Source organism: Variovorax guangxiensis, assembly GCF_003952165.1.
GTDB classification, from domain to species: domain Bacteria; phylum Pseudomonadota; class Gammaproteobacteria; order Burkholderiales; family Burkholderiaceae_C; genus Variovorax; species Variovorax guangxiensis.
The window spans coordinates 54,333-164,071 of sequence record NZ_RXFT01000002.1 but is presented as its reverse complement, the minus strand read 5'-3'; the positions used below and the strand labels follow the sequence as shown (position 1 = coordinate 164,071).

Genomic DNA, 109,739 nt, shown 5'->3' with positions numbered 1-109,739 from the left:
CTCGGCCGTCACCACGCGCAGCGGGTAGCCCGCATAGAACTGCAGCGAGGAGAGCAGCGGCAGCGCGAGCACCGCGAGGCCGGCCACCGGCAGTGCCGCCACCTTGCGCGGCAGGAAGGCCAGCAGCCCGCAGGCCAGCGCCAGCACCGCGACCAGCCCGGCCGCGAGCGGTGGCAGCGCGGGCACGAAGCCGAGCCCCGTGCGCAGCAGCGTCGCGAGCACGGTGCCCGCGCCGGCCAGCGCGAGCCAGCCCAGCCGGGGCGACGCGCGCAACTCGCGCCGGCGGCTCCAGGCCAGCGCCGCGAGCGCGACCAGCGCCAGCAGGCCCAGCGGATCGTCGGAGCCGTCGCGCATGCGCTGGGCCATCCAGACCCAGGTGGGCATCAGCGCGATGAACTGCAGGCCGATCCAGCCGGCAGCCGGCGTGCGGTCGATGTGGATGCCCCAGTCCACGATGCGCGGATGGTGGTGGGCAAGCATTGCCAGAGACATTCTTTTCTTTCTTACGGACGGGTCAGGCGGTGAAGCGGCGCGCGTCGTTGCGGCGCGCGCGGCGGCGCAGCATGGCGAGCATCGACAGCACCACGACGATGGCACCCAGCGATTCGGGCTCGGGCGTGCTCGGCACCTCGGCGCCGAGCGCCAGCTCGCTCACGCCTTGCGGCAGGGGCAGCGGCTGGTTCACGTCCGCGCTGTTCTGCGGCGCCACGTTGCGCACCACCTTGTCGACGGCGATGAAGCTCGTGTATTGGGTGAGCAGGCTGTACTTCAGGCCCAGCTCGGTGATGCGGTCCTTCAGGGCCGTGCCGCCTTCCAGCGTCTCCTGGTCGCTCAGGCTCTGGATGCGATGGCGAGCCCACAGCGTGCGCAGCGCGGCGGTGTCCTGGCGGGTGTTGCCGTCGATGCGCACTTCCTGGCGGTAGGGGCCGCTCGCGCCCTGGCCTTCGATGATCACGCGGCCTTTTGCCTCGCCGCGCCACTTGCCGAACACGATCACCGGGCGCTCGCCGAGCACGTCGGGCAACGCCTGCGGCTCCACGTCGTACACGTCGAGCCCGCCGAAGGTGGCCTTCACGTTCGTGAGTACCGGCGACTCCACCATGCGGCGGAAGCGCGCGGCCTGCTCGGGGGCCTGGACCGGGTCGGTGATGATGAAGGGCTCGCCCATGCCGGCGCGCGCAATGCCTTCCATCAGGCTGCGGTTGACCGAGGAGCCGATGCCGAAGGCGAACACGTTGGCCTTCGACAGGTTGTTGCGCACCAGCTCGAAGGCTTCGCGCTCGACCGTCACGTAGCCGTCGGTCACCACCACCACGGTGCGCGACACGTTCTCTTCCTTGGGTTCTGCATACACGCGCTTGAGCGCCGGAATGAGCTCGGTGCTTCCGCTGCCGCTGTAGTTCTTGATGGTGGCCAGCGCCTGCTCGATGTTGGCGCGCGTGGCCGGCACCGACTTGGGCGAGAGCATCTTGTTGCTGCCCGAGAAAAGCAGCACGTTGAAGGTGTCGCTGGGACGCAGGCCGCCGATCAGGCGTTCGAGCACCGTCTTCGCGGTGTCGAGCGGAAAGCCGTGCATCGAGCCCGAGATGTCGACCACGAAGATGTAGTCGCGCGGCGAGATCGCGCTGGCGGCCACGGCCTTGGGCGGCTCGACCATGGCGAGGAAGAAGTTCTCGGCGTTCTCCCCCTGGCCCTTGTAGAGCATCAGGCCCGATTCGATCTTCTCCCCCGCGAGGCGGTAGTCGAGCACGAAGTCGCGGTTGTCGGCGGGACGGCCGTCGGCGGCGAGCGCGATGTCGGCGTGCTGGTCCTCGTCGCTCTTCTTCACGTCGATGGTGTGCGTGGCCGAGCGGATCTCCTTGATGCCCATCGGCGTGTCGATGGTGGCCTTGAGCCTGAAGCTGGTGCCGGCGGCGGTGCCCGCGGATAGCGTGGGCTGAGCGACCCACTTGGCCTGCGCGTTCTCCGACTGCGGCGAGTTGTAGCGCGGGCCGACCACGGTCGGGAACACGAACTGGTAGTTGCCCGACTGCGGCACCAGCAGCTCGGTGTAGCGCAGCTCCACCTTCACGTCGTCGCCCGGCAGGATGTTGGCGACGTTCATCTGGAACACGTTGGGCAGGTGCTGCTCGAGCAGCGCGGCGGTCTTGCCTTCCTTCTTGGCCGTGTCGTACTCGATCTGCGCCTGCTGCTTCTCGCGGATCTGCGCGGTGATGAGCCGGTCGGCCAGCCGTACGTTAAGGCCGCTCACCGCGGCCTTGGTCGAGCCGGGGAACACGTACTTCGCCTCGATGGCGCGCTGGCCTTCGTTGCGGTAGGTCTGCGTGACCGTCACATCGGCGATCACGCCCGATATCTTCACCGAGACCTCGGTGCCCTTGAGCGGCAGGCGGTCGACCGAAGGGTCGTCGCTCTTCACGAAGAAATAGGGGCTCTCGGTCTTCAGGCGCGGACCGGCGGGCGCTTCCTGAGCGTGCGCCGGGCGCACGCCCATGGCGATGAAGCCCGCGGTCGCCAGGCTCACGGTGGCGAGCCAGAGCCAGCGGCCGGGACGTGGGGTGGTTTGGGCATCCATGGCGGGGGTCCTTGTCCGTGCGAACTTGCACGGCCGCAACTTTCTCCAGCGCGCGAGAAGCCAGTTGGAAGGCGTCTTGAAGTCGTGGACCGCCCGCATCCGCTGTGTGAAGTCTGTGTGAAGCGAGGCGGCCCGGGCCCTTCACACGGCCTTCGGGTCGCGCGGCGAGCATCGCGGCCACCGCTACAGACGAGGAGAAAAAAATGCTTCAGTTGCTCAGGGTCGTGATGAGTTCCATGCTGGCCAAGGTCGCCGGCCTGCTGTTCCTGCTGCTGCTGCTGTGCATTCCGCTGGGAGAGATCGATTCGATCAACCGCGCACGCGGCGAGAGCCAGCGAGAGGCGGCCAGCGAACTCGCCGCCACCTACGCCGGGCGCCAGACCATGGTCGGCCCGCTGCTGCTGGTGCCCTACGTGGAGCGCTGGATGGAGCCGCTGCGCAACGCGCAGGGCAAGGTGATCGGCCAGGAACCGCGCAGCAAGGAAATGGCCCACGTGGTGTTCCCCGACAAGCTGCACGTCGAGGGCACGATGGCGCCGCAGGAACGCTATCGCGGCATCTTCAGGATTCCCTTCTACACGCTCGACGCCACGCTCAGCGGCGGCTTTGCCGCCTTCGACCCGAAGGCCGTGTCGCACAGCGAGACCGACTCGAAGATCGAATTCAAGGCCCCGCTCATCGCCTTCAACGTGAGCGACCTGCGCGGCCTCGATGGCTCGCCGACCATGACCATGGGCAGCGAAGCCCTGCGCTTCAGGCAGCGCGTGCCCGGCCTGGATGACGATGCCTGGTTCGCCAACGGCATCCATGCCCCCGTCACCGGGGCCGCGCTCGCCGCGTGGCAGGCCGGCACGCCGATTCCCTTCGAGATGAAGCTGGGCCTGGTCGGACAGGACACGCTCGCCATCGCACCCATCGCCGAAGAAACGACCGCGCACCTGAGCTCGCCCTGGGCACACCCCAGCTTCGGCGGCCGCTTTCTCGCGGCCCAGCGCAGCGTGACGCCGCAGGGCTTCGATGCCCACTGGCGCGTTTCCTCGCTCGTGACCTCGGCGCGCGAACAGGTTCGCGCAGGCCTCTCGGGCCGGGGCGGCGCAGTGGATGTGGCCAGCAGCGCCGACGTGGCAGCGATGGCTGCCCCCGCTGTCCCGGCACGTCGCAACCTGGGCCCTTTGCAGACCTTCGACGTATCGCTCGCTCAGCCCATCAACGTCTATTCGATGAGCACGCGTGCGGGCAAGTACGGCGTGCTCTTCATCGGCCTGGTGCTGATGGCCGCCTTCATGTTCGAGTTGTTCCGCAAGCTGCGCCTGCATCCGATCCAGTACGGCCTGGTGGGCCTGTCGATCGCGCTCTTCTTCCTGCTGCTGCTGGCGCTGTCCGAGAAGTTCGCCTTCTGGATGGCGTACGCGGGCGCCGCCTCGGCAAGCGTCGCGCTGCTGGCCGTGTACTTCAGCGCGGTGCTCGGCGGGTGGCAGCGCGGCCTCTCGTTCGGCGCTTTCGTGGCGCTGCTGTATGGCGCGCTCTACGGCCTGCTGGCTTCGGAAAGCAATGCGCTGCTGCTGGGCGCGCTGCTGATCTTCGGCATGCTGGCCACCTTGATGCTCGTGACGCGCAAGGTCGACTGGTACGCGCTCTCGCGTCGCAGCGAAGCTGCGCCCGTGGCTGTGCCCGAAGCGCAGACGGCCGCATGAGGCTGCTGCGGGTCATCGCTGGTGCGTCGGGCTGGCTGGCGCTGGCCGTGCTGTGGTTCTGGGCCTGGCACCTGAAGGACCCGCACCTGCGCTTCATGCGTGCCTGGGAACTGCCGCTGCTGCCGGCTTTTCTTCTTGCGGGCATCGCGCTCGCATGGCGCTACGCACGGGGCAGGCTGCGGCCCGTGGCACTGGGACTGGCATTCGCAGCCCTGCTCACGGCGCTGTGCAACGAAGCGATGTCGCGCCAGCATCGCGCCGAGGTGAATGCGATGGAGGGCCCGCTCGCGCAGGCGGTGGGCGCGCATTTCATCGTCGGCTATGACGACGCGAGGGAGCTGCGCGAACTGGCACGCAAGGGACTGATCGGCGGCATCTTCGTCACCGGCCGCAATGTCAGGGGCCGCACGGCCGAAGAGCTGCGCGACGAGATCGCGGGCCTGCAGGCGCTGCGCCGTTCGGCCGGCCTGCCGCCGCTGATCGTCGCGACCGACCAGGAAGGCGGCGCTGTCTCCCGCCTGTCCCCATTGATCGAACGCCAGCCCGCGCTCGCCTCGCTTCTCGATGCCGATCTGCCAGAAGACGAACTCGCCCAGCGCGCCCATGCCTACGGCGCGCAGCAGGGCAGGGCGCTCGCCGATCTGGGCGTCACGCTCAACTTCAGCCCGGTGGTGGACCTGCGCACCGGCCGTGCGCCGGGCCGCTGGGACTTCCACACCCGCATCGACGAACGCGCCATCTCGGCCGACCCGGCGGTCACCGCGCAGGTGGCGCTCGCTTACGAACTGGGCCTCGAGTCGGCAGGCGTGCGAGGCACGCTCAAGCACTTTCCCGGCCTGGCCGGCGTGACCGAGGACACCCACCATTTCGCCGCCGAACTGCGCACGCCGGTCGCCCGGCTCGCGGCGCACGACTGGAAGCCGTTTCAAGACGTATCGAAACATTCGGATGCGGCCATCATGCTGGGCCATGTCATCCTTGAGGAACTCGACGCCGCTTATCCGGTCTCTTTCTCGCGCAAAATCGTGCAGCGGGTGATCCGAGGCGAATGGGGCTACCAGGGCCTGCTCGTCACCGACGATCTCACGATGGCCGCGGCCTACAACCGCGGTCTTTGCGACGCCACCGTCCGTGCCCTCGACGCCGGGGTGGATCTTCTTCTTATCGCCTTCGACCACGACAAGTACTTCGACGCGATGCATTGCGCGCAGCGTGCTGCGCGGCAAGGCACGTTCGCGCTCCGGAAGCCGGAACGCGCAGGCGCGCCGCGGCTCCAACCCTTTCGCTAGCCAAACAGGCATTTCCCATGTTCAAACGCTCAAACTCCAAGGCCCCCGGCGACGACGGCGCGGCGCCGCGCGATTCCCGCCTCGACTGGAAGCGCATCGCCGGCTGGGGCGCCATCGGTGTCGGCTCCGGCGCGCTGGTGGTGCTGGTCGCGGCCATCGTCGCGGTCGTCACCATCTACCCGAAGCTGCCCGACGTCTCGGAGCTTTCCGACTACCGCCCCAAGCTGCCGCTTCGCGTGTACTCGACCGAAGGCCAGCTGATCGGCGAGTTCGGTGAGGAGCGCCGCAACCTCACGCCTTTCGCCAACATTCCCAAGGTGATGAAGGACGCCGTGCTGGCCGTGGAGGACGCGCGCTTCTACGACCACGGCGGCGTGGACTACAAGGGCTTCCTGCGTGCAGCGGTCGCCAGCCTGAAGGGCGGCCGCAAGCAGGGGGCCTCGACCATCACCATGCAGGTGGCGCGCAACGTGTACCTGACATCCGAGCGGACCATGAGCCGCAAGACCTACGAGATCCTGCTGGCCATGCGGCTGGAGCAGCAGCTCACGAAGGACCAGATCCTCGAGATCTACCTGAACCAGATCTACCTCGGCAACCGCGCCTACGGTTTCGCCGCCGCGGCCGAAACCTACTTCGGCAAGCCGCTGCAGAACATCACCATCGCCGAGGCCGCGATGCTGGCCGGCCTGCCGAAGGCGCCCGGTGCGAACAACCCGGTGGCCAACCCGCGCCGCGCGCGTGCGCGCCAGCTGTATGTGATCGACCGCATGCAGGAGACCGGCTTCATCACCGCCGAGCAGGCGGCCGCCGCGAAGAAGGAAGAGCTGCACCTGCGCGATGCGGCCGACCCCAACCGGCTGCATGCCGAGTACGTTGCCGAGACGGTGCGCCAGATGATGTACGCGCAGTACGGCGACAGCATCTACACCAGCGGCATGAAGGTCTACACCTCGATCGTGGCGGCCGACCAGGCTGCGGCGTACAGGTCGCTGCGCAAGGGCATCATGGACTACGAACGCCGCCAGCCGTACCGCGGGCCCGAGAAGTTCGTCGACCTGCCGAGCGAGCAGAAGGAAATCGACGAAGCGGTGGACGACGCGCTGGCCGAGCATCCCGATAACGGCGACGTGATCGCGGCCGTGGTGCTCGATGCGAGCGCGAAGGAAATCAGCGCGGTGCGCGCGAACGGCGAAACCATCCAGATCACGGGCGATGGTTTGAAACCGGCGCAATCGGGCCTTGCTGCGAAGGCGCCGCCCAACATCAAGATCCGCCGCGGCGCGGTCATCCGCGTGGCGAAGACGCCGAAGAACACCTGGGAAATCACGCAGCTGCCCGAGGTGGAGGGTGCCTTCATCGGCATGGATCCGCGCAGCGGCGCCATCAAGGCGCTGGTGGGCGGCTTCGACTACGGCAAGAACAAGTTCAACCACGTGACGCAGGCCTGGCGCCAGCCGGGTTCGAGCTTCAAGCCCTTCATCTACTCGGCCGCGCTCGAGAAAGGCTTCACGCCCGCTACCGTGGTGAACGACGCGCCGCTTTACTTCGACGCCAGCGCCAACGGCGGCCAGCCCTGGGAGCCGAAGAACTTCGAGGGCACCTACGAAGGCCCGATGCCGCTGCGCACCGCCCTGATGAAGTCGAAGAACCTCGTCACGCTGCGCGTGCTGCAGTCCATCGGCACTCCCTATGCGCAGGACTGGGTCACCAGGTTCGGCTTCGACAAGGACAAGCAGCCCGCCAACCTGCCGATGGGCCTGGGCGCGGGCTCGGTCACGCCGATGCAGATGGCAGTGGGCTACTCGGTGTTCGCCAACGGCGGCTACCGCGTCAATCCCTACCTCGTCACGCGCGTCACCGACCTGCGCGACAAGGTCATCATGGAGACCGAGCCGCCGGTGCTCGACGAATCGCGCCGCGCCATCCCGCAGCGCAACGCCTTCATCATGGACTCGCTGCTGCAGAGCGTGGTGCGAAACGGCACCGGCTTCAAGGCCTACCAGGCACTCAAGCGCGACGACCTCTACGGCAAGACCGGCACCACCAACGACTCCTTCGACACCTGGTTCGCGGGCTTCCAGCCGACCATGGTGGGCATCGCATGGGTCGGCTACGACACGCCGCGCCAGCTCGGCGTGCGCGGCGAGACCGGCGGCAGCCTGAGCCTGCCGATCTGGACCGGCTACATGCAGACCGCGCTGCAGGGCGTGCCCGTGACTCACCCGGCCCAGCCCGAGGGCGTGGTGAGCATCGACGGCGAGTGGTACTTCGACGATTTCACGCCGGGCCACAACGTGGCGAGCCTGGGCCTGGAGAGCAGCGACACGCTGCCGCCGCCGGTCGAGCAGCTCACCGGCGCGCCCGTCGGTGCGCCGCCCCCGCCGGAGGAACGCAACCGGATCCTCGATTTCTTCCGGTAGCCGGACTTCTTCGAGAAACCGGAAGCGAAGGCGGGTTCGCGGTGCCTACACTCGGTACCGCTTCCCGCCTTTTCCTTTTTCTCCTTCTCCCGCATCCATGGAAATCCTCACCCTGGTGGCGCTCGTCGCCGCCGGCTTCTACATCCTCAAGTCCAGGGAACAACGCCTGCGCATCGCCCTGCTGGCGAGCCACCTCGGCCGCTATCAGATCGAAAAGCTGATGGAGAGCCTCACATCCGGCTACATGCGCTGCCTCGGCGAGGACGACGCCGAGCGCCGCCGCCAGATCTGGCAGATCCTGGACAGCACAGAGGAAAAACTCTCCGGCCAGATCGATGGCTTCGCAGCCGAGTTCTCGCGCATGCCCGAACCCGTCACCCGCGTGAGCAAGCTGCCCGTGGCCATTCCGCTCTTCACCCAGTTCTTTCCGTCGGCGGCCTTCGACATGCGCCAGGCGTTGCTCATCCACGCACGCGGCATCGCCGGCGTGATGCGCAACGAAGCAGGCCGCACACCCAAGTCCAAGGCCTACATGATGTCGGCCGAGCTGTTCCTGTTGCAGCACACCTGCCACTGGTATTGCCGATCGAAGACGGTGGCGTCGGCGCGCATGATCGGGCAGCACCAGACGCAGTACCTGCAGGCACTGCGTGCGGTGAGCCCGCAGACGCGCGAAGCCTATTGCGCGCTGATCGGGCGCTGAGCTTCCTGCAATGCAGTCCACCGGTCTCGATCACCATCGGGTTCACGCGGGACAGGGCGATTTCGTCTGCCAAGGCGAAGTTCTGTACGCACCGGTCAAGTCGCTCTGGTTCTCGGGCATGGCCGCTGCCGCACTGGTTGGCGGTTTTTTCTTTTTCCGGTGGGATGCATTCGCGCTTTTCGTCGCCAGCACCGCGTTCGTGCTGTTGTTCGGCCACTCGCTGGGCAGCCATCGCCAGCTGATTCATCACAGCTTCCAATGCCCCCGATGGCTGCGCTGCACGTTGATCTATTGCGGCGTGCTGGTCGGCCTTGCGGGCCCTCTGGGAATTCTTCGCCAGCACGAGTTGCGCGACTACGCGCAACGTCTGTCGGTCTGTCACGACTACCTGAGGCACGGCCGCGGTTTCTGGACGGATGCCTGGTGGCAGCTTCACTGCGAGCTGCATCTCTCGCATCCGCCCGACATCCGGATCGAGCCTCTCGTCGCGAACGACCGCTTGCTGCACTGGCTCGAAAGAACCTGGATGCTGCAGCAACTGCCTGTCGCCTTGCTCTTTTATCTCTGGGGCGGATGGGCTTTCGTCTTCTGGGGCGTATGCGCACGCGTCACTGCCGGCGTGCTGGGCCATTGGCTGATCGGCTGGTTCGCGCACAACCAGGGCGAGATGAATTACGAGGTGCGCGGTGCCGCCGTACAGGGACGCAACATCCCATGGACTTCGCTGTTGACCATGGGCGAGAGCTGGCACAACAACCACCATGCCTATCCGGGCTCGGCTCGGCTGGGACTCGCGCCCGGCGAATGGGATCCGGGCTGGTGGATGCTCAGGTTGTTCGAGCGCTGCGGCATGGCATGGGATCTGCGCCAGCCGGATTCGCTGCCGCCGCGCCCCGAGCTTGTCGAAATCCGCTCAGTGATGCGATGACGACAACGGCAACGTCAGCGTAGCCACCGCCCCGCCGCGCGATGCGTTGCCCAGGTCGATGCGGCCGTGGTGCAAGGCCGCGATCTCCTTGACGAAGGCAAGGCCCAGCCCGGTGCTCTTCTTCTGGCTGTGCGGCCTGGCGAGCGAATAGAACTTCTCGAAGACTTTTTCCTGCGCGTAATCCGGAATGCCGGGGCCATGGTCGCGCACGCTCACGCGGGCCAGCTTGGAAGTGGTTTCGAGGGTGAGCAGCACCTCGCTGTCCAGCGGCGAGAAGTCGATGGCGTTGTCGAGCAGGTTGCTGATGGCGCGGCGCAGCAGGAAGGGGTCGCCCTCGGTGCGGGCTTCGTTGCGGATGTTCACGAGCAGCCTGATGTTGCGCTTCGCGGCCGCAGGCTGCGCGCTCGCGGCGATGTCTTCGATCAGCGCGGCGAGCGACACCGGCTCCGTGCGGTCGAGCGCGCGCCGCGTCTCCAGCGCGGTAAGTTCCATCATGCGGTCGACGATTTCCTGGATGCGTTGGGTCTCGCGCTCGATGTTCTTCAGGAACCGTTCGCGCTCGGCGTGCGGCATCGACGGTTCCTGCAGCAGCTCGGCCGCGCCGCGGATGGCGGAGAGCGGGCTCTTCACTTCGTGCGTGAAGGTCTGGACGTAGTCGGCCACGTAGTTGCGGCCGGTGAGTGCGTCGCGCATTTCGCTGAAACCTGTGCGCACGCCGTCGATAGCGCGCCTCACCATGCGTGAAAGGCTCAGGCTGCGCTGGGCGCGCACCCAGGTCCAGTAGTCGCGGATCAGGCCGAAGGGCCGCACCAGCCAGACCGAGACGATCAAGGTGAGCAGCAGCAGCGCGAGCGCCGAACCCACGCCGACCCAGATGGTGCGCCCGCGCGCGTCTTCCACGAACTGGCCGAAGCTTTGCACCGGCTTGCCGACGCTGACCATGCCGACGATCTCGTTGTTCCAGCGGATCGGCGCGCCCACGTACATGACCGAGGTGCGCGGATCGCCGTCGACGTCGCGCGACGTGCGCGCGCCGTAAAGGCCGGCGAGCGTGCGGCTCACGTCGCTCCACTTCGAATAGTCGGCGCCGAGATGCCTGCCGAGCGAGTCGAACATGACGCGGCCGTTGCGGTCGGTGACATACACGCGCAATTCGACGCGGCTCTTGTGCAGGTTGTAGATCTGCGCCGAGAACTCGCGCGCGTAGACGGTGCGGAACAAAGGCTCCAGCCGCGCGGTGTTGATGGCGCCGGCGATCACGTCCTGCTCGACCAGGCTGGCCACGAGCTGCGAGGTTTCTACCAGCGATTCCTCGGCGGATTCGCGATAGCGGGGATCGATGTCGGAGACGACGCGATAGAGAAGGAAGGCGATGCCCGCCGTGTAGATCAGCAGGATCCCGATGAAGATGCGCGTGCGCCGTGTCACGACGCCTTGGCGGGCAGTTCTTCGTTCAGCGCGTAGCCGGTGCCGCGCAGCGTGCGGATCGGCTCCACTTCCGGCGCGATCGCCTTGAGCTTGGCGCGCAGGGTCTTGATGTGGGCGTCGACGGTTCGGTCGAAGCTGTCGCTGGAGTCGTCCCAGACGAGTTCGAGCATTTCATCGCGCGTGAAGACGCGGCCGGGGCGCTGCACCAGGAGTCTCAGCAGGCCGTATTCATAGCGCGAGAGTTCGAGCAGCCGGCCGTAGTAGCGGATCTGCATGCGCTCGGTATCCAGTGCGAAGGGCGATACGGGGGCCTGGGAGCCCGCAGGAGCGCCGTTCGCGGAAGTTTGATGCCCCCCCACGTGATTCGTGCCCGCGGCGCCTTGGGGGGCTCCTGAGCCGCTCCTGGCACTGCGTCGCAGGATGGTCCGCACGCGCGCGACCAGCTCCCTTGGAGAAAAGGGCTTGGCGATGTAGTCGTCGGCGCCCAGTTCGAGGCCCACCACGCGGTCTATTTCGTCGCTGCGGGCCGTGAGGAACACCATGGGCACCTCCGGTCCTCCCATGGACTGGTTGAGCGCCTGCAGGCGCTTGAAGAGCTCGAAACCGTTGAGGTCGGGCAGTCCGATGTCCAGGATGGCCAGCGCCGGTGGTTCCTGCGCGAACTGGGCAATCGCTTCCTCGGCCGTGGCGCACCAGACAGGGATGAATCCGTCGCTTTTCAGGACGTATTGCAGCGTGTCGGCGATGCCCGACTCGTCTTCGGCGATCAGGATCCGGGGTTTGAAGCTCATCCACGGATGTTACCGAGGGGAGGACCGGCCGGGAGGGCCGGTTCGCCCCCGGCTTCCGGGACCGGCGCGGCCATTCGCGGCGTTTTTTTCGGGCGCGGCTTTTCCTCTTCTTGTCTTCTTGTTTTTCTTATTCAAATTAGTAGTAGTAGATAAGGGTCGCCTCCCTCTGTGGACATGCCGCTTTTTTCGTTATGCGACAAGCACTTGTCATGCCGCTGTCACTGTGCGCAGCCGCGCTTCCGGTTTGTACCCGCGACATGGACAACATTGGGTAACCCTTCGGGCCTGTGGATAAACCATGCCTTGTTCAAGAAATGTCCCCAGACTTGTCCTTTGACGGCACTTCAGAAATCTGCGAAAGACGGTTTTCGCCCGGAGAAATTCATTGCTGAAAATTTGTGCAAACCGTAGATTTCCATTTGAAATCAATAACTTGCAAGACCCCTACACAGAAGTGCCGACGTTATCCACAGAGTTGCCCAAGGTTTGTGGGGAGAACGTCCGACGGAACCTCCGGACCGCAGCCACGACCCCACCGGATCATTGAAATTGCGGAAATATCGAACATGACACCTTCTGAAACAAAGTCGATCGTTACCCTGAGCCTGCTGGCCGCCTTCGTGGACGGCGAGAAGCACGAGCGCGAGCGCGCCGAGATCAAGCGCATCGCGGAAGGCCTGTCGCAGGCCGACGGGCTCAACCTGCCGACGCTCTACCAGGACGTGCTGATGAAGCGGGTGTCGCTGGCGTCTGTGGCGGGCGAGCTCAAGAGTCCGGAAGCGAGGCAGCTCGCCTACGAAATGGCGGTGTGCGTCTGCGACGCGGACGGCACGCAGTCGGAGGCGGAGCGGATGTTCCTGGCGGACGTGCGCACCTCGCTGGGCCTGGACGCCTCGGCGGCCGCGTTCTCGCAGCAGGCGGAAGAAATCGCCGCGGTGCCGGTGGCCGCCACCGCGGCGGCCGCATCGGTGCCTGCAGCGCCGAAGAGTCCCGACACGGCGGAGCTGGACAAGTCGATCCTCAACGCCTCCATCCTCAACGGCGCGCTCGAGCTGCTGCCCGAGACGCTATCGACCATGGCGATCATTCCGCTGCAGATGAAGCTGGTCTACCGCATCGGCCAGGCCTACGGCTACCAGCTGGACAGCGGACACATCAAGGATTTCCTCGCGACCGTCGGCGTTGGCCTTACCTCGCAGTACCTGGAGCAGGCCGGGCGCAAGCTGCTCGGCGGCTTGCTTGGCAAGGTCGGCGGCGGCCTGCTGCGCGGCCTCGGCAACCAGGCGGTGAGCTCGGGGATGAGCTTCGCGTCGACCTACGCGCTGGGGCACGTGGCAAAACGCTATTACGCTGGCGGCCGCACGCTCTCGGCGCAGATGCTGAAGGACGCGTTCTCGGGCGTGGTGAAGGAAGGGCAGAGCCTGCAGACGCAGTACCTGCCGGCGATCCAGGAAAAGGCCCGCACGCTGGATGCGGGCAAGGTGCTCTCGCTGGTCCGCGGCGCTTGAACGAGCAATTCCAGGAACACCGTGGAACCGGCTTTGCCGGGCCACCGGTGTTGCCCCCGGCGAGGGGGTAGGCGAAGCGACACGAAGTGCGCGAAGCCTGGGGGAGTACCTAGTTCGCCAGGTCGTCGAGGATCGGGCATTCGGGGCGCGCGTCCCCGTGGCAGCAGTGCACCAGGTGCGCCAGCGTGCTGCGCATGGACTGCATGTCGGCGATGCGCTGCTCCAGTTCGCCAAGGTGCTTCTCGGCGATGCGCTTCACGCTCGAGCTGGCGCGGCGCCGGTTGTTCCACAGCCCGACCAATTCGGCGATTTCCTCCATCGAGAAGCCGAGGTCGCGCGAGCGCTTGATGAAGCGCAGCGTGTGGATGTCGGCCTCGCCGTACTGGCGATAGCCGCTTTCGGTGCGCGCCACCGCCGGCAGCAGGCCCAGGCTCTCGTAGTGGCGGACCATGCGGGCCGACACGCCCGAGCGCTGCGCGGCTTCGCCGATGGAAACCTGCATCGTCATTGAACCGCGTACCCCGCGTTCTCGATCGCGGCCACGATGTCCTTGCGCGGCTGCTCGCTCAGCACGTCGACATGGCCCGTTTCCAGATCGACCGTGACCTGCGCTTCGGGATCCACCGTTTGCACCGCGTTCTGCACTGCGTTCGCGCAGTGGCCGCAGCTCATGCCCGTGACCTGGAATTTCTGGCTCATCGTGTTGCTCCTTGAAAGTAGCTGGTAAAGAGAAGTGGCCGGCCTGACGACCGGGAAACCCGCAGTTTGAACCCTCTCACGATGTCAATGTCCAGCGCAGGGGCTCTGAATTTTTCCGCTTGACCTTGACATGGTGTGAGGCTTTAGCCTCGGCACATGGAAAAACTTCAGCTCCAGCAAACCCCCGGTACCGCCACGCTCGACCTGTCAGTCGGCGGGATGACCTGCGCCTCCTGCGTCATGCGCGTCGAGCGTGCCTTGAAGAGCGTGCCCGGCGTGCAGGACGTGAGCGTGAATCTCGCGACCGAATCGGCCCGCGTGGTGACGTCCGGCGACGATGACATGGATGTCCGGCTGCGCCGCGCCGTGCGCGCCGCCGGTTACGAGCCTCGGGCGGCGAGCGAGGCCGCGGACGAAGCAACGCTGTCGCCCTGGGCCGGCTTCGCCCCGGTCGCCATCGGCCTTGCGCTGTCGATTCCGCTGATGGCGCCGATGCTGGGCGACCTCATCGGGCTCGACTGGATGCTGCCGCCGTGGGTGCAACTGCTGCTCGCGACGCCGGTGCAGTTCTGGCTGGGCGCGCGCTTCTATCGCGCGGGCTGGCATGCGGTGAAGGCGCGCACCGGCAACATGGATCTGCTGGTCGCACTTGGCACCAGCGCGGCCTTCGGGCTTTCGCTATGGCTCTGGTGGCGTGCGACCACCGGCGAGCATGCGGGCCACGGCATGGTGCCGCACCTGTACTTCGAGGCTTCGGCGGTGGTGATCACGCTGGTTCTGCTCGGCAAGTGGCTGGAGGCGCGCGCCAAGCGCCAGGCCACGTCCGCGATCCGTGCGCTGCAGCAGCTGCGGCCCGAGGTGGCGCACCTGCTCGATGTGCGCGGCAAGGAAAGCGACGTGCCGCTGGCCGAGGTGATGGTGGGCGACCGTCTCGCGGTGCGTCCCGGCGAGCGCGTACCGGCCGACGCGAAGGTGGTTGAAGGACATTCCGAGGTCGACGAATCGATGCTCACCGGTGAGCCGCTGCCAGTGGCCAAGGGCCCGGGCGATGCGCTGACCGGTGGCGCGGTGAACGGCGACGGCCGCATGGTCGTCGAGGTGAGCGCGGTCGGCGCCGAGAGCGTGCTGGCGCGCATCATCCGCCTGGTCGAGGACGCGCAGGCTGCGAAGGCACCCATCCAGCGGCTGGTGGACAAGGTCGCCGCCGTGTTCGTGCCGGTGGTGCTGCTGATCGCGCTGGCCACCTTCGCGGGCTGGATGCTGGCGGGTGCCGGCATCGAGACCGCGCTGATCCATGCGGTGGCGGTGCTCGTCATCGCCTGTCCATGTGCGCTGGGCCTTGCAACGCCCGTGGCTGTGATGGCGGGCACCGGCGTGGCGGCTCGGCATGGCGTTCTGATCAAGGATGCGCGTGCCCTGGAGATCGCCCACCGCGTCGATACAGTCGCCTTCGACAAGACCGGCACGCTGACCATCGGCCGTCCGGTGCTCACCGCGCTGATGCCCGTGGCCGGCGCCTCGGCCTCGCAAGACCAGTTGCTGGCCACCGCCGCCAGCCTGCAAGGCGGCAGCGAGCATCCGCTGGCCAAGGCCGTGCTGTCGGCCGCCGCGCAGCGCAACCTGCAGGTGCCAGCGCTGGGTGCGATGCAGGCTTCGCCGGGCCGTGGCGTGCGCGGCGAAGTCGAGGGCGTCCAATGGGCCATCGCCAGCCTGCGCTGGTGCCTTGAGCTCGATGCGATGCCAAATGCCGAAGAAGTGGAGCGCCTGCAATCGCAAGGCGCGACGGTTTCCGCGCTGCTGCGCTTCGACGAAGCCGGTGCCGCGCAGGTGCAGGCCCTGCTCGCCTTCGCCGACGAGCCCAAGCCACAGGCCGCCGAAGCCATCCGCACGTTGCGGGCGCGCGGCCTGCGGGTGGTGATGATCTCGGGCGACAACCTGCGCGCGGCGCAGGCCATGGCTGCACGGCTGGGCATCGCGGCCGAGGATGTGCGCGCCGATGTGCTGCCTGCAGACAAGGCCGCGCAGGTCGCCGCGCTCAGGAGCAACGGACATGTCGTCGCGATGGTCGGCGATGGCGCCAACGATGCACCCGCACTGGCAGCGGCCGATGTCGGCATCGCGATGGCGCCTTCGGGCGGCGGCACCGACGTGGCGATGGAAGCAGCCGGCATCACGCTCATGCGTGGCGATCTCGCGCTGGTCGCGCAGGCCTTCGAGCTTTCGGGCCGCACGGTGGCGAAGATCAGGCAGAACCTGTTCTGGGCCTTCGCCTACAACGTCGCCGGCATTCCGCTCGCCGCCTTCGGCCTGCTGAGCCCGGTGGTGGCCGGCGCGGCGATGGCGCTGTCGAGCGTGAGCGTGATGGCGAATGCGCTGCTGCTGCGGCGCTGGAAGCCCTGAGCCTGTTGCGCCTGCCGCTCAGTCGAGCAGCAGCGCCATGATGTGGTCGTCGATGGCCTGTGCATCCGTGGCGCGCTTGTAGAACTTGCGCAGCGTGCCTTCGCGTTCGAAGCCGAGCTTTTCGTAGAAGCGCAGCGCCGGTGCGTTGTCGCTTTCCACGATGAGCTCGATGCGCCTGACGCCGTCCGCTTTCAGCCGCTCGATTGCATCCGTGACCATCGCCAGCGCGATGCCCTGGCCATGCAGTGCGGGGTTTACAGCCAGCGTGCCGAGGCTGGCCACATGCCGCACACGGCCCGGGTAGCGCGAGGCCCGGTAGAAGCCGGCGATGCGGCCGTCGCGTTCGTAGACGAAGAAGTCGCCACCATCGAGCAGCTGCCGGTAGATCGGCCTGAAGTCTTCCAGCGGCATCGGGTCGTAGCCCAGGTAGGGCACGACCTTCTCGTGCATGTAGAGGGCGAAGACGGTGTCGATGTCTTCGGAAGTGGCCAGCCTGCGCATGATGGGTGCCCCGCAACGGTGAAGGCGCCGAGCATAGCGGGCGGCGCATGCGTGGCGGTCAGCCGAAGAGCAGTACCGCCGAGATGGCCAGAAGCGCCGCCTGCGCGCACCACGCCCATCGCAGCCGCAGCCGCGAATCGAGCACTGCGCCGATGGACCAGAAGCCGCCGACCGAGAGTGCAAGAAGCGTCAGCCCGGTGTGGAAGGCGAGATCGTCCGCGCGCCAGAGAAAGGCCAGCGTCACGCCGACCCAGCATGCGAAGTGGAGGGCGGCCGACGCGACCTGTGGACGCGTGAGCACGGGGGCGTGGATGTGCATGGCTTCTTCCAGCGAGAACGCGGGTTCCGGAAAGCGCGCCGCCACGTCGGCCGGCCGCCAGCCCGGCGGCTTGAACCACACGGCGACCTTGTCTCGCCAGCGCTTCGCGTGCCAGGCATCGCGCAGCAGCGGCATGTAGGGCCCGAGAATGGCGCGCATCGGGTCGAAGCTCGCGAGCGCCTTGCGCGTGCCGTAGACGCAGCGTTCGGTCTCTTCGGCGAACGTGCCGAACATGCGGTCCCACACCACGAGCATGCCGCCGTAGTTGCGGTCGATGTACTGGTCGTTCACCGCGTGATGCACGCGGTGGTTCGAAGGTGAGGAGAACACGCGGTCGAACCAGCCCAGCTTGCCGATGTGCTCGGTGTGGATCCAGAACTGGTAGACCAGCACGATCAGCCCCGCGAGCCCGAACTGCTCCGGCGGCACGCCGATCACCGCCATCGGCAGGTAGAAGGCCCAGCCGAGGAATGCCACCGTGCTTTCCTGCCGCAGCGCGGTGGAGAAGTTGAAGTGCTGGCTCTGGTGGTGCACGGAGTGCGCGGCCCAGAAGACGGCCGACTCGTGCCCCGCGCGATGCAGCCAGTAGTCGAAGAAGTCGAACAGCAGCACCGCAGCGATCCAGCCCATGGCGCTGTACCAGAAGGCGGCGCGTGTCCAGATGGCGACCAGCGGATAGACCAGTGCGTAGAGGCCGATCTGGAAGAGCTGCGTGCACACCGAGAGCGCCTGGCTCAGCAGCCCCTGGCTCAGGCTGCCGATGGTGTCGCCGAAGCGGTAGGTGTTGCGCCGCTTCAGCCAGCCCCATGCGAACTCGCACGCCATGAGCAGCGCGAACACCGGCACGACGAAAACAACCAGCCGGTGCACCGCGCGATTTTTCAGGAAGCGTTCAGTGAATCTTCAGCGATCGGACGCGCGGCCAGCCACGATGACGGCGTTGGTGCCGCCAAAAGCGAAGGAATTGGACAGTGCGTAACGCATGCCCTTGGCCTCGCGAGTCTCGCCTTGCACGAAGTCGAGATCGAAGGCGGCGTCGGGCGTCTGCAGATTGGCGATGGGCGGCAGTGCTTCGCGTGCCAGCGCGCGCAGCGTCGCGACGAGCTCGATCGCACCGCCGCCGCCGAGTACGTGGCCGTGGATGGCCTTGGTCGCGCTCACCGGCACGGTGTTGCCGAACACTTCGCGGATCGATGCGGCCTCGGCTGCATCGCCGGCCGAGGTGGCCGTACCGTGCGCGTTGATGTGGCCGATCTCGGAAGGCTCGATGCCCGCGTCGCGCAGCGCGGCGCGCATCACGCGCACCTGGCCCGCGGTGTCGGGGTTGGTGATGTGCGTGCCATCGCAGTTGGTGGCGTAGCCCGCGAGCACGAAGGGCGCGGCTTCGGCGCCGCGCGCAGCGGCATGCGCCTCGGATTCGAGCACCAGCGCGGCCGCGCCTTCGCCGATGGCGAAGCCCGCGCGGTCGCCCGAGAAGGGGCGGCAGGCGGTCGAAGGCGCATCCGCCGGCGGCGGCGCCATCACGCGCATGGCGTGCCAGCTGGCCATCACGCCGGGCGTGAGCATGGCGTCGTGGCCGCCGACGATGGCGACGTCGATCCAGCCGCCGCGAATGGCGCGCATCGCCTCGCCGATGGCCACGGCCGAGGAGGCGCAGGCACAGGCGTAGGCGATGGCAGAGCCGCGCGCGCCGAAGTGCAGGGCGAGCTCGGCCACGGCGGCGTTGGGCATCACGGTGAGCACGGTGGTCGGGCGCATGCGGCGCTGTTCGCCGTAGAGCGTGCTGGTGGTGTTGTCGAAGGTGCCGGCGCCCGCGAGCCCGCTGCCCCAGAAGATGCCGAGACGGTCGCGGTCGATGCTGTCGAGGTCGATCTTCGCTTCGCCGGCGGCGTCCTGCGCGGCGGCCAGTGCCATGGCGGTGCCGCGGTCCAGTGGCAGGCGGGAGGTGCTGCGTACGCCGTTCGAGTCGAAGTCGCAGGCCGCGACAGCCAGCGTCATCGGGTCCATGCCCTTGATCTCCAGCGTCTGCGCGCGCACGGCAGAGCGCCCCGTGAACAGGGCCTCGTCGAAGGCCTCCACGGTGCGGCCGATGGGCGTGACGAAGCCGATGCCGCTCACACGCACGGGTGCGGATGCGGCGCGCGCGGCGGAGGCCGCGAGCACGGAGTGAGCGGCGCCGCTGCTCATGCGGTTGCTTCGGCGGGCTGAGCCGCAACAGCGCCCGCGCTCTCCGCGTCGATCACTTCGCACAGGCGCTGCAGCGTGATGCCGGCTTCGCGCGGGTCGAGACGCTCTTCGGGAATGCGCAGGTGGAAAGCGTCCTCGACGGCGAAGACGAACTCCATCAGCGCGAGCGAGTCGAGGCCGAGGTCGGTCAGCGCGGTGGCGGGCGAGATGGCTGCGGGGTCGACGCGGAAGTCGGTCTGCAGGATCGCCGCGATGCTGTTGAAGGTGGGCGAGGAGAGATCGGAAGAAGACATGGAAATGCTTTCCTTTCGGACGTGGTCGAAGTTGTCAGGCGTACAGCGTATGCTCGGGCATCGTGCCATGCGCCACCGCGTCGACGAATGACACTGTTTCGCTCACGACCTGTTGACGATCGTTGTCGATGGTGATCATGTGGTAGCTGTTGGCGACCACGACGGCACGGAACGCGCGGCAGCGCAGGCCGCGCGCGAGGATGCCCAGGTTGGCCACGCTGGCCACCTCGTCCTGCTGGGCGTGCAGCGCCAGCACGTTGCCGCACTGCACGCCGTGCAGGTTGCGGCGCACATGGCGGATGAGCCTGTCGTGCTCGCGCAGGTGGCCCACGCCGATGACCGAGCTGCCTGCACGCGAGATCTTGCGGTGGCGCAGTTCGCGCTCGATCCAGGCACGCACGCGCTCGTTCTTCACGCCATAGGGCGGGCGCTCGCGGTATTGCCAGAGCCTGCCCAGCGGCGTGTAGAAGGCCAGCGGCAGCAGGAACTGCGTGCGCGGAATGGCCCAGCCGTCGAAGCGCAGCGTGGTCGACATGAGCACCAGCGCATCGACGTCGCTGCCGCAGCGGATGGCCGCGCCCAGTGCCAGCGAGGAGCCCGCCGAGATGCCGACCAGCATCACGCGGTCGTGCCGCTCGCGCAGCGACTTCACCTGTGCCTGGATCGCGTCGAGCCAGCGTTCGTACGGCGCCGCGCGCTGCATCGGCGCGCTGGCGTCGAACGAGTAACCCTCGATCGACAGCGGATGGACCGGATAGCCCCGGCTGCGCAGTGCGGACTGCACGGTCAGCAACTCGTCAGGCGTGCTGCATAAACCATGCAGCAGGACCACGGCGGTGCGCTGCACCTCCGGGGGAACCAGGCTCAGCAGATCGGAGGGTTCGCGCGCACTCATCGTGTGGCGCAGGCCATGAAAGTGGCCCGTGATTCATCGTGCTGTCGTATGCTCATGTTGCGTTTATCGCTTGGAGCGACTGACCGGCCGCTGACCCGTCGTTCGCAAGGCAGATTACCCCCAACCATTCAAAGACCATGCGAATTCTGCTTGTCGAAGACGACACCGTTCTGCGCGATGTGATGGTGCGCAGCCTTGCCGATGCAGGCCACCGTGTCGACGTTTCCACCAACGTGGAAGACGCCGATCACCTGTGGCGCGTGCAGCCCTTCGATGCGGTGCTGCTCGACCTCAACCTGCCCGCCACCGCGAGCCCGACCAGCGGCCTCGCGAGCGGGCTCACCGCGCTTCGGCAGGCACGCGCGCGCGGCGACCGCACGCCCGTGCTCGTGCTCACGGCGCGAGGGCGCACCGAGGAACGCATCGCCGGCCTCGACGCGGGTGCCGACGACTACCTCGGCAAGCCCTTCGACCTGGCGGAGGTCGAAGCGCGCCTTCGTGCACTGGTGCGCCGTGCCAAGGGCACGGAAGACATCGTGCTGCTGGGCCAGCTCAAGCTCGACCGCAAGGCGCGGCGCTTCTCCACCGCGAGCGGGCCGCTCGACCTGCCCGCGCGCGAGTTCGAGGTGCTCTGGGAGCTCATGAGCCCGCCGGGCCGTACGGTGAGCAAGCGTGCGCTGTCCGACAAGCTGTCCAGCTTCGATGAGTCGCTCGGCGACAACGCGCTCGAGGCCTTCATCTCGCGCCTGCGCAAGAAGCTGCAGGGCACGGGCGCGAGCATCCGCACGCTGCGCGGCATCGGCTACCTGCTCGAAGCCGAGGTGTGATCGACGCCGGTCCGCGCGTGAACGGGCAGCAGCAACAGACCATCGCCGAATCGCAGACGGCTGCGGTGCGCGCGCCGTCGCTCACGCAGCGCGTGCTGCGCAACGTGCTGGTGCCGCTGGCGCTCACGTGGATGGTCGGTGCGGTCATCGCGCTGGTCATCGCCAACTACTTCTCCGAACAGGCCTTCGACCGCGGCATGCTCGACGACGCCTATGCGCTGTCGGCCAACGTGCAGGCCGGCGAGCGCGGCATCGAGCTGATGCTCACGCCGCGCGAAGTGGCCACCGTGCTCTTCGACCAGGTCGACAAGGTGTACTTCGCGGTGCAGCGGCTCGATGGCTCGCTGATCTCCGGCCAGGCGGGCCTGCAGGCGCCGCTGCCGGTGGACGGCTCGCGCTACCGCTTCTCCGACGTGAACTACGAGGGCAGCACGCTGCGCGCGGTGGTGCTCGAGCATGACGCCGAGCCCGACATCAGCATGCCCTATCGCGTGATCATTGCGCAGACCACGCTGAGCCGCGCCGCGCTCGTGCGGCAGCTGCTGGGCTATGCGCTCGCGCCGCAGATCGTGCTGCTGATACTGCTCGCGATATGGCTCTGGTACGGCATCCGCAGCGACCTGCGGCCGCTGGGCGACCTGCAGCGCGCGCTCGACCGGCGCGACGTGCGCGACCTCTCTCCGGTGGCCGTGGCGCAGACTTCGCGCGAGATCCAGCGCCTGGGCAATGCGGTCAACTCGCTGTTCGAGCGACTGGGCAACAGCGTGCAGGCGCAGCGCGAGTTCGTCGGCAACGTGGCGCACGAGCTGCGCACGCCGCTGGCGGGCATCCGCGCACTGGCCGAATACGGACTGGCGCAGCAGGACACCCATGTGTGGCGCGAGCAGCTTGAGCGCGTGTCGGAGCGGCAGGCGCGCGCCAGCCACCTCATCGACCAGTTGCTGGCGCTCGCATTGGCCGAGGAGGCCCGCACCGAGCTCAAGCGCGTGCCTGTGCGGCTCGACGTGCTGGCCGAGCAGACGGTGCTTCGGCACCTGGGGCGTGCCGATGCGCGCGGCGTCGACCTGGGCGCGCGCGGCCTCGACGACGTCGTGGTGGTGCAGGCCAACGAGGCGCTGGTCGAGGGCATCCTCGACAACCTGATCGACAACGCGCTGCGCTATGGAGGCCGCACCATCACCGTCGAACTCGCGGGCCACACGCTGAGCGTGATCGACGACGGGCCCGGCATTCCGCTCGAAGCCCAGCGCGCCTTGATGCAGCGGTGGGCGCAAGGCCCTGCAGGAGAGAAGCTGGGGCAAGGTTCCGGGCTGGGCCTGTCGATCGTCTCGCGCTATGCGGAGCTGCTGGGGGCCGAGCTGCGGCTCGAAGCGGCGGAGCCCACGGGCCTGCGGGTGAGCGTGGCGTTCGGTGAAGTCGCCTGAGCGCTCAGGCGAGCGGCGTGCCCTGGTGGAAGGCCATGCGCCAGCGGCCCGCGCGCCGCTTCCATAGCGAGCTGCGCAGGGAGTCGGCCGCCGGGCGCTGTGGAATGGCTTCCCGGTGCGCGCGGTAGGTGACCAGAGCCACATCGAGGGCCATGCGCAGCACGCGGAAGTCCGAGATCGTGCGTTCGGAGAAGGCTTCGTCGCGCAGCGCCTCGATGATGGCGGCGCGCGTCCATACAGTGCCCGAGACGCCGAGCTCGTGGAAGTCGTCGTCGAGCAGTTCTTCCAGCCGTGCAGCGCTCGCGCGCACCTCGCGCAGATGCAGCGCGCCTTCGAGCTCCAGCAGCAGCGCTTCGAGTTCCTTGCCCGGCGCGGCCTCGTAGAGTTCGAGCGGCAGCCCATCGGGATCGGCGAAGAAGGTGAAGCGCCGGCCGGTGTATTCGTCGATGCGCAAGGGCTCCACCGCAATGCCCTGCGCCGCGAGTTCGTCGGCGGCGGCTTGCACATCGTGCACTTCGAAGGACAGGTGCCGCAGTCCCTGTGCCTCGGGCCGGGTAGGCCGCGCGGGCGCGCCGGGGAAGGAGAAGAGCTCGATCTGCGAGCCGTCGGGCAGGGCGAGATCGAGCTTGTACGAATCGCGCGCGGCGCGGTAGTTCTCGGCCACCACGCGCAGGCCCAGCACCTCGGTGTAGAAGCGCTTCGACACCGCGTAGTCGGCGCAGATGATGGCGACGTGATGAATGCGTTCCAGCTGCATCGCAGAAGACCTCACTTCAACGGCTTGCGCATGAACACGCGGGTGCGCTGCGCGAGCGCGAGGCGCTTGTATTCGACGTAGCCGATGCGCTCGTAGAGCGCGCGGTTCTCGGTCATCTTCTCGTTGGTGAAGAGATGGATGGAGTCATGGCCCTGCCGCAGCGCCTCCTGTTCCGCCAGTTCGAGCAACGCGCGGCCCACGCCCGTGCCCTGCTGCGCGGGGCGCACCGCGATCACGTCGATCAGGAAGCCCTCTTCGGTGATGTCGAGCACCAGCGCTGCGACGATGCGCTTCTCCTGTTGCGCCACCCAGACCTGCGCGTTCGCGATCGCCGCGCCATAGTCCTTCGTCATCGGAATGGGAGTGAGGCCGAGGCGCGGAATGTAGTGGCGAAAGGCTTCCACGGCGCATTCGGTGATGGCTGCGGCATCAGCGGCATCGGCACGCCGCAGTGCCCAGGGCGTGGTGCTCATGCGTCGAACTCCACCTCGCCTTCGATCTCCACCGGAATGTTGAAAGGCAGCTCCGCCATGCCCACCGCGCTGCGCGAATGCGCTCCGATGTCGGGGCCGAAGACTTCGAGGATGAGATCGGAGAAGCCGTTGATGACGGCCGGCTGTTTGTCGAAGCCCGGTGCGCAGGCGACCATGCCGAACACGCGTGTCCATGCGGTGATGCGGTCCAGGTCGCCGAGGGCGCGCTGCAGGCTGCCCAGCATCGCGAGCGCGGTGAGCCGCGCGGCGGTGTAGCCCTGTTCGACGCTCAGCTCGCGGCCCAGCTTGCCCAGCGGCGCAGCGATGGTGCCGTCGGCATTGAGCGGGCCATGGCCCGAGATCAGTGCGCGCCGGCCGACGATGCGCACGAACCGGAATGGCAGCACGACGCCGGGAGGCGGCGTGACTGCGGGTGGCAATACGAGGCCTGAATCGGCCAGTCGTTGCGCGATGCGGGCCATGGCATTTCCTTCCTTGCTGGCGGCGAACGAACGGGTCCGCCGCATCTTGCCATGGCCGCTTCCGGCTTCAGGCCAGCGCCGGATAGTCCGTGTAGCCCTTGGCGCCGCCGCCGTACATGGTGGCCTTGTCGAGCGGATTCAGCGGCGCGTTCTCGCGCAGTCGGCGCACGAGGTCGGGGTTGGAGATGAAGGGCTTGCCGAAGGCCACGAGATCGTCGCCTTCCTTCAGCGCCTCTTCGGCGAGCGGGCGGTCGTAGCCGTTGTTGACCATCCATGCGGCCTTGCCGCCGGCCTCGCGGTATGCGGCCTTGAGGGCTTCGTAGTCGAAGGGGCGGTCCTCGATCTCGCGCGGGCCGCCGGTGGCGCCTTCGATGATATGGATGTAGGCCAGGTTGAGCGTGGCGAGCTGCTTCACCACGTAGGTGAAGAGGGGCTGCGGGTCGCTGTCGTAGGCGTCGTTGGCTGGCGTGACGGGCGACAGGCGGATGCCGGTCTTGCCGCCACCGACGGCGTCGACCACGGCGCGCGTGACCTCGAGCAGCAGGCGGGCGCGGTTCTCGATGCTGCCGCCGTAGTCGTCGGTGCGCTTGTTGCTGCCGTCCTTCAGGAACTGGTCGAGCAGGTAGCCGTTGGCGCCGTGGATTTCCACGCCGTCGAAGCCTGCGGTTTCCACGGCGCTGCGGGCGGCAACCGCGTAGGAGTGGACGATGCCCGGCAGTTCGCCGGCGTCCAGCGCGCGCGGCTCGGAGGTGTCGACGAAGGTGGGCACGCCGTCCTTGATGAGCACGGTCTTGGTCTTGGCGGTGATGGCCGAGGGGGCGACGGGCTTTCCGCCACCGGGTTGCAGTTCGTTGTGCGAGACGCGGCCCACGTGCCACAGCTGCACCACGATCTTGCCGCCCTTGGCGTGCACGGCTTCGGTCACGCGCTTCCAGCTGTCGAGTTGCTCGGTGCCGTAGAGGCCGGGCACGTCGGAGTAGCCCTGGCCCTGGTGGCTGATGGCGGTGGCTTCGGTGATGAGCAGGCCCGCGCTGGCGCGCTGCGCATAGTAGGTGGCGGCGATGTCGGGCGGAATGGCGTTCGGCGAGCGGTTGCGCGTGAGCGGCGCCATGACGATGCGGTTGGCGAGCTTCAGGTCGCCGGCCTGTACGGGGTCGAAAAGGGTGGACATCGTGCGATCGAAAGCAGAGTTGATACGGGGCGCAAGGCTAAGCGCGCCGCCTCAACCCTGCTGTCGCACGGTTGACGGATTGGTGCTAGGCGAGCAGTGCCAACAGTGCCGGGCTCACGCGCACCGGCATGGCCAGCAGGATCTGGCCCATGCCCTTGCCGAGCGGATCGTTGCGCAGCGAGGCCATGCCGCCGCCGCCCAGCGCCTGCTCGCAGACGAAGTTGAGAGCGCCGATGCCGGGCACCTCGTAGCGCGTGATTTGCCCCTTGACGAGGTGCGCGAGCCAATCGGCCACGCGTGCTTCGGTGAGTTGATCGCTCAACAGCGGTAGCAGGGCAGGGTGACGTGCGATGACGCCGATGTTCGAGGTGTCGCCCTTGTCGCCGCTGCGGGCCCAGGCCAGGCGCAGCAGCGGTACTTCGATGCTGTCGGCATCGGAAGCGATGATCTCCGTCTTGATGGCTCTGGCAGGCGAAGAGGTGGGCTTGGCCACCTCGGCTGGCGACGGGACTTGGGGGCGGGGAACATCGATGCGCTTTCCATCGATGACCACCGATGCCTCGACCAGTGATTTGTCGAGCAGGAACGCGTACTGACGGATCGATGGGGAAACCGAGGCGCGTCCGCCACCCGCGCCGGTGGTGCCTGGAGCCCACGATGTACCGGCCGGAGCGACCTCACGCACGAACAGTTCCAGAGCTTCTTTGCGCGGGTGCGTCACCGCAAGCCGCAGCACCGCTTCGCGCGTCTGCGATGCGCGCGCGTGCGGTCCGTAGCAGGACTCCGCGCCCAGCACTTCGAGCTGCGTGCCGCTGTAGGGGCCAAGGCCATGCTGCGAGAAAAGCGCGCCGGTGCGCGCGAGGATGGCTTCGCCCGTTCGCTTCGCCTTGGCCACCGCGTCGAAGCCCACGATGGTGAGCTGCGCCGCCGTCTTGAAGCCGTCGACGTAGGTGGCGCTGACCTTGTAGCTCGCAGTCGGTGCATGGCCGCGAGCGCCGTGCACGCGCACGCGGTGCTCGCCGGCCTGCTCGATGCGCACCTGCGTGAAGTCGGCCACCACGTCGGGCAGCAGGTAGGCGGCGGGGTCGCCGATCTCGTAGAGCATCTGCTCGCCCACCACCGCGGGCGTGACCTTGCCGCCGGTGCCCGCGGGCTTGGTGACGACGAAGCTGCCGTCGGCGCTGCATTCGACGATGGGGTAGCCGATGTTGGGCCAGTCGGGCACGGTGTCCCAGTCGGTGTGCAGGCCGCCGGTGGCCTGGCAGCCGCATTCGATGATGTGGCCCGCGAGGCTGCCCGCGGCGAGCAGGTCGAGATCGTCCGGCTGCCACTCGAATTCATGCATGAGCACGCCGAGCGTGACGGCCGAGTCGACACAGCGGCCGGTGATGACGACCTGCGCGCCCGCATCGAGCGCGGCCCTTATTGGCTGTGCGCCGAGGTAGACGTTGGCGGTGAGCACGCGCTCGGGCAGCGCGGCGCCACTCTGCAGTTCGCGCACGGGCGGTTGCGACTTGCGCAGCCCGGGCAGAAGCGGCGACACGTCGTCGCCGCTCACCACGGCGATCTTCAGTGCGATACCCTGGTCGGCCGCGAGCGCGGCCAATGCATCGGCGCAGCCTTGCGGGTTGACGCCGCCCGCGTTGCTCACCACGCGGACGCCCTGTTCCACGACGTCTTTCAGCACGGCCTTCATCGCCACCGAGATGAAGTCGGTGGCGTAGCCGAGCTCGGGCTTCTTGAGCCGGGCGCCCGCGAGGATCGACATGGTGAGTTCGGCGAGGTAGTCGAACACGAGGTAGTCGATCCGGCCGCTGGCCACGAGCTGCGGCGCGCCCACGCTGCTGTCGCCCCAGAAGCCCGAGGCGCCGCCGATGCGGACGATGCGTTCGTCGATGTTGCCGCTGCCGCTCATCGTCCGCTCCACTGTGGCTTGCGCTTCTCGCGGAAGGCGAGCTGTCCTTCGGCCGCGTCCTCGGTGAGCGCGAACAGGCCGATCTGGCTTTCGGTGAAGGCCATCGATTCCTCGAAGGCCATGGCCTCGATCTTCTTCATGGTGTAGAGGCCGCGGCGGATGGCTGCGGGCGACTTGTCGAGCATGCGGCCGAGCAGCCAGTCGACGCTCTCGTCGACGTCGTCGCTCACGCGGTTGACCAGATTCAGTTCCAGCGCCTGTGCCGCGTCGATGGGCTCGCCCGTGATGCACATCTCGGCCAGCACGCGGCGTGGCAGCAGGCCGCCGAGCACGCTGAGCACCTGCGCGGGAAAGAGGCCGACCTTCACCTCGGGCAAGCCGAACACCGCGTGGCTGCTGGCCACCGCCATGTCGCACATCGCCATGAGGCCCATGCCGCCCGCCATGCAGGCGCCGTTGACGCGCGCGATCAGCGGCACGGTCGACTGCCGGGCCTGGCGGAAGAGGTTGGCGAAGCCCTGGTAGGGCGCGGCGTAGTCGAACTTGAAGGAGGTGCCGCTCTGCAGGTCGGCGCCCGCGCAGAAGGCACGTGTGCCCGCGCCGGTGATGACTACCGCGCGTACCGCGCTGTCGTTGTTGGCGCGTGCGATGGCATCGCCCAGGCCGGTGAGTACGGCGCCGCTGATGGCGTTGCGGCGCTCCTCGCGATCGATGGTGAGCCACATGACGGGCCCGCGCATCTCTTCGCGCAGTTCGTTGGACTTTGGTGTTTCGGGCATGGCGCGGGTCCTTGTGCTTCGCGGAGATTTGTTTCTCTCCAGCCTGTAGCGTGGCCCGAAAAAAAAGCCGCATCGTGCGGCTTGTGGCTGAAGCGGTTCGGGTTTTCCCTGAAGGAGCCCGATCCGCTCGCTGCTGCTTCTGCACGCTTTTGCGTGCTTCGGCTTACTTAAGAAGACCTTCGGCCTTCATCGCTTCCTGCACGGCAGGGCGGGCACCCACGCGGGCATGCCAGGCCAGCAGGTTGGGGAAGCCGGAGATGTCCACGCCCGTGGGCTTGGTCCAGTTGGTCACGGTGAACAGGTAGCCGTCGGCCACGCTGAAGTGATCGCCCATCAGGTATTCCTTGCTGGCGAGTTCGCCGTCGAGCCACTGGAAGCGCGACTTGAGCTTGTCCTTGAAGATGGTCTTGGCTTCCTCGGGCATGTTCGGGTTGAACAGCGGGCTGAAGCCCTTGTGCACTTCGGTGCCGATGAAGGTCAGCCATTCCTGCAGGCGGTAGCGCTGCATGGTGCCGGCGGCCGGGGCGAGGTTCTTGGTGGGGGCGAGGTCGGCGATGTACTGGAGGATGGCGGGGCCTTCGCGCAGGCGGGTGCCGTCGTCGAGTTCGAGCATCGGCACGTAGCCCAGCGGGTTGATGCCGTAGTAGTCGGTGCCGTCCTGGAGCTTGTGGCTCTTGGTGCTGGCCAGCACGGGTTCGGCGGCGATGCCCGCTTCATGCAGCGCGATGTGGGGGGAGAGCGAGCAGGCGCCGGGCGAGTAGTACAGCTTCATTCGAGAACTCCAGTGAATGTCGAGGTTGGTTGGATTCTTTGGGTAAACCGCAGCGGATGCTAGCGGGTTTGAAGGCGTCGCGTTTTTGTCCTACGGCCTCACGCGCGGGGTGACTATCGGGCTGGAAGACGGCGCTTCCTAAGCTGCGTTCCACGGCGGGCAGGGCCTGCTGCAAGGAGAAACGCATGTTGAAGTACGCCATCATTTTTGCAGTCATCTCGCTCGTGGCCGCGCTGCTCGGCTTCGGCGGCATCGCGGCGGGTGCGGCCGGCATCGCCAAGTTCCTGTTCGGCCTGTTCCTGGTGCTGGCGCTGCTGTTCGTGGTGCTGGCGGTGCTGGGCGTGGGCGCGGTGAAAAAAGCGATCGACTGATGCACCTCTCGCACATCGAGGCGCAGCTCGACTACGAAGTTGCCGCCCCGGCGCACATGCTGCTGAACATCGAGGCAGCGCGCTCGGGGATGCAGAGCGTGGTCGGGGAGGAACTGGTCGTGGAGCCGCCGACGCCTTTGCGGCTTTTCTGCGACGAGGGGAGCGGCAACCGCTTCGTCCGTTTCGATGCGAAGCCGGGGCCGCTGAAGATCGCCTACAAGGCCAGCGTTCGGCGCGCCCACGTGGTGGTGCCGAACGACCTGGCCGAGATGCCGGTGACCGAGGTGCCCGACGAGGTGCTGCACTACATGATGCCGACGCGCTACTGCGAGTCGGACCTGATGTCGCGCTGTGCCCAGCAGCTCTTCGGCGACCTGCCGCCCGGCATCGGCCGTGTGCAGGCCATCGTCGACTGGATCCACGACAGCATCACCTACGAGCCGGGCAGCAGCGACTCGACCACGACCGCGCGCGAGGTGTTCGTGGAACGCGCGGGCGTGTGCCGCGACTTCGCGCACCTGGGCATCACCTTCTGCCGCGCGCTGAACATTCCGGCGCGGCTGGTGGTCGGCTACGTGTGGTTCGACGAGCCGCCGCAGGATTTCCATGCCGTGTTCGAGGCATGGCTGGGCGGGCGCTGGGTGCTGTTCGATCCGACCCGCATGGCGCCGGTCGACCGGCTGGTGCGCGTGGGTACGGGGCGCGACGCGAAGGACGTGGCCTTCTGCACGATCTTCGGCGACGTGCGGATGACGGGGAAGAAGCTCGTCGTGCGCGAGCTGCAGGACGAGAGCCTGCAGCCGTCGATGCCGCCTTCGCCCACCGGCGAGGTGATGGGCATCGAGAAGCCCGTGCCCCTTGGACAAGTTGACGAAGCCGCGGCCTGATTGATTTGTTTGCTATAAAAATAATAGCAAACTATCGAGGACCGGCCTTGGAGGCAGCCCTTAGGCGTCGCTCTCCCAGCTTATCCACACAAGGGACGCAAAAGGGTGCGGCCGATTAAAATCGGTGCCCCTTTTGCGCCGCGCACGCGTCAGTTGTGCGCTCCCCATTTTCAAATGCTGTACCCCGAAGAATTCGACGTGATCGTCGTCGGCGGTGGCCATGCCGGCACCGAAGCCGCGCTCGCCGCTGCGCGCATGGGCGCCAAGACGCTGCTGCTCTCCCACAACATCGAGACGCTGGGGCAGATGAGCTGCAACCCGTCGATCGGCGGCATCGGCAAGGGCCACCTGGTGAAGGAGGTCGACGCGCTCGGCGGTGCAATGGCGATCGCGACCGACGAGGCCGGCATCCAGTTCCGCATCCTCAATTCGAGCAAGGGCCCGGCCGTGCGAGCGACCCGCGCTCAGGCGGACCGTGTCCTGTACAAGGCGGCCATCCGCCGCAGGCTGGAGAACCAGCCGAACCTGAGCCTGTTCCAGCAGGCGGTCGACGACCTGATGGTGGAGGGCGATCGCGTGGTCGGCGCCGTCACGCAGGTGGGCATCGCTTTCCGTGCGCGGACCGTGGTGCTGACCGCGGGCACTTTCCTCGACGGGCGCATCCACGTCGGCCTCGACAACTACCAGGCCGGGCGCGCAGGCGATCCGCCGGCAGTCAGCCTTTCTGCGCGGCTCAAGGAACTGAAGCTGCCGCAAGGCCGCCTCAAGACCGGCACGCCGCCGCGGCTCGACGGGCGCAGCATCGATTTCTCCAAATGCACCGAGCAGCCGGGTGACGGCATGCCCGGCGGGGCAGGGCCGGTGCCGGTCTTCAGCTTCATGGGTCGCGCTGACATGCATCCGCAGCAGATGCCCTGCTGGATCACTCATACCAATGCGCGGACGCACGAGATCATCCGCTCGGGCTTCGACCGCAGCCCGATGTTCACCGGCAAGATCGACGGCGTGGGTCCGCGCTACTGCCCGAGCGTGGAGGACAAGATCAACCGCTTCGCCGACAAGGAAAGCCACCAGATCTTCCTCGAGCCCGAAGGGCTGACGACCAACGAGTACTACCCGAACGGGATCTCGACCAGCCTGCCCTTCGACATCCAGTACCAGCTCGTGCGCTCGATGCCCGGGCTGGAGAACGCTCACATCCTGCGGCCTGGCTATGCCATCGAATACGACTACTTCGATCCGCGGGAGCTCAAGAGCAGTTTCGAGACACGCTCGGTCAAGGGACTGTTCTTTGCCGGGCAGATCAACGGCACGACCGGTTATGAAGAGGCGGCGGCTCAGGGTCTGTTCGCCGGTATCAACGCCGCGTTGCAATGCCGCGGCGAAGACGCTTGGCTGCCGCGCCGCGATGAAGCCTACCTGGGCGTGCTGGTCGACGACCTCATCACCAAGGGCGTGACCGAGCCATACCGCATGTTCACCAGCCGCGCCGAGTTCCGGCTGCAGCTGCGCGAGGACAACGCCGATATGCGCCTGACCGAAACCGGACGAAAGCTGGGCTTGGTAGACGACGAGCGCTGGGACGCATTCAGCCGAAAGCGCGACGCTGTTTCACGTGAAACAGAGCGCCTCAAGTCGATCTGGGTGAACCCGCGCAACCTGCCGGCTTCGGAATCGGAGCGGGTGCTGGGCAAGGCCATCGACCACGAATACAACTTGGCCGATCTGCTGCGCCGGCCGGACGTGAGCTACGAAACGTTGATGACGCTCGATGGCGGCAAGTACAGCGCCCAAGCTCCGCTGAGCGAGACCGAGATCGAGCAGATCGAGATCTCGGCCAAGTACTCCGGATACATCGAGCGCCAGCATGACGAAGTGGAGCGCGCGGCGCACTTCGAGAACCTGAAGCTCCCGGTCGATTTCGACTACAGCCAGGTCAAGGCGCTGAGCTTCGAGGTGCGACAGAAGCTCAACAAGCACCGGCCGGAAACGCTGGGACTGGCTTCGCGCATCTCCGGTGTGACGCCGGCCGCCATTTCCCTGCTGATGATCCATCTGCGAAAGGGCGGCCATAAGGCCTTTGCCCGCGACGCTGCAACGGAAGCTGCCGCCGAATGACGGCGCCGATCGACACGCTGCGCGCAGGCGCGGCCGACATGGGCGTGGCGCTGTCCGATTCCCAGGCCGAACGGCTGTTGGCGTACGGCACGCTGATGCTCAAGTGGAACAAGGTCTACAACCTCACGGCGCTGCGCGATCCGGCAAGCGTGCTGACGCACCACCTGCTCGACAGTCTCGCGGCGGTCGCGCCGCTGCGGCGCGAATGGGCAGGGAAGGGGAAGCTGCTGGATGTGGGTTCCGGTGGCGGCTTGCCTGGGGTGGTGATCGCGATCATGCGACCCGATCTTGAAGTGAGTTGCCTTGATGCGGTGGCCAAGAAGGCCGCATTTGTCCAGCAGGTCGCAGGTGAACTGGAACTGCCGAACCTTCGCGGGCTGCATGCCCGGGTCGAATCGCTGGTCGGCAGCTATGAAATCATCAGCTCCCGCGCTTTCGCATCGCTGCCCGATTTCTTCAACGGCTCGATGAATCTGCTCGCACCCGGCGGTGTCTGGCTCGCCATGAAGGGCAAGGTACCGACCGACGAACTCGCTGTATTGCCCAAGGGCGTGTCTGTGTTTCACGTGGAACAACTGACGGTTCCGGGCTTGGATGCCGAGCGCTGCATTGTCTGGGCACGCAAGGCTCCTGCCGAAATCGGCGCCTGATTCACGAAAAGAGGGGGCGACACCGGTAAAAGCCGGTGTCCGAACGATCTTCGCGGCAGTGTGCTCGCTTAGACTCGATGCCTCCCTCTGGTCTCCTTCCTGGCTCGCTTTTTCGAGGCAAACCCATGTTCGGCATCGCTGACTACGGCGCATTCGTCGCCGCCATCATCCTGTTCCTCCTGATTCCCGGTCCGGGCAATCTCGCGCTGATCACCTCGACCAGCAAGGGCGGCATCCGTGGCGGTCTCGCCGCGACGGCCGGGGTGATCGTCGGCGACCAGTTCCTCCTCTGGGCAGCGGTGGCCGGCGTGTCGGCCGTCATGGCTGCCTACCCGGCTGCGTTCAAGGCAGTGCAATGGCTGGGCGCAGCCTATCTGGCCTGGATGGGCATCAAGATGCTGATGGCGAAGCCCGGCTCGGCCCCTATCCTCAACATCAAGCCCAGCCACTTCATGCGCCAGGCATTCACGATCACGCTGCTGAATCCGAAGGCGATCGTGTTCTACATGGCCTTCTTCCCGCTGTTCGTGGACCCGGCCCGGCACCAGGGCCTGATCACTTTTGGCGCGATGGCCGTGACCATCGCCGCGCTGACGTTCCTGTACGGCCTGACCTCGACGCTGCTCACGCACTTCCTGGCCGAGCGTATCCGCGCGAATCCCCGCATTTCCACCACGCTCGAAAAGCTTGCCGGCAGCTTCCTGATCGCCTTCGGCGTCAAGCTCGCAATCTCGCGCTGATCGATCGATCCCCGGTACTCACATGGCCAAGATTTTCTGCATCGCCAACCAGAAGGGCGGCGTCGGCAAGACCACCACCACCGTCAATCTCGCCGCCGGTCTGGCAAAGGTAGGCCAGCGCGTGTTGATGATCGACCTCGACCCGCAGGGCAATGCCACCATGGGTTCGGGCATCGACAAGCGCGAGCTGGAGTTGACGGTGTACGACGTGCTGCTCGAATCGGCCTCGGTGGCCGAGGCGCGGGTCAAGGCCGACAAGCTGGTGGAAGGCGGTTGCGGCTACGACGTGCTGGGCGCCAACCGAGAACTGGCGGGTGCCGAAGTCGAAATGGTCGCGCTCGACCGCCGCGAGAAGCGCCTGCGCACCGCGCTGGCGGCCGTCGGTGCCGAGTACGACTTCGTGCTGATCGACTGCCCGCCCAGCCTGAGCCTGCTGACGCTGAACGGGCTGTGCGCCGCCCACGGCGTGATCGTGCCGATGCAGTGCGAGTACTTCGCGCTCGAAGGCCTGACCGACCTGGTCAACACCATCAAGCAGGTGCACGCCAACCTCAACAAGAACCTGCAGATCATCGGCCTGCTGCGCGTGATGTTCGATCCGCGCATCACGCTGCAGCAGCAGGTGAGCGAGCAGCTCAAGTCCCACTTCGGCGACAAGGTGTTCGACACCGTCATCCCGCGCAACGTACGGCTGGCCGAAGCGCCGAGCTACGGGCTGCCCGGCGTGGTGTTCGACCCGGCCGCGCGCGGCAGCCAGGCCTTCATCGCCTTCGCGCAGGAACTGGTCGACAAGATGCCGCCCGCGAGCGCCTTTGCCTCCGGCGCGGTGGCTCCGCCGATCGCACCGGTTGCGCGCATTACGCCGGACCTGCCGATTCCCGACGACGTCATGGCGCCGGCGGCCGCGCCGGCTACCGACTCGACAAGTGAGAACAATGCCTGACGGCCGCTTGCGACCCGCAGGGTGCTATCAAATCCGTAGCAAATGACAGAGCCTCGCATCCTGCTGCTGCCCGGTTGGCAGAACAGCGGCCCCGGCCATTGGCAGACCCGCTGGGAATCGGTCCATGGCGATCACCGCGTCGAGCAGCACGAGTGGATGCGCCCGCTGCGCGGCGACTGGTCCGCACGGCTCGAAGAAGAAGTGCTGGCATCGCCCGGCCAGGTGGTCTTCGCGGCGCACAGCCTGGGCTGCATCCTCGTTGCCGCCTGGGCCGCGCATTCGCGCAACACGCACAAGGTGCGCGGCGCGCTGCTGGTCGCACCCGGAGACGTGGAGAGCGACAACCTGCGCCAGCAGATTCCCGGCTGGGCGCCCATCGTGCGCAAGCCGCTGCCGTTCCCGGCGGTGCTGATCGCCGCCAATGACGATCCTTATTGCGAAGCCTCGCGCTCCCGGCAACTTGCCGCCGACTGGGGCGCGCGCTTCATCGATGCCGGCGCGGGCGGTCATCTGAATGCCGAATCGGGCCTGGGCGACTGGCCCGAGGGCCGGAAACTCCTGAACGAAATCTCGAAAGAAAAGAACTGATGGCGACCAAGAAACCCAAGGGACTGGGCCGCGGCCTCGAAGCGCTGCTGGGCCCGACGGCCGCCCCATCCGCCGACAACACAGGCGGCGGCAGTGGCAGCGCCAACGATGCGGAGGAGGGCGGCGCGCAACGCAACCCGAGCACGCTGATGCTCGACCAGATGGTCGCCGGCGTCTACCAGCCGCGCACGCGCATGGACGAGGGCGCGCTCTACGAGCTGGCCGAGAGCATCAAGGTGCAGGGCATCATGCAGCCGATCCTGGTGCGCCGGCTCGATCCCGAATCGGCCGCGGCCAAGAACGCCGAGTACGAAATCATCGCGGGCGAGCGGCGCTTCCGTGCCGCGAAGCTCGCCGGCCTCGACAGCGTGCCAGTGCTGGTGCGCGACGTGCCCAACGAGGCCGCTGCGGCGATGTCGCTCATCGAGAACATCCAGCGCGAGGATCTCAATCCGCTCGAAGAGGCCCAAGGTTTGCAACGCCTGGTGACCGAGTTTGGGCTCACTCACGAGCAGGCGGCGCAGGCCGTGGGCCGCTCGCGCAGTGCGGCCAGCAATCTGCTGCGGCTGCTCAACCTGGCCGAGCCCGCGCAGCAGATGCTGATGGCCGGCGACATCGACATGGGCCATGCCCGCGCGTTGCTGTCGCTCGACCGCGGCACCCAGATCACGGCCGCCAACCAGATCGCGGCCAAGAAGATGTCGGTGCGCGAGGCCGAGTCGCTGGTGAAGAAGCTCGCGGCCGAGTTCACGCTCACGCCCTCGCGCCGCAGCAACGACGGCGAGAAGTCGCGCGACCTGCTGCGCGTCGAGGAAGAACTGGCCGACCTGCTCACGGCCGAGGTCGAGGTCCGCATCAAGAAGCGCACCAAGCGCGGCGGCCGCGTCGAGGAAAGCGGCGAGCTCGCGATCCACTTCGGCTCCATCGATGCGCTCAACGGACTGATCGAACGCATCCGCCGAACGGCCTAGTGTTGTGAATCGGGGCTCCGGCATTCGTTTGATTGATTCCTGCAATCCTTTGCGCGTATCCTCGACCGCTGGTTTTTCCAACCCCAGTTCTCTGAACAAACAGAGGGAGTAGTCCACCATGCAGCTCACCAGGTTTCCGCTCGCGGCCATCGCCGCCGGCGCACTTCTTCTCACCGGTTGCGCCACGACCGACATGCAAATGGGCAGCCAGTCGGCCAAGACCATGGCCACCGGCAGCGCGGCGGGTGGCGCCACCGACAACGCCAGCAGCCAGCTCGAGCGCTGCGAATCGCCGCTCGGCACCGTCTCCCTGATCGAGAACCAGAACGCGGGCTGGTACACCATCCTCACCGGCGAATACCGCCTGCCTCCCACGGCCAACCTGCTGCGCCTGCTGGTGCAGCAATCGAACTGCTTCATCGTGGTCGAACGCGGCGCTGCAGGCATGAATGCCATGACGCGCGAACGCGCGCTGATGCAGTCGGGCGAAATGCGCGGCGGCAGCAACTTCGGCCGCGGCCAGATGGTCGCTTCCGATTACGGCCTGTCGCCCGAAATCGTGTTCAGCAACAGCGACGCTGGCGGCGTCGGCGGCGCGCTCGGCGGCCTGGTGGGTGGCGGCCGTGGTCGTGCGCTCGCAGCCCTGGGCGGCAGCATGCAGACCAAGGAAGCCAGCGCGATGTTGACCCTGATCGACAACCGCTCCGGTGTGCAGGTTGCCGCTTCCGAAGGCAGCGCCTCCAAGACCGACTTCGGCGCCTTCGGTGCACTCGCTGGCCGCAGCGCGGGCGGCGGCCTCGGTGGCTACACCAACACCGCCCAGGGCAAGGTGATCGCCGCGGCCTTCATGGACGCCTTCAACCAGATGGTCCGCTCGCTGCGCAACTACAAGGCGCAGACCGTGCGTGGCCAGGGCCTCGGCGGCGGCGGCCGCCTGGGCGTGGACGGTGGTGCGGCACCCTCGCAGACCTACGTGCCGGCAGAGAAGGCACCAGCCCGTCGCCGCAGCAACTGATCGATCGATCGGTCATCGCACAACAAAAAGCCCGGCGGCTCGCAAGAGCCCCGGGCTTTTTCGTTGAGTGCTGCGCGGAATCAGAGGCTGAAGATCTTCCCCGGATTCATGATGTTCTTCGGATCGAGCGCGCGCTTGATCGTGCGCATCATGTCGATGGCGCCCGTGCCCGCCTCGTTCACCAGGAACTCCATCTTGTGCAGCCCCACGCCGTGCTCGCCGGTGCAGGTGCCTTCGAGCGCCAGCGCGCGGCTCACCAGCGCGTGGTTCAGCTCCTCGGCCTTCACGCGCTCCTCGGGGATGTTCGGGTCGAGCAGGTAGCCGAAGTGGAAGTTGCCGTCGCCCACGTGGCCGACGAGGAAGTAGGGGATGCCGCTGGCATCGGCCTCGGCCACCGAGTCGAGCAGGCAGTCGGCCAGGCGCGAGATCGGCACGCAGGTGTCGGTCGAGATCACGCGGCAGCCGGGACGCGACTGCACCGCCGCGAAGTAGCTGTTGTGCCGCGCCGTCCACAGCCGCGTGCGCTCTTCCGGCGTGCTCGCCCACTCGAAGGCATTGCCGCCGTGGCCGCTCGCGAGCTCCTGCACCGTCTCGGCCTGCTCCTTCACGCCGGCGGGCGAGCCGTGGAACTCCATCAGCAGCATCGGTTCCTCGCGCAGGTTCAGCTTGGCGTAGGCGTTCACCATGCGCACCGTGTTCACGTCGATCAGCTCCACGCGCGCGATCGGCACGCCGAGCTGGATGGTTTCGATGGTGGTGCGCACCGCGGCCTCGATGCTCGGGAACGAGCAGATCGCCGCGGACACCGCCTCGGGCAGCGGGTAGATGCGCAGCGTGATCTCGGTGACCACGCCCAGCGTGCCCTCGCTGCCCACCATGAGGCGCGTGAGGTCATAGCCGGCCGACGACTTCTTCGCGCGCGTGCCGGTGCGGATGACTTCGCCCGCGGCCGTCACCACTTCGAGCGCCAGCACGTTCTCGCGCATCGTGCCGTAGCGCACCGCGTTCGTGCCGCTGGCGCGCGTGGCCGTCATGCCGCCGATGGAGGCGTCGGCGCCCGGGTCGATGGGGAAGAACAGGCCCGTGCTCTTGATCTCTTCGTTGAGCTGCTTGCGCGTGACGCCGGGCTGCACCGTCACCGTGAGGTCGTCGGCATTCACCGACAGCACCTTGTTCATGCGCGAGACGTCGATGCTGATGCCGCCCTGCACCGCCAGCAGGTGGCCTTCGAGCGAGGAGCCCACGCCGAAGGGAATGACCGGCACGCTGTGCTCGCTCGCGAGCTTCACCGCGTCTGCAACATCCTGCGTGCTCTCGGCGAACACCACGGCGGAGGGGGGCGGCGCGTCGAAGGAAGACTCGTCGCGGCCGTGCTGCGTGCGCACCGCCATCGCCGTGGAACAGTTGGCGCCGAAGCGTGCCTTCAGCGCCTCGATCAGGCTCTCGGGGACGTCGCGCAGATGAAGCTCCGGCATCAGGTGCGAGGTTTGGGTCGGGGCGTTCATCGGCTGTCTCCTGGCGGGGTGGGGGTGATCGGCCATTCTACGGAGCGAGCACCATAATGCGCTTCGGAAAAACATGAACCCCACCACACTCAGCGCCCTTGCGGCCTTCCCCTCGCAGCTGGAGGCCCACTACGCGGCCATTCCCTTCGCCTTCAGGCACTGGACGCCGCCTTCGTGGGAAGGCGTGCCCAGCGAGGCCTTCACCGCCATCGAGCAGCTCTGCCATGTGCGCGACATCGAGATCGAGGGCTACCACGTGCGCTTCCGGCGCACGCTGGCCGAATCGCATCCCACGCTCGCATCCATCGACAGCGAGCCGCTGGCCATCGAGCGCAACTACGGAGCGGCCGATGCGGCGCAGGTGCTGGCCGATTTCCGCATGGCGCGCGCGCAGACGATGGAGATCATCTCCAGCCTGAGCGACGCACAGCTCGCGCGCACGGCAGTGTTCGAAGGCTACGGCCCGCTCACGATGCGCAGCCTCATCCACTACCTCTGCAGCCATGACCAGCAGCACCTCGCCGGTCTGCAATGGCTGGCGGGCAAGATCGACGCATCGACCGTCGCGCAGTAAGAAAGAAGCAGGAGCGCCCATGGGCAACCGACTTTCCCAGATCGCCACCCGAACGGGCGACGACGGCACTACCGGCCTCGGCGACAACACGCGCGTGTCGAAGGACAACCTGCGCGTGCACGCGATGGGCGACGTGGACGAACTCAACTCGAACATCAGCGTGCTGCTGTGCGAGCCTATGCCCGAGCCCGTGCGCGAGCTGCTGGTCGATGTGCAGCACCAGCTCTTCAACCTTGGCGGCGAGCTGTCGATGCCGGGCTTCACGCTGCTGAAGTCCGAGGCCCTGCTGCAGCTCGACAACGCGCTCGCCGAACACAACGCCGCGCTGCCGCGCCTGGCTGAATTCATCCTGCCCGCCGGCACACGCGCGGCCTCGCTCGCGCATGTGTGCCGCACGGTGGCGCGCAGGGCCGAGCGTGCCGTGGTGGCGCTGGGCGCCGTCGAACAACTCAACGACGCGCTGCGCCAATACCTCAACCGGCTCAGCGACCTGCTCTTCGTGCTCGCGCGCGTGCTCAACCGCATGGACGGCGGCGACGACGTCTACTGGAAGAGCGAGCGCATGGCGCGTGCTGCCGCTGTGGCAGCGGAAGACACAGACACCAAGGAGGCTCCATGAAACTTTCCTTCTCTCTCCACGCGCCGCTTGCCGTGGCGATGTCCGCGATGCTGTGCCTGCCCGGTCTCGCGCAGGCCCAGAGCGCCGACAACCCGCCGAAGGCGCAGCGCGCCCATACGCTCAAGTCGCCCTCGCGCGGCGGCAAGGTTGTGGGAAGCGTGCAGCGCGGCACCAACGCCGCCGGCCGCAGCATCGACCGCGCCGACGCAGCTACGCGGCGCGGCGTCAACAACGTGTCGGAAAAGGCCAGCCGGCCCGTGCGCCGGGTGGGCGAGGCCTTCGGGCGCAAGCTCTCGCCAGGATCGAGCGGGCGTGCTGCACCGCCGTCCGTGGGCCCGCAAGGCAGCGCGCCTTGAGCTTCCCGAGATGTCTAGAAACATAGAAATCAAGGCCCGCATCGACAGCGTGGAACGCGTTGCAGCCATCGCCGCGACACTGGCCGACAAGGGCCCCATCGAGATCGCGCAGGAAGACACCTTCTTCCGCTGCACCGACGGCGCCGACCGCCTCAAGCTGCGCACCTTCGCGCCCGACCGCGCGGAGCTGATCTTCTATCGTCGCGCCAACAGCAGCGGTCCGAAGGAATCGTTCTACCTGATCACGCCCTGCGCCACGCCCGACGTGCTGCGCGAATCGCTCACGCTCGCCTGGGGCCAGGCGGGCCGGGTGCGCAAGCAGCGCCGGCTGTTCCTCGCGGGCCGCACGCGCATCCACCTCGATCGCGTGGAAGGGCTTGGCGAATTCCTCGAGCTCGAAGTGGTGTTGGAGGAGGGCGAGTCGGCCGAGGCCGGCATCGCCGAGGCGCATGCACTCATGGCGCAATTGGGCGTGCGCACCGGCCAGCTGGTGCAGGGCGCCTACGTCGACCTGCTCAACGCCAGCCAGCGGACTTGAGCTGATCCGCCAGGAGCTGCGCGACCTTCTCGTAGCCTCGCGCATTCGCATGGATGCGGTCGGAGCGCAGCGACGAATCCGAGAGCACGCTCGAATACACGTTGGCGACCAGCAGCGCCTGCTGTGCCTTCGCCACCTCTTCGTAGAACGGCGCATCGCTGAGCGACCCCACCGCCGCTCGCATCGCATCGGGCGCGGGCGTCGCCAGCACGGCCACGTAGGGCGTGTGCGCGCGCGCCTGGGTGACGAGCTCCACGAGGTTGTCGCGCGTGGATGCGGCCGACACGCCACGCAGCATGTCGTTGCCGCCGATGCCGATCAGGATCGCGTCGTAGCTCGCGCCGCCCAGCAGACCTGGCAGGCGCTGCAGCGCGCCCGCCGAGGTGTCGCCATTGACGCCCGCGTTCTCGACCTGCCAGCCAGTGAGTTCGCCCAGCTTCACCGGCCATGACGCCTCGGGCGGCGCGCCGTAGCCGAAGGTCAGGCTGTCGCCCAGGGCCAGCACGTGGGCTCCGGACTTCAGCGCCGCCGTCGAGGGCTTGCGCCTGCCGCATGCCGCCAGGAGGCTCGCAGCGGATACGCCCGCCAGCAGATGGAGAAGGTGTCGTCGCTTCATGTGGCGCGCAGCTTAAACGCAGCACCGAAGCCGCGCGAGTGCTTGTCCCTTTGCTCGGAAAGCGCATAAGCCTCCCCGTTTTTGTTCGTTCCCCGGTGTGGAGCGCGGGCGAAGAATGACTGGCTCCCCGCACCTCTCCCATCCATCACCGGACCCGAACGACACCATGCCGCTGCTCTTGAACCGCCACCGCTTCCTGCGTCATGTGACCGCACTCTCCATGGCCCTGCTGGCCGCGCCTTTTGCCGCATTGGCCGCACCTGCCACCGGCGAGCCGGTGTGGTTCGGCGTGAGCGGGCCCGTCACCGGACAGAACGCGCAGTACGGCGCGCAGTGGAAGGCCGGCTTCGACCTCGCGCTGGAGCACATCAACGCGCAGGGCGGCATCCACGGCCGTCCGCTGGCCTACAACTTCGAAGACAGCCAGAGCGACCCGCGCCAGTCGGTGGCCATCGCGCAGAAGCTGGTGAACGACAAGCGCGTGCTCATCGAGCTCGGCGACTTCTCCAGCCCGGCCTCGATGGCCGCCTCGCCCATCTACCAGCGCGCGGGCCTGGTGCAGCTGGGCTTCACCAACTCGCACCCCGACTTCACCAAGGGCGGCGACTACATCTGGAGCCCCTCCATCAGCCAGGCCGACGCGCAGCCACTGCTGGCCGAGCTCGCGGTGAAGACGCTGGGCTTCAAGCGCATCGCCGTGCTGTATCTGAACACCGACTGGGGCCGCACCAGCAAGGACGTGCTCGTGAAGGCCGCGCAGGAGCGCGGCGCGCAGGTCGCCATCGCCGAGGGCTACCAGCCCGACGAGAAGGACTTCCGATCGTCGCTGGTGCGCGTGCGCGACGCCAACCCCGACGGGCTGTTGCTCATCTCCTACTACCCCGACGGCGCGCTCATCGCGGGCCAGGTGCGCAGCGTGGGGCTGAAGCAGCCCATCGCCGCGGTGGGCTCGGTGTATTCGCCGAAGTTCATCGAGCTCGGCGGCGCGGCGGTGAACGGCATCTACACCAACACTGCCTTCTATCCCGACGAGCCGCGCGCCGAGGTGCAGGACTTCGTGAAGAGCTTCCGCGCCAGGTACGGCAAGGAGCCCGACGCCTTCAACGCCTACGCCTACGACGCGGTGGTGTACGCCGCCGCCGCGCTGCGCCAGGCAGGCCCCGGTGCCGACCGCAAGGCCGTGCGCGACGCCTTCTACAAGATCAAGGACGTGCCCAGCGTGATCTTCGGCAAGGCCAGCTTCGATGCGCAGACGCGGCGGATCATCGGCGTGAAGAGCGTCAACCTCGTCGTGAAGGACGGCAGGTGGGCGCAGCTGGACGAGAAGGCGGCGGTGGCTGCATCGAAATGAGCAGTCTCGCGCGTCGTTCCCTCTCCCGCTTGCGGGAGAGGGCCAGGGTGAGGGCAGGGGCCTTCGCAAAACAGCAGTCCCTCGCATCGGCCGCTGCACCCTCACCCCAACCCTCTCCCGCACGCGGGAGAGGGGGCAAAGCCGGCATGCCATGAGCTTCACTTCGTTCTTCGACTACACCGTCAACGGCCTGATCATCGGCAACATCTATGCGCTGCTGGCGGTGGGGCTCGCGCTGATCTTCGGCGTCTCGCATCTCATCAACTTCGCGCACGGCTCGGTGTACACCGTGGGCGCGTACATCGGCTGGGCGTCGATCACGTACCTGCACACGCCGCTGCCCGTGACCATCGCGCTGGTGGTGATCGGCTCGGGCGCGCTGGGCATGCTGATCGAACGCGTGGGCCTACGGCCGCTACAGGGCGCTGCGCGCATCGCGCCGCTGCTGGCCACCATCGGCATCAGCTTCGTGCTCGACATCCTGGTGCAGCTGGTGTTCAGCCCCGACCCTCGCTCGTTGCCCACGCAGTTGCCCGACTGGCGCCTGCAGATCGGCACCGGCACCATCGGCGCGCTCGACATCCTCATCGCCGGCATCGGCCTCGCGAGTGCGGCCGTGCTGTTCGGCTTCCTGCGTTTCACGAAACTCGGCTGGGCCGTGCGCGCCACCGCGCAGGACCGCGACGCGGCGCAGCAGATGGGCGTGGACGTGGACCGCGTGAACCAGACAGTGTTCGCCATCGCCGCCGCGCTGGGCGGGCTCTCGGGCCTGCTGGTGGGCATGTACTACAACAACATCAGCCCGGCGATGAGCTTCCAGGCCACGCTCAAGGGCGTGGTGGCTACCGTGGTCGGCGGCGTGGGCAACGTGCCCGGCGCCATCGCGGGCAGTTTGCTGCTGGGGCTGATCGAGAGCTACGGCGTGGCGATCCTCGGCACGCCGTACCGCAATCTCTTCGCCTTTGCGCTGCTGCTTGTGATCCTGCTGTGGAAGCCCAACGGGCTGTTCGGACGCAAGCGCGCGTTGCCGCCCGAGCCGCTCACAGGCACCTTCATCGCGCCGAGCAAACCTTGGCACGTGCCGCGCAGCCTGCTGCTCGCGCTGTTCGCAGCGGCGGTGGCGCTGCCGCTGTTCGACCCGTCTCCGTACCTGCTGCAGACGCTCACCAACGCGTGGCTCTACGGCGCGCTCGCGCTGAGCCTCACGCTGGTGGCCGGCACCATCGGGCAGATCTCGCTGGGCCATGCGGGGCTGCTGGCCATCGGCGCCTATGCATCGTCGCTGCTGGTGCTCGACCTGCGCCTGCCGGTGGGAACGGGCATCGTGCTCGCGGGCCTTCTCACTTCGCTGATCGGCACGGCGCTGATCTTCCCGGCCTTCAGGCTGCGCGGCCACTACGTGTCGATCGCCACGCTGGGCATCGGCGAGATCGTGGCGCTCACCATCCTCAACTGGGAAAGCCTCACGCACGGGCCCATCGGCGTGTCGGGCATTCCGCCGCTGTCGCTCTTCGGGCGCGATGCCTCGTCGAACGAGGCCATCTACTGGGCTTCGTTCGGCGCGATGGTGCTGCTCGCGCTGCTGCAGTGGCGCCTGCTGCGCTCGCACCTGGGCCGCACCTTCCGCGCGGTGCGCGAGGACGAGGTGGCCGCGCGCGCCTATGGCGTGAGCCCCGACCGCTACAAGGCGCTGGCCTTCGGCTTCGGCGGCTTCGCAGCCGGCGTGAGCGGCGCCTTCACCGCGCACATGTACTCGTACATCAACCACGAGACCTTCGGCTCGCAGATCTCGATCCTGGCGCTGACGATGGTCATCCTCGGCGGGCTCGGAAACATCAGCGGCGCGCTGCTGGGCGCGGTGGCGCTCGTGAGCCTGCCGGAGCTGTTCCGCGTGACGGCGGAGTACCGGATGCTGATCTACGGCGTCGCACTGCTTCTCCTGATCCGATTCCGCCCGCAGGGTTTGCTGGGCACTGTCTGAAGGAACACACCACCATGAGCCACCTCAACGACTACCTCGCCGAGAAGCGCGCCGCCGTGCTGGCGCGCAATGCCGCCATCGAAGCCGGCACAGCGCGGCCCGTGCAACTCAAAGCAAGCGTGAAAGCCGAGGGCCGCAGCGGTGTGCGCCGGCTGCGCATCCGCGAACACCAGGTCATCAGCGACAGCCCGCCGGACTTCGCTGGCTACGACCTCGGGCCCAGCTCGCCCGAGCTGCAGCTGGGCGTGCTGGGCACCTGCGTCACGCACATCTTCCTGATCCAGGCGGCCGAGCGGCAGGTTCCGCTCGAGAGCCTCGAGGTGGAGGTGACGGGCATCATCGACCCGCGCGGCGGCAAGCCGGGCCACGAGAAGACGCCCATCTGGCCGCACGAGATCGGCTACACGGTGCACATCGACTCGCCCGCGAGCCGCGAGGAGATCGATGCGCTGTTCGAGGCGGTGGAGCGCAACTGCCCCATCCTCAACCTGCTGCGCAACCCGCAGACCATCCGCGCCGAGGTGAAGCACTTCGACTCGAAGGCTCGGGCGGGGGAGAAAACGGTCGATGCCGTCGCTGCTTGAGATACGCGGCCTCGTGCGCCGCTTCGGCGGGCTCACGGCCGTCAACGCGGTCGACCTGCACGTGGGCGAGGGCGAATTGCTGAGCGTGATCGGGCCGAACGGCGCGGGCAAGACCACGCTGTTCAACCTCGTGACCGGCCTCGACCGGCCCGACGAAGGGCTGGTGCTGTTCGACGGGAACGACATCACCGGCCTGCCTGCGCAGCAGCTCGCGCAACTCGGGCTGGCGCGCACCTTCCAGCACGGGCGCGTGTTCGCGAATCTGACTGTGCTCGACAACGTGCTGGTCGGCGCGCACACGCGGCTGCGTGCCGTGAAACCGCGCCTGGGCGGTGTGCCCGGGCTGGGCGCCATCGCCGAGCTGGCACTCGCGCTGGTGCAGCCCGGCGCGGTGCGCCGCGAGGAAGAGGCGCTGCGCGAGGAGGCGCGAGAGATCATCGCGCTCTTCGGCCAGCGCCTTGCCCCGCGCATCGACCACCCGGCCTACAGCCTCTCCTACGCCAACCGCCGCCGCGTGGAGATCGCACGCGCGCTCGCGCTGAAGCCGCGCCTGCTGCTGCTGGACGAGCCCACCGCCGGCATGAACGAGAGCGAGACGGCCGAAATGCTGGAGATCATCCGCGGCCTGAAGGCGCGCGGCCAGGCCATCCTGCTGATCGAGCACAAGCTCGACCTGGTGATGCAGCTGTCTGACCGCGTGGCCGTGCTCGACGACGGGCGCAAGATCGCCGAAGGGCTGCCGGACGAGGTGCGCAACGACCCGGCGGTGATCGAGGCCTACCTCGGCCATCGCCATGTGGGCTCGGTGGAAACACCGAATGAAGAAGAGGCGGTGCCCGCATGATCGCCACAGTCGCCCGCACAGGCCTCGCTCCCTCGCCCCTCTGGGGAGAGGGTCGGGATGAGGGGCAGCCCGAACGCAGCGCAGCACCTGCCTCCCATGAGCCGCAGCAGGAGCAAGCGCTGCTCCAGCTGCGCAAGATCAACAGCTTCTACGGCCCCGTGCAGGCGCACTTCGATCTCGACATCGAAGTGCACAAGGGCCGGATCGTCAGCCTGCTCGGCGGCAACGCGAGCGGCAAGTCGACCACGATGAAGATCGTGCTGGGCCTGCTCAAGCCGCGCTCGGGCGAGGTGCTCTTCAACGGCGAATCGACGCTGGGGCTGAGCACGCCGCAGATCGTGCGCAAGGGTATCGGTTCCGTGCCCGAGGCGCGCCGTTTGTTCCCCGCGATGACGGTGCGCGAGAACCTGCTGATGGGCGCTTATGCGCGCGGTGACCGCAAGGCCGTGGCGCAGGACCTGGAGCGCATGCTGGAGCTGTTCCCGCGCGTGGCCGAGCGCATCGAGTTCCAGGCCGGCACGCTCTCGGGCGGCGAGCAGCAGATGGTGGCGATGGCGCGCGCGCTCATGGGCCGGCCGCAGCTCATCTGCATGGACGAGCCGACCATGGGCCTGTCGCCGCTGTACGTCGACAAGGTGCTGGAGCTCATCGCGCGCATCAACGCGCAGGGCGTGTCGGTGTTCATGGTCGAGCAGAACGCGAGCCTCGCGCTGCAGATCGCGCACCACGGCTACGTGCTGCAGACCGGGCGCATCGTGCTGTCGGGTCCGGCGCGCGAGCTGCTGGCCGACACGCGCATCCGCGACGCCTACCTCGGCGGCGGCGGCGCGGCGCGCACCGCATCCTGAACCCGGAAATCCACGGAGAACGCATTCATGGCACTCAGGCTCGACCACATCGTCATCGCGGTCCACGACCTCGAACGTACCATCGCCGACTACGGCGCGCTCGGATTCCACGTGCTGCGCGGCGGCGAGCATCCGGGCCGCGCCACGCACAACGCGCTGGTGGTGTTCGGCGACGGCAGCTACCTCGAGCTGATCGCGTGGCGCGAGCCTTCGCCCGGCGAGCGCTGGTGGCAGCTGCTGCACAAGCACGGCGAAGGCATCGTCGACTTCGCATTGCTGCCGCGCGACACCGCCGCCACCGTGGACGATGCGAAGGGGCGGGGGCTCGTGCTCGAAGGTCCGCTCGACGGCGGCCGCGTGCGGCCCGACGGCGAACGCCTGCGCTGGCAGACCGCGCGCCCGCTTTCTGCCGACCTGCCTTTCCTGTGCGGCGACCTCACGCCGCGCGCCTTGCGAGTGCCTGAAGGCGAGGTGCGCGTGCACGCCAACGGCGCCCTGGGCGTCGCGAGCCTGGCGGTGGCGGTCGCCGACCTCGATGCCACGCTGGCGCGCTACCGCGCCCTGCTCGGCAGCAGCATCGCCGCCGATGCCGACACTCACGTCGGCGAACCCGTGGCCGTGCCCGGCAGCAACGTGCGCATGGCCGTCATCGCGCTGGGACGCAGCGTGCTGGTGCTCTCCTCGCCGAGAGAGAACGGCGGCGGGGGCAGGCTCGGCCAGCGCCTCGCGGCGCGCGGCGAAGGTCCCTATGCGCTCGTGCTGCACACCGACAGGCCGCAGTCCACGGGCAGCTTCGACCTGGCGAAGGCGCACGGCGCGTTGATCGAACTCGACCTGCCGCCGGTGGACCCCGATGCGAGGCGCGGCAGCGGCTCGCGCGTGCACCAGGCCCACAACACGGTCGGCGGCTGAGTCTTCGCTCCACCAGCCAGGGCTGAGTGCCGGCCCGTTGGCCGCCGCGTTCTGGCTCTAGTGCGAGTCGAGGTGCGTCTTGCGCAACTCGGCCTGCATCTTCTTCTGCAAGGCGGCGCCGCCCTTTTCGAGGGCCACGGAAGGCGCTGCACTTTCCTCGGTCACCGGCCGGTACTTGCGGCCCCAGATGCCGATCTGCGTGACCACCGGCAGCAGGTCGATGCCCGTCGGGGTGAGGCTGTAGACGGCCTTCTGCTTGTGGCTGGGGTCGTCGGCCTTCGAGAGCACGCCGTACTCGACCAGCTTGTTCAGCCGCTCCGCGAGGATGTTGGAGGAGATGCCTTCTTCCGACTGCAGGAACTCGCGGAAGTGCCGCTTGCCCGCGAACATCATGTCGCGAACGATCAGCAGGCTCCACCGGTCGCCGAAGACTTCGAGCGCGAGGTTGATCGGGCATGCCGACTTTTCGCTGGAGGCCATGGTCTTTCCGATCTCTTTCAAAAACTGCTTGCATTTTTATATCGGTTGACCAACACTGCAACTGCTTGCATTTGGCAATCAGTTCTTCAACTCTCGCCGGCTACTGCAGAAGCTTGCCGGCAACGATTCAAGAGGAATGCGCATGACCAGAAAGCTCATCCTGCAAATGCAGATGTCGGTCGACGGCTATGTGTCGCCGGCCAATGGCAGCCTCGACTGGCAACTCTGGGGCTGGGGCGATCGCTGGGGTTGGGACGACAGGCTGAAGCGCGACTTCAACGCCGTCTTCGAAGGCATCGACACCATCCTGCTGAGCCGGCTCATCGTGCAGGAGGGCTACCTCGATCACTGGGGCCGTGCCGCGAAGAGATTTCCCGCGGATCCGCACTACGCCTTCGCGCAGAAGATCGTCGAGGCGCGCAAGGTCGTGCTCACCGACAAGCTCGAGTCTTCGCGGTGGGAGCGCACCGTCATCGCAAGGGGCGGCATGGCGGAAGAAGTGAACGCGCTGAAGCGCGAACAGGGCAAGGACATCATCACCATCGGTGGCGTGGGCTTCGCGTCGGCGCTCGTGGCGGCGGGGCTGGTCGACGAGTTCCAGTTCTTCGTGAACCCCACGGCCGTGGGCGCGGGGCGCTCGGTGTTCCACGACCCCCACAAGGGCCACAAGCTGCGGCTGATGGGCTCGACGGCCTACGAGAGCGGCATGGTGGTCAACCGCTACGTGCCAGTCACATGAAGGACAAGGCGCCGCGCGGATACCAGCGCTTACCTGATTTCACCTGACCGCGACCTGAAGCGGCCGAATCGGATACACGCGCGGCACACAATGAACTCGTCATCAACGCATGAAGGAGTTCCGGATGAAGACCAACTCGAAGATCATGGCCGTGGGCGCCGCGGCACTCGCGATGTGCATGGCCGCAGGGAGTGCCTTTGCGCAGGATCGGCGCTTCGACAACAACGGCCGTCCCGGCGATGGCCGCTATGAGCAGCGCGACCGCAATTTCGATCGGCGCGGCCCGCACGGCGACCACTACCGCGGCAACCAGGACTTCCGGGATGGCCGCCAGTTCGACCGCCGCGGTTTCCCGCAACCGCATACGGAATGGCGTCGTGGCGGCCGCGTGCCGCCGGAGTACCGTGGCCGCAACTACGTGGTGCAGGACTGGCGCGCCTACAGGCTGCAGCAGCCGCCCCGCGGCTATCAGTGGGTGGGCGTGGGCGGCGACTTCGTGCTCGCGGCCATCGCCACGGGCGTGATCGCGAACATCATCGCCGGCCAGTAAGCGGAACCGGCACGTGTCGCAAGGCCGCCGCAAGCAACTGCGGCGGCTTTTTTCGTTTGCGCGGAGAAGGAAGGCCCTCAGGCCAATGCCGCGGGTATCGACTGGGCGCAGACGTTGCGCCCCGTGATGGTCAGGCGCAGGCCGCCGCCGTGCCACTCGAGCCAGTTGAGGCTCACGTACGCGTCGATGTCGGCGTCGTCGATGCGGTCGGCCTGTCGGCTCTGCAGCAGTTCAACCGTGGCGGGCAGGCTCCGTCTCAGGCGTTCTCGCCGCTCCGCTGCATCGGCCGCCCTCCGGGAGGCCTTTGTTTGCTGTTGCTGCTGCTGCGAGGTCGACGATGCCATTGCTGATCCATTTCCAGGAAGCCAAGGAATTAACCCGAATGTACGCCGCTTGTGTGAAGCTTCAGACTTCTTTTTTAACCATTCTGTCGTCCCCGGTACACAACCGCTTCCAGCTTCTGGACAAAGCCTAGATTTCGTAGTGGGAGGCCTTCTCCTGGTCTCCCAGAGCCCCTTCGACGACCGCGCGCGTCAGCGTGGGCGCGAAAGATTCGATGAAGGCGTACACATACTTGCGCAGGTAAGTGCCGCGCCGCACGGCCAGCTTGGTGAGGTTGATGCCGAAGAGCCGCCCCGCGTCGATTGCGCGCAGCTGCGTGTCGCGCTCGGCCTCGTAGGCCACGCCGGCCACGATGCCGATGCCCAGGCCCAGCTGCACGTAGGTCTTGATCACGTCGGCGTCCATCGCGGCCAGCACGATGTTGGGCTGCAGTCCGCGCTGCTCGAAGGCCTCGTCGATGCGCGAGCGGCCGGTGAAGCCCGTGTCGTAGGTGATGAGCGGATAGCGCGCGAGCGCCTCCAGCGTGAGCGGCGCGTCGAGCAGCGGATGCCCCGGCGGCACTATTACCGAATGCGTCCAGCGGTAGCAGGGCAGGGCGACCAGCTGCGGATAGTCGCCCAGCGCCTCTGTGGCGATGCCCACGTCGGCCTCGCCGTCCAGCAGCATCTGCGCGATCTGCTTGGGCGAGCCCTGGTGCAAGTGCAGCTTCACGTTCGGGAACTGCGCGCGGAATTCCTGCACGGCCACCGGCATCGCGTAGCGCGCCTGCGAGTGCGTGGCCGCCACCGAGAGCAGGCCGCTTTGCTGCGCGACGAACTCCTGGCCCGCGTGCTTGAGGTTGCTGCTCTCCATCAGCATGCGCTCGATGATCGGCAGCACGTGCCCGCCAGGTTCGGTGAGCCCCGTGAGCCGCTTGCCGGCGCGCACGAAGAGTTCTATGCCGAGCTCTTCCTCGAGCTCGCGGATCTGCCGGCTCACGCCGGGCTGGGAGGTGTGCAGTGTGTGGGCGACTTCGGTCAGGTTGAAGCCGCAACGAACGGCCTCGCGTACCGAGCGCAGTTGTTGGAAGTTCATCTGGCGCGGAGGAGTCATCGAAGCCCCGGCTGGGGCCGACCGGCGATTCTCGGCAGAAGCGCTTATTCGGGGAACGATGCGTTTGTTGGTTTCACATGAGCAAAACATCTTTAAGGCGCTCCAGCAGCGGCCTTTCTCCAGGCACTTGTGATTTCGCACGGCTGTGCTAAAGTTCGCCGCATGGACGCCAAGACCCAGAAAAGCGAACTCACCCGCGCCGCCATCGTCGGCGCGGCAATGAACCTCGCGCTGGCAGAAGGCCTGGAAGCGATCACGCTGCAGGCCGTGGCCAGCAGGCTGGGCCTGTCCAAGAGCGGCGTGTTCTCGCGCGTGGGTTCGCGCGAGGCGCTGCAGAAGGCCGTCATCGAGGAGTACGGCCGCGGCTTCCTGGCCGATGTGTTCGTGCCCGCCATGCAGAAGCCCAAGGGCCTGGCCCGGCTCAACGATATCGTGTCGCGCTGGATCGCCCGCACGCGCGATGTCGAGATGCACACCGGCTGCCTCTACATGGCCGGCGCCTTCGAGTTCGACGACCGCGAGGGCGAGCTGCGCGACGTGCTGCTCGGCGAAATCACCCGCTGGCGCGCCGCGCTGCGCCGCACCGTGCTGCAGGCCATCGAGACGGGCGAGCTCAAGGCAGACACCGATCCGGCGCAGCTCGTGAGCGAGCTCAACGGCGTGACCATGACCCAGCTGCACGACGCGCGCTTCCTGCGCGACCCGCAGGCCGCCGACCGCGCCACCCAGACCTGGCAGCGGCTTCTTTCCAGCTACCTCGCCTGAGCGAGGCCCCTTCAAGAACCAGGCGGATTCCCTGCGTTCGATTTGCCAAAATTTCGCACAGCCGTGCGATAAAACAGGAGAAGCACCATGCTGATCATTGCCCTCTTTCTAGCCGCCTACGCGGCCGTCCTTGGCATCAAGGGCCTTCGCGACACCCTGCGCAGCCTGCCGCGCAGCAACCGCGACTGGGTCTGGTACTGAAGCCCGGAAGGACCACCGATCCATGACGAGCACTTCCCCTCCAGCAGCCGGCCACGCCGCGCAGTCCAACTACTACCGGCCCAGCCGCACGATGCGCGCGCTGCGCTTCGGCCTCACCACCTCGCAGCGCTTCTGGCCGGCGCTGGCGGTGCGCGCCGCCTACCGCGTCTTCGGCACGCCGCTGCCGCCCAAATGGCTCTATCGCGGGCAGGGCCCCGGTGCCGAATGGCGGCGCGAGGACTGGTCCTTCGAAGAGGCCAGCGTCGGCATCTACCACCTCGCCGCGCAGGACTCGGGCGCCGAGTCGGCACCGGTGGTGCTGCTTGTGCATGGCTGGGGCGGCCATGCGGGCCAGATGCTGCCGCTCGCACAGGCCGTGGCCGCCGCAGGGCTGCGGCCCGTGCTGCTCGAGCTGCCGGCCCATGGCCGCAGCGCCGGCACGATGAGCAATTCGCCGCAGTTCGCGCGCGCCATCGCCTACGTCGCGGCCCGGCTGGCGGCCGATGGCCATGCATTGCGCGCCGCCGTCGCGCATTCGCTGGGCGCCAACGGGCTGGCCCTGGCTGCCGCACGCGGGCTACCGGCCGAGCGCCTCGTGCTGCTCGCTCCGCCCGCTTCGCCGCGCGAATACACGCGCTACTTCGCCCACACCTTCGGGCTGAGCGAAGCCACGCGCCTCGCGATGCAGCGGCGCTTCGAATCGCGCGAGGGCGTGCTGATGCCGCAGCTCGAACCGGCGGCGGTGGGCCCGCGCATCGCGCAGCCCACGCTGATCGTTCATGACCGCGACGACCGCGTGAACCGCTTCGCCGACGCGCAGGCGTATCGCGATGCGATCCGCGGTGCGCAGCTCGTAGCCACGCAGGGATGGGGACATCGCCGCATCCTCAAGGAAGCCGAGGTGCTGACGCAGGTGGCGCGCTTCGTGGCGCAGCGCTGAACGCGGGCCCGGCGCTGCGCTTCAGGTCCTTCGCGCTCAGCGCGCCGGCGTCGGAGCCGGGTCGGGCAGCTCGATCTTGATGTCGAGCACTTCGAGGTTGTCCTGGGTCTCCAGGTTGACCTTGATGTCGTCCGCGTTGATCGACACGTACTTGGAAATCACCGCCACCAGCTCGCGCTGGAGTTCGGGCAGGTAGTCGGGCCGCTTCTTGCCGCTGAGGCTCGAGCGCTCGTGGGCGAGGATGATCTGCAGCCGCTCTTTCGCGACGCTCGCAGTCTTCTTCTTTTCGCCCAGCAGGAACGAGAGGAAGGACATGGGCTACTTGCTCCCGAAGATTCGCTTGAAGAAGCCCGGCTTCTCCGCCTCGACGAAGCGCATCGGCCGGTCCTCGCCGAGGAAGCGCGCCACCACGTCGGTGTAGGCCTGGGCCACGTCGGTTTCCTTGTCGTGGATCGCCGGCACGCCCTGGTTGGAGGCGTGCAGCACGCTCTCCGACTCGGGGATCACGCCGATCAGCTTGATGCGCAGGATGTCCTGGATGTCCTCCAGCGAGAGCATCTGGCCGCCTGCCACCCGGTTGGGGTTGTAGCGGGTGATCAGCAGGTGTTCCTTGATGGGCTCGCCGCCTTCCTTGGCGCGCTTGGTCTTGCTGCTGAGCATGCCCAGGATGCGGTCGGAGTCGCGCACCGAGGACACCTCGGGATTGGTCACCACCAGCGCCTCGTCGGCGAAGTGCATGGCCATCATGGCGCCGGTCTCGATGCCCGCGGGCGAGTCGCAGACGATGTATTCGAAGTCCATCGCGGCGAGGTCGGCCAGCACCTTCTCGACGCCTTCCTGCGTGAGCGCTTCCTTGTCGCGCGTCTGCGAGGCGGCCAGCACGAACAGGTTGTCGCACTGCTTGTCCTTGATGAGCGCCTGGCTCAGGTTGGCCTCGCCCTGGATGACGTTGATCAGGTCGTACACCACGCGGCGTTCGCAGCCCATGATCAGGTCGAGGTTGCGCAGGCCCACGTCGAAGTCGATCACCGCCGTCTTCTTGCCCGCGAGCGCGAGGCCCGACGCGAAGCTGGCGCTCGTCGTCGTCTTGCCGACGCCGCCCTTGCCCGAAGTCACCACCACAATTTTGGCCATGGCCATTCCTTCTTGTTTCGATTCAGTTGTTGCTTGTCAGGGTCGCCGCATTCCGTGATCGGGTTCGTCCGGTCAGGGAATGGGGTCGATGGAAATCTTCTTGCCGTCCAGGCGCACCTGGGCCGGCTTGCCCAGCACCGTGTCGGGCAGCGGCACCTCGTTGGTCCGGTAGATGCCGGCCACGGCTACCAGCTGGGCCTCCATGCAGGTCGAGAAGATCCGCGCCTCGGTGTTGCCGCGCGCGCCGGCAATGGCCTTGCCGCGCAGCGGCGCGTACACGTGCACGTTGCCGTCGGCGATGACTTCCGCGCCGAAACTCACGATGGCGGTTACCACCACGTCGCCGCCGCGGGCGTAGACCTGCTGGCCCGAGCGCAGCGGCTTGTCGATCAGCAGCGTGCCGTTGGCCGGCACCGGCACCTCGCGCACGATCTGCGGGGCCTCGGAGGCCGGGGGCTCGGCCGGCGGGGCCGGGGCGCGGGGCGCCGGGGCCGCGGGCATGGCCGCCACCGAGAGGCCGGCCGCGCGCGCTGCGGCGTGCTGGGTGTCGTTGCCGCCGCGCACCGCGATGGGCTGCGTCTGGTGGCGTGCCAGCAGGCCGCGCAGGGCGGCGAAGTCGATGTCGCCGTCATCCTGCGACTCCTGCAGCAGCGAGAGGTCGATCACCACCGGCTCCTGCTCGAAGAAGTCGGGCGAATCCGCCAGCTGGGCGTCGAGCGCCTCGGCCAGCACGTCCAGGTCGGACGTCTTGAGGATCACTGCGATCAGCGGCAGCGTGGCGCTCTTGAATTCGAAAACCGCCTTGGTGCGCGCGGCGGAGACATCGGCCATTGGGAAAACGTCGGTGCGAAAAGCGTTGGAGTCTAACGGGCGCGGGCCAAAGGCCGGTGAAGGGCCCCCGCCTCAGGCCCTCCGGCAAACACTTCTTTCATGAGGTTACCAAGCTAACCCCAGGCTTCGCGGCACTTCGTGTCGCTTCGCCAACCCCCTTGCAGGGGGCGATACCGGTGGCCCGGCAAAGCCGGTTCCACGGTATCCCTGGAAGGGCTCGCTCGCAGTTCAATTCCTGGAGCGGCCCAGCAGCGCGTAAAGAATGATCGCGCCGAAGGTCGCGCAGCCGATGCCGCCGAGGGCGAAGTCGCCGAACTTCAGCGTGAAGTCGCCCGTACCGATGATCAGCGTGATGGCCGCCACGATCAGGTTCCTGTTCTGCGAGAAGTCGACCTTGTTGTCGACCCAGATCTTGGCGCCCGCGATGGCGATCAGGCCGAACACCACGATGCTCACGCCGCCCATCACCGGCAGCGGAATGGCCTGGATCAGCGCGCCGAACTTCGGGCTGAAGCCCAGCACCAGCGCGATGACGGCGGCCACCACGAACACGGCGGTGGAATAGATGCGCGTGGCCGCCATCACGCCGATGTTCTCGGCGTAGGTGGTCACGCCCGTGCCGCCTGCGGCGCCGCTCACCACGGTGGCGATGCCGTCGCCGATGAAGGCGCGGCCCATGTACGGGTCGAGGTTGCGGCCGGTCATGGCCGTCACCGCCTTCAGGTGGCCCAGGTTCTCGGCCACCAGGATGATCGCCACGGGCGCGATCAGCAGCATCGCGTTGGCCGTGAACACCGGCGCGGTGAAGGTCGGCATGCCGAACCAGGCCGCGTTGGCGATGCCGCTCAGGTCCACCGGCTTGCCCATGCCCATGCCATTGGTCAGCGCGGCGTAGACCAGCGTCGCCAGAATGAGCCCCACCAGGATCAGCAGGCGCTGCAGCATGCCGCGGGTGAACACCGCCACCAGGCCCACGCAGAGGAAGGTCACGGCCTGCATCCAGGCGTCGAAGTTGCCGGCCGCCATGTTCTTGACCGGCACGCCCGCCAGGTTGAGCCCGATCACCGCCACCACCGCGCCCGTGACCACGGGCGGCATGAAGCGCTCGATCCAGCCCGTGCCGATGGCCTGCACGATGGCCCCGATCAGGATGTACACCACCCCGCAGGCCACGATGCCCCCCAGCGCCACCGCGATGTTGGCGTTGGGCCCCTTGCCCGTGTAGCCGCTGGCGGCGATCACCACGCCGATGAAAGCGAAGCTCGAGCCCAGGTAGCTGGGCACCTTGCCGCCGGTGACGAAGTAGAAGATGAGCGTGCCGATGCCGCTCATCAGGATCGCGATGTTGGGGTTGAAGCCCATCAGGATCGGCGCCAGCACCGTGGCGCCGAACATCGCGATGACGTGCTGCACGCCCATCGCGCCGGTCTGCAGCCAGGGCAGCCGCTCGTCGGGCGCGATCACCGCGCCGTTGGCCAGCGCGGACGCGGGCCGTTCAGTCCAGTTGAACATTCTTCTATCTCCTCTTGTTGGATGTAGTGCTCGGTGGCCGGGACGTCCCGGCTTTCCCGGGGCGTGATTGTGGGTGATGAACCCCGCCCTGAACACCGGCATGCACCCTGCCGCAGGAGAAAGAAAACCGCCGCCTTCAGCGCGCCTGCAGCACCGCCATCGTGATGCGCGATACGCAGGTCAGCTCGCCCGCCTCGTTGGTCAGGTCGATCTGCCAGACCTGCGTGGTGCGCCCCCGGTGCACCGGCCGCGCCGTGCCGATCACCCAGCCGCTGGTCACCGAGCGGATGTGGTTGGCGTTGATGTCCAGGCCCACGGCGCGGTCGCCCTCGGGGGCCGAGTAGTGGGCGCCGCAGGAGCCCAGCGTCTCGGCCAGCACCACCGACACGCCGCCGTGCAGGATGCCGTAGGGCTGGCGGGTGCGCTCGTCCACGGGGCAGCGGGCGCGGATGAAGTCGTCGCCCACCTCCAGGAACTCGATGCCCAGCGCGGAGACGACGGTGCCCACGTGGTTGCTCGTCAGGGTCTCGACGGAGACCTCTTTCTTCCAGATACGCATTCAGTGCCTCTTTCTTTCTTCCTGCCTGTAACAGTGGCCAAAACTATAGCGATGGCGGCTGACAAACCGAGTCGCCTTTGCGTGCTACCTTGCGCCGATGAAGCTCCCCCTGCGCCGCTGGCTCCTCGGCATCGCCGTTGCATTGCTGCTGGGCGTGGGCGCGCTGGTGTGGGTGGTGAGCGCGCGCCTGCCCACCGACGACGAGGTGGCCGCGAAGATCGCCGAGGCCTTCGAGAAGCGCTTCGGCGTGGCCCTGAAGGTGGGCGGCGCCCATTGGGCGCTGGTGCCGGTACCCGTGCTCGTGCTGTCCGACATCGCCACCGACCAGCCCCGTCCCATCACCCTGCGCCGCGTGAGCGTGCAGCTGCAGTTCGCGCCGCTGCTGCAGCGCGTCATTGCGGTGGACGAGATCGAGGTCGACGGCCTGGTGTTGCCGCGCGCCTCGGTGCGTGCCTTCCGGGGCAAGGGGCCCAAGCCGCGGGAGAGCGGGGAGGGCGTCATCGCGTTGCCGGCGCCATGGACGCTCGCGCCCGTCCCCGTGGAACAGCTGCGCTGGCGCGACGTGAGCTGGATCGACCGGCGCGACATCTCGCTGGCCTACGACGGCGACATCCGCTTCGACCCCGGCTGGCGGCCGCGCCAGGCCCGCATCGAGCGCGCCGGCACTCCCTCTGCGGTGCGCCTGCGCCTGGACCGCCAGGCCGGGCAGGACCGCTGGCGCACCCGCATCGACGTGGGCGGCGGCACCTGGAACGGCGTCTCCCGCCTCGAGACGCAGCCCGACGGCAAGCTCCAGCTCTCGGCCGACCTGGAGCCGCGCCAGATCGACATCGAGAGCCTGGTGCAGGCCTTCGGCCGCCGCACCTCGGTGGCCGGCAAGTTCTCGGGCACCACCACGCTCGCGGCCGAGGCGGCGAGCGCCGAGGATCTCGGCGCGCTCATCCGCAGCCTGCACACCCGCACCACCTTCTCGGTCCAACCGGCCACGCTCACCAGGCTGGACGTGGCCAAGGCCGTCACCACCGCAGGCATCAGCCGAGGAGGCACCACCGCGCTGGACGAACTCACCGGCACCCTCGACACCCAGGGCACCGAGGACGGCGTGGTGATGCAGTACAGCAACCTCAAGGCCCGCTCGGGCGTGCTCACCGCCAGCGGCAACCTGAAGCTCTTCAACCGCAAGCTCGACGGCGAGATCGCGGTCGACCTCGTCGACGGCGTGGTCGGCGTGCCGCTGAAGGTGGGCGGCAGCATGAGCGACCCCGAACTCTCGCTGACCGGCGCCGCGCTCACCGGCGCGGCCATCGGCAGCGCGGTGCTGCCGGGTGTGGGCACCGCCATCGGGGCGCGCGTGGGGCAGCAGGTGGAAAAGCTGTTCGGCGGCGACAAGCCGAAGCCTGCGCCGAAGCCGACCCCGAAGAAGACCCAGCCGAAGCCGCGCTGAGCTGCCCTGGGCCTGCTTTGATATCTTCCGGCTGCCGGCCGGCGCCGGCCCACGCAGACATACAGAACCACACAGGGAGTCCGAGCCGTGAACCCGTTCCTTCGCCTGATCCCCGCCGTCGGCGTCCTTGCGCTGGTGGCCGCCGTCCCTTGTGTCTCCGCGCAGCCCCAGCCGAAACAGCAGGAGTGGACACAGCTCATGACCACGGCCCGCAAGAAGGTTTCGCTGAAGATCCCGTCGATCCGCCCCCACGGCGAATTCGTCGAGGCCTGGACCCGCTACGACTACTTCGAGCTCCAGAACGACGTGGGCAAGCAGCCCTTCCGCGCGTCCAACTACCTGGGCGACTACGACTGCAAGGGCCGCCGCGAGAAGATGCGCCGTGTCGTCAGCTACAACGGGCCGCTCGAGGTGCACGACCTCGACATCGGCCGCCACACCCGGTGGTCGCCCGTCGGCAAGCCCGAGACGGTGAGCGGCGCGGTGTTCGAGGCGGTCTGCGCGAAGGTGCGCTGACAGCCTCTTTCTCCGATCAGCCGAAGGCCTTCACCACCGCAGGCACCGTCAGCACCGCCGTGTAGTAACCCATGAACTGCACGCCGGTGTTGAAGCCGATGGCGCGCGACAGCAGCCCGCCCAGCAGCCCCATCGTCAGGATCACCAGCAGCCCGAGCAACTGGCCTTCCCACACGCTGATCACCACGATCAGCCCCACGAAGGTCGCGATGATCGCCTCGTGGCTGACCTTGCGCGAGACGAAGAGCGCCGCGCGGCGTGCGAAGTTCATCGTGAACGGATAGGCCACCAGCGCCGCCAGCACCACCGCCAGCATCCCGTAGCCCAGGAACTCCCAGTGGCTCAGCAGGTTGTGCAGGTTGTGGGTCTGGCCGCTGGCCGCGTCGATGGTGAAGACGGGCGGCGCGTTGAAGAGCGGCGCGGCCGGCCCCGCGGCCACCGGGCTCAGCGGCAGGCCGATGGCGATCAGCGGAATCAGCGCCTCGGCGATGTAGGTGGCCTCGGTCACGCCGTTGCGCGCGGCCAGCGTGGTCGTGAGCCGATGGTAGGCGTGCTTCACGCGCGAGCCCACCAGCTCGCCGAGCACCACCGTCATCGCGACGGGGCTGAACACGAAGGTGGCGCTGGAGACGGCCGCCGTCGCGAAGGTCCACTTCACCTGCCCGCGGTCTAGCACCTTGAACGGGTTCGGGAAGTAGCCCGACCAGCCCTTCACGTCGGGCGCCAGCGAGAAGGTGCGCACCTTCTCGCGCTTCATGCGCGCACGCGCGGCCGGCGAGATCACCGAGAACAGGTCGGCCACCAGCGGCCCGATGGCGATGCCCAGGAAGTAGCTGATGCTGAGCTTCACGCCGTACTTGCCCGTGAGCGCCTGCAGCGCCACGATCACCACCACGAAGGGCACCAGCGTCGCCACCGAGGCCCAGCGCCCGCTCGAGAAATACGCGATGGCCACGGCTGCCACCACGAAGATCCACGGCGCCGCCTTGGTGATGGCCGCGCCGTAGGGCGCCAGCAGCACCGCGAACAGCACGGCCAGCGGCACCGAGATGAAGGCCGCGATGATCGCGCCCGACACCATCTTGCGCAGCGCGATGTGCGGCACGCCGAGGTTGCGCAGCACGTTGGCGTCCTGCAGCAGCGGCGTGGCCATGGTGTCGCCCGGAATGCCCAGCAGCGCCGTGGGCACCGCGTGCGTCATGTGCTTGGCCACGGCCGCGGCCAGGAAGAAGGTGAAGACGCCCTCGGGCGGTACGCCCAGCAGCACCACCAGCAGCGTCAGCGGCGCGAGCGTGGTGGTCTCGTCGGTGCCCGAGACGAGACCGATGGCGGCGAACACCACGGCGCCGACAAGGCCCATGCCGGTGGCGACGAGGATCTGGTCGAGCAGCGATGCGGCGATCATGGCGCGCCGCCTTCCTGCCGCGCGGCGCGTGGCCGGTACGAGGCGAACAGGTCGTGGATCTCGAGCTCCTTCATCTCGCGCACCACCGCAGGGGGCAGGTCGGCCACCGAGCCCAGGTCGCCGTGCTCGCCGGCCAGTTCGGCCAGCACTTCCTCGCGCCAGCGCGGATCGGCGCCCGTGCCCTCGATCACCTCGCGCTTGGGCGTGAAGAGCCAGGCGCAGATCAGGCCCGACAGCACGCAGCCGCCCAGGCCCGCGAGCATGGCGTAGGCCCGTGCCAGCTCGGGCGTGCCCACCGTGCTCGCGAGCACGCGGTTGGCCACCAGGAAGCCCGCGAGGCTCACCACGAGGCCGATGGCGATCGACCACGCGAGGTGGCCCAGGTCGGCGGTGTCGCCCCATATTTCAACCAGCCGCCATCTCGCGCGGCCTGCACTGTCCGTCTTCATGCTGTCGTCTCCGTCGTTGTTGTTGATGCGGGCGCGGCCCGCAACGCCTTCCTGTCTGCCTGCCTGCCTACTTCTTGTTCTTGCGCAGCGCTTCGAGCAGCGCCACCGCGCGGTCGGTGCGCACGTCGTGCTCGGCCGCCATCTGCTTCGCGACGGCGTCGATCTCCTCGCCGGCGGCACCGGCCACCAGCGCGATGTTGCGTGCGTGCAGTGCCATGTGGCCGCGCTGGATGCCTTCGGTGGCCAGCGCGCGCAGGGCGCCCAGGTTCTGCGCAAGGCCCACCGCAGCGGCCACTTCGCCGAGCTCCTGTGCCGACTGCACGCCGAGGACCTTCAGCGCCAGCCGCGCCAGCGGATGCGTCTTGGTGGCGCCGCCCACCAGCCCCACCGGCATCGGCAGCTCGATGGTGCCGACCAGCGCGCCGGTGTTGTCCTTCTCCCAGGTCGTGAGCGAGGTGTAGCGGCCATGGCGGCAGGCGTACGCGTGTGCGCCTGCCTCGACCGCGCGCCAGTCGTTGCCGGTGGCGACGATCACCGGGTCGATGCCGTTCATGATTCCCTTGTTGTGCGTGGCCGCGCGGTAGGGGTCGACGGCCGCGAAGGTGTAGGCGTCGATCACGCCTTCCACCACTTCCTCGCCGCTGCGCTCGCGCGTGGCGAGCACGGCCGGTGCGAGCCGCACGCGGGCGCGCGCCAGCCGCAGGTCCGCGAGGTTCGACAGGATGCGCAGCCGCACCGTGCCGCCGGTGAGCTCCTCGACCAGCGGCGACACCGCCTCGGCCATGGTGTTGACCGTGTTCGCGCCCATCGCGTCGCGCACGTCGACGATCAGGTGCATCACCACCATCGCGCCGCGCGGCGTGCTCTCGAACACATGCACCTCGATGTCGCGGCAGCCGCCGCCCAGGCCGATCAGCACCTTGTCGCGGCTGTTCGCTATTTCCAGAATGCGCTCGCGCGCCCGCAGCAGCGCGAGCCGCGCCCCCTGCGGATCGCCGATGCCCACCACCTGCACCTGCGCGCGCATCAGCGGTCCGGTGCTCGATGCCTCGAAGCCGCCGCCTTCGCGCGCCAGCTTGGCCATGAACGAGGCCGCGGCCACCACCGAGGGTTCTTCCACCGCCATCGGCACCAGGTACTCGCGGCCGTTCACCACGAAGTTGCCGGCCACGCCCAGCGGCAGCTCGAAGGTGCCGATGACGTTCTCGATCATGCCGTTGGCGCGGTCCATGCCCAGGGCGCCGGGCCGGGCGAGCAGGGCGGTCTCGTCGGCGGTGAGCGAGGCGATGCCCGCGATGTGTTCGAGGCGCTGCGCGGGTGTCAGTGCGCGGAAGTTGGGAAGGCGGGAATCGGCGACCATCGTTGCGTGTCTCTTTTGAATGCGAGTTCGGGAGCAGGCAATTTAGGTCGGCTGTACCGCCGCCGGAAGGCACAGTTTGGCGGGACAGTGGAGACAGTGGGTGGCCGTTCGCGCCCGCTGTGTCACAGTCGCAGGCCATGACCACCATCGCCGATTCGCTCGCCAACGCCATCGAACGCCAGATCGCGAGCGGCGCCTACAAGGCCGGCGACAAGCTCCCCTCGCTGCGCGAACTGGCGCAGCTGCACGGCTATGCGAAGAACACCGTGGTCGCCGCCTTCGAGCTGCTGGTGTCGCGCGGGCTGGTCGAGCCCAGGCGCGGCTCGGGCTACTTCGTGTGCGCGCGGCCCTCGGCCCCCGGGCCCGCGGAGGAAGACGCCGGCAGCCTCGGCCGCGCGATGGACATCGTGTGGCTCATGCGCGAGCAGCTCAAGACCGAGCCCGACGCGATCGCCGTGGGCGACGGCTTTCCGCCGGTCGAGTGGCTGGCCGACGTGCGGCTCGACAAGTACCACCCCAAGGTCGTACGCACGGGGCTCGGCGCGCTCTTTCGCTACGGCAGCCGCTTCGGCTACGCGCCGCTGCGCGATCACCTCGTGCGCAAGCTGGCCGACTTCGGCATCGGCGCCGAGCCGCGGCAGATCGTGCTCACGCACGGCGCCAACGAGGCCATGGACATCGTCATCCGCTATTTCGTGCCGCCCGGCGGCAAGGTGCTGGTGGACGACCCGGGCTACTACCCGCTGTTCGGCAAGCTCAAGCTCGCGGGCGCGCAGGTGCTGGGCGTGCCGCGCCTGGCCGACGGGCCCGACCTGGAAGCGCTGGAGCGCCTGCTCGTTGCCGAGCGGCCGCGCCTCTTCTTCACCCAGTCGATCGCGCACAACCCCACCGGCTCCGACATCTCGCCCGCCAAGGCATTCCGCGTGCTCCAGCTCGCGCAGAAGCACGACCTGCTGATCGTCGAGAACGATCCGCTGGCCGACTTCAAGCCCACGGCGCTGCCCCGGCTGGCCGCGCTCGACCAGCTGGAGCGCACGATCTACATCGGCAGCTTCTCCAAGTCGTTCTCGGCCGCGCTGCGCGTGGGCTTCATCGCATGCGGCGCCGACCTCGCGAGCGATCTCGCCGACCTGAAGGCGCTGATCCACGTGAGCAGCTCGGAGTACGCCGAGCGCACCGTCGACGTCATCCTCAGCGAAGGCCACTACCAGCGGCACCTGAACCGGCTGCAGACGCGGCTGGGCGAGGCCACGCGCAACGCGATGAAGCTCTTCGAGTCGGTCGGCGCGGAAGTGTTCGCGCGCACTCCCCAGTCGCTCTACGTGTGGGCCGCGCTGCCCGGCGTGGCCGACTCGCTGGCCTTCGCCAAGGAGCTGCTGCCGCGCAAGATCGTGATGGCGCCGGGGCGCATCTTCGCCGTCGACTCGACGCAGGTGTCGCGCTGGTCGCGCTTCAATGTCGGCGCCATGGCCGACCCGCGCTTCGCGAAGGCGCTGCGGACCACGCTGCGCCGCATCGGCCAGGGGTAGGCCAGGTTTTCAGCTTCCGAACTCGCCGTGGCGCCCGGCGCCGCCGGCAAAGCGCGCGGCGCCGGCCTGGCCCTCGGCGAAGACCACCGGCACGCCCAGCGCACCTTCGCGGCGCAGGGCCTCGGCCAGCGGCATGTCCCATTGCTCGTAGGCGGAGCGCCGGTCGGCCAGCATGCAACGCTGCGGAAAGGCGGCGATCTCGCGCGCCAGCTGCTGCGCGGCGGCCAGCGCGCCGCCGGGCGGCGTCATGCGGTTGACCAGGCCCATCGCGAGCGCCTCGGGCGCGCCCACCGGGCGGCCCGAGAGGATCATGTCGAGCGCTCGCCCCATGCCCACGATGCGCGGCAGCCGCACCGTGCCGCCGTCGATCAGCGGCACGCCCCAGCGGCGGCAGAACACGCCGAACACCGCGTCCTCGTCGGCCACGCGCAGGTCGGCCAGCAGCGCGAGCTCGAGGCCGCCGGCCACCGCGAAGCCGTTCACCGCCGCGATCAGCGGCTTCGACAGCGCCATGCGCGTGGGGCCCATCGGGCCGCTGCCGCCGCCTTCGGGGTCGAGCTCGTTGCGGCGGGCGGGGTCGCCCACGGCGGAGAGGTCGGCGCCCGCGCAGAAGTGGCCGCCCGCGCCGGTCAGCACCGCGACGCGCAATGCATCTTCGGCCTCGAAATGGCCGAAGGCTTCGCGCAGTTCGGCCGCCACCAGGCCGTCGACCGCGTTGCGCTTGTCGGGCCGGTTCAGGGTGATGGTGCAGACGGCGCCATCTGTGTCGCAGTTCACGTATTGCATGGCCATGCGCGCATCCTTCCGGGCAAACTTACATGCTCGATCGCTCACGATGATCGTAGGAAATATTTCTCTCCCCTGCAAACATGGACAAAGTATGTAATGTGCCGGTCGCCGTCCCCAGCGCGCCCGACCTGATCCTCGACCTTCTGGTGGCCGACGGCGGCACGCTGAGCGCGCAGGCGCTGTGCCGTGCGGGCGCGCTCATGGGCATCGGCGAGTCGACCCTGCGCGTGGGCCTGACGCGGCTCGCGGCCGAGGGCAAGATCGCGCGCGGCGAGCGCGGCAGCTACATGCTCGACCGCAAGGGCGCGGCGCTGTCGCGCACCGTCGATGCCTGGCGCAACCGGCAGGCGCAGACCGTCGCATGGCGCGGCGACTGGCTGGCGGTGCACGACGCCGGCGTGCCGCGCGCCGACAAGACCGCGTGGCGCCATCACGCGCTCGCGCTGTCGCTGCGCGGTTTCGCCGCGCTGCACCCGGGCCTGCACATCCGGCCCGACAACCTCTCGGGCGGCCTCGCGGCCGAGCGCAAGCACCTGGCGGCACTGGGGCTGTCCTCCGGCGCGCTGGTGTTCCGCATCGCCGACCTCGACGATGCGGCTCAGGCGGCCGCGCGCAAGCTGTGGAATGTGCGCGCCATGGAGGCCGACTACCGCCGCCTGCAGACGGGCGTGGAACGCAGCGAGAAGCGGCTCGCCACCCAGAAGCTCGAGACCGCGACGCGCGAGTCGCTGCTGCTGGGCCGTGCCGTGATCGCGCACATCATCCGCGACCCGCTGCTGCCGGCCGAACTCATGTCGACCGCGCCGCGCACCGCGCTGCTCGCCGCCACCCGGCGCTACCAGGACAAGGCGCTGGTGCTGTGGCGCAAGTGGCTGGCGCAGCCGTAGCAGTGGGCGGTCATCTGCACCGGCGAGCGGAAATCAGCCCTCCAGTCGCACCACCTGCGCATCGCCCGGCGTGCGCGCATGCAGCCGCTGCACTTCCGCCGCGCGGCGCGTCAGCACCGCGCGCTGGTTGATGTAGCCCTTGTCGGTGATCTCGCCCGCGTCGAGGCTCGGCGGCTCGGCGAGCACCAGCGCGCAGGCGGGGCACTGCGAGGAGCCCGCGCCCTCGTCGCGCAGCGCGCGCAGCACGCCGGCGATGCGTTCGCCCATGGCCTGCGGCGCAAGCGCGGCACCCTGGGGGCTCGCGAACACCAGCATGCCGATCTCGTCGCGGTCGTGGCCGGTGAGCACGATGTCCTGCACGTGAGGCGCGAGCATCGACACCAGCTTCACGCGCAGTGTGCCCACAGAGACCCAGGTGCCGGTGGAAAGCTTGAAGTCCTCCGCCACGCGGCCGTTGAAGATCACGCCCTGCGCGGGCTGCGTCGGGTCGGCCAGGAAGCCGGCGTCGCCGATGCGGTAGTAGCCTTCTTCGTCGAAGGCCTGCGCGGTTTCGCGCGGGGCATCGCGATAGCCGGGGAACACCGAGACGCCCCTGACGCGCATCTCCAGCTTCTCGCCGTTGGGCACGAACTTCAGCTCAAGCCCCGGCAGCGGCGCGCCGATGCAGCCGGCGCCGTCGAGCTTCCAGTGCGCGGAGGTAATGGCGGGCGATGTCTCCGTCGCGCCCCACGAGGTGGTGAGCCACAGCGGCCGCGCAGGGCGCACGCGCACGGCCACCGCCTCGAGCCGCTTCCAGGTGGAGGGGGCGAGCGCCGCCGCCGCGTAGAAGGCCAGGCGCAGGCGCGAGAGCACGTCGGCGGCCAGTGCCTCGTCGGCCTCCAGGAAGGGCAGCAGCATGTCGAAGCCGCGCGGCACGTTGAACAGCAGCGTGGGCTTCACCTCGCGCAGGTTGCGCACCGTCTTCTCGATCAGCCCCGGGGCGGGCCGGCCCTCGTCGATGTAGAGCGCGCCGCCGTGGCACACCACCATGTGCAGGTTGTGATTCGCGCCGAAGGTGTGGCTCCAGGGCAGCCAGTCGACCAGCACCGGCTTCTCTTGTGCGAGGAAGCGCCAGGTCTGCGCGATCATCTGCTGGTTGGCGCACAGCATGCGGTGCGTGTTGATGACCACCTTGGGCCTGCCGGTGGAGCCGGAGGTCAGCAGGTACTTGGCGTGCGTGTCGGGCAGCACGCTCGCGAAGGCTTCCATGACGGCGGGCGTTTCCTTCGCCGCGAGCAGGCTGTCGAAGGCGATGGCGCCCGGGTGCGCGTCGGCATTGCGGCTGAACACCGCGACGGCCTCCACGCCGCTGCCTGCGAGCGAGCCACCGTACACCTTCGCGTCGGAGGCGTAGATCAGCGCGGGCTTCAGTGCCTGCAGCATGCCGTGCAGCCGCGAGGTGTCCTTCGCCATGCGCGAGTAGGCGCTGGAGAGCGAACAGGCGGCGCGGCCGATGTGCATGGCCGCGAGCATCAGCACCACGTGGTCGATGGCGTTGTCCGAAAGAATCACCACCGGCTGGCCCGCCGGCAGCTTCATGTCGAGCAATGCCTGCGCCACCGAGCCCACGGCCTGGCGCAGCGCGCGGTAGTCCAGCTTGCGCCAGCCTTCGCCGCTCTCGTCGCGCTCCGCGAAGGCCAGCGCGTCGGGCGTCTCGCGCGCCCAGCGCTCCAGCCATTCGCCGATGCAGCGTGCATAGGGCTTCAGCGCCATCGGAGAACGCAGCGCGAAGGAGCCGTTGTCGAAGTCGATGCGCACCGTGCGGGGCGGGGCGATCAGGTTTTCATCGAGGAGGAAGTCGGTCATTTCAGTCGAGCCTGCCGGTGTCGGATTTGGCGCGAATCAGGTTTAACAGCAGGGTGTCGCGGGCGGATTCGAGGTCGCTGGTGCGGCGATCGCCCAGTTCCTCATCGACGCCATCCTTCACCTTCCGCTTCAGTTCCGCCGTCATCGACGGCACTCCGAGGTCCTTCCACCAGTCCTCGATGGGCCCGCCCAGGTGCGCGAGCACATGCTCGATGCCGCCCGCACCACCCGAGAGATGCAGATTCATGAACGGCCCCATCACCGCCCAGCGCAGGCCGGGCCCGTGCGCGATGGCCGCGTCGATGTCGGCCACGCTCGCCACGCCCTGGTCGACGAGGTGGAAGGCTTCGCGCCACAGTGCGGCCTGCAGCCGGTTCGCGATGTGGCCTTTCACCTCGCGCTTCACGTGGATAGGCCGCTTGCCGATGGCCGCATAGAAGGCCATGGTGCGTTCGATGACCTCGGCCGAGGTCTGCTCGCCGCCGATCACTTCCACCAGCGGAATCAGGTGCGGCGGGTTGAACGGATGCCCCAGCACCACGCGCTGCGGATGCGCGCAGCCCGACTGCATGCCGCTGATCGCGAGGCCCGACGAGCTCGACGCGAGGATGGTCTCCGGCGGCGCGGCCGCGTCCATGCGGCGGAACAGGTCGATCTTGAAGTCCATGCGCTCGGGGCCGTTCTCCTGCACGAAGTCGGCCACCGAGACGGCGTCTTCCAGGCTGTCGTGGAAGCGCAGGCGGTCGATGCTCGCGCCGGGCGCGAGGCCGAAGCGCTCCAGCGTGGGCCAGTGCCTGGCCACGGCTTCGCGCAGCCGCTCTTCGGCGCCGGGTGAGGGATCGGTCGCGTTCACGTCGAGGCCGTGCGCCAGAAAGTACGCGACCCAGCTCGCGCCGATCACGCCGGTGCCTACCACCGCCACGCGTTGGATTTCCGGGGATGTGCTCATGTCGATTTCCACCGCGCGCAGCGGCTCTCCGCCTTCGTGGTCCATGCGGCCTCGCCGCGGATGGGCTCGACCACCTTGTAGTAGTCCCAGGGTTCCTTCGATTCGGCCGGCGTCTTCACCTGCATCAGGTGCATGTCGTGCACCATCAGCCCGTCGTCGCGCAGCCAGCCGCCCTTGACGAACATGTCATTGAACTTCGTCTTGCGCAACTGCGCCATCACCTTGTCGGCGTCGTCGGTACCGGCCGCCTTCACCGCCTGCAGGTACTGCAGTGCGGCCGAGTAGTCGCCGGCATGGAAGGAGGAGGGCATGCGTTTGTGCCTGTCGAAGAAGCGGCGCGCCCATTCGCGCGACTCGGGGCTCTGGTTCCAGTACCAGCTGTCGGTGAGGTACATGCCCTGCGATGCCTTCAGGCCCAGCGCGTGCACGTCGTTGATGGTGATGATCATGCCGGCCAGCTTCATGTTCTTGCCGACGCCGAACTCCGCCGCCGACTTGATGGCGTTGACCGTGTCGCCGCCCGCGTTGGCCAGTGCCAGCACCTGCGCCTTGGAGCCCTGCGCCTGCAGCATGAACGACGAGAAGTCGCTCGCGCCCAGCGGATGCTTGACCGAGCCCGCCACCGTGCCGCCCGCGGCCTGCACCGTCCTGGTGGCGTCGTTCTGCAGCGCCGCGCCGAAGGCGTAGTCGGCCGTCACGAAGTACCAGCTCTTGCCGCCGGCCTTGACCACCGCGCTCGCGGTGCCGCGCGCCATGGCCACCGTGTCGTAGGCGTAGTGCACCGTATAGGGCGAGCAGTATTCGTTGGTGAGGCCCGAGGCGCCCGAGCCCACCACGAAGTACGGTTTCTTCTTGTCGGCCGCCACGCCCGCCATGGCGATGGCCGCGCCCGAGTTGACGCCGGCGACCAGCATATCGACCTTCTGCACGTCGAACCATTCGCGCGCCTTGGCGGCGGCGATGTCGGGCTTGTTCTGGTGGTCGGCCGTGATCAGTTCGATCTTCCTGCCGCCGATGGCGCCGCCCATGTCGGCGATCGCCATGCGGATGGCCTCGGCGCCGGCCGGGCCGTCGTAGTCGCGGTAGATGCCCGACATGTCGCTGATGAAGCCGATGCGGATCACGTCGTCGGACACCTGCGCCGAGGCGCCCGTTGCTGCGAATGCCGCACCGAGCGCGACGGCCAGGGCGGTGCGGGAAAGCTTGCTCATGTATTCGTCTCCGTTCGTCTTTTCCTGCTGCGTGCCGCTGTCAGCCCAATGCGAACTCGGGCCTCGGCGTGCCCACCCGCGGCAGGCCCATCATCTGCCGCGCTTCGGCGGGCGTCGCCACTTCCATGTCGAGCTCGCGGATCACGCGCACGATGCGCTCGGTGAGCTGCACGTTGGTGGCCAGCTCGCCCTGGCGGAAGTAGAGGTTGTCTTCCAGGCCCACGCGCGCATGGCCGCCCAGCAGCAGCGCCGCGACGTTGGCCTCCAGCTGCGAGGGGCCGATGCCGCTCACGCAGAAGATGCTGCCCTTGGGCAGGGTGTCGACCATCATCTGCAGGAAGCGCGGCGAATACGGCATCGCGTTCTGGAAGTTGCGGTGCACGTTCATCACCAGGTTGATGAAGTAGGGTTCGTCGTCGTGGCCCTCGCCGATCAGCGTGGTCGTGTCCTGCAGGATGTGCGTGGGGCTGAACACTTCCCACTCGGGCTTGATGCCGCGCGCCTTCATGCCGGCGGCCAGCTCTCGGCCACGGGTGATGGGCGTGTCCATCAGGATCTGCTTGCCCTCGAAGCTCAGGTTGAGCGTGGTGGCGTCCAGCGTGCACATCTCGGCGCCGGCGTCCATGCCCTTGATGCGCTCTTCCCAGGCGATCTCCCAGCGGTCGCCCGCCAGCGGCTTCACCATGTCGCCGTGCACGCCGCCGCCGGTGGAGTTGTTGATGACGATGTCGCAGCCGCCCGCGCGGATGCGGCTGTTGATGTCGCGATACACGTCGGCGTCGCAGGTGGCGCCGTCGTCCGGGCGGCGCGCGTGGATGGCGACCACGCTCGCGCCGGCGTTCCAGCAGCGCAGCACGTCGGCCGCGATCTCGGCGGGTTGGGTGGGGAGGTGGGGGTTCTGCGACTTGTGCGCCATGCCGCCGGTGGGGGCGATGGTCACGATCACTTTGCGCTTCGACATGCTCGGGGGCTCCTGGTGTCTGTCATGGGGCACCCAATTATTTTTTTGAGCCGCGCTCCGACTCAGTCATCGCGACGACATTCGTGCTCAGGGTTTACGCTGCGCCACCGGCTAAAGTCGCCCCAGCGCCATCCGTCTTCCGCCCTATGTCCATGAACAAGCCGGCCCCCAAGGCGGCCTCGCTCACGATCCCCCAGCTGCTGCAAGGTTCGGCCTGGTTCCCCCTGCTCGACGTGAGTGCGGGCGAGCGCGTGCTCGACGAGATGCGCGAGGTGGAGGTGGCGGCGGGCGCCGCGCTGTGCCGGCGCGGCGACACGCCGATGCACTGGTACGGCACCCTCGAGGGGCTGCTCAAGTGGTCGATCACCTCCAGCGATGGCCGCTCCGTGACCTTCGGCGGGCTCTCGGTGGGCAGCTGGTTCGGCGAAGGCACGCTGTTGCGCGCGCTCCCGCGCTCGGCCGACATCATCGCCCTGCGGCCGAGCAGGGTGGCGGCGCTGCCGCTGGAAACCTTCGAGTGGCTGCACCGCACGCAGCGCGGCTTCGATCACTTCCTTCTGCAGCAGATCAACGAGCGGCTGCACTGGTTCATGGGCAACTACGCGGCGCATCGCCTGCTCGATGCCGACAGCCAGGTGGCGCGCGCGCTGGCGGGGCTATTCCATCCCTGGCTGCACCCGGGCAGCGAGCCGCATCTTCAGACCTCGCAGGAAGAAATCGCGAACCTTTCGGGCGTGTCACGCCAGCGGTGCAATGCGGCGTTGAACCGGCTGAAGGAGGCCGGGTTCCTGCGCATCGAGTACGGCGGCATCACCGTGATCGACCTGGAAGGGCTGCGGCGGTTCATCAGCGAGTGAGCGGACTCGCTCCCTCTCCCGCTTGCGGGAGAGGGGACAACACCAAGTCAGCGCACGTGGTGCGACGCGGCCCGCTCGTACACGGGCGTGTCGATCCCTTCCATCCGCGCCTTCAACTGCAGCGCCAGGAACTGCGAGTAGTGCCGCGACTGGTGCAGGTTGCCTCCGTGGAACCACAGGTTGTCCACCTGCGTGGGCTTCCACATGTTGCGCAGCTCGCCTTCCCACGGCCCCGGGTCCTTCGGCGTGTCGGAGCCCAGGCCCCAGCATTTGCCGACCTTGTCGGCGATCTCGGGCGAGATCAGGTCGGCCAGCCAGCCGTTCATCGAGCCGTAGCCGGTGGCGTACACCAGCAGGTCGGCGGGCAGCTCGGTGCCATCGGTCAGCGTGACCGAGCGCTCGTTCACCCGCTCGATGTTCACGCCGCTCTTCAGGTGGATGCTGCCGTTGGCCACCAGCTCCGAGGCGCCCACGTCGATGTAATAGCCTGAGCCGCGGCGCAGGTACTTCATGAAGAGCCCTGATCCGTCGGCGCCGAAGTCGAGCATGAAGCCTGCCTTTTCGAGCCGCGCGTACAGGTCGGCGTCGCGCTTCTTCATCTCCTCGTACACCGGGATGTGGAAGGTGTGCATGATCCTGTAGGGCACCGACGCGAAGATCAGGTCGGCCTTGTGGTGGTCGATGCCGCTTTTCACCGCCTGCTCCGAATAGAGCCCGCCCAGCGCAAGCTCCATCAGCGACTGGGAGGGCGCGATGTGCGTCGACGAGCGCTGGATCATCGTCACGTCCGCGCCGTGTTCCCACAGGGCGGCGCAGATGTCGTGCGCCGAGTTGTTGGAGCCCAGCACCACGCACTTCTTGCCGGCATAGGCCTCGGGCCCGGGGTGCTGGCTGGAGTGGTGCTGGTCGCCCTTGAAGTTCTCTGCGCCAGCCACCTTCGGCACATTTGGGTAGCCCGACACGCCCAGCGCGAAAACCAGCTGCCTCGGCCGCAGCACCACCGGCTTGCCCTCGCGCTCGACCGTCACCTCCCAGCGCTGCGCGGCTTCGTCGAAGCGCGCCTTCTTCGCGGTGGTGGAGCTCCAGTAGTTGAGCTCCATGATCTTCGTGTACATCTCCAGCCAGTCGCCGATCTTGTCCTTGGGCGCGAACACCGGCCAGTCGTCGGGGAAGGGCATGTAGGGCAGGTGGTCGTACCAGACCGGGTCGTGCAGGCACAGCGACTTGTAGCGCTTGCGCCAGGAGTCGCCGGCCTTCGCATTGCGCTCCACGATGATGGTCGGCACGCCCAGCCGCCGCAGCCGCGCGCCGAGCGCGATGCCGCCCTGGCCGCCGCCGATGATCACCACCTCGGGCTGCTCGGTGTAGCCCAGCGACGCTTCTTCGTCGCGGCGCTTCTCCAGCCAGTTCTTGCGGCCCTTGTGCACGCCGTGCTCCGCGCCCTTGATGCGGTTGTCGCCCGTCTTCTCCTCGAAGCCCTTCAGCTCCGTCATGGTGGTGAGCAGCGTCCAGGCCTTGCCGTTGCGCAGCCGCAGATGGCCGCGTCCGCGCGCCACGCGCGTCTCGAAGGTGAACCACGCATCGACCACGCCATCGGCCTCGGTCGCCTCGCCCTCCACCGCGAAGGCCGTGGGCTGCACGTCGGCCAGCCGCGCCTGCAGCATCGCGCGGATCGCCCCGGGGCCTTCCTGCGTGCGGATGTTCCAGGTGAAGGCGACGAGGTCGCGCCAGAAGCTGTCGGCCTCGAACAGCGAGACGGCCGCGTCGATGTCGTTGCGCGCGAGCGCGGCGGCGAAGTCGGCGAGCCATTGGGCCGCGGCCCGGGTGGGGGCGGTGGTGGGGTCTGTCATTGCGTGTCTCCGGTGCGTCGTTGATGGATGCGCGGCGCCTTTTGGGGGCGGCGCGGCATCCGTTGCGCAGCTTTCGTGCCGCGCGCGGGGCGACGATGGATCAATGACTTGGGCGGGGTTTTGTCGCAGCGCAAGCGTTTGTCGCACGCTGCATGCGACGAAGCCGAGACAACTGTCGCAGCGCGTCTCAGTCGTCCGCCAACGGCCGGTCCTCGCGCCAGAAGCCGTGAAGCTTCTTCCACCACCTTGCGCTCTCCGGCAGCAGGAATGGCTCGAACCGGTCCGGCGACGTGCCGGGGCCGTGCATGTTCGCGTTCTGGAGATCCTCGAGCAGGCCGACCGTGGCTGCCTCCTGCACGAAGGAGTCTCCTTCGAGGTGCAGCCTTTCAACGACCGAGAACACGCGGCGCAGGGTGGCGTGGTCGCCCGTCGCCAGGAGATCGCAGAGGTGCCGCGCGAAGCTGCCGAGCACGATGTAATACGGAATCGGAGGATCGTCCGCGTATTCGGCCTGGAACTCCTCCCACGTGCCGGCGAAGCTGGGGCTGGCCTCCACCAGCAGCGGGATCATCCGGGAAGCTTCGATCATGTGGGCGCGCCTGCATTCCTTTTTTCGGGGCGCTCATGATGACATCCTGCGCGGCGATGCGATGCCGTGGCGCTTCATGTGCCGGTACACCGTGGCACGGCTCAGGCCAAGTTCGTCGGCCGCGCGTGCCACGTGCCATCGGTGGCGCCTGAGCAGTTCGACCAGCTCGGTGGCGGCGATGCCATCTGGGTCGTCGGCCGAAGAAGCGGCGACACGGGCCACGTTGGCCGGGGTGACGTGGCCCGATCGTGCGGGCAGCTGTAGCTGGAGGTCTTCCACGCCGACCCGGCCGTCGCTGCACAGCGCCAACGCCAGCCTCAACACATTGCGCAGCTCCCGCAGATTCCCCGGCCAGTCGTGCGCCAGCAGCCTCTGCATCGCCTCTTCCGACAGCCGTGCCGGTGAAGACATCGCAGCGGCCTCCTCGTTGAACATGCCCTCGATCAGGTAGCGCCTGTCGCCGCGCTCGCGCAGCGGCGGCAGCTTCAGCACCGCGCCGCACAGGCGGTAGTAGAGGTCCTCGCGAAAGCGCCCCGAGGCCACGAGCCCGGGCAGGTGGCGGTGCGTGGCCGCCACCACCGCGATGTCCACGCGCTGCGGCGACTCTGCGCCCAGCGGCAGCACCTCGCCCTCGGAGAGCACGCGCAGCAGCCGCGTCTGCAGCGCCATCGGCATGTCGCCGATCTCGTCGAGGAACAGCGTGCCCCGGTCGGCCTGCGCGATCAGGCCCTTCATGCCCTTGGCGCGTCCGCCCGTGAAGCTGCCGGGCGTGTAGCCGAACAGCTCGCTCTCGATCAGCGAATCGGGAATGGCCGCGCAGTTCACCGCCACGAAGGGCATCGCCGCGCGGCCGCTCGCGCCGTGCAGCGCGCGGGCCAGCACTTCCTTGCCGCTGCCGGTCTCGCCCTCGACCAGCACGTGGATGCCGCGATCCACAAGGCGGCGTGCCTGCGCCAGCAGCTTCTGCATCGCCGGGTCGTCGCCCGCGATGCGCTCCAGCGGCGGCAGGCGGTCGTTCGGGCGTGCGGCGGGCGCCCCAGGGGTTGCGACCGAAGGCCTGCGCACGCGCGGCGCCAGCAGCGACGCGTGGTACTCGCCGCCACCGGGCAGCAGCACCGTGTGGGCGAAGGGCATGGCCGACGCGCCGCCGTTGCCGATGCGCCAGATCGCATCCATCGGCATGTGCAGCCATTCGGATATCGCGCCGCCCAGCGCACGCCCTGCAAAGGCCTGCCGCGCGCCGCCGTTCGCGCCCACCATCGTGCCGCCTTCGTCGAAGGCCAGCATCACCTCGCCCGCCACGTCGACCAGCCCGAAGGCGCTGCCCAGCCGCAGGATCCAGTGGCCCCGGAAGCTGCGCAGGAAGTCGGCGTCCTCGATCATCCGCGCGTAGATGGCCACCAGGTGCCGCACGAGATGCTGGCTCTCCCTGGCTTCTGGCGAGCGCAGGGCAGACACGTCGAGGATGGCCGTGAGCTTGCCGCTGTGGTCGAACAGCGGCGCGGTGGTGCAGGTCAGCGCGATGTGCGTGGCGTCGAAGTGCTCGGTCTGGTGGCAGGTCATCGGCTGGCGCTCGATCAGACAGGTGCCCACGCCGCAGGTGCCCGCGTGCGCCTCGTTCCAGTCGGCGCCGAGGTAGAGGCCGGCCTTGCGCAGCTGGTCGTCCCATGCGGGGTTGCCGATGTAGTCGACCGTGATGCCTTCCGCGTCGGTCAGCAGCACCATGTAGCCGAGGTCGGCCACGCGGCGGTAGATGTCTTCCATGCCCGAGCGCGCGGCGCGCAGGAAATGCTCCAGCTGCTGCTGGTGCGCGCGCACTTCCTGCGCCGGCAGGATGCGCGCGGGGCTCGGCCTCGATGGATCGAGCCCGTGGTCGCGCACGCAGCGCGCCCACGACTTGTGGACCAGGCTCGCCGCCGGATCGGCCAGCGCCGCGCCGGTGGCGATCGAGTAGACGTTGTCGATGTGACGCGATTGCAGGGACGTCATGCGCAGCCTCGCGGATGGGTGGGCACGGCCACGCCGGGCCGTGCAGCCGACCATCATTCGGCTGTCGCGCTGTCGCAGCACAGAGGTGAAACCCGGTGAAGTCCGAAGACCGCCTTCGTGCTTTGCAACAGAGTGTGCCGCCGGTTCGCTCAGCGGCAGGCGAAGCTCTCGGCCTTGCTCACGTCGCCGCCGAGGTAGGCGATCTTCTTCGGGTAGGTGCACAGCGGCCGCGCGAGCGACTTGTCGGCGTTCTGCATCACCATGCTGTCGGGCGCGATGCCTTTCTCGACCCAGTCGGTCAGCGCCGTGAACAGCTGGTTCTGCGCCGGCAGCGGCGGGTTGGCCGTGGGGCTGGTGCCGGCGAGGCCGTTGACAGAGCCCACGCCCGCGCAGTGGCCCATCGCCGGGATCTCCACGTAGCGGTAGAACTTCTGCAGTGCATCGATGCCGCCCATCGCCTTTGCCGCGCGCTCGTAGTAGTTGGCGGTACCCGAGCTCGGAATCAGCTGGTCGGCCAACCCGTGGTACGTCAGCAGCTTGGCGCCGCGGTCGCGGAAGCGCGCGAGGTCGGGGTTGTCGGCGTTGATGTTCGCGAAGGCCGTCTGCAGCGCCTTGCCGCGGTCGCTCGCGTTGGCGAGCTGGGCGTAAGACAGGCCCTTCCACTTGTCCGCGCCGTTGCCCGTGGCGTTGATGAAGTCCGGCGTTGCGATCGTCGGGTCCTGCAGGTTCAGCGCCACCTGGTGCGCGGCGATGTGGAAGGGCATGGGCACGCCGGCCACCGAGTCGGCCAGCGAGAAGCCCGGCGCGCCGGGGCTGTTGAGCGCGGTGCCGCGCGTGAGGCCGTACCAGAGCTGGTTCGATGCCAGCGTGGCGCCGTAGCCGATGTCGCTGGCGGGCGCGGGCGCGCTGCCGTCGCGTGTCTGGCCGTACCAGATCTTGTTGACGGCCTGCGCCTGCGCGGTGCTCAGGCATGCGGCGGTGGCGTTGGTGCCGCCGCTGGCGGTGCAAAGCACGGTCTTGTCCTGAGCGGGGTCGTAGTTGCAGGCGGCGGGGTCGCTGATGAAGCCGTCGTGCTGGCCCGTGAGCGCGCTGTCGCAGGCGCTCACCGCCGACGAAGACACCAGCGAAAGCTGGTCGGCCGTGAGCGGCGTGCCGCCAAGGTCGCGCTGCATCACCACCTGCGGATACAACTCGGCGGTGATAAAGCTGGTCCAGTTGATCGCGCTGTTGCCGGCCAGGATGCCGTCGAAGTCGTCGGGGTTCACCTGCGCCTGCATGTGGCCCTGGCGGCCGCCGGTGGAGCAGCCATCCCAGTAGGCGTACTTCGCGTCGCGCTGGTAGAAGCCGGCGGCGAGCGCCTTGGCCTTGACGGCCATCTGGTGAATGCCGCGGCTCGCGAAGTCGGTCCACAGCGTGGTATTGACGGTGCCGTCGGGGTTCATCGCGAACGAGCCGTCCACCGAAGGCAGCGGCGCCTTCGATGCATGACCGGCGTCGGTCACGGCGCTCACCGAGCCTTCGCCCGCCGCGATGGCGGCTGCATTCGCCCCACCGATCTGCGTCTTCGCGCCGATGCCCGCGTCGCCGACGAAGCCGCCGCCGCCGAGCACGCGGATGCGGCTGTTCCACGAGGCCTGCGAAGGCAGCCACACCTCGATGCCGATGCCCGGCGAGGTCGATGGCGCATCGGCCGGGCCCGCATGGCCGGGTCCCACGTTGAGCTTGACCATGCACACGTCGCTGGCCGCCACCGTGCCCGAGGCCTTGCCGTCGAGGTTCAGGTCGTCGCCTTTCCTGAACTGCTTCACCACCGTCACGGTGGTGTCGGCGTCGGGCCTGAACGCGGTCTTCAGGCTTTCATCGCAGGCCAGGGCCAGCGGCGCGCCGGCGGGTGGAGCCGTGGCTGGCGCGGGAACGAGAGGCAGCACGGCAGGGCCTGAGGAGCTGCTGCCGCCGCAGGCCGTGAGCACGGCTGCCGCGGCGAAGCTCAGGCAGAGGACGGCGGAAATGGGGATCGGCGGGGTGGGCAATGGCTTGGGCATCTTCTCGTCTCCTGTTGTGTAGAGACATGAATTTGCCCGCGCCCCCCGCCGCGGTATATCGACATGCGATCACCGCTTGCAGGATTCCTTCACCCTCCACCGGGACTTACCCGCGCCGCGCGCGCGCTGGCGTGGTGCCGACCAGCTGGCGGAACACCTGCGTGAAATGCGCCTGGCTCGAAAAGCCCACGGCCTGCGCGATCTCCGCGAGCGACTGGTTGCCGCGCAGCAGCGACAGCGCGTGGCGCACGCGCTGCTCCATCACGTAGCGGTACGGCGTCGCGCCGGTGCTGGCGCGGAAGAGCCGCGTGAAATGCACCGCGCTCAGGTGCAGCTCGGCCGCGAGTTCGTCGATGCCGAAGTCCTCGGACAGATGCTGCATGACCCAGTCGTACACCCTGCGCAGGTCGTTCTGCGAGAGCCGTCCGCGCGGGCGCCGGGTGTTGCCCGTGGCTCCGTAGCGGTTGCGCAGGTAGCTCGCGAGCGCCATCGACAGGCCCTGCGCATGCAGGCGGCCCGAGCTGCAGCCGCGCTCCACCTCGTCGCGCATGGCGATGACCAGGGCCGACAGCGTCGCGTCGGTGGTCGACAGATGCGTCTGCAGGTGCAGCTCGCCGTCGCCCTCGGGCATGAGGCTGCGCAGTGCCTCGGGGCGGATCTCCAGCACGATGGTCTCGGCGAGCTCGCCGGTCCAGGTCGCGCGCTCGACCTCGTAGCCCTGTTCGAAGATGAAGATCCCGCCGGCGTTCGACTCGAAGGGATGCTGGCGCCGCCCCCGCGTCATCGCGCCTTTCACATGGCCGCGCACGCACAGGCCGATCAGCGGATGCGGGTTGTAGCAGGCGGGGTTCTCGCCATCGCCGGACATCGCGCGCACCTCCAGCGCGAAGCCCTGCCACGCCGTGGCCTGCGCGTTCATCAGCATCCTGCCGTCGAAGGGCAGGGGCTTGCCCGATGTGTCGAGGAGGCTGATCTCGCGCGTCATCGCGTGGCCTACACGCCGAGCAGTTCCTCCAGCGCGTGCGGCTCGGCCAGCAGGTCGGCCGAGGCACCGTGCCGCACGATCTGTCCCTTCTCCATCACCACCGCGAGGTCGGTGTGCGCGAGCACCTTGCGGTAGTCGCGGTCGACGATCAGCGTGGCGATGCCGGTGGCGCGGATCTCGCCGATCACGCGCCAGATCTCGGCCACGATCAGCGGCGCGAGGCCTTCGGTGGCCTCGTCGAGGATCAAGAGGCGCGGGTTGGTCATGAGCGCGCGGCCGATGGAGAGCATCTGCTGCTCGCCGCCCGACAGCTGCTGGCCGCCGTTCGACAGGCGCTCCGCCAGGCGCGGGAAGGTGGCCATCACGCGGTCGAAGGTCCATTCGCGCCGGCCGTCGATGCCCGCGCGCTCGCTCATCACGAGGTTCTCGCGCACCGAGAGGTTCGGGAAGATGCCGCGCCCCTCGGGCACGTAGCCGATGCCCAGGCGCGCCATCTTCTCGGGCGGCAAGCCGGTGACGGTGCGGCCGTCGACCTGCACTTCGCCCGAGGCGGGGCGCACGTAGCCCATCATGGTGCGGATCAGCGTGGTCTTGCCCATGCCGTTGCGCCCGAGCAGGCCGACCGAGGTGGCCGCGGGAATGCCGGCATGCACGCCGCGCAGGATATGGCTGTTGCCGTAGTAGGTGTTGAGGTCGCGCACGAGCAGCATGTCAGTGGTCTCCGAGATAGGCCGTGCGCACTTCCGGGTTCTCGCGGATTTCCTGAGGCGTGCCCGTGGCGATGACCGCACCGTTCACCATCACGGTGATGCGGTCGGCGATGCGGAACACGGCGTCCATGTCGTGCTCCACCAGCAGGATCGCGTGCGTGGCTTTCAGCCGCGCGAGCAGCGTGAGCATGCGGTCGGTTTCCTCGGCGCCCATGCCGGCGAGGGGCTCGTCGAGCAGCAGCACGCGCGGGTTGGTGGCCAGGCACATCGCCACTTCGAGCTGGCGCTGCGCACCGTGGCTCATGGTGCCGGCGATGCGCTGCGCCTCGTGCGCGAGGCCGGCGGCCTCCAGCGCAGCGTCGGCCGAGGCACTACTGGTCGCGCAGCCGCGCGACGACTCCCAGAAGGCCCAGGGCTTCGGCGTGGCGGCCTGCGCGGCGAGCCGGCAGTTCTCGTGCACGCTGAACTCCGGGAAGATGGTGGTGCGCTGGTAGCTGCGGCCCACGCCGTCGCGCGCGCGCTTCCATTGCGCGCGGCCTGTGATGTCCGTGCCATCGAGCGTGATGCGGCCCTCGCTCGCCTCGATCTCGCCCGAGAGCATGTTGATGAGCGTCGACTTGCCGGCGCCGTTGGTGCCGATCACGGCATGCACCTCGCCCACGTGCAGGTCGAGCGTGACGCCGTTGACGGCCGTGAGGCCGCCGAAGCGGCGCGTGAGCTTCTCGACGGAGAGCAGTGCGGTGGTGGTCGTCGTCATGCGGCCCCCTTCGGCGACAAACGTTGCACCAGGCCGATCAGGCCCTTGGGCAGCAGTGCCACGAACACGATGATCGTGAGCCCCAGCGTCAGCTGCCAGTGGTCGGCCAGCGGGCCCATCACCGCGTGCGTGGAGAAGATTTCCTTCAGCAGCGTGAACGCCACGGCACCGATCACCGCGCCGCGCAGGTGACCGAGACCGCCGAGGATCACCATCAGCAGCACCTCGCCCGAGTTGTGCCAGGCCATCAGCTCGGGGTTGACCACGCCGTCGCGCGAGGCGAGCAGGAAGCCCGCGAGCCCGGCCAGCGCACCCGCCAGCACGAAGGCCGCGAGCTTGTAGCCGTACACAGCGAAGCCGGCGGCGCGCATGCGCTGCTCGTTCACGCGGATGCCCGCCAGCGCCGCGCCGAAGCGCGATCGCCGGATGAGCGCCAGCAGGGCGTAGGTGAACACCAGCGAGGCCAGCACCACGTAGAACAGCACCGTGCGGTTCTCCATGTCGAGCGCGCCGATGGCGGGCCGCACGTACATGTAGATGCCGTCGCTGCCGCCGCCCACCTTGGTGTCGTGGAACACGAAGAAGGCCATCTGCGCGAAGGCGAGCGTCACCATGATGAAGTACACGCCGCGCGTGCGCAGGCTTAAAGCGCCGACGAAGAGCGCATAGAGCGCCGCAACGCCCATGGCGGCCGGCAGCAGCAGCGCGAAGTTGCCACCCTCGTTGCCCGAGGCCAGCACCGTCACGTAGGCACCGATGCCGTAGAAGGCCGCGTGGCCCAGGCTCACGAGGCCGGTCATGCCCACCAGCAGCTCCAGGCTCAGCGCGAAGATCGACAGGATCATCACCTTCACGATGAAGTCCGATGCGTAGTTGCCCATGAACGGGCCGGCGATGCCGACGGCGACCGCGCAGGCCACGGGCAGCAGGAAGGCGCTCTTCTTCATGGCTGTCATGGCCGCCTCCCCATCAGCCCCTCGGGCTTCCAGATGAGCACGATGGCCATCAGCAGGTAGATGCCGATGCCGCTCAAGTCGGCGAAGAACACCTTGCCGAAGGTGTCGACGAAGCCCACCAGCAGCGAGGCCACCAGCGCCCCGGTGATGGAGCCGATGCCGCCGATCACCACCAGCACGAAGCAGATGATGAGCACGCTCGCGCCCATGTTCGGATACACCGAGGACATCGGCGCGGCGATCATGCCGGCCAGCGCGGCGAGCGCCACACCGGCGGCGAACACGATGCGGTAGAGCCGCTTCACGTCGATGCCCAGTCCGCGCACCATGTCGCGGTTGCTCGCGCCGGCGCGGATCATCATGCCCAGGCGCGTGCGGTTCACCACCCAGTACAGGCCCACGGCCAGCACGATGCAGGCGGCCGAGGCGAAGAGGCGGTACCACGGATAGCTCATCACGCTGCCCAGCGCGAAGCTGCCGTCGAGCCACGCGGGCACCTTCACGCCGTGCACGTCGTTGCCCACCAGGATGGAGCGCAGCTCCTCGAACACCAGGATCAGGCCGTAGGTCATGAGCACCTGCTGCAGGTGGTCACGCTGGTAGAGGTAGCTGAAGAAGGCCCATTCGAGCAGGTAGCCGAAGACGGCCGCCAGCACCACGCCGGCCACCAGCATCAGCAGAAACTGATCGCCGAACAGCGGCGCGAGCGAGAACGCCATGTAGGCGCCGATCATGTAGAAGCTCCCGTGGGCGAGGTTGATGACGCCCATGATCCCGAAGATCAGCGTCAGCCCCGAGGCCACGAGGAAGAGAAGCAGTCCGTACTGAACCGAGTTCAGGCACTGGACCAGGAAGGTTCCGAAATCCACGAGGGGGTTCTCTCTGGGCGGTATCGTTGTTCAATAGGCGTGCGTTGCGCGGGACACCGCGGAACCGGCTTTGCCGGGCCGCAGGTGTCGCCCCCTGCAAGGGGGTTGGCGCAGCACACGAAGTGCGCGAAGCCTGGGGGTGTGCTTACATCCTGCAGCCGCGGGCCGGATCGGCGAGGCCCTTGATGGCCGTGCTCACCAGCTTGTTCTCCTTGCCCTCCACCTTGCGCAGGTAGATGTCCTGCACCGGGTTGTGCGACTTGCTCACGGTGAACGCGCCGCGCGGGCTGTCGATCCTGGCCTTCTCGACGGCGGCCGCGAACTCGGCCTTCTTCGAGATGTCGCCCTTGGTGGCGTTCAGGCCAACGCCCAGCATCTGGGCGGCGTCGTAGCCCTGCACGGCGTACACGTCGGGCTGCAGCTTGAACGACTTGGCGTACGCCACGCGGAAGGCGTTGTCGCGAGCGGTGTTCAGGCCGTCGGCGTAGTGCAGCGTGGTCAGCATGCCCTGGGCCGAGTCGCCCTGCGCGTCGAGCGTGCCGTCGGTCAGGAAGCCGGGGCCGTACAGCGGGATGGTCTTGTTCAGGCCGGCGGCCTGGTAGTCCTTGACGAACTTCACCGCGCCGCCGCCCGCGAAGAAGGCGTACACCGCATCGGGCTTGGCGGCCGCGATCTCGGTCAGCAGCGCCTGGAACTCCACGTTGGGGAAGGGCAGGGTGAGCTGCTTGTCGACCTTGCCGCCGTTCTTCTCGAAGCCTTCCTTGAAGCCGGCGACCGACTCGTCGCCCGCGGCGTACTTCCAGGTGATGGTCATCGCCTTCTTCTTGCCCTGCTGCTTGGCCGCCACCTCGCCCATGGCGTAGGCCGGCTGCCAGTTGCTGAACGAGCTGCGGAAGATGTTGGGAGCGCACATCGGGCCCGTCACTGCGTCGGCGCCGGCATTGGGCACGATCAGCACGGTGCCGCTTTCCTTGGCGGCCTTGGCCATGGCCATGGCCACGCCGGAGTGCACGGTGCCGACGATCACGTCGACGTTGTCGCGCTTGATGAGCTTGTTGACGTTGTCGGTGGCCTTGGCCGGGTCGGACTCGTCGTCGACCTTGAAGTATTCGATCTCGCGGCCGGCGAGCTTGCCGCCCTGCTCGTCGACGTACAGCTTGAAGCCGTTCTCGATGGCCACGCCCAGGGCGGTGTAGGTGCCGCTGTAGGGCAGCATCAGGCCGACCTTGAGCTTGCCCGTGCCCTGGGCGCCGGCGGCCGCCGCCAGCGAGGCGAGGGCGATGGCCGTGAAGGCGAGGCGGGCGGTGCTGCGAATGGTCATGGTGTCTCTCTCCGATTTCTGGTGATGAAGGAAGTGGCCGCGACGATGACACGATCCGGCTGATCGCGATGCGGGGAATGCCCGCATTGAGGGATTTCCAGCAGCTCGCATCCATCCACGCGCGCGGCGATGCCGCGGATCTGCGCGAGGGTGCCGTACTCGTCGTCGATGCCCTGCACGGCGAGCACGGGGCAGCGGATGGTGTCGAGTTCGCGCTCGATGTTCCAGTCGCGAAATGGCGGGTGCAGCCAGATGCGGTTCCAGCCCCAGAAGGCGGAGTCGGCGCTGTCGTGATAGCGGCCCAGCTTCTGCGGCAGGTCGGTGCCGAGGTAGGCGGTGCGCGCGTTCTCGATGTTCGCCACCGTCACGTCCTCCACGAAGATGTGCGGCGCCAGCACCACGAGGCCGGCCACCTTGTCGGGAAAGCGCGAGGCATGCAGCAGCGAGATCGAGCCGCCGTCGCTGTGGCCGAAGAGCCAGGGTTTCTGGTCGCCGAGGCCGAGCGCGGCGAAGAGGGCGGGCAGCACCTCGTGCGCCTGGCGGTGCATGAAGTCGACGTCCCAGATCTCGTCGTCCGCGCGCGGCGTGGAGCGGCCGTAGCCGGGGCGCGAGAACACGAGGCCGCGCACGCCGGCGGCTTCGCACAGCCGGGTGGGAAAGTCCTTCCACATCGCGACCGAGCCCAGGCCCTCGTGCAGGAACACGACGAGCGGCGCAGTGGTGCGCTCGGGCGCGATCCACTGGCATTCGATGCTCACCTCGCGGTTGCGCCAGGTGATGGTGGCGAAGTCGGTGCTCATGGTGTTTGCCCCTTCCCCCTTTGGGGGAAGGTCGGGATGGGGGCAAGCGGCGCTCGCAAAGGCTGTGCCTGCATGGAGGCCGATGCCCCCACCCCGGCCCTCCCCCAGCGGGGGAGGGAGAAAGAGGAAGACGGCGCGTGCATCACGCCTGCTTTTCCTTCTCGCGCAGCCGGAAGCGCTGGATCTTCCCCGTCGCCGTCTTGGGCAGCTCGCCCACGAATTCGAGAAAACGCGGGTACTTGTAGGGCGCCAGGCGTTCCTTGACGAAGGCCTTGAGCTCGTCCTCGGTGGCCGCGCTCCCGTCCTTCAGCACCACGAAGGCCTTGGTCTTGGTCAGGCCGTCGGCGTCTTCCTTGCCGATCACCGCCGCCTCGAGCACGGCCGGGTGCTGCATCAGCGTGGCCTCGACCTCGAAGGGCGAGACGTAGATGCCGCTGACCTTGAGCATGTCGTCGCTGCGCCCGGCGTAGGTGAAATAGCCGTCGGCGTCGCGGGTGTACTTGTCGCCGCTCTTGGTCCAGCCGCCCTGGAAGGTCTCGCGCGACTTCTCGCGGTTGGCCCAGTACATCAGCGCCGAGCTCGGGCCGCGGATGTAGAGGTCGCCCACCTCGCCGTCGGGCACGGGGCGGCCGTCCTCGCCGCGCAGCTCGACCTCGTAGCCTTCCACCGGCCGGCCGGTGGTGCCGTAGCGCACGTCGCCGGGGCGGTTGGAGATGAAGATGTGCAGCATCTCGGTCGAGCCGATGCCGTCGATGATCTCGCAGCCGAAGTGCTGCTTGAAGCGCTGCGCGATCTCGCCCGGCAGCGCCTCGCCGGCCGAGGAGCACATGCGCAGCGCCACCGCTTCCCGCGCGGGCAGCCTGGGCGAGGCGAGCATGCCCGCGAAGCCCGTGGGCGCGCCGAAGAACACGGTCGGTTTGTGTTCCACCCAGCGGCGGAAGGTGGCGTCGGGCGTGGGGCGCTCGGCCATCAGCACCACGGTGGCGCCCACCGAGAGCGGAAAGGTCAGCGCGTTGCCCAGGCCGTAGGCGAAGTACATCTTGGCGGCCGAGAAGCAGACGTCGTCCTCGGTGAGGCCGAGCACCGGCTTGCCGTAGAGCTCGGCCGTCCACCACAGGTTGGCGTGCGTGTGGACCGTGCCCTTCGGCTTGCCGGTGGAGCCGGAGGAATACAGCCAGAAGCCCGGGTCGTCGGAAGCCGTGGTCACTGGTGCCGCGAGCGGTTCGACGGCGGCGAGCGCGGCGTCGAATTCCTGCGCGCCTTCGGGCAGCGCGCCGGCGGGCTGCGACACGAAGAGCGCGCGCACCTCGTGCCCGCCGCGCGACATCGCCTCCTGCAGCGTGGGCAGCAGCGCGCCCGACACCAGCACCGCCTGCGCGCGGCTGTGGTCGAGCATGTAGGCGTAGTCGTCGGGCGTGAGCAGGGTGTTGACCGCCACCGGCACCGCGCCGGCATAGAGGCTGCCGAGAAAGCTCACGGGCCAGTCGTTGCCGTCGAGCATCAGCAGCAGCACGCGCTCTTCGCGCCGGATGCCGGCGGCCTGCAGCGCGGCGGCCAGCCGGCGCGAGCGCTCCTCGAGCTGGCCGTAGCTCAGCGTGCCGCGGTCGTCGATGTAGGCGGTGCGCGCGGCGCGTTCGCGGTTGAGGTCGAACAGGTGTCCGGCGAAGTTGAATCGTGGGGGCGGGGTCATGGTCTTGTCTCCTTCGGCCGTGTTCTTTTCTAGAGGCCGAGCGCGGCGATCACGCCGGGGCTCGCCTGCACCGCGGCGCGGCGGTGATAGAAGTCGAGCGCGCGCAGTCCGCCCAGCTCGGCGCCGCCGCCCGCGCGGCCGGGGCCGCCGTGCAGCGACATCGGCATCACGTTGCCGTGGCCGGTGTGGGCCTGCGCCACTTCGGGGCTGACGACGTGCACGCGGCCGTGGCTCGGGGCCACCGCCAGCGTGGCCTGCGCCAGTGCCGCGTCGTCGCTTCCATATATGGAGGTGACGAGCGAGCCCTGGCCGCGGTGCGCCAGCGCAATGCCGTGCGCGAGGTCGCGGTACGGCAGCAGCGTGGCGACGGGGCCGAACACTTCCACGTCGTGCACCTGCTGCGCGGCATCGGCGTCGCGCGCGCCCAGCAGCACGGGGCCGATGCAGGCGGCAATGGCCGGGTCGGCGTCGACCAGGGGCTTGTCGCGGCCATCGTGCAGCACGGTGGCCTGCGCGCACAGCGCCGCCAGTCCTTCACGCACCGAATCCAGCTGCGCGCGGCTCACCAGCGAACCCATGCGCACGCTCTCGTTGCGCGGATTGCCGGCGGTGATGCCCGCGAGCCTGGCGCCGATGGCCTCGGCCGCCGCGTCATACAGCTCCGACGGCACCAGGATGCGGCGGATGGCGGTGCACTTCTGGCCCGACTTCACCGTCATCTCGCGCACCACTTCGCGCACGAGCAGGTTGAAGGCGTCGCTGCCGGGTGCGGCGCCGGGCAGCAGCAGGGCGCTGTTGAGGCTGTCGGCCTCGATGTTCACGCGCACCGAGCGCTGGGCCGCGGCGGGGTGCGAGCGGATCACCGCGGCCGTCTCGGCCGAGCCGGTGAAGGAGGCCACGTCGAAGGGCTGCAGCGCATCCATCAGGCCGGCCGAGCTGCCGCACACGATGGAAAGCGCGCCGGCCGGCAGCACGCCCGCGTCGACCACGTCCTTCACCATGCGCTGCGTGAGCCAGGCGGTGGCCGTGGCGGGCTTCACGATCACCGGCACGCCGGAGAGCAGCGCGGGCGCGGCCTTCTCCCACAGGCCCCAGGAGGGAAAGTTGAATGCGTTGATGAAGAGCGCCACGCCCTGCGTCGGCACCTGCAGGTGCTGCGACTGGAACACCGGCTCCTTGCCGAGCTTCACCGCGTCGCCGTCGCGCAGCGCGCGCACGTCGCCGAGCGCATCGCCCCACTTGGCGTACTGGCCGAGCGTGAAGATCGCGCCGTCGATGTCCACGGCCGAGTCGTTCTTCACCGTGCCGGAGTTGGCGGTGGCGATCTCGTAATAGGCGTCGCGGTTGGCCTGCAGCACCTTCACGATGGCCGCGAGCAGCCCCGCGCGCTGGCGGTAGGTGAGGGCGCGCAGCGCGTTGCCGCCCTGTTCGCGGGCGAAGGCGAATGCTGCCGGCAGGTCCAGGCCAGTGGCGTCGACGCGCGCGAGTTCGGTGCCCAGCACCGGGTCGAAAAGAGGCGTACCGGCGCCCGAACCGCTTTGCCAGCGGCCGGCGACGTAGTTGGGAAGAAGCTCGGTCATTGGGTGAACTTGATCTGCCCTTCGGGCAGCAGATAGAGAACGAGCGCGCGGCCGCTGGCCACGGTCGGGCGATGCGCGGTGCCGGGGCCGTAGACGCACCAGCCCGCGGGCCGGCCGTCGAAGGTGGCGGCGGCGCCGTCGAGCGGCATGATCAGGTCGATCTCGCCGTTGGGATGGGTGTGGTGCGGGCCGGCGATGTCCTGCATGTCGACCACGTCGACCGAGAAGCGGTGCAGCGCGTCTTCGGCCTTGAAGACGCGGCCGTACCTGATGCCGCCGCCTTCGCGCTCGCAGAGCCAGCCTTCGGCGACGCCGCCGATGCAGGCCTGGCGCAGCTGCTCGAAGCTGGCGCTGCCGGCGCCGTGGTGGGTGTTGAGCCACCGGTCGAGCTCGCCGTCGAGCGGTTTGCCGGCGATTTCGGCGGTCAGGCCGGCGATCAGCTGGTGAAGTGCTTCCTTGCCGGTGGCGGGAGTGCTGCTGCTGTCGGACATCGTGGGGCCTCGAACTTTGGAACTACCTTGCAGGATCACTGTGTGTGCAGTATCTTGCGTGTTGCCGAACAATAAGCATCGAGACAATGAGTGTCAAGCAATATAGTGCATCTATGGTGTTTACCCTGAGCGCGCACAATCCCGGCGAAGAACGAGGAATTGCATGAACGAGCATGTAGACGCGGCGCTGGCCGCCGCGCCTGAAAGCGGCGTTGGCGCGCCGGGCCAGGCCGTCGCCGGGGAGGCGAAGAATCCGCTGCTGTCGGCGCTGGGCGACCGCGTGCGCAACCTGCGCGCGCAGCGCGGGCTCACGCGCAAGGCGGTGGCTGTCGCGGCCGACGTGTCGGAGCGCCATCTGGCCAATCTCGAATACGGCATCGGCAACGCGTCGATCCTGGTGCTGCAACAGGTGGCTGGCGCGCTGCACTGCTCGCTGGCCGAGCTGGTGGGCGACGTGACCACCAGCTCGCCAGAGTGGCTGCTCATCCGCGAACTGCTGGAGCACCGCAGCGAGGCCGACCTGCGCCGCGTGCGCGTGGCCATCGGCGAACTGCTGGGCACCGCCTCGGTCGACCCGGCGCGGCACCGCCGCATCGCGCTCGTGGGCCTGCGCGGGGCGGGCAAGTCCACGCTGGGCCAGATGCTGGCGGAGGACCTGGAGATTCCCTTCATCGAGCTCAGCCGCGAGATCGAAAAGCTCGCCGGCTGCAGCGTGCGCGAGATCCACGACCTGTACGGCACCAACGCCTACCGCCGCTACGAGCGCCGCGCGCTGGAAGAGGCGGTGCAGATCTACAGCGAGGTGGTGATCGCCACGCCCGGCGGCATCGTCTCCGACCCGGCCACCTTCAACGAGCTGCTCGCGCACTGCACCACCGTATGGCTGCAGGCCGCGCCCGAGGAGCACATGGGCCGCGTGGCCGCGCAGGGCGACACCCGCCCGATGGCCGCAAGCAAGGAAGCGATGGAAGATCTGCGCCGCATCCTGAACGGCCGTGCCGCCTTCTATTCGAAGGCCGATCTCTCGGTGGACACCAGCGGCAAGACGCTCCCGCAGAGCTTCCAGGCCCTGCGTGCGGCCGTCCGCCAGTCCATGGGACTGGTCTAGGCGCCTTCCGGACTCCTGAAATCTGAAAAAAAGTGCAGCAGGCATTGACTTGCCTGTGTGCATGCAGCATGATGCATGTCATCGGAGCAAGAAAGTGCATTATCTTTCCTGTTCACGGTTTCCGAACACTGCCCCACAGGAGACTTCCGCATGACCGACACCACCACGCTCCAGGCGCCCCCGCGCGTCGACTACCGCACCGAACCCGGCCAGTACCGCCACTGGTCGCTGAGTTTCGACGGCGCCATCGCGCGCCTCGTGCTCGACATCGCGGAAGACGGCGGCATCCGCCCCGGCTACAAGCTCAAGCTCAACAGCTACGACCTGGGCGTGGACGTGGAGCTGAACGACGCGCTCAACCGCGTGCGCTTCGAGCACCCCGAGGTGCGCAGCGTGATCGTCACCAGCGGCAAGGACCGCATCTTCTGCTCGGGCGCCAACATCTTCATGCTCGGTGTCTCCAGCCACGCATGGAAGGTGAACTTCTGCAAGTTCACCAACGAGACGCGCAACGGCATCGAAGACTCGTCGAAGCACGCGGGCCTGAAGTTCCTCGCGGCCGTCAACGGCGCCTGCGCCGGCGGCGGCTACGAATTGGCGCTGGCCTGCGACGAGATCCTGCTGGTGGACGACCGCTCCTCCGCCGTCTCGCTGCCCGAAGTGCCGCTGCTGGGCGTGCTGCCCGGCACCGGCGGCCTGACCCGCGTGACCGACAAGCGCCACGTGCGCCATGACCTCGCCGACATCTTCTGCACCAGCGTCGAAGGCGTGCGCGGCCAGCGTGCGGTCGACTGGCGCCTGGTCGACGCCGTCGCCAAGCCCGCGCAGTTCGCGGCCGCCGTGCAGGAGCGCGCCTCGCAGCTCGCCGCCGGCAGCGACCGCCCGTCCAACGCCAAGGGCGTGGCGCTCACCCGCGTCGAGCGCACCGACAGCGCCGACGGCATCTCGTACGCGAACGTCGACGTGCGGATCGACCGCAGCAAGCGCACCGCCACCATCACAGTGAAGGCGCCCACCGGCGCGCAGCCGTCGGACATCGCCGCCATCGAGGCAGCCGGCGCCGCATGGTGGCCGCTGGCGATGTGCCGCGAACTCGACGACGCCATCCTGAACCTGCGCACCAACGAGCTCGACATCGGCACCTGGCTGCTCAAGACCGAGGGCGACGCTGCCGCCGTGCTCGCGTCGGACGCCGTGATGCTCGCCAACAAGGACAATTGGCTGGTGCGCGAGACCATCGGCGCGCTGCGCCGCACGCTGGCGCGCCTGGACGTGTCCTCGCGCAGCCTGTTCGCCCTGATCGAAGCCGGCTCCTGCTTCGCCGGCACGCTGGCCGAACTGGCCTTCGCGGCCGACCGCGCCTACATGCTCGCGCTGCCCGACGATGCCGAGCGCGCGCCCAGGCTCACGCTCGACGAATTCAACTTCGGCTTCTTCCCGATGGTGAACGACCAGAGCCGCCTGCAGCGCCGCTTCTATGAAGAGGCCGCGCCGCTGGAAGCCGCTCGCGCCGCCGCCGGCAAGGCGCTCGATGCCGACGAGGCGCTGAAGCTGGGCCTGGTGACCGCCGCGCCCGACGACATCGATTGGGACGACGAGATCCGCATCGCCATCGAGGAGCGCGCCGCGATGTCGCCCGACTCGCTCACCGGCCTGGAAGCCAACCTGCGCTTCGCGAGCAAGGAGAACATGGTCACCCGCATCTTCGGCCGCCTCTCGGCCTGGCAGAACTGGATCTTCAACCGCCCCAACGCCGTCGGCGAGAAGGGCGCGCTGAAGGTCTACGGCACCGGCCAGAAAGCCGGCTTCGATTTGAACCGGGTCTGAGGCAAATACAGGACCACAGGAAGAGACAAGAACAGCCGAACGCAGAAGGAAGACAAAAGCTACGCAGAAGCCGCAGAAGAAGAATCACGAGAACCTTCCCTGGTTTTTCTTCTGCGGCTTCTGCGAAACCTTCGCGACTTCTGCGTTCGGTCCCGAGTTTGTGTGTATTCGGAAGGAACCCCCATGAGCACGATCAACTACAGCGAGAAGATCCCCAACAACGTCAACCTCGGCGAAGACCGCACGCTGCAGCGCGCGCTCGAAGGCTGGCAGCCCAACTTCATCAACTGGTGGGACGACGTGGGCCCCGAGGGCTCCACCAACCACGAGGTGTACCTGCGCACGGCGGTGAGCGTCGATCCGCAGGGCTGGGCGCAGTTCGGCCACGTGAAGATGCGCGACTACCGCTGGGGCATCTTCCTGAACCCGGGCGACGCCAACCGCGAGATCCACTTCGGCGACCACAAGGGCGAGAAGGCCTGGCAGGACGTGCCCGGCGAGCACCGCGCCAACCTGCGCCGCATCATCGTGACGCAGGGCGACACCGAGCCCGCGTCGGTGGAGCAGCAGCGCCACCTGGGCCTCACGGCGCCCAGCATGTACGACCTGCGCAACCTGTTCCAGATCAACGTGGAAGAGGGCCGCCACCTGTGGGCCATGGTCTACCTGCTGCACAAGCACTTCGGCCGCGATGGCCGCGAGGAAGCCGAGGCGCTGCTGCAGCGCACCTCTGGCGACGAGAACAACCCGCGCATCCTGGGCGCCTTCAACGAGCGCACGCCCGACTGGCTCGCGTTCTTCATGTTCACGTACTTCACCGACCGCGACGGCAAGTTCCAGCTGTCGGCGCTGGCCGAGAGTGCCTTCGACCCGCTGGCGCGCACCACGAAGTTCATGCTGACCGAGGAAGCGCACCACATGTTCGTGGGCGAGAGCGGCGTGTCGCGCGTCATCGCACGCACCGCGCAGGTCATGAACGAGCTGAAGACCGACGACCCGCAGAAGGTGCGCGCGGCCGGCTGCATCGACCTGGGCACCATCCAGCGCTACCTGAACTTCCACTACAGCGTGACCATCGACCTGTTCGGCGCCGACCAGTCGAGCAACGCCGCCATCTTCTACAGCTCGGGCCTGAAGGGCCGCTACGAAGAAGGCAAGCGCACCGACGACCACGTGCTCAAGGGGCAGACCTACAAGGTGCTCGAGGTGAAGGACGGCCAGCTCGTCGAGAAGGAAGTGCCGATGCTCAACGCGCTGAACGAAGTGCTGCGCGACGACTTCATCAAGGACTCGGTGGCCGGCGTGGGCCGCTGGAACAAGGTGCTGGAAAAAGCCGGCATCCCGACCCGCCTGGTGGTGCCGCACAAGGCGTTCAACCGCCAGATCGGCGCGCTCGCCGGCATCAAGATGTCGCCCGAGGGCCGCGTGGTGAACGACGTGGAATGGGCCGCCAAGCGCGACGAGTGGTTGCCCAGTGCCGAAGACTTCGCTTTCGTGGCATCGTTGATGGGCCGCGTGGTGGAGCCGGGCAAGTTCGCCGGCTGGATCTCGCCGCCGGTGATGGGCATCAACCGCCAGCCGGTCGACTTCGAGTACGTCCGCTTCGGTTGATCGGTATTTGGTATTGCTCCTTCCCCCTCTGGGGGAAGGCCGGGATGGGGGCAAGCGGCGCGACCACGACAAGCGCCGCCTGCCCCCACCCAACCCTCCTCCAGAGGGGGAGGGCTCTAGGAGAACAACATGGACATGGCCGTCGAAGCCGGAGTCATCAAGCAGCACCTGATCGACCCCGAGATCTGCATCCGCTGCAACACCTGCGAGGCCACCTGCCCGGTCAACGCGATCACGCACGACGACAACAACTACGTCGTGCGCGCCGACGTCTGCAATGGCTGCATGGCCTGCATCTCGCCGTGCCCCACGGGCTCGATCGACAACTGGCGCACCATGCCGCTGGTGCGCGCGTACTCCATCGAGGAGCAGTTCACCTGGGAATCGCTGCCTGCCGAACTCTCGCCCGAGGAGCTCGAAGCGGCCGGCGTGTCGGCGGGCGCGGAAGCCGCGCCTCCCGCCCAGACGCAGGCACAAGCGCAAACCCAGGCCGCGGTCGAAGCGCTGGAGCCGGCCTTCAACTCCGCGCAGTACGGCGCCACCGTGCCGCCCTGGTCGGCCGCGCACGCCTACACCAACCTCTTTCCGCCGAAGACACCGACCACCGCCACCGTGGTGGGCAACTACAACTGCACCGAGGCTGGCTTCGACAGCGAGACTCATCACATCGTGCTCGACTTCGGCGCGCTGCCGTTCCCGGTGCTCGAGGGCCAGTCGATCGGCATCGTGCCGCCCGGCGTGGACGCCATCGGCAAGCGCCACCATGCGCGCCAGTACTCGGTGGCCAGCCCGCGCAACGGCGAGCGGCCCGGCTACAACAACGTCTCGCTCACCGTGAAACGCGTCACCGAAGACCACGAAGGCACGCCCGTGCGCGGCGTGTGCTCCAACTACGTGTGCGACCTGAAGGTGGGCGACACGGTGCAGGTGGTGGGGCCCTTCGGCGCCTCGTTCCTGATGCCGAACCATCCGAAGTCGCACATCGTGATGATCTGCACCGGCACCGGCAGCGCCCCGATGCGCGCCATGACCGAGTGGCGCCGCCGGCTGCGCAAGAGCGGCAAGTTCGAAGGCGGCAAGCTGATGCTGTTCTTCGGCGCGCGCACGCAGCAGGAGCTGCCGTACTTCGGCCCGCTGCAGTCGCTGCCCAAGGACTTCATCGACATCAACCTCGCGTTCTCGCGCACGCCGGGTCAACCCAAGCGCTACGTGCAGGACCTGATGCGCGAGCGCGCCGCCGACCTGGCCGCGCTGCTGAAGGATGGCGCCAGCCACTTCTACGTGTGCGGGCTCAAGAGCATGGAAGAAGGCGTGGTGCTCGCGCTGCGCGATGTGGCGAAGGAAGCCGGACTCGACTGGGACACGGTGGGCGCGGCGCTCAAGCGCGAAGGCCGCCTGCACCTCGAGACCTACTGAGCCCCGGCGGATGAAGTTCGCCGACTTCCACGCGGGCCAGGTCATCGAGGCCGGGCCCTATGTGCTCACAGAGGCCGAGCTTCTGCAGTTCGCGCGGGCCTACGACCCGCAGTGGTTCCACACCGATGCGCAAGCGGCGGCCGACAGCCCCTTCGGCGGGCTCATCGCAAGCGGCTGGCATACCTGCTCCATCGCCATGAAGCTGGTGGTGCAGGCCGCGCTCGCCGGTTCGGAATCCTTCGCGTCGCCAGGGCTGGAGCATGTGCGCTGGCCCAACCCCGTTCGGCCGGGCGACGCGCTGAGGCTGGTAGCCGACGTGATCGAAGTGCGCCGCTCCGAGAAGCGGCCGTCGCTCGGCATCCTGCGATGGCGCTGGCGGCTCTTCAACCAGCGCGAGCTGATGGTGCTCGACGCCGAGGTCACGAGCCTGTTCAAGCTCAAGCCGGCCGACTGAACGACGCAACGTGAAAAGGCCCGCGGTGCCTGGGCACCGCGGGCCTTTGTCATCGGGTGGCTGCCGTCGTTATTTCTTGACGTCGACTGCGCCCGACCCATGGGCCTTCGCGCCCACGGCAGGCGCCTTCACGGCGCTCCCGGCCGAGCCCACGGCGCCTGTCGCGCCGCCGAGCGTGTTGCCCACGGTGTTGGTCACGCCGCCCACGGCATTCGTTGCTCCGCCCACCGCGCCGGTAGCGCCGCCCAGCACGCCGCCGACGGCATTGCCGGCCGTGCCCGTGGCGCCGCTCACTGCGCCGCCGGCATTCGTGTTCGCGCCGGCCCCGGCATTGGCGCCGGTTGCCGCACCCGCACCGCCGCGTGTGCCTGCGGTGGAGCCCGAGGCATTCACGTCGGCATTGACCCCTACGCCCACCCCGACGCCTTGCGCCTGGGCGACGCCGCCGATGGCCAGCATGCCTGCGAGCAGGGTGCCGAGGACGATGCGCTTGTGTTGATGCTGTTGCTTCATGGGTGACTGTTCCTTTCGTTGCGTGGTCACGGTTTCATGGACCGATCGGATTCGATCGATCCGGGTGCAACCATGGCTGTGCGGCGATCTGTCGCCATGTGCGCCGCTTTCGCCCGCTCGCGTGGGAATCGGCCGTCGGCGAAATCGGGGGCTCGTGCGTTAGGCCCCCGGATCGACGTTCGGCCCATCAAGGCAACAGATGCTTACGGAAGAAAGCCGTTGTCTTCGTGTTCACATCCGGCAACACATTCTGGCGGTCGAAGCCCGGTGGGTCGTCGAGCATGTCGCCGATCAGCCCGCTCAGTCCTGGCGGGGGTGGCGAGAGCAGCGCGCCGTGGCCGCCGGTGGGCATGTCGGCGATCAGCTCGCAGCGCGGCAGGCAGGCCGCGAGCACGCGGTCGCTGTGAAAGCGCGGGATCAGCCAGCGGTCCTGCCCGGCGGTGATGAGGCCCAGCGGCACGCGCGGATCGGCCAGCGAGGCCATGTCGAAATCGGCCGAGGAAGGCACGCCCGCCACGATGGCCGCGATTCGTGGATCGGTGTGCTCGCGCGGCGCGGCGTCATCGCCGAAGCGGTGGCGGATGACGAAGAGCGCCGCCCATTTCCTGACGCCGTCGAGCGGGCCACCGGTCAGCCGCGTGATGAGGCCGACGCAGGACTGGAAGTCGTCCACCAAGTTCGCCTCGCAATGCCGCGCGAAGGCGGCCGGCGACCAGCGCCCGCCGGCCAGGCTCAGGGCCGTGTGGCCGCCCGCCGACATGCCGTACATCCCGACCTTGTCGAACCGCAGCATTGGCGCGAAGCGGGGGTCGCGTGCCACCGCGTCGATGGCGCGCGAAACCTCGGCTGGGCGCATCGTCCAGCTGTCGGGGCCGGGGTCACTGTCGTCCTTGTAATTGTCGGCCTTGTGCTCGGGCACGGCGACGACGAAGCCGGCCTCGACCAGGCTGCGCGCGATGTCCGCATGCACCCACGGCGCGCCGCCCGAGCCGTGCGAGACGATCACCAGCCGGCCATTGCCGGGCACTGGCGCGCCTTGCACGGCCAAGTCGAGCGTGAAGCGGGCGCGCTGGGTCGGTCGAGCTGCGTCGGCCGACGGATAGAACACCGTGACCGGGCCGTCGCCGGGCGCGGCGGGAAGCTCCGCCATGCCCATCGAGGCCCGCGCCCAACCGCAGAAAAACGCGAGAAACAGGAAGAAGAGAGAAGAAGAACGTCGCATCGTTGGTTCCTTGCCTTTGGAAGCCCAAACGATGCCGGGGTGCTGCTGCCCGGTCTTGCCGAAAGCCGCGAGCGCCAGTTTTCGGCCAGAGATTTCAGGATTCGGCCAGCTTCTTCCTGCGGAATTCGGTGGGCGTGAGGCCCGTGGCGGCCTTGAAGGCGCGGTTGAACGGGCCGATGGACTGGAAGCCCGCGGTCAGAGCGATCGTCAGCACCGGCAGCTCGCGTTTCGAGGAATCGGCCAGCGCCGCCATTGCCTCGGCCAGCCGGAAGCCGTTGACGTAGGCGTTGAAATTCCGATGGCCCAGCCGCTGGTTGATGAGACGGCGCAAGCGGTACTCGGGCACCGAGAGCCGGGCGGCAAGGGCGGCGATGCTCAGGTCTTCGCTGCGGTAGGCGTGCTCGACCGCCATGGCGTGGTGGAGGGAGTCGGCGAGGCGGTCTTCGGCGGGGTCGGAGGCTGGCCCGGGTTCCGGTTCAGGGGGCGGGGGATCGGCCGGTGCTTCGACGGGAGGTTGCGGTGCCGGCAGTGGGGGCAGCGGGATCGCGGCCGGCGCCTGCGCCGCCGGAAAGAGCTCAGACCCCGCCAGCCGGACCATCCGCCACGCCACCACCGCCACGATCAGCAGCAGCATCGCCACGTCGGCCGTGGCGGAAGGGCCCGAGAGCTGTCCGCGCGGCGAGGCCAGCCGCACGGCCAGCATCCCGAGGCTGTAGCCGACGCCCGCCACCACGATGAACACGCGCAGCCGGCGCCGGCCTTCCACCAGGTCCGCGCGCCATTGCGAAGCCGCCGCCATCGCGGCCAGCACCGCGAACAACAGCGGCACGGCGCGCTGGATGCCCATGATGACCGGCGCGAGCACAGAGGCGCTGCCCGCGACGGTCGCGCAGTTGAGCGCCGCCAGCGCCGCCACGGCCAGCCATGAGGCGACGTGCACCGGCCGCAGGGCGAAGTCGTCGTCGAACAGTGCCCGGACGAACACCCAGAACAGCACCGCGTTGCCGACGGAGACCGCGACGAAGGGCGCCTGCCATGTGCGCGGCACGGAGGCTTCGAACATCGGCGTGGAGCCGACGACCTGGATGCACAGCCCCAGCGCGAGCAACACGCCCGCGCGCGCCGCCGGCAGGCGAGGGCGGTCGCGGCCGAGGATCAGCGCGAGCACGAGCAGCAGGGCCAGCAGCACGCCGCGCAGGGCGGCGTCGAGCAGGGTGATCGTGGCGGGTGTCATGGCAGGGGGCAGTGCAGCCGGGCCGATTCTCGCCGCCCGGGGCGATGCAAGACCCTTTCGCTCGTCATGGCAAACACACGCAACTCATAATGTTGCATGAAACGCGACAGCAAGCTCTCCGCCGTCCTCCACGTGCTGCTGCACATGGCCGAGATGAAGACGCCCGTCACCTCCGAGTCGCTCGCGGTTGCGATGCAGACCAACCCGGTGGTCGTGCGCCGACTCATGGCCGGCCTGCGGCAGGCGGGGTTCGTGAGTTCGGCCAAGGGCCATGGCGGCGGGTGGGTGCTGTCGTGCACCTTGTCGGCGGTGACGCTGGGCGACATCCACAACGCGGTGGGCGCGCCCGCGCTGCTGGCCATGGGCAACCGCACCGAGAGCCCGGGGTGCATCGTCGAGCAGGCGGTGAACGCGGCGCTCGACGGCGTCTGCGACGAGGCCGAGGCGCTGCTGCTCAGGCGCTTCAACAGCATCACGCTGGCCGATCTTTCCAGGGACTTCCATCGCCGCATGACAGGCGGCGGCTTCACATCGAAGGACATCGAACATGCGTCATGACGCTCTGATCGTGGGCGGCAGCTTTGCCGGCCTTTCCGCTGCGATGCAGCTTGCACGGGCGCGGCGCAAGGTCTGCGTCGTCGACACCGGCGCGCCGCGCAACCGTTTCGCGGCCGCGTCGCACGGCTTCTTCGGGCAGGACGGCGTGCCGCCCCTGAAGATGATTGCGGATGCGCGCGAGAAGCTGCTTGCGTATCCCAGCGTCGAGTTCGTCGAGGCGGCCGTGGTGGATGCGGGTGCCGAGGAGGCAGGTGGATTCACCGTATCGCTGAGCAACGGCGAGCGCCGCTCGGCCGGCAAGCTGCTGCTGGCCTATGGCGTGCAGGACGGCCTGCCGGAGATTTCCGGCATCGGCGAACGCTGGGGCTCGAGCGTGCTGCACTGTCCCTATTGCCACGGCTACGAGTTCAGCGAGCGCCAGCTGGGCGTGCTCTATCACCACGGCGCGCAGCCGCCGGACCATGCGCTGCTGATCGCCGAATGGGGCCCGACCACGCTCTTCCTGAATGGCGGCGAAGGGCCCGATGCCGAGGCGCGCGCGAAGCTGCAGGCGCGTGGCGTGATCATCGAACCCGGGCGCATCGCCGGCCTTGAAGGCGAGGGGCAAGAATTGACCGGTGTGCGCATCGGTGACGGCAGGCTGGTGCCCATCGAGGCGCTCTACGTGGCGCCGCGCACGCGGCCCGCGAGTCCGCTGGCCGAGCGGCTGGGCTGCGCCTTCGACGACGGCCCCCTCGGCAAGGTGCTGCGCGTCGACGCGATGAAGATGACGACCGTGCCCGGCGTCTACGGCGCGGGCGATCTGGCGATGATGTTCTCCAACGCCACGATGGCATCGGCGGACGGGCTGATGGCGGGCGTGTCGATGCACCGCTCGATGGTGTTCGACGCCTGAAATCACTCCGGCAAGGGAAAAAGGGGAAAAAAGAACTTTTTTCCGGGACCCGGGCAAATCCGTCAAAGATCGCTATATAATCTGAGGCTCACGCGGGAATAGCTCAGTTGGTAGAGCGCAACCTTGCCAAGGTTGAGGTCGAGAGTTCGAGACTCTTTTCCCGCTCCAGATCGCAGAAAAGGCCACCTCATCAGGTGGCCTTTTTCTTTGGCGCTTCAGCTCAGCCTTTTGCCGCCAACACCATCCCCCCGCTCTCCCCGAACCCGATGCGCGCATGCCCCGGCTTCTCGCACCAGCCGCGCAGCAGCACCGCGTCGCCGTCTTCCAGGAAGCCGCGCTGTTCGCCGTTGGCCAGCTTCACCGGGCTTTGCCCAGCGCGCGTCAACTCGATGATCGCGCCGGCTTCGCCCTCGCCGGGACCGGAGATCGTGCCGCTGCCGAACAGGTCGCCGGGGTTCAGGCTGCAGCCGCCCATGGTGTGGTGCGCCACCATCTGGGCGACGGTCCAGTACTGATGCCTGAAGCTGGTGGAGGACAGGCGCGAGGGCCCGGTCTTCTCCCTGCGTGCCTTTTCGCTTTCGAGCCACACCTCCAGCCGGATGTCGAGCGCGCCGCTCTCGCGGTTCGTCGCGTGCTCCAGGTAGGCCAGCGGCTGGGGCTCGTTCGACGGGCGGGTCCATGCCTGGCGGTAGGGCGCGAGCGCTTCCATGGTCACGATCCACGGCGAGATGGTGGTGGCGAAGTTCTTTGCGAGGAAGGGCCCGAGCGGCGCCATCTCCCAGAACTGGATGTCGCGCGCCGACCAGTCGTTGAGCAGGCAGATGCCGAAGATGTGTTCGTCCGCGTGTTCGAGCGCAATCGCGTCGCCCTGTGCGTTGCCCTTGCCGATCCACACGCCGAGTTCCAGTTCGTAGTCGAGCCGCGCGCATGCCTGATAGGTGGGCGCTTTCGCGCCGGGCGCCATCGCCTGCCCCATCGGCCGATGAAAGCGCTGGCCGCTCACGCCGATGGTCGACACGCGCCCGTGGTACGCGATCGGAATCCATCGGAAGTTGGGCGTCACATCGCCGTCCGGGTTCATCAGTCGGCTGATGTTCAGCGCGTGGTCGATCGAGGTGTAGAAGTCGGTGTAGTCGCCGATGCGCGCGGGCACGGCGTATTCGGCTTCGGCCTGCGGCACGAGGCATTCGCGCACGGCCTGCACCGCGGCGATGGGCGCGTCGTTCTTCAGCAGATCGAAGAGCGCGTGGCGCAGCGCCTTCCATGCGGCGTTGCCGAGCGCGAAGAAGTCGTTGAGCGCCGGCAGTGCGGCCGCCTTCGCAGCGTCGAGCGCGAGGCCGTCGAGCTGCTGCTTGGTGACAAGCGCGGCCAGGTCCAGCACCTGGTCGCCGATCGCGACGCCGCCGCGAAATGCCTCCGCGCTGCCGGCACGGCGGAACACCGCATGCGGCAGGTTCTGGATCGGAAAGTCGCTGTCCGTCGCATTGGCCGATTCGACCCAGCTGCGCGCGTGAACGTCGTGCGTGTGGTTGAGTGCAATGCTCATGAGCCGTGCCTCATGCCGACGCCATCAGCGCGTCGTCGAAGATGGCGACCGCGCGCGTCCATCCGGCCGAAGCGCCGCGGATCTTGTGCGGAAAGCAGCTGATGTAGAAGCCCGTGGGCGGCAGCGCCTCCAGGTTGTGCAGCTTCTCGATGTGGCAGTAGCCGATGTCGCGGCCGGCCTTGTGGCCTTCCCAGATCAGCGAGGCGTCCTGCGTCTCGCCGTACTTCTTCGCGGTGTGCACGAAGGGCGCGTCCCAGCTCCATGCGTCGGTGCCCGTGAGGCGAACGCCGCGCTCCAGCAGGTACATCGTCGCCTCGTAGCCCATGCCGGCGCCGGCCGACACGTAGTCGGGGTGGCCGTAGCGCGAGCCCGCGCGGGTGTTGACCACCACGATCTCCAGCGGGCTCAGCGTGTGGCCGATGCGCTTGAGCTCGGCCTCGACGTCGGCGGCCGTCACCACATAGCCGTCGGCGAAGTGGCGGAAGTCGAGCTTCACGCCGGGCTGGAAGCACCACTCGAGCGGCACGTCGTGGATCGCGATGGCGGGCTTCTTCTCGCCCAGCGCCTTGTCCATGGTCGAGTGGAAGTGATAGGGCGCGTCGAGGTGCGTGCCGTTGTGCGTCGACAGCTGCACCAGCTCCACGGCCCAGCCTTCGCCGTCGGGCAGGTCTTCCCTTTTCAGGCCGGGAAAGAAGGGCTCGATCTGCTCGTAGGTCTGCTCGTGCGTGAAGTACTGGATCTTCGGCGCGAAGGCCGGTGGGTCGGAGAGCACATCGTTCTCGAGAAAGATCGAGAGATCGACGAATTTGCGTGGCATGGGAACTCCTTGTGGGGTGTACGTGTTGGAAGAAGACGAAGGAATCAGGGGCGCTGCCAGCGCAGCAGGCGCTGTTCCGCGAAGGCCAGCAGCGCATTGCTCACGAAGCCGATGAGGCCGAGCAGCACGATGCCGGCGAACAGGTCGCTTGCGCGGAAGGCGCGCGCGGCCAGCAGGATGGCCTGGCCCAGGCCGCTTTGCGAGGCGATCATCTCGCCCACCACCGCGACGATCAGCGCGATGGTCAGCGCCAACCGCATGCCGGCCAGGATGTCGGGCATCGCGTTGGGAAGGCCCATCTTCCAGATGTACGCCGCGCGCGACATCTGCAGGCAGCGCGCCACTTCCGACAGGCGTGGCTCCACGGCCGCGAAGCCGTGCACCGTGGCCAGCAGCACCGGCCACATCGCGCCGAAAGCCACCACGAAGAGCACCATGCCGGGGTTCAGCCCGAAGATGGAGATGGCCAGCGGCAGCAGCGCGGAGGCGGGCAGGGGGCGGATGAACTCGAGCGTCGGCTGCACCCATGCGCGCACCTGGGGCGACACGCCGATGGCCGCGCCCAGCAGCACGCCGAAGAGCGAGGCGAGCAGCCAGCCTTCGATCATCCGGCCCACCGTGGCGCGCGTGAAGCCGAGCAGCTCGCCGCCGCCATCGCCGCTTCCCGAGAGATTCAGTCCTTCGAGCAGGCTCGCGAAGGTGGCCTGCGGCGTCGGCAGGAACACGCGGCTCACCCAGCCGGCATTGCTCGCGACCCACCACAGCGCGACCAGCCCCAGCAGCACGCCCAGTGAGCCGAACCTGTACAGGCCGATGCGGTTGTCGTTCATGACGGCACTCCCATGCGCCGCGACACCGCGCGCTGCAGCATCAGCATGCCTGCGTTGACCGCGAAGCCCACGACGCCGATCCAGCCCAGCCAGGCGAGCATCAGCGCCGGGTCGAAGCTCTGCTGCGCGATCATCATCGCGTAGCCCATGCCGTTGGGGTTGGCCGCGATCTCCACCGTCACGGCCACCACCAGCGCCACCGCCACACCCAGCCGCAGCGCGACGAAAAGGCGCGGCACGATGGCCGGCAGCACGATCTTGAACGCGCGCTCGCGCGCCGACAGCCCCAGCACGCGGCTGACCTCGAGCAGCCGCGGCTCGACCTGCTGCACCGCCGCCTGCACCAGCACCAGCAGCGGCCAGAAGGTGGCGAAGGCGACGATGGCCAGTTCCATGCGCACGCCGAAGCCGAAGCCCAGCATCGCGAGCGGAATCAGCGCGACGGATGGCACGGGCCGCAGCACTTCGATGGAGACGGAGCCCAACTGCGCCGCGCGGCGCGAGAGCCCGAGCACCACCCCCAATGCGATGCCGAGCACCGCACCCAGCAGCAGCCCGAGCGCGGCCGTGCCCAGCGTGAAGCCGGTGGCGGTCCAGAGCGAGCCGTCCATCGCGGCGCCCACGAAAGCCTTCGCCGCGGCGCTGGGCGGCGCGAGCGCATCGCTGCCGAGGGCTGCCGCTCGTCGCGCGTACCACTCGAAGGCGCCGATCAGCACGACGGGAAACACCCACGGCCGCAGCCAGCGGTAGAGGCGGCCGTCAGTCATGGCCCTGCTCGATGAAGGCGAAGAGTTCGCGGCGCAGATGCAGGTATTCCGGATGCTCCTTGGTCGAGAGCTGGTCGCGCGGGCGCGGGATCTTCACGTCGATCATCCGCGCGAGGCTGGGCCGGCCCGGCCCCGGGTTGGCCTGCAGCGCGATCACGCGGTCGCCGAGGTAGATGGCCTCTTCGAGATCGTGCGTGACGAAGAGGACGGTGAGCCCGTCCTCGCGCACCAGCCGCGCGAGCTCGTCCTGCAGGCTCTGGCGGGTGAGCGCGTCCAGCGCGCCGAAGGGCTCGTCCATCATCATCAGCTCGGGCTTCTGCGCGAGGCAGCGGGCGATCTGCGCGCGCTGCTGCATGCCGCCCGACAGCTGCACCGGGAACTTGTGCGCATGCTTCGCGAGGCCGACCTTGCCGAGCACGTCGGCGATGCGTGGCGCGCGCTGCGCGGCGGGCACGCCGGCCGCTTCCAGCGCGAGGCTCACGTTGCCCTCGACCGTGCGCCAGGGCAGCAGGGCGCGTCCGTAGTCCTGGAACACGAAAGCCACTTCGCGCGAGGGCTCGGTCATCTTCACGCCGTTGCGCCGCACCTCGCCAGCGCTGGCCGTGACCAGCCCGCTGGCCGCGCGCAGCAGCGTGGTCTTGCCGCAGCCGCTGGGGCCGACGATGCAGACGAACTCGCCGCGCGCCACGTCGAACGAGGTGGGCGAAAGAATCTCGCGCCCGCCGAGGCGGATGGTCACGCCGTCGAAGCGCAGGAAGGGTGTGGCCTGCGTCGCGGTGCCGGCCGGTGCGTGAAAGGCGCCCGCCTGCAATGCGGCACGCGCGGTGACTGGAGCGGGCGCTGCGATCACTTCGCCACCAGCTTCGCCACGTCGATGTTCGTCTTGAGCATCTCCTGCTCCTTCATCAGCCCGGTCCAGTAGGACAGTTGTTTGTCGGTCACCACGGGGCCGGGCGGCGAGACCTGTACCTTGGCGAGCACGTCGGGCGGCAGCTTGATGTACTTGCCGATGGATGCGCGCACCTTGGCGTCGTTCTTCGGCTGCTGCATGAACGCGGCGGCTTCCACCAGCGCCTCGCGGAAGGCGCGCGCCGCCGCCGGGTTCTTCGCCACCCACTCGCGCTTGGCGGCGTGCACGATGGTCTGGTTGTTCTCGGGCAGGAAGGTCGAGTAGTACGAGGCCACGTAGCCCGCGCCGCTCTCGGTGATGCGGCTCATGAACGGGTCGGCCGACACCACCGCGTCGACCGAGCCGCCGCGCAGCAGGTCGGCATGCTGCGGGAACGCGGCCTCGACGAAGTTGACCTTGCGGTAGTCCACGCCGCTGTCCTTCAGCCATGCGCGGAAGGTCACGTGCAGGAAGGCGCCCAGGCCCGGCACGCCGATCTTCTTGCCCACGCAGTCCTGCGCGCTCTTGATGCCCGAGCCCGCACGCGCCACCAGCCCGAAGCCGGTGATGGTCTTCGAGGTGAGGCCGCCGCCGGCCACCAGCACCAGGTCCAGGCCGCCGTCCACCGCCTGCAGGAACACCGAGGGCGTGGGGCCGCCGATCTGCAGCGAATCGGACTGCAGCGCGGCCGGGATCGTCGAGTTCAGCGGGATGAACTTGAGCTCCACATCGAGGCCGCGCTTCTTGAAGTAGCCCTCCTCGGCGGCCACGAACACCGATGCGAAGTCGGTCACGGCCGTGTAGCCGAACACGATCTTCGTGGTGGACTGGGCGCGCGAAGGCAGCGCCGCGGCAGCCGACGCCGCGGCGAGCGCCGACAGCAGGGTGCGTCGTTTCATCATGTCTTCTGTCTCCTGGGGGTGGTTTTCTTGCGTGGGGTCTTGGGCCGCGGCAGGGCAGCGCGCAGGCCGCCGACGATGAAGCTCACCAGCATCGGTGCCACGGCCGGGTCGGCGCGCGTGTTCTCGCCGCGCGAGAGCCGTTCGATGCGGCTGTCGTTCAGGTGGTGCAGCAGCGAGCCCAGCGCGAACTGGTAGCCCCAGGCGGCCTGGCTGCGCGTGGCGTGCGGCATCGCGAGATGCAGCGCGTCGATGTAGGCCTCGGCCAGCGGATCGAAGTAGGCGCGCAGCACGCGGTCGGCTTCCTCGGTGGCGTGGTAGAGCTCGCGCGCCACCAGCAGCGCGTAGTACTCGCCCTCGGCGCTCGCGCGCAGCGCCAGCACGGGTGCGGTGAAGGCGTCGATGATGCGCGGCAGCGTGCGTGCGTCGTCGGGGTCGATGTCGACCGCGGCCAGGCCGGCCAGCCGCGCCTCGATGGAATGGCCCCAGTGCTCGAAGATCGCGTGGAAGAGCTCGTGCTTCTGCCCGTAGTAGTAGCCCACCAGCGCCAGCGGCACGCCGGCCTCCTCGGCGATCTGGCGGATCGTCACCACGTGGTAGCCGTGCTGCGAAAAAAGCTTCTCCGCCGCCAGCAGGATCGCCTGCTTGCGGTCGGGCTTTGCAGTCTCGATGGCGACTGCGGCAATCGCCTGTGCCGGGGCGCGCGAGACCTGGCGCTTTGCGGTGGGTGTGCGGGTACTCATCGGGGCCGTATTGAACGCTTGTACAAAAACATTGAACACGCGTACAAACCCTGAGGTCAACCCTCATTGAGCACGGTCGTTCGCGGCGCTACGCTCGTGCAATGCCCGCTCCCAACATCCCTCAGATCCGCCTCTACCAGGACTGGCTGCGCGAGACGCGCGGCCTCGCATTCGACAGCTACGACGCCCTGTGGCGCTGGTCCGTCACCGAGCTCGATGCCTTCTGGCAGAGCATCTGGGACTACGCCCGCATCGAGTCGCCCACGCCGCACACGGCGGTGCTCGCCGAATCGCGCATGCCCGGCGCGCGCTGGTTCCCCGGTGCGCAGGTCAACTACGCGCGCGAGGTGCTGCGCCACGTCGACGCGGCCCATGCGGCAGGCATGCCCGCCATCGTGAGCGACAACGAACTGGGCCAGGTGCGCGAGATGTCGTGGCCCGAGATGCGCCGCCAGGTCGCATCGGTGGCGCTCACGCTGAAGTCGCTGGGCGTGAAGCGCGGCGACCGCGTCGCGGCCTACATGCCCAATGTGCCCGAGACCATAGTCGCCTTTCTCGCATGCTCCAGCATCGGCGCGATCTGGAGCGTGTGCGCGCCCGACATGGGCACGGCCGCGGTGGCCGACCGCTTCCGCCAGATCGAGCCCAAGGTGCTGATCGCCGCCGATGGCGTGCACTACGGCGGCAAGCCGCTGGACCGCAGCGCGGTGCTTCGGGAGCTGCGCGGGCAGCTGCCCAGCGTGCAGAAGCTGCTGCTCGTGAAGTCGCCCTATGCCGCGAGCTCGGTGCCGCACGACGTCGAATGGACGCAGGCCATCGCGCGCGACGACGCCGAGGTCGCCGCCTTCGAGCCCGAGTGGCTGCCCTTCGACCACCCGATCTGGATCGTCTATTCGAGCGGCACCACCGGCCTGCCCAAGCCCATCGTGCACGGGCAGGGCGGCATCATCCTCACCATGCACGCCTGCGGGCTGCACAACGACGTGGGCGCGAGCTACGGCGCCAACAACTTCGGCGAGCGCTACCACTGGTTCAGCTCCACCGGCTGGGTGATGTGGAACTCGCAGCTCTCGGGCATGGCCTTCGGCGCCACCATCTGCATCTACGACGGCAACCCGGCGGGCAGCAAGGAGAAGCCCGACTGGGGCGTGCTGTGGCGCTTCGTGGCGCGCCACAAGGTCACCTTCTTCGGCGCGGGCGCGGCCTACTTCACCAACTGCATGAAGGCCGGGCTCGTCGCGAAGGAGTGCGGCGATCTCTCGCGCGTGCGCGCGCTGGGCAGCACCGGCTCGCCGCTGCCCGAGGAGGTGCAGCGCTGGGGCTCGAGGCAGATCCTCGACGCGGGCTCGAAGGAGGTGTGGTGGTGCAACATTTCGGGCGGCACCGATTTCTGCGGCGCCTTCGTCGGCGGCAACCGCGACCTGCCCGAAGTGCCCGGACAGATGCAGTGCCGCGAGCTCGGCCATTCGGTCGAGGCCTGGAACGAACAGGGCCAGCCCGTGATCGGCGAGGTCGGCGAGCTGGTCTGCACCCGGCCCATTCCGTCGATGCCGCTGTACTTCTGGGGCGACGAGGGCAACGCGCGCTACGTGTCGAGCTACTTCGACACCTACCCCGGCGTCTGGCGCCACGGCGACTGGATCAGGATCGGCGAGGACGGCGGCTGCATCATCTACGGCCGCAGCGACGCCACCATCAACCGCCAGGGCCTGCGCATGGGCACCAGCGAGATCTACAGCGCCGTCGAGGGGCTGCCCGAGGTGCTCGACTCGATGGTGGTCGACCTCGAATACCTGGGCCGCGACAGCTACATGCCGCTGTTCGTGGTGCTGCGCCCCGGCGTGGCGCTCGACGACGCCATGCGCGCGAGGATCAACAACGCCATCAAGACATCGCTGTCGCCGCGCTTCGTGCCCAACGACATCTTCCAGGTGGCCGAGATACCGCGCACGCTCTCGGGCAAGAAGCAGGAGCTGCCGATCAAGAAGATGCTGCTGGGCCAGCCTATAGAAAAGGTTGTCAACCGTGAAGCAATGGCGAACCCCGGCAGCCTCGACTGGTACGTGGCCTTTGCCGCGCAGCGTGCCTCCGCATAATGGGCGGATGAAAAGACGCACCAGCCTCCTCATGTTCTCCGCCATCGCGGGCGCCTCGCTGCTGGGCGCTTGCGCGGTGCCTTCTTCTCCCGCAGCGGGCGGCACCGCGCAGCTGCGTGTGACCGGTACCGTCACCTACCGCGAACGCATCGCGCTCGACCCCGCGGCCGACATCGTGGTGCAGCTGCTCGACGTGTCGCTCATGGACGCGCCCTCGAAGGTTCTCGCCGAGCAGCGCATCAAGGCCAACGGCAGGCAGGTGCCTTTCGCCTACGAGCTGAAGGTGGATGCCGCGCGCATCGAGCCGCGCATGCGCTACGCGGTATCGGCGCGCATCACGCGCGGCGACCAGCTCCTGTTCATCAACGACACGCAGTACCCGGTGCTCACCCAGGGCGGCGCCACCAGCGCCGATCTCGTGCTGGTGCGCGTCACCCAGGCTCCCCGCTAGGACATCACCAGCTCGTAGAGCACCATGCGCGTCTGCCGGCCGCGCAGTTCCACCTGTTCCTCGATGCGCCGCGCATGCAGCCGGCCGTCGAGGCCGGCAAAAGTGGTTTCCGAGATCAGCGCCAGCGTGCCCAGCTGCTTGTTGATGCCCTCGATGCGGCTCGCCACGTTGATCGCGTCGCCGAACGCGGTGTACGAGAGCCGGTCGTTCGAGCCCAGCACCCCCGCGATCACCGTGCCCGTGTGAATGCCCACGCGCGTGCGGAACTCGGGCAGGCCCTGCTCGGCCCACTTGCGGTTGAGCTCGTCCATCTCCACGTGCAGCTCCAGCGTGGCCAGGCAGGCCTTGTACTCCGCGTCCTTGAGGTCGGAGGGCGCGCCCCACAGCACCATGATGCCGTCGCCGATGAACTTGTCGATCACGCCGCCGTGCCGCGAGAAAACGCCGGTCGCGAGGTTGAAGTATTCGGTGAGCATGCCCACCAGAACGTCGGTGTCCAGCGACTCCGAGATCGAGGTGAAGCCCTCCACGTCGGTGAACATCACCGTCACGCGGCGCGGCGAACCCGAAGGAGCGAGCGCGTGGCCTTCGTCGATGAGCTGGTTGATCACGTCCACCGGCACGAACTTGCTGAAGGCCTTGAGGCTGCGCGCCGAATCGTCCAGCGCCTGGTCCAGGTGCTGTATCTCGAGCACGCGGCTCGGCTCGCGCGGCAGGTTGTCGAGCTCCAGCAGGCCGATGCGGCGCGCGATGTGCGAGAGGTTCTCCACCGGCGCGGTCACCAGCTTCGAGAGCTTCAGCGACATGAACAGCGCGATCACCAGGAAGGCCGTCGCCAGCCCCAGGCCCCAGAGCACGGCGCGGCGCAGGTCGCCCAGCAGCACGTCTTCGGGCACCCAGCTCACCAGCTGCCAGCCGGTGCTCGGGATGAGCGAGGTCTGCACCAGGTAGCGGCGGCCTTCGTAGGTGAAGGAGAACGCCGTGTCGCTGCCGCTGCCCGCGGTGCCGGCAGTGAGCATGTGGGCGTGCAGCGCGCCCAGCACGCCGCTGGGCGGCTCCAGCTTGTGAAGCACGCCGGGCATGTCGCTGCGCGCGAGCACCCGGAAGTCGGCGCTCAGCAGCGCGCTGTCGCCGTAGCCGTCGCTGTTGAACTGGCGCACGAATTCCGAGAGCCGGCCGAGCGAAACGTCGCCCGCCACCACCAGCTTCTGCGCACCGCCCGGGTAGCTGCGCTGGCTGGGCAGCGCGTATGTCACGCCGAGTTCCTGCGCGGCGGCGAACACATAGGGCTGCGTCCAGACCGGACCGCCCGCCTTCGAGGCCTGCAGGTACCAACTGCGCCTGGTCGGGTCGTAGTCGCTGCGGAATGCGCCCAGGCGCTGGGTGGCGTAGCGCTGCTGCACGTTGGCCTCGGCGCCCAGCGGCAGCTTGTACTGCCAGGTCTCGGTGGTGAAGCCTTCGTCGAGCTCGATGTGGCGCATGGCCGGCACCGGGTAGCGCAGGGCCATCAGCATCTGGCCCCTCTCGTTGCTCACGTAGATGCTGTCGAGCTCGGGCGACTGCTGCAGCAGTGTCCAGAGCAGTTCCGCCGTCTTCTCCGATTGTTCGCCCGCTGGGCGCAGGCTGGGCGCGGAGCCCACTGC

The 109,739-nt window shown here is 68.2% G+C and carries 107 protein-coding genes and 1 tRNA gene (2 of these 108 cut by a window edge); 47 read left to right on the top strand and 61 right to left on the bottom strand.

Going from position 1 to position 109,739, the window contains the following annotated elements:
* On the bottom strand, nt 1-492 hold the 5' portion of the coding sequence (gene xrtQ, locus EJP67_RS06470; RefSeq protein WP_126020776.1) for an exosortase Q. Its footprint begins 438 nt before the window's first position; 492 of the gene's 930 nt are visible here — the first part of the coding sequence; it begins with the start codon at nt 490-492; the stop codon falls past the left edge of the window.
* 22 nt (nt 493-514) lie between these two features.
* The gene (locus tag EJP67_RS06465; RefSeq protein WP_126020774.1) at nt 515-2,575 is read right to left on the bottom strand and encodes a VIT and vWA domain-containing protein; all 2,061 of its coding nucleotides are present in this window, start codon (nt 2,573-2,575) and stop codon (nt 515-517) included.
* A 203-nt stretch (nt 2,576-2,778) separates the two neighbouring features.
* Here EJP67_RS06465 and creD point away from each other — a divergent pair, with 203 nt between their 5' ends.
* The 5 genes from creD (at nt 2,779) to EJP67_RS06440 (ending at nt 9,612) form a co-directional block, all read left to right on the top strand.
* A complete protein-coding gene (gene creD, locus EJP67_RS06460) occupies nt 2,779-4,269 on the top strand; it encodes a cell envelope integrity protein CreD (protein WP_126020772.1) in 1,491 nt (496 codons plus the stop codon).
* Entirely contained in the window at nt 4,266-5,558 is a 1,293-nt protein-coding gene (locus EJP67_RS06455) for a glycoside hydrolase family 3 N-terminal domain-containing protein (protein WP_126020770.1), read from the top strand. Before creD ends, EJP67_RS06455 begins: the two co-directional genes overlap by 4 nt.
* A gap of 17 nt (nt 5,559-5,575) precedes the next feature.
* Entirely contained in the window at nt 5,576-7,981 is a 2,406-nt protein-coding gene (locus EJP67_RS06450) for a penicillin-binding protein 1A (protein WP_126020768.1), read from the top strand.
* Nucleotides 7,982-8,078: 97 nt separating this feature from the next.
* The gene (locus EJP67_RS06445; RefSeq protein ID WP_126020766.1) at nt 8,079-8,684 is read left to right on the top strand and encodes a hypothetical protein; all 606 of its coding nucleotides are present in this window, start codon (nt 8,079-8,081) and stop codon (nt 8,682-8,684) included.
* Nucleotides 8,685-8,694: 10 nt separating this feature from the next.
* Nucleotides 8,695-9,612 (top strand): acyl-CoA desaturase, encoded by a 918-nt coding sequence (locus EJP67_RS06440; RefSeq protein ID WP_126020764.1) that lies wholly within the window; start codon nt 8,695-8,697, stop codon nt 9,610-9,612.
* Here the strand turns inward: EJP67_RS06440 and creC are convergent.
* On the bottom strand, nt 9,598-11,040 hold the full coding sequence (creC, locus tag EJP67_RS06435; RefSeq protein ID WP_126020762.1) for a two-component system sensor histidine kinase CreC: 1,443 nt from the start codon (nt 11,038-11,040) through the stop codon (nt 9,598-9,600). The genes EJP67_RS06440 and creC overlap by 15 nt on opposite strands.
* Complete coding sequence (gene creB / locus EJP67_RS06430; RefSeq protein ID WP_126020760.1) at nt 11,037-11,831, bottom strand: two-component system response regulator CreB; 795 nt, start codon at nt 11,829-11,831, stop codon at nt 11,037-11,039. Before creB ends, creC begins: the two co-directional genes overlap by 4 nt.
* A 566-nt stretch (nt 11,832-12,397) precedes the next feature.
* On the opposite strand from creB, the gene EJP67_RS06425 reads away from it, so the two are divergent.
* Nucleotides 12,398-13,339, top strand: a complete 942-nt coding sequence (locus EJP67_RS06425; RefSeq protein WP_126020758.1) for a YcjF family protein — start codon at nt 12,398-12,400, stop codon at nt 13,337-13,339.
* Between the two features lie 109 nt (nt 13,340-13,448).
* Here the strand turns inward: EJP67_RS06425 and cueR are convergent, their stop codons facing one another.
* Both cueR and EJP67_RS06410 read right to left on the bottom strand, forming a co-directional pair.
* Complete coding sequence (gene cueR / locus EJP67_RS06415) at nt 13,449-13,847, bottom strand: Cu(I)-responsive transcriptional regulator (protein WP_126020756.1); 399 nt, start codon at nt 13,845-13,847, stop codon at nt 13,449-13,451.
* Nucleotides 13,844-14,038 carry a heavy-metal-associated domain-containing protein gene (locus EJP67_RS06410; RefSeq protein WP_126020754.1) on the bottom strand — a complete coding sequence of 65 codons (195 nt, stop codon included), beginning with the start codon at nt 14,036-14,038 and terminating at the stop codon, nt 13,844-13,846. The genes cueR and EJP67_RS06410 overlap by 4 nt, the downstream gene beginning before the upstream one ends.
* A gap of 156 nt (nt 14,039-14,194) precedes the next feature.
* On the opposite strand from EJP67_RS06410, the gene EJP67_RS06405 reads away from it, so the two are divergent.
* On the top strand, nt 14,195-16,438 hold the full coding sequence (locus EJP67_RS06405; protein WP_126020752.1) for a heavy metal translocating P-type ATPase: 2,244 nt from the start codon (nt 14,195-14,197) through the stop codon (nt 16,436-16,438).
* An 18-nt stretch (nt 16,439-16,456) separates the two neighbouring features.
* Here the strand turns inward: EJP67_RS06405 and EJP67_RS06400 are convergent, their stop codons facing one another.
* From EJP67_RS06400 to EJP67_RS06380, 5 genes are read right to left on the bottom strand one after another with little or no spacing between them, the layout of a single operon-like run.
* Nucleotides 16,457-16,939, bottom strand: coding sequence for a GNAT family N-acetyltransferase (locus EJP67_RS06400; RefSeq protein ID WP_206169461.1), 483 nt, complete (start codon nt 16,937-16,939; stop codon nt 16,457-16,459).
* 58 nt (nt 16,940-16,997) lie between these two features.
* Complete coding sequence (locus tag EJP67_RS06395) at nt 16,998-18,128, bottom strand: sterol desaturase family protein (RefSeq protein ID WP_126020750.1); 1,131 nt, start codon at nt 18,126-18,128, stop codon at nt 16,998-17,000.
* A 33-nt stretch (nt 18,129-18,161) separates the two neighbouring features.
* Nucleotides 18,162-19,445: a beta-ketoacyl-[acyl-carrier-protein] synthase family protein gene (locus EJP67_RS06390; protein ID WP_126020748.1), complete on the bottom strand. Its 1,284-nt coding sequence runs from the start codon at nt 19,443-19,445 to the stop codon at nt 18,162-18,164.
* On the bottom strand, nt 19,442-19,738 hold the full coding sequence (locus EJP67_RS06385; protein ID WP_126020746.1) for a phosphopantetheine-binding protein: 297 nt from the start codon (nt 19,736-19,738) through the stop codon (nt 19,442-19,444). The genes EJP67_RS06390 and EJP67_RS06385 overlap by 4 nt, the downstream gene beginning before the upstream one ends.
* A gap of 34 nt (nt 19,739-19,772) precedes the next feature.
* Nucleotides 19,773-20,633: an alpha/beta hydrolase gene (locus tag EJP67_RS06380; protein ID WP_126020744.1), complete on the bottom strand. Its 861-nt coding sequence runs from the start codon at nt 20,631-20,633 to the stop codon at nt 19,773-19,775.
* 137 nt (nt 20,634-20,770) lie between these two features.
* Here EJP67_RS06380 and EJP67_RS06375 point away from each other — a divergent pair, with 137 nt between their 5' ends.
* Together EJP67_RS06375 and EJP67_RS06370 are read left to right on the top strand one after the other, a co-directional pair.
* Nucleotides 20,771-21,460 carry a response regulator transcription factor gene (locus EJP67_RS06375; RefSeq protein WP_126020743.1) on the top strand — a complete coding sequence of 230 codons (690 nt, stop codon included), beginning with the start codon at nt 20,771-20,773 and terminating at the stop codon, nt 21,458-21,460.
* A complete protein-coding gene (locus EJP67_RS06370) occupies nt 21,457-22,884 on the top strand; it encodes a sensor histidine kinase (protein ID WP_420824257.1) in 1,428 nt (475 codons plus the stop codon). The genes EJP67_RS06375 and EJP67_RS06370 overlap by 4 nt, the downstream gene beginning before the upstream one ends.
* Before the next feature lie 4 nt (nt 22,885-22,888).
* Here EJP67_RS06370 and gloA2 read toward each other — a convergent pair whose 3' ends face one another.
* From gloA2 to gstA, 7 genes are all read right to left on the bottom strand, one after another.
* The gene (gloA2, locus tag EJP67_RS06365) at nt 22,889-23,641 is read right to left on the bottom strand and encodes an SMU1112c/YaeR family gloxylase I-like metalloprotein (protein WP_126020741.1); all 753 of its coding nucleotides are present in this window, start codon (nt 23,639-23,641) and stop codon (nt 22,889-22,891) included.
* 11 nt (nt 23,642-23,652) lie between these two features.
* A complete protein-coding gene (locus EJP67_RS06360; protein WP_126020739.1) occupies nt 23,653-24,114 on the bottom strand; it encodes a GNAT family N-acetyltransferase in 462 nt (153 codons plus the stop codon).
* Nucleotides 24,111-24,596 carry a RidA family protein gene (locus tag EJP67_RS06355; protein ID WP_126020737.1) on the bottom strand — a complete coding sequence of 162 codons (486 nt, stop codon included), beginning with the start codon at nt 24,594-24,596 and terminating at the stop codon, nt 24,111-24,113. The genes EJP67_RS06360 and EJP67_RS06355 overlap by 4 nt, the downstream gene beginning before the upstream one ends.
* 67 nt (nt 24,597-24,663) lie before the next feature.
* The gene (locus tag EJP67_RS06350; RefSeq protein ID WP_126020736.1) at nt 24,664-25,767 is read right to left on the bottom strand and encodes an alkene reductase; all 1,104 of its coding nucleotides are present in this window, start codon (nt 25,765-25,767) and stop codon (nt 24,664-24,666) included.
* A gap of 85 nt (nt 25,768-25,852) precedes the next feature.
* Nucleotides 25,853-27,682 (bottom strand): acyclic terpene utilization AtuA family protein, encoded by a 1,830-nt coding sequence (locus tag EJP67_RS06345; RefSeq protein ID WP_126020734.1) that lies wholly within the window; start codon nt 27,680-27,682, stop codon nt 25,853-25,855.
* Complete coding sequence (locus tag EJP67_RS06340) at nt 27,679-28,461, bottom strand: enoyl-CoA hydratase/isomerase family protein (protein WP_126020732.1); 783 nt, start codon at nt 28,459-28,461, stop codon at nt 27,679-27,681. The genes EJP67_RS06345 and EJP67_RS06340 overlap by 4 nt, the downstream gene beginning before the upstream one ends.
* A gap of 163 nt (nt 28,462-28,624) precedes the next feature.
* Nucleotides 28,625-29,233, bottom strand: a complete 609-nt coding sequence (gene gstA / locus EJP67_RS06335; protein ID WP_126020730.1) for a glutathione transferase GstA — start codon at nt 29,231-29,233, stop codon at nt 28,625-28,627.
* Between the two features lie 185 nt (nt 29,234-29,418).
* Here gstA and EJP67_RS06330 point away from each other — a divergent pair, with 185 nt between their 5' ends.
* The 9 genes from EJP67_RS06330 to EJP67_RS06290 all read left to right on the top strand — a co-directional run bounded on the left by EJP67_RS06330 (nt 29,419) and on the right by EJP67_RS06290 (nt 37,516).
* The gene (locus EJP67_RS06330) at nt 29,419-29,604 is read left to right on the top strand and encodes a DUF1328 family protein (RefSeq protein ID WP_126020728.1); all 186 of its coding nucleotides are present in this window, start codon (nt 29,419-29,421) and stop codon (nt 29,602-29,604) included.
* Nucleotides 29,604-30,491: a transglutaminase-like domain-containing protein gene (locus EJP67_RS06325; protein ID WP_126020726.1), complete on the top strand. Its 888-nt coding sequence runs from the start codon at nt 29,604-29,606 to the stop codon at nt 30,489-30,491. The genes EJP67_RS06330 and EJP67_RS06325 overlap by 1 nt, the downstream gene beginning before the upstream one ends.
* Nucleotides 30,492-30,665: 174 nt before the next feature.
* Nucleotides 30,666-32,609: a tRNA uridine-5-carboxymethylaminomethyl(34) synthesis enzyme MnmG gene (gene mnmG / locus EJP67_RS06320; protein WP_126020724.1), complete on the top strand. Its 1,944-nt coding sequence runs from the start codon at nt 30,666-30,668 to the stop codon at nt 32,607-32,609.
* The gene (gene rsmG / locus EJP67_RS06315) at nt 32,606-33,259 is read left to right on the top strand and encodes a 16S rRNA (guanine(527)-N(7))-methyltransferase RsmG (protein WP_126020721.1); all 654 of its coding nucleotides are present in this window, start codon (nt 32,606-32,608) and stop codon (nt 33,257-33,259) included. The genes mnmG and rsmG overlap by 4 nt, the downstream gene beginning before the upstream one ends.
* Nucleotides 33,260-33,384: 125 nt before the next feature.
* Complete coding sequence (locus EJP67_RS06310) at nt 33,385-33,999, top strand: LysE family transporter (RefSeq protein WP_126020719.1); 615 nt, start codon at nt 33,385-33,387, stop codon at nt 33,997-33,999.
* Between the two features lie 22 nt (nt 34,000-34,021).
* Nucleotides 34,022-34,942, top strand: coding sequence for a ParA family protein (locus EJP67_RS06305; RefSeq protein WP_126020717.1), 921 nt, complete (start codon nt 34,022-34,024; stop codon nt 34,940-34,942).
* A 42-nt stretch (nt 34,943-34,984) separates the two neighbouring features.
* On the top strand, nt 34,985-35,530 hold the full coding sequence (locus EJP67_RS06300; protein ID WP_126020715.1) for an RBBP9/YdeN family alpha/beta hydrolase: 546 nt from the start codon (nt 34,985-34,987) through the stop codon (nt 35,528-35,530).
* On the top strand, nt 35,530-36,501 hold the full coding sequence (locus tag EJP67_RS06295) for a ParB/RepB/Spo0J family partition protein (protein WP_126020713.1): 972 nt from the start codon (nt 35,530-35,532) through the stop codon (nt 36,499-36,501). Before EJP67_RS06300 ends, EJP67_RS06295 begins: the two co-directional genes overlap by 1 nt.
* A 118-nt stretch (nt 36,502-36,619) precedes the next feature.
* Nucleotides 36,620-37,516 (top strand): CsgG/HfaB family protein, encoded by an 897-nt coding sequence (locus EJP67_RS06290; RefSeq protein ID WP_126020711.1) that lies wholly within the window; start codon nt 36,620-36,622, stop codon nt 37,514-37,516.
* Between the two features lie 80 nt (nt 37,517-37,596).
* On the opposite strand, the gene EJP67_RS06285 is transcribed toward EJP67_RS06290, so the two are convergent.
* Complete coding sequence (locus EJP67_RS06285; RefSeq protein WP_126020709.1) at nt 37,597-39,021, bottom strand: FAD-binding oxidoreductase; 1,425 nt, start codon at nt 39,019-39,021, stop codon at nt 37,597-37,599.
* Nucleotides 39,022-39,094: 73 nt separating this feature from the next.
* On the opposite strand from EJP67_RS06285, the gene EJP67_RS06280 reads away from it, so the two are divergent.
* The 4 genes from EJP67_RS06280 to EJP67_RS06265 are packed head-to-tail and all read left to right on the top strand — an operon-like array spanning nt 39,095 to nt 41,108.
* Nucleotides 39,095-39,595, top strand: coding sequence for a DinB family protein (locus tag EJP67_RS06280; protein ID WP_126020707.1), 501 nt, complete (start codon nt 39,095-39,097; stop codon nt 39,593-39,595).
* Nucleotides 39,596-39,614: 19 nt separating this feature from the next.
* Entirely contained in the window at nt 39,615-40,214 is a 600-nt protein-coding gene (locus EJP67_RS06275; protein ID WP_126020705.1) for a cob(I)yrinic acid a,c-diamide adenosyltransferase, read from the top strand.
* Nucleotides 40,211-40,570 (top strand): hypothetical protein, encoded by a 360-nt coding sequence (locus EJP67_RS06270; protein WP_165909569.1) that lies wholly within the window; start codon nt 40,211-40,213, stop codon nt 40,568-40,570. The genes EJP67_RS06275 and EJP67_RS06270 overlap by 4 nt, the downstream gene beginning before the upstream one ends.
* A 10-nt stretch (nt 40,571-40,580) precedes the next feature.
* Nucleotides 40,581-41,108 carry a class IV adenylate cyclase gene (locus EJP67_RS06265; protein WP_126020703.1) on the top strand — a complete coding sequence of 176 codons (528 nt, stop codon included), beginning with the start codon at nt 40,581-40,583 and terminating at the stop codon, nt 41,106-41,108.
* Here the strand turns inward: EJP67_RS06265 and EJP67_RS06260 are convergent.
* A complete protein-coding gene (locus tag EJP67_RS06260; RefSeq protein ID WP_126020701.1) occupies nt 41,086-41,724 on the bottom strand; it encodes a GDSL-type esterase/lipase family protein in 639 nt (212 codons plus the stop codon). The genes EJP67_RS06265 and EJP67_RS06260 overlap by 23 nt on opposite strands.
* A gap of 166 nt (nt 41,725-41,890) precedes the next feature.
* On the opposite strand from EJP67_RS06260, the gene EJP67_RS06255 reads away from it, so the two are divergent.
* From EJP67_RS06255 to EJP67_RS06230, 6 genes are all read left to right on the top strand, one after another.
* Nucleotides 41,891-43,075, top strand: coding sequence for an ABC transporter substrate-binding protein (locus EJP67_RS06255; protein WP_126020700.1), 1,185 nt, complete (start codon nt 41,891-41,893; stop codon nt 43,073-43,075).
* 151 nt (nt 43,076-43,226) lie between these two features.
* Nucleotides 43,227-45,056: an ABC transporter permease gene (locus EJP67_RS06250; protein ID WP_126020698.1), complete on the top strand. Its 1,830-nt coding sequence runs from the start codon at nt 43,227-43,229 to the stop codon at nt 45,054-45,056.
* A 14-nt stretch (nt 45,057-45,070) separates the two neighbouring features.
* Entirely contained in the window at nt 45,071-45,640 is a 570-nt protein-coding gene (locus EJP67_RS06245) for an OsmC family protein (protein ID WP_126020697.1), read from the top strand.
* The gene (locus EJP67_RS06240; RefSeq protein ID WP_126020695.1) at nt 45,624-46,484 is read left to right on the top strand and encodes an ABC transporter ATP-binding protein; all 861 of its coding nucleotides are present in this window, start codon (nt 45,624-45,626) and stop codon (nt 46,482-46,484) included. The genes EJP67_RS06245 and EJP67_RS06240 overlap by 17 nt, the downstream gene beginning before the upstream one ends.
* The gene (locus tag EJP67_RS06235; RefSeq protein ID WP_240650543.1) at nt 46,481-47,332 is read left to right on the top strand and encodes an ABC transporter ATP-binding protein; all 852 of its coding nucleotides are present in this window, start codon (nt 46,481-46,483) and stop codon (nt 47,330-47,332) included. The genes EJP67_RS06240 and EJP67_RS06235 overlap by 4 nt, the downstream gene beginning before the upstream one ends.
* Before the next feature lie 27 nt (nt 47,333-47,359).
* Nucleotides 47,360-48,244 (top strand): VOC family protein, encoded by an 885-nt coding sequence (locus EJP67_RS06230; protein WP_126020693.1) that lies wholly within the window; start codon nt 47,360-47,362, stop codon nt 48,242-48,244.
* Nucleotides 48,245-48,301: 57 nt separating this feature from the next.
* Here the strand turns inward: EJP67_RS06230 and EJP67_RS06225 are convergent, their stop codons facing one another.
* Nucleotides 48,302-48,724 (bottom strand): winged helix-turn-helix transcriptional regulator, encoded by a 423-nt coding sequence (locus tag EJP67_RS06225; protein WP_126020691.1) that lies wholly within the window; start codon nt 48,722-48,724, stop codon nt 48,302-48,304.
* Nucleotides 48,725-48,866: 142 nt separating this feature from the next.
* Between EJP67_RS06225 and EJP67_RS06220 the strand changes: the two genes are divergently transcribed.
* Nucleotides 48,867-49,463, top strand: a complete 597-nt coding sequence (locus EJP67_RS06220; protein WP_126020689.1) for a dihydrofolate reductase family protein — start codon at nt 48,867-48,869, stop codon at nt 49,461-49,463.
* Nucleotides 49,464-49,587: 124 nt separating this feature from the next.
* Nucleotides 49,588-50,013: an RcnB family protein gene (locus tag EJP67_RS06215; RefSeq protein WP_126020687.1), complete on the top strand. Its 426-nt coding sequence runs from the start codon at nt 49,588-49,590 to the stop codon at nt 50,011-50,013.
* A 77-nt stretch (nt 50,014-50,090) separates the two neighbouring features.
* Here the strand turns inward: EJP67_RS06215 and EJP67_RS06210 are convergent, their stop codons facing one another.
* Nucleotides 50,091-50,357 carry a hypothetical protein gene (locus EJP67_RS06210; RefSeq protein WP_126020685.1) on the bottom strand — a complete coding sequence of 89 codons (267 nt, stop codon included), beginning with the start codon at nt 50,355-50,357 and terminating at the stop codon, nt 50,091-50,093.
* A gap of 127 nt (nt 50,358-50,484) precedes the next feature.
* Nucleotides 50,485-51,429: a CysB family HTH-type transcriptional regulator gene (locus EJP67_RS06205; RefSeq protein ID WP_126020683.1), complete on the bottom strand. Its 945-nt coding sequence runs from the start codon at nt 51,427-51,429 to the stop codon at nt 50,485-50,487.
* A 180-nt stretch (nt 51,430-51,609) separates the two neighbouring features.
* On the opposite strand from EJP67_RS06205, the gene EJP67_RS06200 reads away from it, so the two are divergent.
* Nucleotides 51,610-52,212, top strand: a complete 603-nt coding sequence (locus EJP67_RS06200) for a TetR/AcrR family transcriptional regulator (protein ID WP_126020681.1) — start codon at nt 51,610-51,612, stop codon at nt 52,210-52,212.
* Nucleotides 52,213-52,435: 223 nt separating this feature from the next.
* Complete coding sequence (locus EJP67_RS06195; RefSeq protein ID WP_126020679.1) at nt 52,436-53,353, top strand: alpha/beta fold hydrolase; 918 nt, start codon at nt 52,436-52,438, stop codon at nt 53,351-53,353.
* Nucleotides 53,354-53,389: 36 nt separating this feature from the next.
* Here EJP67_RS06195 and minE read toward each other — a convergent pair whose 3' ends face one another.
* From minE to EJP67_RS06165, 5 genes are all read right to left on the bottom strand, one after another.
* The gene (gene minE / locus EJP67_RS06190; RefSeq protein ID WP_019653579.1) at nt 53,390-53,668 is read right to left on the bottom strand and encodes a cell division topological specificity factor MinE; all 279 of its coding nucleotides are present in this window, start codon (nt 53,666-53,668) and stop codon (nt 53,390-53,392) included.
* Between the two features lie 3 nt (nt 53,669-53,671).
* On the bottom strand, nt 53,672-54,487 hold the full coding sequence (gene minD, locus EJP67_RS06185; RefSeq protein ID WP_126020677.1) for a septum site-determining protein MinD: 816 nt from the start codon (nt 54,485-54,487) through the stop codon (nt 53,672-53,674).
* 72 nt (nt 54,488-54,559) lie between these two features.
* Nucleotides 54,560-55,318 carry a septum site-determining protein MinC gene (gene minC, locus EJP67_RS06180; RefSeq protein WP_126020675.1) on the bottom strand — a complete coding sequence of 253 codons (759 nt, stop codon included), beginning with the start codon at nt 55,316-55,318 and terminating at the stop codon, nt 54,560-54,562.
* A 228-nt stretch (nt 55,319-55,546) separates the two neighbouring features.
* Nucleotides 55,547-56,830 (bottom strand): solute carrier family 23 protein, encoded by a 1,284-nt coding sequence (locus tag EJP67_RS06170; protein ID WP_126020673.1) that lies wholly within the window; start codon nt 56,828-56,830, stop codon nt 55,547-55,549.
* 136 nt (nt 56,831-56,966) lie between these two features.
* Nucleotides 56,967-57,389 (bottom strand): hotdog fold thioesterase, encoded by a 423-nt coding sequence (locus EJP67_RS06165; protein WP_126020671.1) that lies wholly within the window; start codon nt 57,387-57,389, stop codon nt 56,967-56,969.
* Nucleotides 57,390-57,486: 97 nt separating this feature from the next.
* Here EJP67_RS06165 and EJP67_RS06160 point away from each other — a divergent pair, with 97 nt between their 5' ends.
* Together EJP67_RS06160 and EJP67_RS06155 are read left to right on the top strand one after the other, a co-directional pair.
* The gene (locus EJP67_RS06160; protein WP_126020669.1) at nt 57,487-58,833 is read left to right on the top strand and encodes a hypothetical protein; all 1,347 of its coding nucleotides are present in this window, start codon (nt 57,487-57,489) and stop codon (nt 58,831-58,833) included.
* Nucleotides 58,834-58,920: 87 nt separating this feature from the next.
* Nucleotides 58,921-59,349: a surface-adhesin E family protein gene (locus EJP67_RS06155; protein ID WP_126020667.1), complete on the top strand. Its 429-nt coding sequence runs from the start codon at nt 58,921-58,923 to the stop codon at nt 59,347-59,349.
* A gap of 16 nt (nt 59,350-59,365) precedes the next feature.
* On the opposite strand, the gene EJP67_RS06150 is transcribed toward EJP67_RS06155, so the two are convergent.
* The 3 genes from EJP67_RS06150 to EJP67_RS06140 form a co-directional block, all read right to left on the bottom strand.
* Nucleotides 59,366-60,754, bottom strand: coding sequence for a tripartite tricarboxylate transporter permease (locus EJP67_RS06150; protein ID WP_126020665.1), 1,389 nt, complete (start codon nt 60,752-60,754; stop codon nt 59,366-59,368).
* Nucleotides 60,751-61,203: a hypothetical protein gene (locus EJP67_RS06145; protein ID WP_126020663.1), complete on the bottom strand. Its 453-nt coding sequence runs from the start codon at nt 61,201-61,203 to the stop codon at nt 60,751-60,753. The genes EJP67_RS06150 and EJP67_RS06145 overlap by 4 nt, the downstream gene beginning before the upstream one ends.
* A 67-nt stretch (nt 61,204-61,270) precedes the next feature.
* Nucleotides 61,271-62,563 (bottom strand): hydroxymethylglutaryl-CoA reductase, degradative, encoded by a 1,293-nt coding sequence (locus EJP67_RS06140; RefSeq protein WP_126020661.1) that lies wholly within the window; start codon nt 62,561-62,563, stop codon nt 61,271-61,273.
* Between the two features lie 137 nt (nt 62,564-62,700).
* On the opposite strand from EJP67_RS06140, the gene EJP67_RS06135 reads away from it, so the two are divergent.
* Nucleotides 62,701-64,092 carry an aminotransferase-like domain-containing protein gene (locus EJP67_RS06135; protein WP_206169460.1) on the top strand — a complete coding sequence of 464 codons (1,392 nt, stop codon included), beginning with the start codon at nt 62,701-62,703 and terminating at the stop codon, nt 64,090-64,092.
* A 9-nt stretch (nt 64,093-64,101) separates the two neighbouring features.
* On the opposite strand, the gene EJP67_RS06130 is transcribed toward EJP67_RS06135, so the two are convergent.
* Entirely contained in the window at nt 64,102-64,884 is a 783-nt protein-coding gene (locus tag EJP67_RS06130) for a crotonase/enoyl-CoA hydratase family protein (protein WP_126020657.1), read from the bottom strand.
* A 95-nt stretch (nt 64,885-64,979) separates the two neighbouring features.
* On the opposite strand from EJP67_RS06130, the gene EJP67_RS06125 reads away from it, so the two are divergent.
* Complete coding sequence (locus EJP67_RS06125) at nt 64,980-65,768, top strand: PaaX family transcriptional regulator (protein WP_126021257.1); 789 nt, start codon at nt 64,980-64,982, stop codon at nt 65,766-65,768.
* A 33-nt stretch (nt 65,769-65,801) separates the two neighbouring features.
* On the opposite strand, the gene EJP67_RS06120 is transcribed toward EJP67_RS06125, so the two are convergent.
* From EJP67_RS06120 to EJP67_RS06105, 4 genes are read right to left on the bottom strand one after another with little or no spacing between them, the layout of a single operon-like run.
* Complete coding sequence (locus tag EJP67_RS06120; protein WP_126020655.1) at nt 65,802-67,613, bottom strand: feruloyl-CoA synthase; 1,812 nt, start codon at nt 67,611-67,613, stop codon at nt 65,802-65,804.
* Nucleotide 67,614: 1 nt separating this feature from the next.
* Nucleotides 67,615-68,562 carry a 3-hydroxyacyl-CoA dehydrogenase NAD-binding domain-containing protein gene (locus EJP67_RS06115; protein ID WP_165909567.1) on the bottom strand — a complete coding sequence of 316 codons (948 nt, stop codon included), beginning with the start codon at nt 68,560-68,562 and terminating at the stop codon, nt 67,615-67,617.
* On the bottom strand, nt 68,559-69,773 hold the full coding sequence (locus tag EJP67_RS06110) for an ABC transporter substrate-binding protein (protein WP_126020651.1): 1,215 nt from the start codon (nt 69,771-69,773) through the stop codon (nt 68,559-68,561). Before EJP67_RS06110 ends, EJP67_RS06115 begins: the two co-directional genes overlap by 4 nt.
* A gap of 40 nt (nt 69,774-69,813) precedes the next feature.
* Entirely contained in the window at nt 69,814-70,734 is a 921-nt protein-coding gene (locus EJP67_RS06105; RefSeq protein WP_126020649.1) for a beta-keto acid cleavage family enzyme, read from the bottom strand.
* A gap of 146 nt (nt 70,735-70,880) precedes the next feature.
* Here EJP67_RS06105 and EJP67_RS06100 point away from each other — a divergent pair, with 146 nt between their 5' ends.
* Entirely contained in the window at nt 70,881-71,591 is a 711-nt protein-coding gene (locus tag EJP67_RS06100; RefSeq protein WP_126020647.1) for a Crp/Fnr family transcriptional regulator, read from the top strand.
* A gap of 47 nt (nt 71,592-71,638) precedes the next feature.
* Here the strand turns inward: EJP67_RS06100 and EJP67_RS06095 are convergent, their stop codons facing one another.
* The 14 genes from EJP67_RS06095 to EJP67_RS06030 all read right to left on the bottom strand — a co-directional run bounded on the left by EJP67_RS06095 (nt 71,639) and on the right by EJP67_RS06030 (nt 88,220).
* Nucleotides 71,639-73,441: an NAD(P)/FAD-dependent oxidoreductase gene (locus tag EJP67_RS06095; protein ID WP_126020638.1), complete on the bottom strand. Its 1,803-nt coding sequence runs from the start codon at nt 73,439-73,441 to the stop codon at nt 71,639-71,641.
* 187 nt (nt 73,442-73,628) lie between these two features.
* Nucleotides 73,629-74,030 carry a DUF7674 family protein gene (locus EJP67_RS06090; RefSeq protein ID WP_126020636.1) on the bottom strand — a complete coding sequence of 134 codons (402 nt, stop codon included), beginning with the start codon at nt 74,028-74,030 and terminating at the stop codon, nt 73,629-73,631.
* 33 nt (nt 74,031-74,063) lie between these two features.
* On the bottom strand, nt 74,064-76,019 hold the full coding sequence (locus EJP67_RS06085; RefSeq protein ID WP_126020634.1) for a sigma-54-dependent Fis family transcriptional regulator: 1,956 nt from the start codon (nt 76,017-76,019) through the stop codon (nt 74,064-74,066).
* Nucleotides 76,020-76,168: 149 nt separating this feature from the next.
* Nucleotides 76,169-78,061: a tannase/feruloyl esterase family alpha/beta hydrolase gene (locus tag EJP67_RS06080; RefSeq protein ID WP_126020632.1), complete on the bottom strand. Its 1,893-nt coding sequence runs from the start codon at nt 78,059-78,061 to the stop codon at nt 76,169-76,171.
* Between the two features lie 106 nt (nt 78,062-78,167).
* Nucleotides 78,168-79,046 carry a helix-turn-helix domain-containing protein gene (locus tag EJP67_RS06075; RefSeq protein ID WP_126020630.1) on the bottom strand — a complete coding sequence of 293 codons (879 nt, stop codon included), beginning with the start codon at nt 79,044-79,046 and terminating at the stop codon, nt 78,168-78,170.
* A gap of 8 nt (nt 79,047-79,054) precedes the next feature.
* On the bottom strand, nt 79,055-79,756 hold the full coding sequence (locus EJP67_RS06070; RefSeq protein ID WP_126020628.1) for an ABC transporter ATP-binding protein: 702 nt from the start codon (nt 79,754-79,756) through the stop codon (nt 79,055-79,057).
* A gap of 1 nt (nt 79,757) precedes the next feature.
* Nucleotides 79,758-80,513: an ABC transporter ATP-binding protein gene (locus EJP67_RS06065; protein WP_126020626.1), complete on the bottom strand. Its 756-nt coding sequence runs from the start codon at nt 80,511-80,513 to the stop codon at nt 79,758-79,760.
* The gene (locus EJP67_RS06060; protein WP_126020624.1) at nt 80,510-81,469 is read right to left on the bottom strand and encodes a branched-chain amino acid ABC transporter permease; all 960 of its coding nucleotides are present in this window, start codon (nt 81,467-81,469) and stop codon (nt 80,510-80,512) included. The genes EJP67_RS06065 and EJP67_RS06060 overlap by 4 nt, the downstream gene beginning before the upstream one ends.
* On the bottom strand, nt 81,466-82,338 hold the full coding sequence (locus EJP67_RS06055) for a branched-chain amino acid ABC transporter permease (protein ID WP_126020622.1): 873 nt from the start codon (nt 82,336-82,338) through the stop codon (nt 81,466-81,468). The genes EJP67_RS06060 and EJP67_RS06055 overlap by 4 nt, the downstream gene beginning before the upstream one ends.
* A 145-nt stretch (nt 82,339-82,483) precedes the next feature.
* A complete protein-coding gene (locus EJP67_RS06050) occupies nt 82,484-83,659 on the bottom strand; it encodes an ABC transporter substrate-binding protein (RefSeq protein ID WP_126020619.1) in 1,176 nt (391 codons plus the stop codon).
* A complete protein-coding gene (locus EJP67_RS06045; RefSeq protein WP_126020617.1) occupies nt 83,656-84,459 on the bottom strand; it encodes an alpha/beta fold hydrolase in 804 nt (267 codons plus the stop codon). The genes EJP67_RS06050 and EJP67_RS06045 overlap by 4 nt, the downstream gene beginning before the upstream one ends.
* A gap of 142 nt (nt 84,460-84,601) precedes the next feature.
* Nucleotides 84,602-86,149, bottom strand: coding sequence for a benzoate-CoA ligase family protein (locus tag EJP67_RS06040; protein WP_126020615.1), 1,548 nt, complete (start codon nt 86,147-86,149; stop codon nt 84,602-84,604).
* 29 nt (nt 86,150-86,178) lie between these two features.
* The gene (locus tag EJP67_RS06035) at nt 86,179-87,729 is read right to left on the bottom strand and encodes a 3,4-dehydroadipyl-CoA semialdehyde dehydrogenase (RefSeq protein WP_126020613.1); all 1,551 of its coding nucleotides are present in this window, start codon (nt 87,727-87,729) and stop codon (nt 86,179-86,181) included.
* Nucleotides 87,726-88,220: a DUF4863 family protein gene (locus tag EJP67_RS06030; RefSeq protein WP_126020611.1), complete on the bottom strand. Its 495-nt coding sequence runs from the start codon at nt 88,218-88,220 to the stop codon at nt 87,726-87,728. The genes EJP67_RS06035 and EJP67_RS06030 overlap by 4 nt, the downstream gene beginning before the upstream one ends.
* Nucleotides 88,221-88,383: 163 nt before the next feature.
* On the opposite strand from EJP67_RS06030, the gene EJP67_RS06025 reads away from it, so the two are divergent.
* The 5 genes from EJP67_RS06025 to EJP67_RS06005 all read left to right on the top strand — a co-directional run bounded on the left by EJP67_RS06025 (nt 88,384) and on the right by EJP67_RS06005 (nt 94,636).
* On the top strand, nt 88,384-89,328 hold the full coding sequence (locus EJP67_RS06025) for a helix-turn-helix transcriptional regulator (protein WP_126020609.1): 945 nt from the start codon (nt 88,384-88,386) through the stop codon (nt 89,326-89,328).
* 150 nt (nt 89,329-89,478) lie between these two features.
* Nucleotides 89,479-91,155 carry a 2,3-epoxybenzoyl-CoA dihydrolase gene (gene boxC / locus EJP67_RS06020; RefSeq protein WP_126020607.1) on the top strand — a complete coding sequence of 559 codons (1,677 nt, stop codon included), beginning with the start codon at nt 89,479-89,481 and terminating at the stop codon, nt 91,153-91,155.
* A 183-nt stretch (nt 91,156-91,338) separates the two neighbouring features.
* On the top strand, nt 91,339-92,766 hold the full coding sequence (gene boxB / locus EJP67_RS06015) for a benzoyl-CoA 2,3-epoxidase subunit BoxB (RefSeq protein ID WP_126020605.1): 1,428 nt from the start codon (nt 91,339-91,341) through the stop codon (nt 92,764-92,766).
* A gap of 129 nt (nt 92,767-92,895) precedes the next feature.
* The gene (gene boxA / locus EJP67_RS06010; protein WP_126020603.1) at nt 92,896-94,182 is read left to right on the top strand and encodes a benzoyl-CoA 2,3-epoxidase subunit BoxA; all 1,287 of its coding nucleotides are present in this window, start codon (nt 92,896-92,898) and stop codon (nt 94,180-94,182) included.
* Between the two features lie 10 nt (nt 94,183-94,192).
* Nucleotides 94,193-94,636, top strand: coding sequence for a MaoC family dehydratase (locus tag EJP67_RS06005; RefSeq protein ID WP_126020601.1), 444 nt, complete (start codon nt 94,193-94,195; stop codon nt 94,634-94,636).
* Between the two features lie 69 nt (nt 94,637-94,705).
* Here the strand turns inward: EJP67_RS06005 and EJP67_RS06000 are convergent, their stop codons facing one another.
* From EJP67_RS06000 to EJP67_RS05990, 3 genes are all read right to left on the bottom strand, one after another.
* Nucleotides 94,706-95,149, bottom strand: a complete 444-nt coding sequence (locus EJP67_RS06000; RefSeq protein ID WP_126020599.1) for an adhesin — start codon at nt 95,147-95,149, stop codon at nt 94,706-94,708.
* Nucleotides 95,150-95,336: 187 nt separating this feature from the next.
* Nucleotides 95,337-96,371 (bottom strand): alpha/beta hydrolase family protein, encoded by a 1,035-nt coding sequence (locus EJP67_RS05995; RefSeq protein WP_126020597.1) that lies wholly within the window; start codon nt 96,369-96,371, stop codon nt 95,337-95,339.
* 94 nt (nt 96,372-96,465) lie between these two features.
* Nucleotides 96,466-97,605: an AraC family transcriptional regulator gene (locus EJP67_RS05990; RefSeq protein WP_126020595.1), complete on the bottom strand. Its 1,140-nt coding sequence runs from the start codon at nt 97,603-97,605 to the stop codon at nt 96,466-96,468.
* Between the two features lie 96 nt (nt 97,606-97,701).
* Here EJP67_RS05990 and EJP67_RS05985 point away from each other — a divergent pair, with 96 nt between their 5' ends.
* From EJP67_RS05985 to EJP67_RS05975, 3 genes are all read left to right on the top strand, one after another.
* Nucleotides 97,702-98,163 carry an RrF2 family transcriptional regulator gene (locus tag EJP67_RS05985; RefSeq protein WP_126020594.1) on the top strand — a complete coding sequence of 154 codons (462 nt, stop codon included), beginning with the start codon at nt 97,702-97,704 and terminating at the stop codon, nt 98,161-98,163.
* Nucleotides 98,153-99,058, top strand: coding sequence for an NAD(P)/FAD-dependent oxidoreductase (locus EJP67_RS05980; protein ID WP_126020592.1), 906 nt, complete (start codon nt 98,153-98,155; stop codon nt 99,056-99,058). The genes EJP67_RS05985 and EJP67_RS05980 overlap by 11 nt, the downstream gene beginning before the upstream one ends.
* Before the next feature lie 92 nt (nt 99,059-99,150).
* Nucleotides 99,151-99,226: transfer RNA gene (locus EJP67_RS05975), tRNA-Gly, on the top strand.
* A 52-nt stretch (nt 99,227-99,278) separates the two neighbouring features.
* Here EJP67_RS05975 and fahA read toward each other — a convergent pair.
* Genes fahA through EJP67_RS05940 form a run of 7 tightly spaced genes read right to left on the bottom strand, consistent with a single transcriptional unit; the run spans nt 99,279 to nt 105,549 of the window.
* Nucleotides 99,279-100,604, bottom strand: coding sequence for a fumarylacetoacetase (gene fahA, locus EJP67_RS05970; protein ID WP_126020590.1), 1,326 nt, complete (start codon nt 100,602-100,604; stop codon nt 99,279-99,281).
* Nucleotides 100,605-100,614: 10 nt separating this feature from the next.
* The gene (locus tag EJP67_RS05965; protein WP_126020588.1) at nt 100,615-101,421 is read right to left on the bottom strand and encodes a cyclase family protein; all 807 of its coding nucleotides are present in this window, start codon (nt 101,419-101,421) and stop codon (nt 100,615-100,617) included.
* Between the two features lie 44 nt (nt 101,422-101,465).
* On the bottom strand, nt 101,466-102,251 hold the full coding sequence (locus EJP67_RS05960; RefSeq protein WP_126020586.1) for an ABC transporter permease: 786 nt from the start codon (nt 102,249-102,251) through the stop codon (nt 101,466-101,468).
* Nucleotides 102,248-103,018, bottom strand: a complete 771-nt coding sequence (locus EJP67_RS05955) for an ABC transporter permease (RefSeq protein ID WP_126020584.1) — start codon at nt 103,016-103,018, stop codon at nt 102,248-102,250. The genes EJP67_RS05960 and EJP67_RS05955 overlap by 4 nt, the downstream gene beginning before the upstream one ends.
* Nucleotides 103,011-103,868 (bottom strand): ABC transporter ATP-binding protein, encoded by an 858-nt coding sequence (locus EJP67_RS05950; RefSeq protein ID WP_126020582.1) that lies wholly within the window; start codon nt 103,866-103,868, stop codon nt 103,011-103,013. Before EJP67_RS05950 ends, EJP67_RS05955 begins: the two co-directional genes overlap by 8 nt.
* Entirely contained in the window at nt 103,865-104,809 is a 945-nt protein-coding gene (locus EJP67_RS05945) for an ABC transporter substrate-binding protein (protein ID WP_126020580.1), read from the bottom strand. Before EJP67_RS05945 ends, EJP67_RS05950 begins: the two co-directional genes overlap by 4 nt.
* Nucleotides 104,806-105,549, bottom strand: a complete 744-nt coding sequence (locus tag EJP67_RS05940) for a TetR/AcrR family transcriptional regulator (RefSeq protein WP_126020578.1) — start codon at nt 105,547-105,549, stop codon at nt 104,806-104,808. Before EJP67_RS05940 ends, EJP67_RS05945 begins: the two co-directional genes overlap by 4 nt.
* Nucleotides 105,550-105,650: 101 nt before the next feature.
* On the opposite strand from EJP67_RS05940, the gene EJP67_RS05935 reads away from it, so the two are divergent.
* Nucleotides 105,651-107,645 carry an acetoacetate--CoA ligase gene (locus EJP67_RS05935; RefSeq protein ID WP_126020576.1) on the top strand — a complete coding sequence of 665 codons (1,995 nt, stop codon included), beginning with the start codon at nt 105,651-105,653 and terminating at the stop codon, nt 107,643-107,645.
* A gap of 7 nt (nt 107,646-107,652) precedes the next feature.
* Nucleotides 107,653-108,096, top strand: a complete 444-nt coding sequence (locus tag EJP67_RS05930) for a YbaY family lipoprotein (RefSeq protein ID WP_240650541.1) — start codon at nt 107,653-107,655, stop codon at nt 108,094-108,096.
* Here the strand turns inward: EJP67_RS05930 and EJP67_RS05925 are convergent.
* Nucleotides 108,093-109,739 carry the 3' portion of an adenylate/guanylate cyclase domain-containing protein gene (locus tag EJP67_RS05925; RefSeq protein ID WP_126020572.1) on the bottom strand. It continues 306 nt past the right edge of the window, so only the last 1,647 of its 1,953 coding nucleotides appear in the window; its start codon lies beyond the right edge, outside the window; its stop codon occupies nt 108,093-108,095. The two genes, EJP67_RS05930 and EJP67_RS05925, sit on opposite strands and share 4 nt — an antisense overlap.

Excerpts from the sequence above, each read along its gene's own strand:
- EJP67_RS06465 (WP_126020774.1), bottom strand. The coding sequence starts at position 2,575 with ATGGATGCCCAAACCACCCCACGTCCCGGCCGCTGGCTCTGGCTCGCC.
- creD (WP_126020772.1), top strand. The coding sequence starts at position 2,779 with ATGCTTCAGTTGCTCAGGGTCGTGATGAGTTCCATGCTGGCCAAGGTC.
- EJP67_RS06455 (WP_126020770.1), top strand. The coding sequence starts at position 4,266 with ATGAGGCTGCTGCGGGTCATCGCTGGTGCGTCGGGCTGGCTGGCGCTG.
- EJP67_RS06450 (WP_126020768.1), top strand. The coding sequence starts at position 5,576 with ATGTTCAAACGCTCAAACTCCAAGGCCCCCGGCGACGACGGCGCGGCG.
- EJP67_RS06445 (WP_126020766.1), top strand. The coding sequence starts at position 8,079 with ATGGAAATCCTCACCCTGGTGGCGCTCGTCGCCGCCGGCTTCTACATC.
- EJP67_RS06440 (WP_126020764.1), top strand. The coding sequence starts at position 8,695 with ATGCAGTCCACCGGTCTCGATCACCATCGGGTTCACGCGGGACAGGGC.
- creB (WP_126020760.1), bottom strand. The coding sequence starts at position 11,831 with ATGAGCTTCAAACCCCGGATCCTGATCGCCGAAGACGAGTCGGGCATC.
- EJP67_RS06425 (WP_126020758.1), top strand. The coding sequence starts at position 12,398 with ATGACACCTTCTGAAACAAAGTCGATCGTTACCCTGAGCCTGCTGGCC.
- cueR (WP_126020756.1), bottom strand. The coding sequence starts at position 13,847 with ATGACGATGCAGGTTTCCATCGGCGAAGCCGCGCAGCGCTCGGGCGTG.
- EJP67_RS06410 (WP_126020754.1), bottom strand. The coding sequence starts at position 14,038 with ATGAGCCAGAAATTCCAGGTCACGGGCATGAGCTGCGGCCACTGCGCG.
- EJP67_RS06405 (WP_126020752.1), top strand. The coding sequence starts at position 14,195 with ATGGAAAAACTTCAGCTCCAGCAAACCCCCGGTACCGCCACGCTCGAC.
- EJP67_RS06400 (WP_206169461.1), bottom strand. The coding sequence starts at position 16,939 with ATGCGCAGGCTGGCCACTTCCGAAGACATCGACACCGTCTTCGCCCTC.
- EJP67_RS06390 (WP_126020748.1), bottom strand. The coding sequence starts at position 19,445 with ATGAGCAGCGGCGCCGCTCACTCCGTGCTCGCGGCCTCCGCCGCGCGC.
- EJP67_RS06385 (WP_126020746.1), bottom strand. The coding sequence starts at position 19,738 with ATGTCTTCTTCCGATCTCTCCTCGCCCACCTTCAACAGCATCGCGGCG.
- EJP67_RS06380 (WP_126020744.1), bottom strand. The coding sequence starts at position 20,633 with ATGAGTGCGCGCGAACCCTCCGATCTGCTGAGCCTGGTTCCCCCGGAG.
- EJP67_RS06375 (WP_126020743.1), top strand. The coding sequence starts at position 20,771 with ATGCGAATTCTGCTTGTCGAAGACGACACCGTTCTGCGCGATGTGATG.
- gloA2 (WP_126020741.1), bottom strand. The coding sequence starts at position 23,641 with ATGCAGCTGGAACGCATTCATCACGTCGCCATCATCTGCGCCGACTAC.
- EJP67_RS06360 (WP_126020739.1), bottom strand. The coding sequence starts at position 24,114 with ATGAGCACCACGCCCTGGGCACTGCGGCGTGCCGATGCCGCTGATGCC.
- EJP67_RS06355 (WP_126020737.1), bottom strand. The coding sequence starts at position 24,596 with ATGGCCCGCATCGCGCAACGACTGGCCGATTCAGGCCTCGTATTGCCA.
- EJP67_RS06350 (WP_126020736.1), bottom strand. The coding sequence starts at position 25,767 with ATGTCCACCCTTTTCGACCCCGTACAGGCCGGCGACCTGAAGCTCGCC.
- EJP67_RS06345 (WP_126020734.1), bottom strand. The coding sequence starts at position 27,682 with ATGAGCGGCAGCGGCAACATCGACGAACGCATCGTCCGCATCGGCGGC.
- EJP67_RS06340 (WP_126020732.1), bottom strand. The coding sequence starts at position 28,461 with ATGCCCGAAACACCAAAGTCCAACGAACTGCGCGAAGAGATGCGCGGG.
- gstA (WP_126020730.1), bottom strand. The coding sequence starts at position 29,233 with ATGAAGCTGTACTACTCGCCCGGCGCCTGCTCGCTCTCCCCCCACATC.
- EJP67_RS06330 (WP_126020728.1), top strand. The coding sequence starts at position 29,419 with ATGTTGAAGTACGCCATCATTTTTGCAGTCATCTCGCTCGTGGCCGCG.
- EJP67_RS06325 (WP_126020726.1), top strand. The coding sequence starts at position 29,604 with ATGCACCTCTCGCACATCGAGGCGCAGCTCGACTACGAAGTTGCCGCC.
- mnmG (WP_126020724.1), top strand. The coding sequence starts at position 30,666 with ATGCTGTACCCCGAAGAATTCGACGTGATCGTCGTCGGCGGTGGCCAT.
- rsmG (WP_126020721.1), top strand. The coding sequence starts at position 32,606 with ATGACGGCGCCGATCGACACGCTGCGCGCAGGCGCGGCCGACATGGGC.
- EJP67_RS06310 (WP_126020719.1), top strand. The coding sequence starts at position 33,385 with ATGTTCGGCATCGCTGACTACGGCGCATTCGTCGCCGCCATCATCCTG.
- EJP67_RS06305 (WP_126020717.1), top strand. The coding sequence starts at position 34,022 with ATGGCCAAGATTTTCTGCATCGCCAACCAGAAGGGCGGCGTCGGCAAG.
- EJP67_RS06300 (WP_126020715.1), top strand. The coding sequence starts at position 34,985 with ATGACAGAGCCTCGCATCCTGCTGCTGCCCGGTTGGCAGAACAGCGGC.
- EJP67_RS06295 (WP_126020713.1), top strand. The coding sequence starts at position 35,530 with ATGGCGACCAAGAAACCCAAGGGACTGGGCCGCGGCCTCGAAGCGCTG.
- EJP67_RS06290 (WP_126020711.1), top strand. The coding sequence starts at position 36,620 with ATGCAGCTCACCAGGTTTCCGCTCGCGGCCATCGCCGCCGGCGCACTT.
- EJP67_RS06285 (WP_126020709.1), bottom strand. The coding sequence starts at position 39,021 with ATGAACGCCCCGACCCAAACCTCGCACCTGATGCCGGAGCTTCATCTG.
- EJP67_RS06280 (WP_126020707.1), top strand. The coding sequence starts at position 39,095 with ATGAACCCCACCACACTCAGCGCCCTTGCGGCCTTCCCCTCGCAGCTG.
- EJP67_RS06275 (WP_126020705.1), top strand. The coding sequence starts at position 39,615 with ATGGGCAACCGACTTTCCCAGATCGCCACCCGAACGGGCGACGACGGC.
- EJP67_RS06270 (WP_165909569.1), top strand. The coding sequence starts at position 40,211 with ATGAAACTTTCCTTCTCTCTCCACGCGCCGCTTGCCGTGGCGATGTCC.
- EJP67_RS06265 (WP_126020703.1), top strand. The coding sequence starts at position 40,581 with ATGTCTAGAAACATAGAAATCAAGGCCCGCATCGACAGCGTGGAACGC.
- EJP67_RS06260 (WP_126020701.1), bottom strand. The coding sequence starts at position 41,724 with ATGAAGCGACGACACCTTCTCCATCTGCTGGCGGGCGTATCCGCTGCG.
- EJP67_RS06255 (WP_126020700.1), top strand. The coding sequence starts at position 41,891 with ATGCCGCTGCTCTTGAACCGCCACCGCTTCCTGCGTCATGTGACCGCA.
- EJP67_RS06250 (WP_126020698.1), top strand. The coding sequence starts at position 43,227 with ATGAGCTTCACTTCGTTCTTCGACTACACCGTCAACGGCCTGATCATC.
- EJP67_RS06245 (WP_126020697.1), top strand. The coding sequence starts at position 45,071 with ATGAGCCACCTCAACGACTACCTCGCCGAGAAGCGCGCCGCCGTGCTG.
- EJP67_RS06240 (WP_126020695.1), top strand. The coding sequence starts at position 45,624 with ATGCCGTCGCTGCTTGAGATACGCGGCCTCGTGCGCCGCTTCGGCGGG.
- EJP67_RS06235 (WP_240650543.1), top strand. The coding sequence starts at position 46,481 with ATGATCGCCACAGTCGCCCGCACAGGCCTCGCTCCCTCGCCCCTCTGG.
- EJP67_RS06230 (WP_126020693.1), top strand. The coding sequence starts at position 47,360 with ATGGCACTCAGGCTCGACCACATCGTCATCGCGGTCCACGACCTCGAA.
- EJP67_RS06225 (WP_126020691.1), bottom strand. The coding sequence starts at position 48,724 with ATGGCCTCCAGCGAAAAGTCGGCATGCCCGATCAACCTCGCGCTCGAA.
- EJP67_RS06220 (WP_126020689.1), top strand. The coding sequence starts at position 48,867 with ATGACCAGAAAGCTCATCCTGCAAATGCAGATGTCGGTCGACGGCTAT.
- EJP67_RS06215 (WP_126020687.1), top strand. The coding sequence starts at position 49,588 with ATGAAGACCAACTCGAAGATCATGGCCGTGGGCGCCGCGGCACTCGCG.
- EJP67_RS06210 (WP_126020685.1), bottom strand. The coding sequence starts at position 50,357 with ATGGCATCGTCGACCTCGCAGCAGCAGCAACAGCAAACAAAGGCCTCC.
- EJP67_RS06205 (WP_126020683.1), bottom strand. The coding sequence starts at position 51,429 with ATGAACTTCCAACAACTGCGCTCGGTACGCGAGGCCGTTCGTTGCGGC.
- EJP67_RS06200 (WP_126020681.1), top strand. The coding sequence starts at position 51,610 with ATGGACGCCAAGACCCAGAAAAGCGAACTCACCCGCGCCGCCATCGTC.
- EJP67_RS06195 (WP_126020679.1), top strand. The coding sequence starts at position 52,436 with ATGACGAGCACTTCCCCTCCAGCAGCCGGCCACGCCGCGCAGTCCAAC.
- minE (WP_019653579.1), bottom strand. The coding sequence starts at position 53,668 with ATGTCCTTCCTCTCGTTCCTGCTGGGCGAAAAGAAGAAGACTGCGAGC.
- minD (WP_126020677.1), bottom strand. The coding sequence starts at position 54,487 with ATGGCCAAAATTGTGGTGGTGACTTCGGGCAAGGGCGGCGTCGGCAAG.
- minC (WP_126020675.1), bottom strand. The coding sequence starts at position 55,318 with ATGGCCGATGTCTCCGCCGCGCGCACCAAGGCGGTTTTCGAATTCAAG.
- EJP67_RS06170 (WP_126020673.1), bottom strand. The coding sequence starts at position 56,830 with ATGTTCAACTGGACTGAACGGCCCGCGTCCGCGCTGGCCAACGGCGCG.
- EJP67_RS06165 (WP_126020671.1), bottom strand. The coding sequence starts at position 57,389 with ATGCGTATCTGGAAGAAAGAGGTCTCCGTCGAGACCCTGACGAGCAAC.
- EJP67_RS06160 (WP_126020669.1), top strand. The coding sequence starts at position 57,487 with ATGAAGCTCCCCCTGCGCCGCTGGCTCCTCGGCATCGCCGTTGCATTG.
- EJP67_RS06150 (WP_126020665.1), bottom strand. The coding sequence starts at position 60,754 with ATGATCGCCGCATCGCTGCTCGACCAGATCCTCGTCGCCACCGGCATG.
- EJP67_RS06145 (WP_126020663.1), bottom strand. The coding sequence starts at position 61,203 with ATGAAGACGGACAGTGCAGGCCGCGCGAGATGGCGGCTGGTTGAAATA.
- EJP67_RS06140 (WP_126020661.1), bottom strand. The coding sequence starts at position 62,563 with ATGGTCGCCGATTCCCGCCTTCCCAACTTCCGCGCACTGACACCCGCG.
- EJP67_RS06135 (WP_206169460.1), top strand. The coding sequence starts at position 62,701 with ATGACCACCATCGCCGATTCGCTCGCCAACGCCATCGAACGCCAGATC.
- EJP67_RS06130 (WP_126020657.1), bottom strand. The coding sequence starts at position 64,884 with ATGGCCATGCAATACGTGAACTGCGACACAGATGGCGCCGTCTGCACC.
- EJP67_RS06120 (WP_126020655.1), bottom strand. The coding sequence starts at position 67,613 with ATGACCGACTTCCTCCTCGATGAAAACCTGATCGCCCCGCCCCGCACG.
- EJP67_RS06115 (WP_165909567.1), bottom strand. The coding sequence starts at position 68,562 with ATGAGCACATCCCCGGAAATCCAACGCGTGGCGGTGGTAGGCACCGGC.
- EJP67_RS06110 (WP_126020651.1), bottom strand. The coding sequence starts at position 69,773 with ATGAGCAAGCTTTCCCGCACCGCCCTGGCCGTCGCGCTCGGTGCGGCA.
- EJP67_RS06105 (WP_126020649.1), bottom strand. The coding sequence starts at position 70,734 with ATGTCGAAGCGCAAAGTGATCGTGACCATCGCCCCCACCGGCGGCATG.
- EJP67_RS06100 (WP_126020647.1), top strand. The coding sequence starts at position 70,881 with ATGTCCATGAACAAGCCGGCCCCCAAGGCGGCCTCGCTCACGATCCCC.
- EJP67_RS06095 (WP_126020638.1), bottom strand. The coding sequence starts at position 73,441 with ATGACAGACCCCACCACCGCCCCCACCCGGGCCGCGGCCCAATGGCTC.
- EJP67_RS06090 (WP_126020636.1), bottom strand. The coding sequence starts at position 74,030 with ATGATCGAAGCTTCCCGGATGATCCCGCTGCTGGTGGAGGCCAGCCCC.
- EJP67_RS06085 (WP_126020634.1), bottom strand. The coding sequence starts at position 76,019 with ATGACGTCCCTGCAATCGCGTCACATCGACAACGTCTACTCGATCGCC.
- EJP67_RS06080 (WP_126020632.1), bottom strand. The coding sequence starts at position 78,061 with ATGCCCAAGCCATTGCCCACCCCGCCGATCCCCATTTCCGCCGTCCTC.
- EJP67_RS06075 (WP_126020630.1), bottom strand. The coding sequence starts at position 79,046 with ATGACGCGCGAGATCAGCCTCCTCGACACATCGGGCAAGCCCCTGCCC.
- EJP67_RS06070 (WP_126020628.1), bottom strand. The coding sequence starts at position 79,756 with ATGCTGCTCGTGCGCGACCTCAACACCTACTACGGCAACAGCCATATC.
- EJP67_RS06065 (WP_126020626.1), bottom strand. The coding sequence starts at position 80,513 with ATGACGACGACCACCACCGCACTGCTCTCCGTCGAGAAGCTCACGCGC.
- EJP67_RS06060 (WP_126020624.1), bottom strand. The coding sequence starts at position 81,469 with ATGACAGCCATGAAGAAGAGCGCCTTCCTGCTGCCCGTGGCCTGCGCG.
- EJP67_RS06050 (WP_126020619.1), bottom strand. The coding sequence starts at position 83,659 with ATGACCATTCGCAGCACCGCCCGCCTCGCCTTCACGGCCATCGCCCTC.
- EJP67_RS06045 (WP_126020617.1), bottom strand. The coding sequence starts at position 84,459 with ATGAGCACCGACTTCGCCACCATCACCTGGCGCAACCGCGAGGTGAGC.
- EJP67_RS06040 (WP_126020615.1), bottom strand. The coding sequence starts at position 86,149 with ATGACCCCGCCCCCACGATTCAACTTCGCCGGACACCTGTTCGACCTC.
- EJP67_RS06035 (WP_126020613.1), bottom strand. The coding sequence starts at position 87,729 with ATGACCGAGCTTCTTCCCAACTACGTCGCCGGCCGCTGGCAAAGCGGT.
- EJP67_RS06030 (WP_126020611.1), bottom strand. The coding sequence starts at position 88,220 with ATGTCCGACAGCAGCAGCACTCCCGCCACCGGCAAGGAAGCACTTCAC.
- EJP67_RS06025 (WP_126020609.1), top strand. The coding sequence starts at position 88,384 with ATGAACGAGCATGTAGACGCGGCGCTGGCCGCCGCGCCTGAAAGCGGC.
- boxC (WP_126020607.1), top strand. The coding sequence starts at position 89,479 with ATGACCGACACCACCACGCTCCAGGCGCCCCCGCGCGTCGACTACCGC.
- boxB (WP_126020605.1), top strand. The coding sequence starts at position 91,339 with ATGAGCACGATCAACTACAGCGAGAAGATCCCCAACAACGTCAACCTC.
- boxA (WP_126020603.1), top strand. The coding sequence starts at position 92,896 with ATGGACATGGCCGTCGAAGCCGGAGTCATCAAGCAGCACCTGATCGAC.
- EJP67_RS06005 (WP_126020601.1), top strand. The coding sequence starts at position 94,193 with ATGAAGTTCGCCGACTTCCACGCGGGCCAGGTCATCGAGGCCGGGCCC.
- EJP67_RS06000 (WP_126020599.1), bottom strand. The coding sequence starts at position 95,149 with ATGAAGCAACAGCATCAACACAAGCGCATCGTCCTCGGCACCCTGCTC.
- EJP67_RS05995 (WP_126020597.1), bottom strand. The coding sequence starts at position 96,371 with ATGCGACGTTCTTCTTCTCTCTTCTTCCTGTTTCTCGCGTTTTTCTGC.
- EJP67_RS05990 (WP_126020595.1), bottom strand. The coding sequence starts at position 97,605 with ATGACACCCGCCACGATCACCCTGCTCGACGCCGCCCTGCGCGGCGTG.
- EJP67_RS05985 (WP_126020594.1), top strand. The coding sequence starts at position 97,702 with ATGAAACGCGACAGCAAGCTCTCCGCCGTCCTCCACGTGCTGCTGCAC.
- EJP67_RS05980 (WP_126020592.1), top strand. The coding sequence starts at position 98,153 with ATGCGTCATGACGCTCTGATCGTGGGCGGCAGCTTTGCCGGCCTTTCC.
- fahA (WP_126020590.1), bottom strand. The coding sequence starts at position 100,604 with ATGAGCATTGCACTCAACCACACGCACGACGTTCACGCGCGCAGCTGG.
- EJP67_RS05965 (WP_126020588.1), bottom strand. The coding sequence starts at position 101,421 with ATGCCACGCAAATTCGTCGATCTCTCGATCTTTCTCGAGAACGATGTG.
- EJP67_RS05960 (WP_126020586.1), bottom strand. The coding sequence starts at position 102,251 with ATGAACGACAACCGCATCGGCCTGTACAGGTTCGGCTCACTGGGCGTG.
- EJP67_RS05955 (WP_126020584.1), bottom strand. The coding sequence starts at position 103,018 with ATGACTGACGGCCGCCTCTACCGCTGGCTGCGGCCGTGGGTGTTTCCC.
- EJP67_RS05945 (WP_126020580.1), bottom strand. The coding sequence starts at position 104,809 with ATGATGAAACGACGCACCCTGCTGTCGGCGCTCGCCGCGGCGTCGGCT.
- EJP67_RS05940 (WP_126020578.1), bottom strand. The coding sequence starts at position 105,549 with ATGAGTACCCGCACACCCACCGCAAAGCGCCAGGTCTCGCGCGCCCCG.
- EJP67_RS05935 (WP_126020576.1), top strand. The coding sequence starts at position 105,651 with ATGCCCGCTCCCAACATCCCTCAGATCCGCCTCTACCAGGACTGGCTG.
- EJP67_RS05930 (WP_240650541.1), top strand. The coding sequence starts at position 107,653 with ATGAAAAGACGCACCAGCCTCCTCATGTTCTCCGCCATCGCGGGCGCC.